The 96,544-nt window shown below is 44.7% G+C and carries 96 protein-coding genes, 1 pseudogene and 1 riboswitch; of the genes and pseudogenes, 81 read left to right on the top strand and 16 right to left on the bottom strand.

What is annotated here, in order from left to right:
* Positions 1-157: 157 nt before the first annotated feature.
* The 10 genes from ACPW7N_RS16360 to ACPW7N_RS16405 all read left to right on the top strand — a co-directional run bounded on the left by ACPW7N_RS16360 (position 158) and on the right by ACPW7N_RS16405 (position 9,812).
* Positions 158-1,156, top strand: coding sequence for an aminotransferase-like domain-containing protein (locus ACPW7N_RS16360; protein WP_425652175.1), 999 nt, complete (start codon positions 158-160; stop codon positions 1,154-1,156).
* Positions 1,157-1,227: 71 nt separating this feature from the next.
* Complete coding sequence (locus ACPW7N_RS16365) at positions 1,228-2,517, top strand: LCP family protein (RefSeq protein ID WP_425652176.1); 1,290 nt, start codon at positions 1,228-1,230, stop codon at positions 2,515-2,517.
* Positions 2,518-2,544: 27 nt separating this feature from the next.
* Positions 2,545-2,922, top strand: a complete 378-nt coding sequence (locus tag ACPW7N_RS16370; RefSeq protein WP_425652177.1) for a PH domain-containing protein — start codon at positions 2,545-2,547, stop codon at positions 2,920-2,922.
* Between the two features lie 206 nt (positions 2,923-3,128).
* Positions 3,129-4,241: an RNA-guided endonuclease InsQ/TnpB family protein gene (locus tag ACPW7N_RS16375; RefSeq protein ID WP_425652178.1), complete on the top strand. Its 1,113-nt coding sequence runs from the start codon at positions 3,129-3,131 to the stop codon at positions 4,239-4,241.
* Positions 4,242-4,480: 239 nt separating this feature from the next.
* On the top strand, positions 4,481-4,894 hold the full coding sequence (locus ACPW7N_RS16380; RefSeq protein ID WP_425652179.1) for a hypothetical protein: 414 nt from the start codon (positions 4,481-4,483) through the stop codon (positions 4,892-4,894).
* A 57-nt stretch (positions 4,895-4,951) separates the two neighbouring features.
* The gene (gene rnz, locus ACPW7N_RS16385) at positions 4,952-5,890 is read left to right on the top strand and encodes a ribonuclease Z (protein WP_425652180.1); all 939 of its coding nucleotides are present in this window, start codon (positions 4,952-4,954) and stop codon (positions 5,888-5,890) included.
* Positions 5,891-6,100: 210 nt separating this feature from the next.
* Positions 6,101-7,324, top strand: coding sequence for an MFS transporter (locus ACPW7N_RS16390; protein WP_425652181.1), 1,224 nt, complete (start codon positions 6,101-6,103; stop codon positions 7,322-7,324).
* Positions 7,325-7,367: 43 nt separating this feature from the next.
* On the top strand, positions 7,368-7,595 hold the full coding sequence (locus ACPW7N_RS16395; RefSeq protein ID WP_425652182.1) for a hypothetical protein: 228 nt from the start codon (positions 7,368-7,370) through the stop codon (positions 7,593-7,595).
* Positions 7,596-7,689: 94 nt separating this feature from the next.
* Positions 7,690-8,310, top strand: a complete 621-nt coding sequence (locus ACPW7N_RS16400; protein WP_425652266.1) for a YczE/YyaS/YitT family protein — start codon at positions 7,690-7,692, stop codon at positions 8,308-8,310.
* A gap of 380 nt (positions 8,311-8,690) precedes the next feature.
* A complete protein-coding gene (locus ACPW7N_RS16405) occupies positions 8,691-9,812 on the top strand; it encodes a YncE family protein (protein ID WP_425652183.1) in 1,122 nt (373 codons plus the stop codon).
* A gap of 60 nt (positions 9,813-9,872) precedes the next feature.
* Here the strand turns inward: ACPW7N_RS16405 and ACPW7N_RS16410 are convergent, their stop codons facing one another.
* Complete coding sequence (locus tag ACPW7N_RS16410) at positions 9,873-10,187, bottom strand: hypothetical protein (protein WP_425652184.1); 315 nt, start codon at positions 10,185-10,187, stop codon at positions 9,873-9,875.
* Between the two features lie 136 nt (positions 10,188-10,323).
* Between ACPW7N_RS16410 and ACPW7N_RS16415 the strand changes: the two genes are divergently transcribed.
* Entirely contained in the window at positions 10,324-10,791 is a 468-nt protein-coding gene (locus ACPW7N_RS16415; protein WP_425652185.1) for a DUF188 domain-containing protein, read from the top strand.
* Positions 10,769-11,452 carry a phosphatase PAP2 family protein gene (locus ACPW7N_RS16420; protein WP_425652186.1) on the top strand — a complete coding sequence of 228 codons (684 nt, stop codon included), beginning with the start codon at positions 10,769-10,771 and terminating at the stop codon, positions 11,450-11,452. Before ACPW7N_RS16415 ends, ACPW7N_RS16420 begins: the two co-directional genes overlap by 23 nt.
* Here ACPW7N_RS16420 and ACPW7N_RS16425 read toward each other — a convergent pair.
* A complete protein-coding gene (locus tag ACPW7N_RS16425; RefSeq protein WP_425652187.1) occupies positions 11,442-12,329 on the bottom strand; it encodes a LysR family transcriptional regulator in 888 nt (295 codons plus the stop codon). The genes ACPW7N_RS16420 and ACPW7N_RS16425 overlap by 11 nt on opposite strands.
* A 123-nt stretch (positions 12,330-12,452) precedes the next feature.
* On the opposite strand from ACPW7N_RS16425, the gene ACPW7N_RS16430 reads away from it, so the two are divergent.
* The 3 genes from ACPW7N_RS16430 (at position 12,453) to sda (ending at position 16,482) form a co-directional block, all read left to right on the top strand.
* The gene (locus ACPW7N_RS16430) at positions 12,453-13,703 is read left to right on the top strand and encodes an MDR family MFS transporter (protein WP_425652188.1); all 1,251 of its coding nucleotides are present in this window, start codon (positions 12,453-12,455) and stop codon (positions 13,701-13,703) included.
* Positions 13,704-13,736: 33 nt separating this feature from the next.
* Positions 13,737-15,683: an SH3 domain-containing protein gene (locus ACPW7N_RS16435; protein WP_425652189.1), complete on the top strand. Its 1,947-nt coding sequence runs from the start codon at positions 13,737-13,739 to the stop codon at positions 15,681-15,683.
* A 607-nt stretch (positions 15,684-16,290) separates the two neighbouring features.
* Positions 16,291-16,482 (top strand): sporulation histidine kinase inhibitor Sda, encoded by a 192-nt coding sequence (gene sda, locus ACPW7N_RS16440; RefSeq protein WP_425652267.1) that lies wholly within the window; start codon positions 16,291-16,293, stop codon positions 16,480-16,482.
* 39 nt (positions 16,483-16,521) lie between these two features.
* On the opposite strand, the gene ACPW7N_RS16445 is transcribed toward sda, so the two are convergent.
* Positions 16,522-17,019, bottom strand: a complete 498-nt coding sequence (locus ACPW7N_RS16445; RefSeq protein ID WP_425652190.1) for a hypothetical protein — start codon at positions 17,017-17,019, stop codon at positions 16,522-16,524.
* Between the two features lie 199 nt (positions 17,020-17,218).
* On the opposite strand from ACPW7N_RS16445, the gene ACPW7N_RS16450 reads away from it, so the two are divergent.
* Both ACPW7N_RS16450 and ACPW7N_RS16455 read left to right on the top strand, forming a co-directional pair.
* Positions 17,219-17,512, top strand: coding sequence for an Fpa/YlaN family protein (locus ACPW7N_RS16450; protein WP_425652191.1), 294 nt, complete (start codon positions 17,219-17,221; stop codon positions 17,510-17,512).
* 114 nt (positions 17,513-17,626) lie between these two features.
* Positions 17,627-18,277, top strand: coding sequence for a hypothetical protein (locus ACPW7N_RS16455; RefSeq protein WP_425652192.1), 651 nt, complete (start codon positions 17,627-17,629; stop codon positions 18,275-18,277).
* 78 nt (positions 18,278-18,355) lie between these two features.
* Here the strand turns inward: ACPW7N_RS16455 and cax are convergent, their stop codons facing one another.
* Positions 18,356-19,399 (bottom strand): calcium/proton exchanger, encoded by a 1,044-nt coding sequence (cax, locus tag ACPW7N_RS16460; protein WP_425652193.1) that lies wholly within the window; start codon positions 19,397-19,399, stop codon positions 18,356-18,358.
* A 163-nt stretch (positions 19,400-19,562) separates the two neighbouring features.
* Between cax and ACPW7N_RS16465 the strand changes: the two genes are divergently transcribed.
* Positions 19,563-19,811 (top strand): hypothetical protein, encoded by a 249-nt coding sequence (locus tag ACPW7N_RS16465; RefSeq protein ID WP_425652194.1) that lies wholly within the window; start codon positions 19,563-19,565, stop codon positions 19,809-19,811.
* A 54-nt stretch (positions 19,812-19,865) separates the two neighbouring features.
* On the opposite strand, the gene sleB is transcribed toward ACPW7N_RS16465, so the two are convergent.
* Positions 19,866-20,528: a spore cortex-lytic enzyme gene (gene sleB / locus ACPW7N_RS16470; protein WP_425652268.1), complete on the bottom strand. Its 663-nt coding sequence runs from the start codon at positions 20,526-20,528 to the stop codon at positions 19,866-19,868.
* Between the two features lie 215 nt (positions 20,529-20,743).
* Between sleB and ACPW7N_RS16475 the strand changes: the two genes are divergently transcribed.
* Both ACPW7N_RS16475 and ACPW7N_RS16480 read left to right on the top strand, forming a co-directional pair.
* Complete coding sequence (locus ACPW7N_RS16475; RefSeq protein ID WP_425652195.1) at positions 20,744-22,402, top strand: thiamine pyrophosphate-binding protein; 1,659 nt, start codon at positions 20,744-20,746, stop codon at positions 22,400-22,402.
* Between the two features lie 72 nt (positions 22,403-22,474).
* Positions 22,475-22,822, top strand: coding sequence for an Asp23/Gls24 family envelope stress response protein (locus ACPW7N_RS16480; protein ID WP_425652196.1), 348 nt, complete (start codon positions 22,475-22,477; stop codon positions 22,820-22,822).
* 27 nt (positions 22,823-22,849) lie between these two features.
* Here the strand turns inward: ACPW7N_RS16480 and ftsW are convergent, their stop codons facing one another.
* Both ftsW and ACPW7N_RS16490 read right to left on the bottom strand, forming a co-directional pair.
* Entirely contained in the window at positions 22,850-24,013 is a 1,164-nt protein-coding gene (ftsW, locus tag ACPW7N_RS16485) for a putative lipid II flippase FtsW (protein WP_425652197.1), read from the bottom strand.
* An 80-nt stretch (positions 24,014-24,093) separates the two neighbouring features.
* Positions 24,094-24,429 carry a YugN family protein gene (locus ACPW7N_RS16490; RefSeq protein ID WP_425652198.1) on the bottom strand — a complete coding sequence of 112 codons (336 nt, stop codon included), beginning with the start codon at positions 24,427-24,429 and terminating at the stop codon, positions 24,094-24,096.
* Positions 24,430-24,614: 185 nt separating this feature from the next.
* Here ACPW7N_RS16490 and ACPW7N_RS16495 point away from each other — a divergent pair, with 185 nt between their 5' ends.
* From ACPW7N_RS16495 to ACPW7N_RS16510, 4 genes are all read left to right on the top strand, one after another.
* A complete protein-coding gene (locus ACPW7N_RS16495) occupies positions 24,615-25,049 on the top strand; it encodes a CBS domain-containing protein (protein ID WP_425652199.1) in 435 nt (144 codons plus the stop codon).
* Between the two features lie 156 nt (positions 25,050-25,205).
* Positions 25,206-25,409 (top strand): hypothetical protein, encoded by a 204-nt coding sequence (locus ACPW7N_RS16500; RefSeq protein WP_425652200.1) that lies wholly within the window; start codon positions 25,206-25,208, stop codon positions 25,407-25,409.
* A gap of 85 nt (positions 25,410-25,494) precedes the next feature.
* A complete protein-coding gene (locus tag ACPW7N_RS16505) occupies positions 25,495-26,538 on the top strand; it encodes a MerR family transcriptional regulator (RefSeq protein WP_425652201.1) in 1,044 nt (347 codons plus the stop codon).
* A gap of 309 nt (positions 26,539-26,847) precedes the next feature.
* Positions 26,848-27,240 carry a hypothetical protein gene (locus ACPW7N_RS16510; RefSeq protein ID WP_425652202.1) on the top strand — a complete coding sequence of 131 codons (393 nt, stop codon included), beginning with the start codon at positions 26,848-26,850 and terminating at the stop codon, positions 27,238-27,240.
* A gap of 90 nt (positions 27,241-27,330) precedes the next feature.
* Here the strand turns inward: ACPW7N_RS16510 and ACPW7N_RS16515 are convergent, their stop codons facing one another.
* Entirely contained in the window at positions 27,331-27,768 is a 438-nt protein-coding gene (locus tag ACPW7N_RS16515; RefSeq protein WP_425652203.1) for a protease complex subunit PrcB family protein, read from the bottom strand.
* A gap of 89 nt (positions 27,769-27,857) precedes the next feature.
* Between ACPW7N_RS16515 and ACPW7N_RS16520 the strand changes: the two genes are divergently transcribed.
* The 4 genes from ACPW7N_RS16520 (at position 27,858) to ACPW7N_RS16535 (ending at position 31,781) form a co-directional block, all read left to right on the top strand.
* On the top strand, positions 27,858-29,759 hold the full coding sequence (locus tag ACPW7N_RS16520; protein WP_425652204.1) for a hypothetical protein: 1,902 nt from the start codon (positions 27,858-27,860) through the stop codon (positions 29,757-29,759).
* Between the two features lie 87 nt (positions 29,760-29,846).
* On the top strand, positions 29,847-30,299 hold the full coding sequence (locus ACPW7N_RS16525; RefSeq protein WP_425652205.1) for a YlbF/YmcA family competence regulator: 453 nt from the start codon (positions 29,847-29,849) through the stop codon (positions 30,297-30,299).
* 93 nt (positions 30,300-30,392) lie between these two features.
* Positions 30,393-30,737, top strand: coding sequence for a YlbG family protein (locus ACPW7N_RS16530; protein WP_425652206.1), 345 nt, complete (start codon positions 30,393-30,395; stop codon positions 30,735-30,737).
* Between the two features lie 282 nt (positions 30,738-31,019).
* The gene (locus ACPW7N_RS16535; protein ID WP_425652207.1) at positions 31,020-31,781 is read left to right on the top strand and encodes a LamB/YcsF family protein; all 762 of its coding nucleotides are present in this window, start codon (positions 31,020-31,022) and stop codon (positions 31,779-31,781) included.
* Positions 31,782-31,842: 61 nt separating this feature from the next.
* On the opposite strand, the gene phaC is transcribed toward ACPW7N_RS16535, so the two are convergent.
* The 3 genes from phaC to ACPW7N_RS16550 are packed head-to-tail and all read right to left on the bottom strand — an operon-like array spanning position 31,843 to position 34,090.
* Positions 31,843-32,937, bottom strand: coding sequence for a class III poly(R)-hydroxyalkanoic acid synthase subunit PhaC (gene phaC, locus ACPW7N_RS16540; RefSeq protein ID WP_425652208.1), 1,095 nt, complete (start codon positions 32,935-32,937; stop codon positions 31,843-31,845).
* 14 nt (positions 32,938-32,951) lie between these two features.
* Positions 32,952-33,698 carry a 3-oxoacyl-ACP reductase gene (locus ACPW7N_RS16545; RefSeq protein ID WP_425652209.1) on the bottom strand — a complete coding sequence of 249 codons (747 nt, stop codon included), beginning with the start codon at positions 33,696-33,698 and terminating at the stop codon, positions 32,952-32,954.
* A gap of 59 nt (positions 33,699-33,757) precedes the next feature.
* A complete protein-coding gene (locus ACPW7N_RS16550) occupies positions 33,758-34,090 on the bottom strand; it encodes a hypothetical protein (RefSeq protein WP_425652210.1) in 333 nt (110 codons plus the stop codon).
* 203 nt (positions 34,091-34,293) lie between these two features.
* On the opposite strand from ACPW7N_RS16550, the gene ACPW7N_RS16555 reads away from it, so the two are divergent.
* From ACPW7N_RS16555 to ACPW7N_RS16570, 4 genes are read left to right on the top strand one after another with little or no spacing between them, the layout of a single operon-like run.
* Positions 34,294-36,144, top strand: coding sequence for a stalk domain-containing protein (locus tag ACPW7N_RS16555; RefSeq protein WP_425652211.1), 1,851 nt, complete (start codon positions 34,294-34,296; stop codon positions 36,142-36,144).
* 2 nt (positions 36,145-36,146) lie between these two features.
* Positions 36,147-36,674 carry a shikimate kinase gene (locus tag ACPW7N_RS16560; protein WP_425652212.1) on the top strand — a complete coding sequence of 176 codons (528 nt, stop codon included), beginning with the start codon at positions 36,147-36,149 and terminating at the stop codon, positions 36,672-36,674.
* Between the two features lie 20 nt (positions 36,675-36,694).
* Complete coding sequence (locus tag ACPW7N_RS16565) at positions 36,695-36,856, top strand: YqzE family protein (RefSeq protein WP_425652213.1); 162 nt, start codon at positions 36,695-36,697, stop codon at positions 36,854-36,856.
* A gap of 21 nt (positions 36,857-36,877) precedes the next feature.
* Entirely contained in the window at positions 36,878-37,132 is a 255-nt protein-coding gene (locus tag ACPW7N_RS16570) for a YkuS family protein (protein WP_425652214.1), read from the top strand.
* A 94-nt stretch (positions 37,133-37,226) separates the two neighbouring features.
* Here the strand turns inward: ACPW7N_RS16570 and ACPW7N_RS16575 are convergent, their stop codons facing one another.
* From ACPW7N_RS16575 to ACPW7N_RS16585, 3 genes are all read right to left on the bottom strand, one after another.
* Positions 37,227-38,081: a hypothetical protein gene (locus tag ACPW7N_RS16575; RefSeq protein WP_425652215.1), complete on the bottom strand. Its 855-nt coding sequence runs from the start codon at positions 38,079-38,081 to the stop codon at positions 37,227-37,229.
* A gap of 157 nt (positions 38,082-38,238) precedes the next feature.
* Positions 38,239-39,315: a YqhG family protein gene (locus ACPW7N_RS16580; RefSeq protein WP_425652269.1), complete on the bottom strand. Its 1,077-nt coding sequence runs from the start codon at positions 39,313-39,315 to the stop codon at positions 38,239-38,241.
* Positions 39,316-39,356: 41 nt separating this feature from the next.
* Positions 39,357-41,054 (bottom strand): DEAD/DEAH box helicase, encoded by a 1,698-nt coding sequence (locus ACPW7N_RS16585; RefSeq protein WP_425652216.1) that lies wholly within the window; start codon positions 41,052-41,054, stop codon positions 39,357-39,359.
* Between the two features lie 218 nt (positions 41,055-41,272).
* Positions 41,273-41,369, top strand: a riboswitch (glycine riboswitch).
* Between the two features lie 285 nt (positions 41,370-41,654).
* On the opposite strand from ACPW7N_RS16585, the gene gcvT reads away from it, so the two are divergent.
* From gcvT to ACPW7N_RS16680, 19 genes are all read left to right on the top strand, one after another.
* Entirely contained in the window at positions 41,655-42,758 is a 1,104-nt protein-coding gene (gcvT, locus tag ACPW7N_RS16590; protein ID WP_425652217.1) for a glycine cleavage system aminomethyltransferase GcvT, read from the top strand.
* A gap of 14 nt (positions 42,759-42,772) precedes the next feature.
* Positions 42,773-44,125, top strand: coding sequence for an aminomethyl-transferring glycine dehydrogenase subunit GcvPA (gene gcvPA / locus ACPW7N_RS16595; protein ID WP_425652218.1), 1,353 nt, complete (start codon positions 42,773-42,775; stop codon positions 44,123-44,125).
* Positions 44,118-45,584 (top strand): aminomethyl-transferring glycine dehydrogenase subunit GcvPB, encoded by a 1,467-nt coding sequence (gcvPB, locus tag ACPW7N_RS16600; protein ID WP_425652219.1) that lies wholly within the window; start codon positions 44,118-44,120, stop codon positions 45,582-45,584. The genes gcvPA and gcvPB overlap by 8 nt, the downstream gene beginning before the upstream one ends.
* A gap of 165 nt (positions 45,585-45,749) precedes the next feature.
* Positions 45,750-46,430: a 4'-phosphopantetheinyl transferase family protein gene (locus ACPW7N_RS16605; RefSeq protein WP_425652220.1), complete on the top strand. Its 681-nt coding sequence runs from the start codon at positions 45,750-45,752 to the stop codon at positions 46,428-46,430.
* Positions 46,431-46,803: 373 nt separating this feature from the next.
* Positions 46,804-47,049 (top strand): acyl carrier protein, encoded by a 246-nt coding sequence (locus ACPW7N_RS16610; protein WP_425652221.1) that lies wholly within the window; start codon positions 46,804-46,806, stop codon positions 47,047-47,049.
* A 4-nt stretch (positions 47,050-47,053) separates the two neighbouring features.
* On the top strand, positions 47,054-48,553 hold the full coding sequence (locus ACPW7N_RS16615; RefSeq protein WP_425652222.1) for a class I adenylate-forming enzyme family protein: 1,500 nt from the start codon (positions 47,054-47,056) through the stop codon (positions 48,551-48,553).
* Positions 48,554-48,584: 31 nt separating this feature from the next.
* The gene (locus ACPW7N_RS16620) at positions 48,585-49,610 is read left to right on the top strand and encodes an adenine nucleotide alpha hydrolase family protein (protein WP_425652223.1); all 1,026 of its coding nucleotides are present in this window, start codon (positions 48,585-48,587) and stop codon (positions 49,608-49,610) included.
* A gap of 18 nt (positions 49,611-49,628) precedes the next feature.
* Positions 49,629-51,449 carry a KamA family radical SAM protein gene (locus ACPW7N_RS16625; protein WP_425652224.1) on the top strand — a complete coding sequence of 607 codons (1,821 nt, stop codon included), beginning with the start codon at positions 49,629-49,631 and terminating at the stop codon, positions 51,447-51,449.
* A gap of 32 nt (positions 51,450-51,481) precedes the next feature.
* Positions 51,482-53,257: an asparagine synthase (glutamine-hydrolyzing) gene (gene asnB / locus ACPW7N_RS16630; RefSeq protein WP_425652225.1), complete on the top strand. Its 1,776-nt coding sequence runs from the start codon at positions 51,482-51,484 to the stop codon at positions 53,255-53,257.
* A 3-nt stretch (positions 53,258-53,260) separates the two neighbouring features.
* Positions 53,261-54,412: an acyl-CoA dehydrogenase family protein gene (locus tag ACPW7N_RS16635; RefSeq protein WP_425652226.1), complete on the top strand. Its 1,152-nt coding sequence runs from the start codon at positions 53,261-53,263 to the stop codon at positions 54,410-54,412.
* 24 nt (positions 54,413-54,436) lie between these two features.
* A complete protein-coding gene (locus tag ACPW7N_RS16640; RefSeq protein WP_425652227.1) occupies positions 54,437-57,649 on the top strand; it encodes a non-ribosomal peptide synthetase in 3,213 nt (1,070 codons plus the stop codon).
* 40 nt (positions 57,650-57,689) lie between these two features.
* Positions 57,690-64,058 (top strand): amino acid adenylation domain-containing protein, encoded by a 6,369-nt coding sequence (locus ACPW7N_RS16645; RefSeq protein ID WP_425652228.1) that lies wholly within the window; start codon positions 57,690-57,692, stop codon positions 64,056-64,058.
* A gap of 34 nt (positions 64,059-64,092) precedes the next feature.
* On the top strand, positions 64,093-65,007 hold the full coding sequence (locus ACPW7N_RS16650; RefSeq protein WP_425652229.1) for a thioesterase domain-containing protein: 915 nt from the start codon (positions 64,093-64,095) through the stop codon (positions 65,005-65,007).
* On the top strand, positions 64,988-66,100 hold the full coding sequence (locus tag ACPW7N_RS16655; RefSeq protein ID WP_425652230.1) for a 2-hydroxyacyl-CoA dehydratase subunit D: 1,113 nt from the start codon (positions 64,988-64,990) through the stop codon (positions 66,098-66,100). The genes ACPW7N_RS16650 and ACPW7N_RS16655 overlap by 20 nt, the downstream gene beginning before the upstream one ends.
* A gap of 11 nt (positions 66,101-66,111) precedes the next feature.
* Complete coding sequence (locus ACPW7N_RS16660; protein WP_425652231.1) at positions 66,112-67,347, top strand: 2-hydroxyacyl-CoA dehydratase subunit D; 1,236 nt, start codon at positions 66,112-66,114, stop codon at positions 67,345-67,347.
* A 27-nt stretch (positions 67,348-67,374) separates the two neighbouring features.
* Positions 67,375-68,142 carry an acyl-CoA dehydratase activase gene (locus tag ACPW7N_RS16665; protein ID WP_425652232.1) on the top strand — a complete coding sequence of 256 codons (768 nt, stop codon included), beginning with the start codon at positions 67,375-67,377 and terminating at the stop codon, positions 68,140-68,142.
* A 40-nt stretch (positions 68,143-68,182) separates the two neighbouring features.
* A complete protein-coding gene (locus ACPW7N_RS16670; protein ID WP_425652233.1) occupies positions 68,183-69,571 on the top strand; it encodes an MATE family efflux transporter in 1,389 nt (462 codons plus the stop codon).
* A gap of 171 nt (positions 69,572-69,742) precedes the next feature.
* Positions 69,743-70,573 (top strand): lipoate--protein ligase family protein, encoded by an 831-nt coding sequence (locus ACPW7N_RS16675; RefSeq protein WP_425652234.1) that lies wholly within the window; start codon positions 69,743-69,745, stop codon positions 70,571-70,573.
* A gap of 92 nt (positions 70,574-70,665) precedes the next feature.
* A complete protein-coding gene (locus ACPW7N_RS16680; RefSeq protein ID WP_425652235.1) occupies positions 70,666-71,205 on the top strand; it encodes a hypothetical protein in 540 nt (179 codons plus the stop codon).
* A 56-nt stretch (positions 71,206-71,261) separates the two neighbouring features.
* Here ACPW7N_RS16680 and dat read toward each other — a convergent pair whose 3' ends face one another.
* Positions 71,262-72,101, bottom strand: a complete 840-nt coding sequence (dat, locus tag ACPW7N_RS16685; protein WP_425652236.1) for a D-amino-acid transaminase — start codon at positions 72,099-72,101, stop codon at positions 71,262-71,264.
* 197 nt (positions 72,102-72,298) lie between these two features.
* Here dat and ACPW7N_RS16690 point away from each other — a divergent pair, with 197 nt between their 5' ends.
* The 28 genes from ACPW7N_RS16690 to ACPW7N_RS16825 all read left to right on the top strand — a co-directional run bounded on the left by ACPW7N_RS16690 (position 72,299) and on the right by ACPW7N_RS16825 (position 94,101).
* Positions 72,299-74,842, top strand: coding sequence for an adenosylcobalamin-dependent ribonucleoside-diphosphate reductase (locus ACPW7N_RS16690; protein ID WP_425652237.1), 2,544 nt, complete (start codon positions 72,299-72,301; stop codon positions 74,840-74,842).
* Positions 74,843-75,248: 406 nt separating this feature from the next.
* Positions 75,249-75,554, top strand: coding sequence for a hypothetical protein (locus ACPW7N_RS16695; protein ID WP_425652238.1), 306 nt, complete (start codon positions 75,249-75,251; stop codon positions 75,552-75,554).
* A gap of 319 nt (positions 75,555-75,873) precedes the next feature.
* Positions 75,874-76,452, top strand: a complete 579-nt coding sequence (locus ACPW7N_RS16700; RefSeq protein ID WP_425652239.1) for a helix-turn-helix transcriptional regulator — start codon at positions 75,874-75,876, stop codon at positions 76,450-76,452.
* Positions 76,453-76,729: 277 nt separating this feature from the next.
* Complete coding sequence (locus ACPW7N_RS16705; RefSeq protein WP_425652240.1) at positions 76,730-77,146, top strand: ArpU family phage packaging/lysis transcriptional regulator; 417 nt, start codon at positions 76,730-76,732, stop codon at positions 77,144-77,146.
* 248 nt (positions 77,147-77,394) lie between these two features.
* Positions 77,395-77,748: a hypothetical protein gene (locus ACPW7N_RS16710; protein WP_425652241.1), complete on the top strand. Its 354-nt coding sequence runs from the start codon at positions 77,395-77,397 to the stop codon at positions 77,746-77,748.
* 24 nt (positions 77,749-77,772) lie between these two features.
* Positions 77,773-78,192, top strand: coding sequence for a hypothetical protein (locus ACPW7N_RS16715; RefSeq protein WP_425652242.1), 420 nt, complete (start codon positions 77,773-77,775; stop codon positions 78,190-78,192).
* Between the two features lie 437 nt (positions 78,193-78,629).
* Complete coding sequence (locus ACPW7N_RS16720) at positions 78,630-79,097, top strand: hypothetical protein (RefSeq protein ID WP_425652243.1); 468 nt, start codon at positions 78,630-78,632, stop codon at positions 79,095-79,097.
* Positions 79,094-79,285, top strand: coding sequence for a hypothetical protein (locus tag ACPW7N_RS16725; RefSeq protein ID WP_425652244.1), 192 nt, complete (start codon positions 79,094-79,096; stop codon positions 79,283-79,285). The genes ACPW7N_RS16720 and ACPW7N_RS16725 overlap by 4 nt, the downstream gene beginning before the upstream one ends.
* Positions 79,285-80,640 (top strand): phage tail sheath subtilisin-like domain-containing protein, encoded by a 1,356-nt coding sequence (locus ACPW7N_RS16730; protein WP_425652245.1) that lies wholly within the window; start codon positions 79,285-79,287, stop codon positions 80,638-80,640. Before ACPW7N_RS16725 ends, ACPW7N_RS16730 begins: the two co-directional genes overlap by 1 nt.
* A 2-nt stretch (positions 80,641-80,642) precedes the next feature.
* The gene (locus ACPW7N_RS16735; RefSeq protein ID WP_425652246.1) at positions 80,643-81,098 is read left to right on the top strand and encodes a hypothetical protein; all 456 of its coding nucleotides are present in this window, start codon (positions 80,643-80,645) and stop codon (positions 81,096-81,098) included.
* A gap of 13 nt (positions 81,099-81,111) precedes the next feature.
* A complete protein-coding gene (locus ACPW7N_RS16740) occupies positions 81,112-81,492 on the top strand; it encodes a phage tail assembly chaperone (RefSeq protein ID WP_425652247.1) in 381 nt (126 codons plus the stop codon).
* Between the two features lie 319 nt (positions 81,493-81,811).
* Positions 81,812-82,705: a hypothetical protein gene (locus tag ACPW7N_RS16745; protein ID WP_425652248.1), complete on the top strand. Its 894-nt coding sequence runs from the start codon at positions 81,812-81,814 to the stop codon at positions 82,703-82,705.
* Positions 82,706-82,813: 108 nt separating this feature from the next.
* Positions 82,814-85,072 carry a hypothetical protein gene (locus tag ACPW7N_RS16750; protein WP_425652249.1) on the top strand — a complete coding sequence of 753 codons (2,259 nt, stop codon included), beginning with the start codon at positions 82,814-82,816 and terminating at the stop codon, positions 85,070-85,072.
* On the top strand, positions 85,069-85,647 hold the full coding sequence (locus ACPW7N_RS16755) for a hypothetical protein (RefSeq protein WP_425652250.1): 579 nt from the start codon (positions 85,069-85,071) through the stop codon (positions 85,645-85,647). Before ACPW7N_RS16750 ends, ACPW7N_RS16755 begins: the two co-directional genes overlap by 4 nt.
* 15 nt (positions 85,648-85,662) lie before the next feature.
* Complete coding sequence (locus ACPW7N_RS16760) at positions 85,663-86,613, top strand: XkdQ/YqbQ family protein (RefSeq protein WP_425652251.1); 951 nt, start codon at positions 85,663-85,665, stop codon at positions 86,611-86,613.
* A 2-nt stretch (positions 86,614-86,615) separates the two neighbouring features.
* Positions 86,616-86,864 (top strand): hypothetical protein, encoded by a 249-nt coding sequence (locus tag ACPW7N_RS16765; protein ID WP_425652252.1) that lies wholly within the window; start codon positions 86,616-86,618, stop codon positions 86,862-86,864.
* Position 86,865: 1 nt separating this feature from the next.
* Positions 86,866-87,303 (top strand): DUF2634 domain-containing protein, encoded by a 438-nt coding sequence (locus ACPW7N_RS16770; protein WP_425652253.1) that lies wholly within the window; start codon positions 86,866-86,868, stop codon positions 87,301-87,303.
* On the top strand, positions 87,291-88,106 hold the full coding sequence (locus ACPW7N_RS16775) for a baseplate J/gp47 family protein (protein WP_425652254.1): 816 nt from the start codon (positions 87,291-87,293) through the stop codon (positions 88,104-88,106). Before ACPW7N_RS16770 ends, ACPW7N_RS16775 begins: the two co-directional genes overlap by 13 nt.
* The gene (locus ACPW7N_RS16780; RefSeq protein WP_425652255.1) at positions 88,103-88,744 is read left to right on the top strand and encodes a hypothetical protein; all 642 of its coding nucleotides are present in this window, start codon (positions 88,103-88,105) and stop codon (positions 88,742-88,744) included. Before ACPW7N_RS16775 ends, ACPW7N_RS16780 begins: the two co-directional genes overlap by 4 nt.
* 22 nt (positions 88,745-88,766) lie before the next feature.
* On the top strand, positions 88,767-89,066 hold the full coding sequence (locus ACPW7N_RS16785) for a hypothetical protein (RefSeq protein ID WP_425652270.1): 300 nt from the start codon (positions 88,767-88,769) through the stop codon (positions 89,064-89,066).
* The gene (locus ACPW7N_RS16790) at positions 89,066-90,076 is read left to right on the top strand and encodes a hypothetical protein (RefSeq protein WP_425652256.1); all 1,011 of its coding nucleotides are present in this window, start codon (positions 89,066-89,068) and stop codon (positions 90,074-90,076) included. The genes ACPW7N_RS16785 and ACPW7N_RS16790 overlap by 1 nt, the downstream gene beginning before the upstream one ends.
* Before the next feature lie 16 nt (positions 90,077-90,092).
* Positions 90,093-91,427 carry a radical SAM peptide maturase, CXXX-repeat target family gene (locus tag ACPW7N_RS16795; RefSeq protein WP_425652257.1) on the top strand — a complete coding sequence of 445 codons (1,335 nt, stop codon included), beginning with the start codon at positions 90,093-90,095 and terminating at the stop codon, positions 91,425-91,427.
* Positions 91,428-91,447: 20 nt separating this feature from the next.
* Positions 91,448-91,894 carry a hypothetical protein gene (locus ACPW7N_RS16800; protein ID WP_425652258.1) on the top strand — a complete coding sequence of 149 codons (447 nt, stop codon included), beginning with the start codon at positions 91,448-91,450 and terminating at the stop codon, positions 91,892-91,894.
* A 168-nt stretch (positions 91,895-92,062) separates the two neighbouring features.
* Positions 92,063-92,656, top strand: coding sequence for a hypothetical protein (locus ACPW7N_RS16805; protein ID WP_425652259.1), 594 nt, complete (start codon positions 92,063-92,065; stop codon positions 92,654-92,656).
* Positions 92,657-92,691: 35 nt separating this feature from the next.
* Positions 92,692-92,898 (top strand): hypothetical protein, encoded by a 207-nt coding sequence (locus ACPW7N_RS16810; protein WP_425652260.1) that lies wholly within the window; start codon positions 92,692-92,694, stop codon positions 92,896-92,898.
* A 107-nt stretch (positions 92,899-93,005) separates the two neighbouring features.
* Entirely contained in the window at positions 93,006-93,305 is a 300-nt protein-coding gene (locus ACPW7N_RS16815; protein WP_425652261.1) for a hypothetical protein, read from the top strand.
* The gene (locus tag ACPW7N_RS16820) at positions 93,302-93,721 is read left to right on the top strand and encodes a hypothetical protein (protein ID WP_425652262.1); all 420 of its coding nucleotides are present in this window, start codon (positions 93,302-93,304) and stop codon (positions 93,719-93,721) included. The genes ACPW7N_RS16815 and ACPW7N_RS16820 overlap by 4 nt, the downstream gene beginning before the upstream one ends.
* 8 nt (positions 93,722-93,729) lie before the next feature.
* Complete coding sequence (locus ACPW7N_RS16825) at positions 93,730-94,101, top strand: NifU family protein (RefSeq protein ID WP_425652263.1); 372 nt, start codon at positions 93,730-93,732, stop codon at positions 94,099-94,101.
* A gap of 252 nt (positions 94,102-94,353) precedes the next feature.
* On the opposite strand, the gene ACPW7N_RS16830 is transcribed toward ACPW7N_RS16825, so the two are convergent.
* On the bottom strand, positions 94,354-94,812 hold the full coding sequence (locus ACPW7N_RS16830; protein WP_425652264.1) for a GreA/GreB family elongation factor: 459 nt from the start codon (positions 94,810-94,812) through the stop codon (positions 94,354-94,356).
* Between the two features lie 241 nt (positions 94,813-95,053).
* On the opposite strand from ACPW7N_RS16830, the gene ACPW7N_RS16835 reads away from it, so the two are divergent.
* Together ACPW7N_RS16835 and ACPW7N_RS16840 are read left to right on the top strand one after the other, a co-directional pair.
* On the top strand, positions 95,054-96,412 hold the full coding sequence (locus tag ACPW7N_RS16835; protein WP_425652265.1) for a hypothetical protein: 1,359 nt from the start codon (positions 95,054-95,056) through the stop codon (positions 96,410-96,412).
* A gap of 45 nt (positions 96,413-96,457) precedes the next feature.
* Positions 96,458-96,544 (top strand): annotated as a pseudogene (locus tag ACPW7N_RS16840) (DNA-binding response regulator); the annotation flags it as partial.

Genomic DNA, 96,544 nt, shown 5'->3' on the forward strand with positions numbered 1-96,544 from the left:
CTTGCTGGTTTTATCGTAGAATCCTTGGTATAACTCACTTTTCATCACTTTTTTTCGGTTTTCATCATATCTCATTCTGTGTGTCTAAGTACATTCTGGTCTAAGTGATTTTCCGTTTACCTCATGGCATCGGATGTTACATGCGGCAACACGAGAAATGGAATATGTAAAACGGGAGCAGATGAGCATGTTAAACGGAAGCTTTGCTTTACGAGAAGCAATCAGCCAGCATATTCGGCGTACACGGGGCATTCAAACTACACCCGACGAGATTGTTATCGTGAATGGCTCCATGCAGGCGATTGCTATCCTGACTCATTTATTGATTAACCCTTCTGATTCGGTAGTCATGGAAAATCCATGTTACGCAGGAATCGAAAAAGCTGTCTCCGTAGTAGGGGGAGTTCCTGTATTTAGTGATGTAGACCAGCAGGGGATGCAGGTGAATGATTGGGACGCACGATTATTATTCGTCACGCCTAACCGCCAATTTCCAACAGGTGCTGTACTTTCTCTCGACAGAAGACAACAGCTTTTACAGTGGGCAATGAAGAATTCTGCCATGATTGTGGAGGATGATTATGACAGTGAATTCCGTCATAAAGGCAGACCGATTGAATCTCTGAAGGTACTTGATAACTCTGGTGTGGTGATTTACATCGGTTCCTTTTCCAAAACACTGTTACAGGATCTGCGAATCGGATATGCTATCCTGCCAAGCTATCTCGTAGAACCATTTGTCAAAGCAATGCGCCTGTTTGAGCCTTATCCCAGTTCCATGCTGGAGCAAAGCACACTTGCCAAGTTTATGAGTAGCGGGATGTACGAGCGCCATTTACGAAAATTAAACCGGGTATATCGGCAAAAATACGAGGTGCTGCAGACAGCATTCAAACAAAAACTGTCCTCGGTGTTTACAATTGTGGATGCTGATGTCGGAACACATTTGTATGCAATCTGGAACGGTTCTATGGAGTCATATCAGGCATTTCGAGCCGTTTGCAGGAAGCGAGGGTATAACTGGACTGACGCAACTGCAAATTTTCATAGAAATTCGATACCTTCTGCTTGCTTTGGGTTTACGCATTTGACGTTACAAGAGATTGAAGAAGGGGTGGAGGGAATATCTACTAATATCGATAGTATCATGATATAATTTGTTTTAGTATATTTTGGCAAATTCCAACAAAATATCCCACGTTATCACACTGAGGGAGAGGATTTCTGTTGCAAAAACCGGAGCGAAAGCCAAGTGACAGGAGAATCAAACGCAAACGAAAAAACAGGCGAATCCGTTTGTTTCTGGCAAGCATTTTACTAGTATTCTTGATTGCAATCGGCACATCTTTCGCTTTTTTCAATGAAGTCGATCAGGCACTGGATCAATGGACAAGTGATCCATTCAAGTTACCAGGAAATGAAAAAAAGGAAGTCACATATCAGGATAACAAGCCACTCTCATTCGTTATTTTCGGCACAGATAATCGCAAAAAGACAGGTTCTCAAAATACGGATGTCCTAATCGTGGCGGTGGTTAATCCTGCTACTCAAAAGATGACAATGGTTTCACTTCCACGGGATACACGAGTAAAAATTCCCGGCTATAAAGGCTATCACAAAATTAATGAAGTCTATGCAAGTGGTGAGGCAGAAAGAAGAAGTGCGGAAAGCAAAGGGCAACCGGTTACGGAAAATGGCGTCACTCTACTAAAGAAAACGCTGACAGAAATGTTGGGGATTCCTGTAGACCATTACGTAAAAATTGATTTTGAAGGGTTCAAAGGTGTTATCAATGAACTGGATGGAATTGAGGTAACTGTGGATCGTGACCTCAAATATAATGACCCTTCCGATGGGACACGTATCAATTTAAAGAAAGGTCGTCAACTTTTAGATGGAGAACAAGCACTTGGTTATGTCAGACATCGGCTTGATTCAAGAGGAGATGCCTATCAATCAAGTGACTTTGACCGGAATCGCCGTCAACAAGAAGTGATCAAAGCGGTAACAGATAAGATTATGTCGGTCAAAGGTGTTGCTTCTATCTTTGATATCATTGGAGTTGTTGGCAATCATCTTCACACAGACCTATCCAAAGATCAAATTAAGGGATTGGCCATGAACTATAGGAATTTTTCTTCTGAAAGTATCATTTCTTTAGAAAATGGGGCGGTTTGGAATTCCATAGTTCTATATACTTTGATTCCAAATGACAAGATGCAAGCGATTCGCTCTACCTTACAGCAAGAAATGGGCACGACAACAACCGCAAAACTGGATGATGCAGCGATTGCCGAGTTTGCTAGTACAGAAGTAGCTGTGCCGTCGAAAGGTAAGAAGACAACCCAAACTACCAAGTCAAGTAAAGCAACAAACCAGAAGACGGAAACGAAAACACCGCAGCAAAGTCCAGAGCAAAACACGACACAAAATCCAACGCAACCTTCGACACCACCACCAGATAGTCAAGAGTCAGTCGATCGTCCACCGGATATTCCACTAGTTCCTGCATCATAAAATAAAGATGACAAGGGGGAAGTTTTCATGGGATTATTTGACGGGATCATGGGAAATGCATCTGAAGTGAATCCAGACGAAGCACAAAGGGAGTTTGCTAAAATCTTTGCAAAAAGTGAGCGAGTGGAGAGGGCGTATAAACTCATTCGAGACATGTTTATCTTTACAAACAAAAGGCTCATTTTGGTTGATAAGCAAGGTCTTACTGGTAAAAAAGTAGAGTATCGTTCCATTCCTTACAAGAGCATCACCCAGTTTAGTATTGAGACAGCGGGAAATTTTGATCTGGATGCTGAATTGAAAATCTGGATCTCAGGTAACCCGACACCGATTCAAAAGCAATTTAACAAAAACCTCGATATTTATGAATTGCAAAGTGTATTGGCTGAATTTGTTACGAAATAATCAGTTAATGAGTGATTATCCTTTTTTTTCCGTTGCCTTGTTTTTTATGAAAAAATAGTGCAGGATACCCCTCACTTCAGTGACGGGGAGGAATGTGCTTCGGACAAGGATGGGCATCAGCCCGTTCAGTTGTCCGACCTTCCATCTGGATTAACACTTTCACTAATTAAATGGTATAATTATCCTTAGTGAAAGGTGGTGAAAAAATGGAAATGACGATTACAGCAAAAATCAAAATCAGTCCTACGATAGAGCAACAATCCTTGTTGCAAGATACCGTTCGTGCCTATCAAATGGGTTGTAACTTTGTATCTTCTCTTGTCTTCCAAAAGAAAGAACTTGCCCAACTTAAACTGCACAAGATGACCTATGAAGTGTTACGAAATGAATATTCTTTACGGTCACAAATGGCACAATCGGTCATGAAAACGGTAATTGCTCGCTATAAGTCAGCGAAATCAAATGGCCACGAATGGAAAAAGGTGCAATTCAAGAAACCTGAGTACGACTTGGTCTGGAATCGTGACTATTCCCTAACGAAAGATTTCTTTTCTATTAACACACTGGAAGGTCGAGTGAAAGTACCGTTTGAAACAAAAGGCATGGAACGATACCTTGATGGTTCTTGGTCATTCGGAACAGCCAAGTTAGTCATGAAGTATGGCAAATTCTTTTTGCATATCCCGATGACTAAAGAGATCGAATCGGTTTCGGAACAAAATATCAAGCAAGTCGTTGGAGTGGATTTTGGGATTAATTTTGTGGCAAGCACCTATGATTCCCAAGGAAAATCTTTATTTTTTAATGGTAGAGCCATCAATGACAAGCGGTCGCATTACAAGCACCTTCGAAAACAACTTCAACAAAAACAAACGTCCTCTGCTCGCAGACGCTTACAGGCGATTGGACAACGAGAAACCCGTTGGCAAGCTGACGTGAATCACACGGTCAGTAAGGCACTCGTTACCCGATATGGAGCAAATACATTGTTTGTCATTGAAGATTTGTCCGGTATACGTCAGGCAACCGAACGAGTGAGAGTACAGGATCGTTATCAAACGGTGTCTTGGGCCTTTTATCAGTTGCGTCAGATGCTTGAATATAAGGCTTTGTTACATGGATCAAAAGTGATTGCCGTTGATCCAAAATATACTTCTCAAACATGCCCAAAATGCGGTCATACGAACAGAGCAAATCGTAATAAAAAAAAGCATACGTTCTGCTGTAAAAACTGCTCTTATCAATCGAATGATGATCGAATTGGAGCCATAAATCTTCAACGAAAAGGAATCGAGTACATCGTTGAAGTGACTGCATAGGTATGACCTGTGTGGTTGGGTAGCTGTCAATCTGCCCTGATGTATCAACACGTTTTCGAACGTCAAATGGTAGGAGTTTCGTCATGAAACGCTCGTGACTACTGGTTAGATACAAGCTTGTCAATTTATTGACGAGTCATTGACTCTTGAACACTCCTGTACACAGATTTACTTTATGATACGAAGTAATGAATCTTCAGTTTCTGTCATTTGAATAATTCCTGTAAGGAGCTTTTTCGATGAAAACTCTGGCCAAAATTCTTGTGAAGATAATGACAGGGATAGGAGTATTTCTATATTCCTTCCTCGAAGCATTTATGTATTACGTCATGTTAAGCCCAAATGATAATGGTGAACCCACAACCATCGATGATTTTAACGATCTGTTTGTTTTTACACTTACTAAACTCATCTTTTTTGGGCTCTACTATTTCTGGTTGTGGAGCAAAATCAGTAAAAGCTTGCATTACGATAAGGTATTGCTTTCATTCATCATGATCAATGCAGGAATGTTTGGTTTATTCTTGCTTCCTGTTGCTGACCACCTCGTAGTATTACCGCCCTTCCTCGTTAACATTGGAATTGTACTTTTTGGTATTGTGGTATTATTTAAATCACGCAGAAATCCTAACCCCCTTCTAACTTTACGATAGTGGGGGTTTTTGTGGCATAATAGGGTAATTATGTTTTAAAGAAAGAGGGAATCATCTGTGATTCTGCATTTTTTAGGAACGAGCTCGGGAGCGCCCACTTCCAAACGGAATGTTAGCGGGTTAGGGCTCTGGTTTATTCAGAGAGGGAAGTGGTGGCTGTTTGATTGCGGGGAGGGTACTCAGCACCAAATCATGCGCTCACCTTTGAAGCTCAGTCAATTAGAGAAAATCTTTATTACCCATCTGCATGGAGATCATTTGTACGGGTTGATCGGTCTTCTCGCCAGTCGGTCGTTACGTGGCGGAGCGCCAGATGAAGTCCAGTTATTCGGTCCCCCAGGAATTGATAAATATGTTGATAGCATCATGAGAGTCAGTCCTGTTCATTTGCAGTATCCGCTAACCATTCGGGTAATTGCCGAAGGGCAGGTTTATGAGGACGATGAGATGATTGTCTCATGTGTACCGGTCGAACATCGCGTACCAGCGTTTGCTTATTCCGTTGTAGAAAAAGAGAAGCCAGGAGCATTTCAGGTCGAATTAGCCAAAGCAAAAGGAATTCCCTCAGGGCCACTCTATGGGCAATTGAAGCGGGGAGAAGCCATACAGCTTCCTGATGGACGTGTGTTTCAACCCGATGAATTCCTGGGGCCTGTACAAAAAGGCAGAAAGATTGTGATTAGTGGAGATACAGGTCCAAGCGGGGCTTTAAAGCAACTCGCTCGTGAAGCAGACGTGTTGGTGCATGAAGCGACATACGCTCATCCTCATCTGGATTTGGCGGAACGAAGTGGACACTCTACAGCATTGCAGGCTGCACAGCTTGCCTTGGAAGCCAACGTCAACCAGTTGCTCCTAACTCACATAAGCCCGCGCTATGAGGATGCAGAGGGAGGGATTGGCCTACCCGAACTGCTGGGCGAGGCGCAGGAGGTTTTTCCACAAACCATTCTCGCACATGATTTTTTGGAACATATTGTCAAGCGATATAGATAGCAACAAAACGGTTATAACCGTTTTGTTGCCCGCAAGCGGTCATATTCATATTAATGAAAAACGTCGAGACGTTTTTCACAGTGAAAACGCCATGATATAATTTACCAAATTGTGAACGAAAGAAGGAGTTCCCAGTGTAAATCAACCCCTATTTTTTGATTAATGAAGTGAGTTTTGCAATCACTACATCAAAAGAAGGGGTTTTTTGTCATGGAAAAAAAACATGTACGGTTTCTTTGGGCTGGTCAAACACTGGCAAACATCGGCGATATTCTTTATCTGGTTGCTTTAATCTCGATTTTGTACAATGTGAGCGATTCAGCTCTGTTTACCAGTCTGGTTCCGCTGGTTTTTGTTTTTGCGCAGCTAATTAGTGGTGTATGTGCACCCCTGTTGTTTGATCGGTTTTCCTTACCTGGCTTGCTGGTGCTATCTCAAAGTATGAAAACGATATTGCTGATCAGTATGGCAGTTTTATACGGATTATGGACTACGCCGTCTACTGTTTTTCTTGCGTTTGTCTTTATTTTTTTCATCGCTTTGTCAGACGGGATTGCGACACCAACCCGCAATGCCATACTGCCTCGATTGGTAGAAAAGACCCTTTTACTCCGAGTAAACAGCTTGTTTGGCACAACAGATCAGGTAGTTCAGTTTCTGGGTTGGGCATTCGGTGGCGTGAGTGTTGCGTTGTTTGGCGGTACCAATGTGTTGTGGCTGACGATCGGGCTTTACATTCTTGCGACCTTGATTCTCATCCCGCTTCAAGTGGAAAAGAGCGAACCGGTTCCAAAGGCATCCCGATTTCACTCAATAAAAGAAGGCTGGCTGGAGCTATGGAATAACCCAACTTTGAAAGCCATCACCGTACTGGATATTCTGGACGGATTAGCAGGTGGTGTGTGGATCTCAGCGATTCTTCTCGTCTATGCGAAGCAGGTGTTGCATCAAGGGGAAGAGATGTGGGGCTTTCTCAATGCAAGCTATTTTGTGGGGATGATCGTCGGTGGTTTACTGGTCTATCGATTGGCTGATTGCCTGAAAGAGCGAATCGGCTTGTTCATCGTCTGTTCGATCGGAATATCATGTTTCCTGACGTATCTCTTTGGCATGACAAGATATGCATGGGCAGCGATCCTGCTTTCTGTGATTTTTGGGCCTGTACACCAGGTGCTTATTATGGGAAAACAATCGTTGATTCAGCTTAACTCTCCGACAGTCACTCTTCCCAAAGTGCTTTCTGCCAGAAGTACCATCGAATACGTTTCTTTTGGACTATCGGTTCTCGCAGTGAGTGCGATTACAGACCATTTTGGAGCAGAAGATGCCTATCGATTTGCAGCCGCTCTGCTCGCATTGGCAACCATTTGTGCGATCAGGAGCAAGAGGTATTTACGATATAAGGAATTGACGCAGCATGAAAACTTGCTATAATAGTCAAATTACGTGTCATCAGCATGTGAAGAGGTGAATGTTCTTGAAACGATTGAAATTTGCATCGGTAGAAGATTGTATTCAGCATCTGATCGAGGAACAGGTGCAGCTCATTTTAGAATACAAAGATGAAGACAGAAAACAAAAACAAGTCACCCTGACTCAGGAACGCATCCGTGAAGTAGGAGAGTATCTTTCCAAACCAGGTGCGTTGGGGTATTACCGCAAAGACGGGATATTTTATGAGATCATTGCTGAACGGCTGAAATAGGCCAGAGATAAAGAGAAAAGAACAACAAGAGCAGGAGAAGGTGGAGAGAGTGAAACAAACTCGTAACGGCAAGGCTCTGACTGTCAGGTACAGCATGTTCATCCTTGGTCTTGCTGTCATGGCTTTCGGGTGCATGCTCTGTATTCAGGCACAGACAGGGGTATCCCCGTGGGACGTTTTTCATATCGGATTGTACCAGACATTCGGGTTGACGATTGGAACGTGGTCGCAAATTGTAGGTGCAGTCGTCATTTTCATCTCTTATTTGACGGCAAAGATCAAGCCGAATATTCCGATGGTGTTAAATATGATATTGTTCGGATGGTTTCTTGATTTCTTTATGTGGCTTAATCTGATTCCGCAAGCAGAGACGTTGTTCACACAGTATCTCATGTTTGCGATTGGACTGTTCGTTATGGCAGTGGGAATTGGAATGTACATCTCACCAAGACTAGGGGCTGGGCCACGTGACAGTCTCATGTTAGCGCTAAATGAGAAGCTGGGCTGGAGCATCCAACGGGTCCGGCTGGTAATCGAAGTCGTCGTGTTGATTGCAGGCTGGTTCATGGGTGGGCCCGTTTCGTTTGGTACAGTATTGATCGCTTTATTGACGGGGCCACTTATCCAAAGAACCATTCCGTTTTGGGAGAACGTAATGAAAAAGCCTTATGGAAGGGCTTCTGATGAAGGAGCGGAAATGAAGGTAGCTGTATAATGAGAGTGGGAAGCTTGCCCTAGTGGCAGGCTTTTTTTAGTATCATAAAGTTCATACACTTTAAAGTGTTAAAGTGTATGAACTTCTCCATTTGTGTGAGCCCGTTAAGAAAAGATTTCGTCCGTTTGCCGTCTCCTTGGAAGTGATACCGAGAGAAAGAACGGAGAAAGGAAAAAGAATCGACATCCAACCCCTTTAGGGGCGCGAAGCGTTTGGCGATTCCCTTTCGCAGTGAAAGAACGGACTTTATGATCTTCTTTGCAAGCTTCCACAGAGCATAAAAGGGACGAAGTCTTTTCTTATCTTCATAATTCCTTCACAACTTTTTTCTACAATAAGCTTGTTTGTAAAGATGGCTAGATTGTAGGAGGAAGAACTTCATGAACAAGACGTTATTTATTGCCATTTCTATAGCTGCCAGTTTGGCCGTGACTGCTTGCGGGAATGCGACAAAAACCCAAACAGCAAGCGTGAGCAATGCACAACCACAACAAGCGCAGGCATCACAAGCATCACAAGCACCAGCGTCAAATCCACAAGCCTTATCAAATATTGAGAAAACAGGTGGGTTTATTTACACGGCAAACCAGGGAGGTATCTCCAAAGTAGATGTTGCCAGTCAGAAGGTGATCGAGACAATCCAGGTAGACGGAGCTGTGCACAATATCCAGGTTTCCGATAATGGTCAGATCATTGGAGCGACCGTAGTACCCGCCAGTGGTGGACACTCATCTCACGGAGGCAGCCACGGCTCCACGAACGGATTTGCTCACTTCTATGATGCTGCCTCAGGCAAGCTGCTGCAAAAAGTAGAGGTAGGCAAGCATCCGGCACATCTCGTCTTTACGGCAGACGACAAATATGCCCTTGTTACAAATAACGAAGGCAATGATGTATCCCTTATCGAGATGAGCACCTATCAGGTTGCAGCGACAATTCCAGTGGGTAATGGACCGCACGGATTCCGAATTTCACAGGATAGCAAATATGCCTACATCGCCAATATGAATGAGGATAGTGTCAGTGTCATTGATTTGAACGAGAAAAAAGAGTGGAAGAAGATAAAAGTAGGACAAACACCTGTAACTACAGGGGTGACAAGTGACGGAAAACTTTTGACAGTAACGTTGAATCAGGAAAATGCTCTTGCACTTGTTGACCTGACTACTGATCAGGTGACAAAAGTACCTGTTGGAATAGGCCCTGCACAAGTTTATATTCAACCAGATAACAAATTTGCTTTCGTAGCAAACCAGGGAACCAAAGAAGCACCATCTCATTCTGTCTCGAAGGTTGACTTGCAATCCAAAAAGGTGACGGCAACGATTGAAACAGGTAAAGGTGCACATGGAGTGACTACTAGCGAAGATGGTCGTTTTGTCTATGTAACTAACATGTACGAAAACACCGTAAGTATTGTCGGTAATCAGGTTGATCAAGTGATTGCGACCGTACCCGTTGGTGAAGAACCCAATGGAATCACATTCCTTGGCACCAAGTAAAAGTAACAAAAAGAGAGCAGCAGTCCCTCCCCGTGGAGTGGACTTATGCTCTCTTTATATTTATTGATGGGCTTTGGTTCGTTGATCCTGTTGTACACGAAACCAAATATGCAGATCGTTAATGACGCTTGCAAGGTCTGCAATTTCACTGTTCAACTGACAGGAACGGGGGAAGCTTTCCTCAAGAGACAACTCTCTTTGTTTGCGATTAATAATAAATTCAAGCTCTTTGATCCGGTCAGGGATTCTGGAGCGAATTTCTTCCCACTCAAGCAAAATGCTAGCTCTCTCATCATTCGAGAATTCTTCCCACTCTTTTGTAAGGTTTGGTATACGAATACCGAGTCGTCCATCGAGAATAAATTGATCACCCAATTTGCTCCCACTCCTTTCACTTCTATTTTATCAGAATAAGGAATCAGAAGAGAGTTGTACAGATGACGAAACGTGTAAAATGTGCCCTGAGATGTTATGATAATGAAATGATTGCTGAAATGTGGAGTGTGTGACGATGACGAACAGGAGAATCCTTGTAGATGCAGATGCCTGTCCACGCAATGTGCTGGCTATTGCGGATCAACTTTCTAAAGAGCTAGGTTGGCAACTGATCACATATGCTAGTATTAATCATCAACTGGGTGGGCCAAACCATGTCGTTGTCGATGCGGAACCACAAGCAGTCGATATGCGGATTGCCAATGAGACACATGCCAACGATATTGTGATCACACAAGATATCGGATTAGCGGCTTTGATCCTCGGCAAACGGGCAAAAGCACTGAGCCCGCACGGACGCATATATCGCATGGAAACAATCTCTTTTCATTTGGAAGAGCGCAATGAAAAAGCCCGGTTTCGGCGGGGCGGAGGTCGGACGAGAGGCCCTGCTGCACGTACACATGATGATGATCTCCGGTTCGGAGAATCACTACGCTTATTAATGGAGGATAGAGAAATTGAACAGAACGAATTCTACTAATTCGATTGGAAGTCCATTTCTTCATTGGTCATTGCTTTTTGTCATCTTGTTTTTCATTGTGCTTGCCAGCTTTCTATCAGGTGCCATCCTTGCATTTGATCAGCAGATTGTGACTGATGTTACCGAATTACACACACCCTTTCTGACGAATATCCTGCATGTCATCACACTTGCAGGCAATGGATCATTTCTGGCGCCATTTGCTGTGTTGATCATTGGAGCAGCCTTCCTGATGAAAAAGCGACTGGAAGCATTGGTACTCCTTGCCACACTGCTTGGCTGTGAGGCATTGAGCGAAGGATTGAAAGAAGTATTCGAACGACCACGACCAGACGGTTACAATCTGATTGAGCTACCGACATCGTACTCCATGCCGAGCGGCCATGCGCTGGTAGGCGGTGCTTTTTATACCATGCTGACTCTCTTGTTATCCCGTGTCTATCGCCACGTCAGTTTCGGAAAAATGATCCCGTTGATCGGTTTTGGATTCGTTACCTTGCTGATCTTTAGCCGTGTGTACCTTGGCGTTCATTACCCCAGTGACGTACTTGCCGGGCTCTCGCTAGGGCTGTCCTGGATGTTTCTCGTATACCACTTCTATTTCCGAAAACTCATTCAAGTCCAAATTGCAAACAAGTCGCAGGATATTCCTACGACTTGAATTGAAAACCGAATTCTCGCATCAGGCCGAGCCATTTTTCAACGCTTGGCCTGTTTTTTTTGTCACGAGGCAATACGATGTAGGCTGAACGTTTGGGTGGAGTACTGCCCTCCACAACAATTTCTTGTAAGGTGCCGGAAGCAAGCTCATCTTTGACACTGGATCGGGTGACAAGGGTGACGCCTAAACCCTCTTTGACAAAATCGATTGCCAGGATGGCCTTATCTACCTGAAGTTTGGGAACATATCCGGGTGGCAGAGCTTCCAGGATCCACTCATGAAATGGCGGGCCCCAGTTAACAAACAGGAGTGGCAACAAGGCCAGTTCATTTGCATGGACCGAACCTCGCAAGGTAATGGGATGGCTGGGTGCACCAACGAGAACAATTTCATCCTCGTAGATCGGGATGACTTCAAAGTTAGGCAGAGTTGGCGGGATGTATACAATTCCGATGTGAATCACTTGATCAAGCAAATACGAGATGACATCGGCAGAATGGCCTGTCTTGGTTCGAACAGCAATCCCTGGATAACGCAAATGATATTCCTTTAGAATCGGCTCCAGAATGAACGACCAGATGGAGTCAAGGCTCCCGATCGACAATCGATCCTCGTACGGCTCCAATGCTGCCACTTCATGCAGCCCTTCTTGTGCTAATTTCAGAATACGCTCGGCATAGGGCAGTAGTGCCAACCCCGCCTGTGTGATCTCCACGCTTCGTTTATCACGGATGAATAAGGGCTTACCGACGGTCTCTTCCAATTGCTTGATACGCATGGTCACTGTTGATTGGACGAGATGCAGGATCTCTGCTGCTTTCGTGAAATTTTTGGTTTGAGAAAGAGTATAAAAAGCTTTCAATTGATCGAAATCCACGCTGAATCGTCCTTCTTATGTGAAATTTTGATTACTCTATGCAAAAATGATCGTTTCTCAAATTATACCGTTTTTTGTACCCTGTATACATACTTGAAACCATGGAGAAATGAAGGTGCCGTTATGCAGCGAGAGCTTTGGAGGGAAACACCTGCTTCTGTCAAACTGCTTTTGATAATTTCTTTTATGATGAATATCGGCTTCTACGCCTTGATTCCTTATTTGACACTGTATTTGACAGGAAGTTTTGCCTGGACGGTTGCGATGGCTGGGATGCTGCTGGGTGTTCGTCAATTCTCACAACAGGGATTGGCATTTCTTGGAGGCATGGTAGCCGATAAATTCGGGTATAAGGGTACCATGGTGCTCGGTACTGCTGTGCGAGCAACCGGATTTCTCTTGTTTGCCTTTTGTCATGAGACGTGGCATTTTATCGGGGCCGCAATCTTGTCCGGATTGGGTGGAGCACTGTTCGAGCCAGCGGGAGCTGCTGCATTTGCGATTTTAACACCTGAGAAAATACGCAAAGAAGTTTTTGCTTTCCGCAATGTACTGTCCAATATCGGGATTGTGGGCTCACAAATCATTGGAATCGTTCTCTCTACATTAGATTTTTTCTGGCTATCAGTCTTTGCGGGCGGGATTTATTACGTTTCAGCACTAGTTACCTTTTTCTTTTTGCCTGCTGTACAGAGCGGTAACCAGCAGGGAAGCATGGCTTCCAGTATTGGGCTAATCTTTCGAGATAAGCCATTTATTCGTTACACATTGATTCTGATTGGTTATTATTATATTTACATGCAGATGTTTCTGGGAATTCCGCAATTTACAGAGGATTTGTTAAATAGCAAGACGTATGTAGGAACTGTGCTTGCTACTGTTTCAGTCTCGATTATCCTGTTTCAGATGAAAGTGACTCATTGGCTGGAGAATTACAACCAGCGCTTCACGTTAATTGGTATTGGTGCATTGATCATGGGTATGGGGCTGTTCCTGTTTTCTTTTGCCAGTTCCTTGTGGATGCTCCTGTTTGATGTTTTTATTTTTGCGTTGGGAACGATGGTTTCCATGCCGTATCTCGTAGATATGGTTCCTCGTTTTGCACCCAAAGAACACATTGGCGCCTATTACGGATTTAATGGTTACTCGCTTGCAATCGGTGGCTCAGTGGGTACGACGCTGGGAGGATGGGTATATGACATGGGGAAAGCCACTCATATGCCATGGCTGCCATGGTCAATCTGTCTCTTGGTCGGTGGAATTGTCGCTTGGAATCTCTATCGAATGGAATTTCGAGTAGGAGGACAATTCTACGAGGAAACTTTACCACAGAATGCAGTAACCAATCAGGCTCCCGTGCGTCTAAATAAGTAACGACTATTTTTACCTGGAAAGGGAGAGTCTGCCTTGAAAAAAAATACTGTGCCGTTTGCGTTGATGGCGATCATTTTGTGTGGGACAAGCCTGTTTCCCTCGACACAAGCTTGGGGAACGACAAAAAACACGATAAATCATGATGAACAAACAGAATCTGAGAAATGGGATTTTGAAGATGATACTCCTGTTGAGATCACCGGTGATGAGTGGCTCGATCATTTGAAGTGGAGTAAGGACGACAACCAATATACGCTGAAACTGACTTCCAACGTAGGCGATGATTCTGAGAATACACTTACCGTGCCAGCGCCGCTCTTTTTTGAGCCACAATCGTATACAGTTGAAGATGTCACGGGTGATGCACAGCCAGATCTTGTCGTAACACTGCGTGATCAGGCAGCGGGAAGCGATCTGGTTTATTGGGTTATCGAAGGCGGGAATACTCCTGAGGTTTTATATCAATCGGATGCCTATCCTCAAGGGCGGGCGACCGTATCTTCGGAAGGAGTAGCTATCACCTATTCCGTGTATGAAGAAGGAGACAGCAATGCGTTCCCGTCCAAGCGTGTAACCGAACAATGGAGCGGAAAACGTTGGAAGCTTCAGGATACATCTACACAGCGGATGGTAAAATCCAGAACCAATATCGAGATCATGGCGGCACAAAACCCACCTTACCATGAAATTGAAAAAATGATCGAAGACGTGGCAAAGGAGTACGATATCCCTGCCGCCATCTTCAAGGCAGTCGCTTGGCAAGAAAGCAGTTGGCGCCAATTTGACAGCAATGGTAATCCGCTGATCAGCTATGACGGCGGAATCGGGATCATGCAGTTAACCAATCAAACCAAATACGATCAGCAAAAGCTCAAAACCGATATCAAGTACAACCTCAAAGCTGGTGCTGAGGTGTTGCTGGAAAAACGAAGCTACACCAAAAAAGGATTGCTTCCCGAAATTGGTTCAATGGACGAGGATGAAATGGAAAGCTGGTATTTCGCCTTGTGGGCCTATAACGGGTGGTCTGTTTACAACAATCCGCATAACATTCCAAATAAGTTCCGCAAGACGGCAGCGTACCAGGATTCTGTCCTTGCCATTGCAAGAGATTACTATGCCCAACCGATCACTCGAATCTCCAAATCGCTGATCCCAAAAGAAGGAGTGCCAAATGGTACGTTATCGTATGATACTCCGCTTCCGATCCATGAGTCAGGCGAAGATTTGAAAAGAAGGCAGATTAAAGTGGGGGATACGGTAGAAGTCGCAACCTATATCACCTCTCTCAATGTAAGGCAATCGGCTGGACTTGCCGGGAAAGTCGTGGATACACTGAAGCCTGCGGAAAGAGCGGAAGTTACCAAAAATTCTATTGAAAAAGATGGGTTCCTTTGGTATCAGGTGAAGAGTGTAGATGGTTCGGGCTGGGTTGCTGGCCATTACTTGAATGCTGTACGAGATACGACCGTTTCGTTGGCTGAGCTGTTAAATAACAACTTCACTGCCATCACACCTGACAGTATGGCCAAGGATGGGCGATCCGTATATCTGGAAGCAAAAGATGCAACCGTAAACTTGCAGTCTAGAGAAAATGGCAATATCGCAAAGGTACTCATGGCACACACCACGTTGGATAGCTGGGTAAAGTGGACTGAGTCCAAACCAAAAGAGAAACTGCCCAAATCAACAAAAGGCGGCTTCTTGAAAAGCGTATCGATCAAATGGGGCGCCACCAATATTCCACTCACTCGCTCCGTACAGGTTTCCATACAAACTGATGGATTGGAGAAAGTGACGAATGCGGCCTGGACAGTGAAGGACAAGTCTGGCAAAACAACCAAAGCTACAATCAAGGAAAGTCCAAAAAATTCCGGTACGTACTCCATTGCTCCGGCGCAAAAATGGGATAAAAATCAGACGTACACGGTATACTATCATGACTTGCCCATCACCCGATTTACAACAATCAAAAAATAGATACAATCAGTCATTCCAATTTTAAAAACTTCGAGGTTCTAGGACGGATGTTTCTCTGAATAAGAATTTCGATATCTAATTAATCAAACACACCTTTCACACCGAATTTCCATAACTTTTCCATAATATTGTTGGAACTTTTATCAAAGTTCAATCGTATAATTAGTAGAGAGAGAGTCGAGAGAGAAATTTCATAGAAAGAATAGGAGGAGATAGTCATGGAAGAACGCAATAAGCTTAAGAAAATGCTATTTATTACGAGCTCCCTTGGTTTCTTCGTTTTTACTATGGTTATCATCACCGAGATTGTAAGATTGACAGTGAATTGATTCCAAACACGAATAAGCTGAGAAATCATGCAAATACATAAAAAAGCTTTCCTCTTCTTATGGTTGAGGAAGGCTTTTTTATTTCTAGTTTTTGTAATTTTTTGACGAATCTCATATATGTTTTCGACAGAAATAGAGTTCTTGTGGATAAAGTAAATCTGTTAATCCACATCGATATGCCTGTGTTTTTGTTCTTTATTAACATTTTGTACACAGGATAATCACATGATACCCACAGTCGTTGTGGATAACAGAACGGTTGTTCGTTATTGCTAGAGATGCTACAATTGCTTCAAATCCAGTTGGAGGTGGCGAGAGTGAGACAATTAAATGATCACAACTTACTAGACGTTTATGAACGTGCCGTCATGCTCAACTTAGATCAGGCTTTCATTGATTTGCTAGCTTCAGAGATAAAGCGCCGTAACCTGGTTGTTTCTGATCCGAATGAGCAAAGTCAATCTGCATAATACACATTACAATACTACCACCGTAATGGTGGTTTTTTTCTATAGAACTTCAAATGAAACAATGGAATCAATAGGCTGCCCACCGTTTTTTAATTGCTCAAGCAAATAGAAGTGAATAGGACCGTTTTCACGAATGGGTTTTCCATCCTTGGAGAATTGCAAAATGGCTTTCCGTGCCTGATCGAGTGGAATGTCAACCGGTTCGTCATGCTCTCTGTGAATACGCATTGTTGTAGCCTCGGGTGATGCCTTAGCATTATCTAAAAAAAAGGAAAGTCGGATTCCATAATCGCCTTCTAGCGCTTTTCTCATATCAGGCATGCTTGGTTTGGTGGAAGGTGGAGTTGCACCTTCGAATATTTCCCGATCCCAATGAGCACCTGCCCCTTTTAGATAGGCTAATTCGTTTTCTTGCTCTTCATCTTCCAGCTCAGCAAAGGAATGAAGCTCCAGTTTTCTTTCATCAAATATCCAGACCCCAGGATCGAGTGTAATGGAATAGGTAACTGCCCCTTTAATCGTGATTATATCTGCCACTGCTTGTGCCTCCTTGTTGAATCAGATCATCCATCAGCTATTGTAGCGCAATTTTTCAGATCTGGGCAAATCAATTGGTCATTTCGTTTGACATCGCATACCTTAGGCACGTAGAATGATAGAGTATTGAAGTCTTTTCAAAACCTTATAAATAACGTACTATGATAGATAAGGTTGGAGGCAATTGGAGGGATTGACGTTGACTGAGGTTAGGATTCCTGACTTGGTAAATAAGGCGCTAACGTTACTAAGAGCAGATGCGGCCAAGATTTATAAATTGATTGATGTTCAGATGGAACACCTTACCATGCCGCAATGCCCTCTTTATGAAGAGGTTTTGGACACGCAAATGTTTGGACTGTCTCGTGAAATCGAATTCGCTGTTCGTCTCGGGCTGGTGGAAGAAGAGATTGGACGAGAAATTCTTGATAATTTGGAGCGCAAACTGGCACACTTACATGAGCTATACAACCAAGACGTGAGCGAGGGATAATCGGCCCCTCGTTTTTTGTTTGCCTTAACCTCCAAATCTGCATGAGAGATTAAGATTAACTGATGGTTACTTGGAAATAATATTTCCAAACGAACAGTTGATGGAGGAAAATGAATGGATGAAATGGGGAAGCAAATTGATGCAGTCTCGAACCAGCTAACCAGATTGCGAGTGGAATTCTGGGCAGACTACACTTTATTCACCTGGCAATGGTGGATGCTGGTTGGTGTGTGTATTGTTATGTCGATCCTGTTTATTACATTGCTTAAAAAAGATAAGCTTCTTCAATCCATTGCCTACTTTGGAGTGGTATTCATCATCAACAAATACTTGGATGATTTGGCAACAGCTTTAGATTGGTATGACTACCGGATGCAACTGAACCCAATCATTCCGACTATGTTAACAGCCAACCTGTTTGCCGTTCCTATGGCGATCACACTCGTTTATCAACGTTTTGTCAGGTGGAAGTGGTTCTTGCTTGCACTAGGGGCCTTTTCATTTTTTCTCGCCTACATTTCATTACCACTGATGAAATTGGTTGGCATGTATCAGGAGAAAGTATGGAACTCCCATTTGTCGTTTGCCAGTCTTGTCGTCATCGCTGTGATTGCCAAATTAATAATTGACCGTATAGAAATCGCACAAAACGTTCAGCGTGAAAGAAAGCATCATTTTACCATTCACAGGCATTACCGTGACGAGCAATTGCTGGTGCTGTTTCCTTTTATGCGTTGGTTTCTGCGAAAAGAAAAAACTGACTAGCCGCAACATGAAACCCAGTCAACACACTTACAAGTGAAATGACTGGGTTTTTGTTTGCTCAAGATAGAAAAATAACCTTTATACAAAGAAAAAGGCAGTTCCGAGAATAACGTAGACGGCCAAAAGCAGGACACCTTCAAACCAGTTTGTTGCTCCGTCCCGTGAGATGGAAATAGCGATAAACGTTGCCACACCAATTGCGGCTAGCTCAGATGTTGTAAACACGATATTCATCGGTGATCCGAAGAATAGGCTGAGTAAGACGAGTGTAGGAGCAACGAACAAGGCAATTTGCAAACTGGATCCGATGGCAATTTCTACGGCAGCACCGATTCGGCCTTTCATCGCCATCAAGATAGCTGCACTGTGTTCGGCAGCATTACCAATAATCGCGATGACGAACGCACCCACGAATAGCTCAGACCAGCCAAGCTGATGCGAGACACTTTCAATACTATGTACCAGCCACTCGGAGATGACGGCAACACAAATGGTGGCTAAAACAAGCATGATGATCGAGACACCTTTGGACCACGTTGCTTCTGAATCGTGTGGTTCAATGTCGGAGAGGAACTCCTTGTGTGTGATCATCGAGAAGATCAGCCAGAGAATATAGGCAAGAATCAGGATGACAGCGATGACGATACTCAGCGTATTGATGTGTGGAATTGGTAACTCTCGAATAAACACTGCGGGAATGAACAAGGCAACCACAGCGAGGGTCATCAATGACGCATTGTGACCAGCCAGTATTCCGTTGAACTTTTGCTCCTTGTACTTTAACCCCCCGAATAAAACACTAAGTCCCAATACCAAGAGCAAGTTGCCAATGATCGCCCCTGTGATTGATGCTTTAACCATGTCAAACAGTCCTTCCTTTACCAGGAAGAAGGCAATGATCAGCTCCGCAGCATTTCCGAAGGTGGCATTCAGGAAGCCGCCGATCCGATCCCCTGCATAGTAGGCAACACTTTCAGTTGCTTTTCCTAACCATGCAGCGACGAAGACAATGGCAATGGAGGAAGTAATAAATCGGATGAATTCATTTTCCAGAACATAATGACCTACTGCCGCAAGCACCAGGCTCCCGATAACGAGCGAAAAAAATAGACGAATATTCACTTACAACACCTCGATAGACAAAAGTTGGGAATTAAAAACAATATTTAGTTTATCCAATGCTTGAAAGAATGTCACCATTGAGTTTGAATTCATGCCAATTTTGAATAGGATCAGGTGAATTCGGGAGAATACAGCATATCAGGAATAAGAAGGAGGTTATGAGATGTCTCACCCGTTTATGTGTCCCACGTGTAAATCAAACCGTATGCGATTCACAGTGATTGAACAAATTCCACGGTATGTACGCCTTGATCCGCAAACCGGGCAGATCGTAGCTGAACTGGCGCCTGAACAGTTGGACACGTTTCATCAACCGTATAAAGGGGACTCTGTTAAAATTCAATGCGGTGTATGTGGCACGATCGAAAGTGAAGAACGCTTTGTAAAGATGGCAGAGCATTACAAACGATAATCAGGTGGAAACTAGAAAGAAAGGATGCGTAACAGGCATCCTTTCTTTTGTGTTTTATCTACAGAAGATGTGATTACCAATGCGTTTGATTTGTGGCCTGCTCCAAATCCATGCGGATGTGGCTGTATCTGGATTGAAGTAATAAATGGCACCGCCAGTTGGGTCCCAGCCCTTCATCGCATCCTGAACCGCCTTTTTCGCTTTTGCATTGGGGGTAAGCCAAATTTGTCCATCAGCTACGGCGGTAAAAGCTCGAGGCTCAAAGATGACCCCGGCAGGAGTTTTCGGGAAAGAAGGGTGGTGTGTTCGATTCAAGATTACTGCTGCAATCGCAACCTGACCAATGTAAGGCTCACCACGAGCTTCTCCGTACACGGCATTCGCCATAATTTTGAGATCATTACTTGCTATTTTGACAGTGTGCTTAACATTCTTTTTGGGGGCAGTCCTTGTTCCAGTTGCACCGGGGCGCCAATTTTTCGAGGCATTATACAATTTAAGCTTTGTTTTCGGCCCGAGCACACCATCAACTCTCATCCCGAATTTGTATTGGAAATTTCTAAGCGCCCAATAGCTGCGCCATCCAAACTGTCCATCGATCTTTCCTGTATAATAGCCCAAATATTTTAACCGACCCTGCATCTCACGCACATCCGAACCAGACGAGCCGACTTTTCGAATCACTTTGCTAAATGCTTCTGCTGATTGTTTCGGCATGATGCTTGTCAGGGAAAGCACAGCGAGAAGCACGGCAGAAAACAAGAGATACAATTTCTTGTTTTTCACAGAAAAAACCTCCTTTCTCACCAGTTGATCTACGGGTAGTTTGTCCTCGTTTGGCTTACTTTAGGAGTGTTGAAAAGAGTAAAATTTTGGGTTGCAGGTCACAATGTACGTATGTCAAACCACTTTTATGAAAGGGAGAATTTCACGTGGAGAGCAGAACGGTAAGTCAATATCTGACACAACAACTGATGAAATGGAAAATACAGCGTGTATACGGTGTCGCAGGAGATGCACTGTTTCCCTGGCTTGATGAGTTAGGCAAACAAAAGAAGATTCGTTTCATTCCCACAAGACATGAATCGGCTGCTGCCATGATGGCATCTGCGGAGGCCAAGCTCACCCATAAACCTGCTGTCTGCATCGCAACCAGTGGCCCTGGAACCGTTAACTTGCTCAATGGATTGGCAGACGCACAGATGGATCATGTTCCCGTAGTCGCCATTACGGGACAAGTCGATTCCAGACGGATCGGGAGTCACTATAAACAATACATGAACCAGCAGGAGGTACTCGCTGCCTTTTCCCACTTTTCTGCAGAAGTGGTCAATCCGGATCAACTTGCACACGTTCTTCACCGGGCTTTTGTGACTGCAACGCAGCGAAGAGGTGTGGCACATATCAGTATCTGCAAAGATGTTTTAGCGAAAACTACAACACTGCCCTTGCTCGATTCCTTGCCAAGAGCGACTTTATTTCTCCACGCTGACAGGACCGAGATGGAAGCAGGCTTGGAACAAATACGAAAATCACAGAGGCCACTCATTTTGCTGGGCAATGGCTCGAGACAGGCCGCATCGTGGGCGATCAGACTGGCAGAGCAATTGGGGGCGGGAATCATGCTTTCACTTGGTGCCAAGGGGGCCATTTTAGACGATCATCCTCTGGTATTGGGTGGAGTGGGTGAAGGAGGGAGTTTGACCTCCATGCGGGCGCTGCAGGAGGCTGATACTATGCTGATTCTGGGGGCAACCTGGTTTCCGCAATCCTTTATCCCGAATCATGTCTCTCTCATACAAGTAGACGAGAAGGCAGAATCAATCCATGCGGCTTCGAATCGTTTGGCTGTCATCGGCAATCTGGAGGAGGTTCTGCCGTTTTGGATTCGCAAGCTGGAGGGAATAGATCATCAACCAAGTGGTAACTGGAGCAATGTGATACGGCAATTACACCAGGAGTATCAAGAAGAGACGGACATACAGGTACAATTAAATGAGCAGGCGGAGAGGGTGCGACCAGAACAGTTGATCAAAGCCATCCAACTGGCTGTCGATGAGGATGCGATCATTGTTGTTGACACGGGGGAGCACACGATCTGGTTCAATCGGATGTTTAGAGCCAATCGCCAGCTTCCCTTGTTCTCAGGAAAATGGAGAACGATGGGATATGCCTTGCCCGCAGGAATTGCTGCCAAGCTCGTTAATCCCGACAAACAAGTTGTTGTCCTCACAGGAGACGGTGGTATCCAGATGAATTTGGCAGAGCTGATGACTTTAAAACAGTTAGGGTTGGCAGTAACAATTGTCATCAGTAATAATCGGTCACTTGGTCTTGAGGAAGTCAAAATGGCTGCTGAAGGGTATACTCCATTTGGCACTGAGCTAACGAACCCTGATTTTGCCGGATTAGCAAAATCATGTGGGCTGAATAGTTATAGAGTAGAGAGAGCAGATGAACTGGAAGGCGTCCTGAAGCAAGCATTTCAATCTGAGGTAGCATCGGTCATCGACGTTTTTTGCACAAAACCGACATTACAGGTGAGAAAAAGTCAATTATCTGCTTCAAACGAACAAGGAGTCTCGATATAATAGATAGTAATATAGTTGGTTCAAGAAGCTCGACCCAAGGATACGTTAGCAAATGGGAATGAGGTGCTAACCATGGAAAATCGTGGGGAAATACGCATTGCAGATCAAGTTGTAGCAGTAATTGCTGGTATTGCAGCCAACGGAGTGGACGGAGTTACAACAGCAGCAAGTGGATTTTATGAGGACATAGCCAAGAAAATTACCAAGAAAGCAGCAGCGAAGGGTGTAGAAGTAACGATTCTCGAAGATGAAACCATCATTGACATGAGACTTCGTGTTCGTTTTGGCACCCGAATTGATTACGTTTGCAGACAGGTACAAGAGAGGGTAAAAGAAGATGTGGAAACTTTTACAGAACTGTACGTTCGGGAGGTTAATGTAAAGGTCGACAGTATTGTGCTCGAACAAGAAGAACCCTGAACCCAGATATTTCTGGTTTCAGGGTCTTTATTTTGAATTCAACAATTCTTGTGCACGTTGTCGATTCACTTCACGAGAAACACTCAGGAGTACCCCGATTCCTATCAGACAGACGAGTAACGAAGACCCTCCATAGCTGATTAGAGGCAGGGGAACACCAGTAATTGGAATGGTTCCTGTTGCGCCACCCATGTTGATGAGGGCCTGCAAAGAGATCATCGTAACGATACCAATTCCCGCCAGACTGGCAAAGGTGTCTTTTACTTTCAGGCTGATATAGACGCCACGAAGCAAGAAGAGAAGGTAAACAATCAAAAAGCATACAATTCCGATAAAGCCAAGTTCTTCTCCGATAATCGAAAAAATGAAGTCAGTATGTGCTTCGGGCAAGTACAGGAATTTTTGAATACTTTTGCCGTATCCGGTACCAGACACACCACCACGAGCCATTGCAAAGTAAGACTGGGTAAGCTGATAGCCTTTGTTTAATGGATCAGACCATGGATCTGTAAAGGAAAGCAAGCGGTTCATCGCATGCGGTTTTACGGCAATATAGGTCGCAATGATAAAAGAGAATGGCGGAACCGTCAGGAAAAACAACTGTTTGAGATTGGCACCTCCACAGATAAGAATAATCCCTGCCGTCCCCAGTAGAATGGCGGCTGTACCCAAGTCCGGCTGGAGAGCGATCAGCACGAAAAAAAGAGCAGTAACCACAAGTGGGGGAAACAACCCCTTTTTTAAATCCTGAAACTTTTCACCCTTTTTCGAGATGATGGCAGCAAGATAGAGAATCAGGCCTAATTTGGCAAACTCTGACGTTTGCATGCTGCCTAGCGCTCCGATTTGAATCCATGATCTCGCACCCTTTACTTCTGTCCCGATACCAGGAATGAGGACGGCAACCAGCATGATAAAAGATACCATCCCAATCAACAAAAAGTTCTTTTTATAAAAAGAAAAGGGAATATTCATTGCAATCAGCATACTTATCAGGCCCAAGGCAGCCCAAATGCTTTGTTTCTTAAAGAAATACAGCTCGTCCCCATTACAGTAAGGGCATCCTTTTGAAGTGTAAATGCCTGTATGAGCAAAAATCGAGCTTGCACTTAGCACCATGGTGATCCCAAATCCAACGAGCAACAACGTCAGAAACAGCAACAGGAAATCAGGAACCCCGCGAGTCTTCATGATACCCCCCCACAAAAATCCCAGGAATTAAAACAGAGAGGGATAAATCGCCTCTCTGTGTCAGTGCGTGATTGCTACTTCTACAACTTATCTTTTAACTGACCAAGTTTGCGTTTTGCTGTCTCAACAACAGCAGGAGGTACTTGGGCGTCATAATCTAAGCCATGTGGAAATGTAGCTTTTCCCATGAACGGATCTTCTAATTTTAATAGTGTGTGTGGGTCTTCCAATTTACCTTTGACAGCATCAGCTTGTACACGGAGGTAAAAGACACTACCTTTGTCTTCAATTTTGAAATCATATGTAGCGTGGTTGTAGTCCCAAGCCCAACGAACAAAACCAAGTTCGTCCATAATGTGGTCGAGTTCACCCAGATGTGATTCTTTACCACCAATACCAGTATCTTTAATTACCATCGGTCTTCCTCCTACTAAGGATATTCACTCTCTTATGATAGTAGGTTTTGCATCGAAGTGCAATGAATAAACCCTCACTCGTCAGAATTTCATCTTGAAAGCATGTGAGCCTGCTGCCTCTGAATGAAAATGGTGTTTCGGTAAACAATAGAAACTGTTACTACGCACAAGGAGGAGATAGTCAGATGGCAAGTCGTACATTACGTGAAATCATGACAAAAGATGTGCAAACCGTTACTCTCCAGGACAATGTATATGAAGTAGCAGTCAAAATGCGTGATTATAACGTTGGGGTAATTCCTGTTATAGACGAAAAACAGGACGTCATTGGCGTCATCACTGATCGGGATATTGTCATTCGTGGTATTGCAGAAAAGCGAGAAGGTTCTGCGAAAGTGCAAGATGTGATGACACGAGACATCGTTCTTGGTCAACCGGGAATGAGTGCAGATGAAGCTGCTCGTATTATGGCAAGGCACCAAATTCGTCGCCTTCCAGTTGTAGAAAACGGCAAGCTCGTCGGTATTGTTGCCATCGGTGACCTCGCTGTTCGCAACATACTGCAAGATGAAGCCGGACAGGCTCTCTCAGAAATTTCTGAGCCCGCTTCACGTCATTAAGTATGAAATATGCAGACGGTCTGGTATCAGATCGTCTTTTTTTATTTTTCGTGGTATATCAATCGGCAGAAATACAAACAGATTTTAGTCTGAAATTCTCTTTATTTCAGTCGATACTATTAAATAAGACCAGATTATCAACTAGAAGGTGGAACAATGAAAAAGAGAACTAGCTGGGATCGCCTAGAGAATTTCCTTACATCACAAAGAAACCAAGAACAGCCAAATCATATTGCCACCAGTCTGCAAGAAATACAATTTTGTGCATTGGCATTGACAATGCATCGGGATTTATTGTCTGCTCATCGATTATCCATCCATTCGATTCGTCTATTGGGTGAGGATCGTTACTGTATGTAATCAAAGATGTCCTGCCTCTTTACATTGACGTTACGAGAAGGTTTACAATGTAGGTAAAGTTGCAGGAAAGTTGGGTGTACGAAACATGCTGATTCATGAGATGGCCAGACAACTTCAGATTACCCCGAGAGCGATTCGCTTTTACGAAGAAAAGGGACTGATTGCTCCCAGCAAAGGGGAAACTTCAGGTTATCGCAGATTTACCCAGGAGGATGCCTGGAGGCTGCAAACCGTTGTCGCGCTTCGAGAGGTTGGCATGCCCATCGAACAAATTCAACAATTGCTCTCACAAGTGACAAATACGTCACACTCCATTTTGCCTTATCTGGAGCTGCAACGTGCCTACATGTACGATCGCTGGGTAGAATTGAAAAATGCGATCCAAACAACAGAATCCATGATTCAACAAGTCAAACAGCAGCAATTTGTTGAACCAGAATCTTTATATCAACTGGCAGAAGGAAGCAAGCGTTTGCGGCAAACACGCAAGGAATGGGTCGATCGATGGGATTTTAATCAGTTTGCCGGTCGATATGACGATTGGGTTGCTGACCAAACCAACATCACTCACCATGGCTATGACGAGGTGCTTGCGTGTGTAGTGCACTACACGTCGCCAAAGCCATATGAAATTGGTCTTGATGCGGGGACAGGCACGGGAAATCTGGCAAAAAAATTTGCAGGTCAATGCCACAAACTGTTTGCTTTCGACCAATCACTTGAGATGCTCGCTCACTGTAAAGCCAAGAATCCCGAGATCGAAACAAAATTGGGAAATTTTTTAGCCATTCCTTTTCTGGATCATTCCTTTGATTTCTGTGTGACGAGCTATGCCATGCATCATCTTACGGATGAGCAGAAGGCGCTGGCGATTATGGAGTTCGACCGGGTGTTGAAACCAATGGGGCGGCTTGTTATTGCTGATTTCATGTTTGCTGATGATGATCACAGAAAAAGCCATCTCCAAGAATTATGGGGAACCGGTCAAGAAGATTTGCTACAGGAAATCGAGGACGAGTACTATGCCAACCGTGCATTTCTGGTTGGAAAGCTGGAGGAATTGGGCTTTTCTGCCACTGCCATACAGCTTAATACATACATTCATCTGATTTCTGCAAAAAAGGCTTGAACATATGCTGACACTCACCCAGATCGCTGCATAGCCTATAGCGATAGGGAAAGGAGGGTCCGCGTGGGCTTATTAGATTCGTTTGGTCGAGATAATGAAGAGCTGCTCTGGATCATTGTAATTGTGGTGGTATTGCTGTTTTTGTTTAATGACAGAGATTAATTGTGTGACACTACTGACGTCAAGTAAAAACGACCATCCATCAGGTTCGGTCGTTTTTGTTTTTTATTTATACTCTTTTGACAGCATTTCCTTGTTGAGAATGGGGCATCCTACTCTGTAGATAACAGGTGAAGGAGAGGCTCATATATGAACTGGCACAAACGTATCTTGACCCTACTGCTGATGTTGTCTCTGATGGCAGGAGTCGAAGCAACCATGGTTTCGAAGGAGACAGGAAGTTATACGAATATACAAAAACCTGCTCTCGCTGTTCACCATACTGTCAAAGGGAACAGCCTTCATTTGCATCTTACGGTAACCCGATTCCATTTCTCCATTGAAAATATGGGCAAGGATAACAAGCAGGGGGAAGGGCACGTTCATTTGTACATAGATGGTAAAAGGGTAGCCAAAATTTTTGAAACGCATTATGTCTATCCGGAACTAACCACTGGCAAGCATAAAGTGACACTGGAGCTGGCACACAACAACCACGAATCCTATGGGGTAAAACAAAGCTTTGAGATTGTCGTTCCCTAACAAAACGGTCATGACCCTTTAGACGATTTTTCACTGAAAAAAGCAGAGGACTCGTCCTCTGCTTTTGTATGAACGTATGGTACACTTACATTATTTCAAATCAACGGTAACTTTGGCATTGGTAGTAGGTATGGCGATCACGGCGGAAGGATATGTGATCACTTGCACAGTCATCGCTCCAGCCTGTGGCTTCACTTCATGTGCCTTCACAATCAGACTGCCATCTGCCTGCTTCTCAATTCCGTCTAATACAACTTTATAACCACCCGTGTTGCGTTTGCCGAGAGAAATGATGACGTAGGTCTTTTCGGCAACGACGACTTTTGTTCCTCCCGTAAAGCGGATATCCTGTAAAGAAGCTTGTACTTCCTTCGGATAAGGTGATTGAACCGTTTCATATGAAATGGCAGTTTGGGAAGCTGATGCAGATGCTTCATTCGTTTGTGGGTTTGCGTTATGATTAGTTGTCATAGTTTCTCCTGTGAAGAAGGTAATTGTTAAAGCAAGCAAAGTTGCGATTAATTTCATATATAGTTTCCTCCTTGTTGCGAATCCAGTGATGATTCGTTAGTGGATACAGGCAGGTGAATAATGTGCATTACGATGGATGTATGGAGATGCTTTCAGACAGAACCAAACAGTTGATTCAGATAGAACACTTGAAACGAGTACCTCAATGGTCAAGAGAGAGGGACATTCACTCGTTTGTAAATGATTCAGAGTATCTAGAGCACCTATGGACTAGTTTAACAGATGCCGAACGTCAAACTGTGCTGTTTTTTTATTTGTCGTCTTCAAAAGGTTTTTTCAGAAAAAGAGAGTGGGAAGATAAGGTACAAAATCAAAATCCGCACCTGGAAGATGGTTTAACAGGACTACGTCAATTGGGTCTTGTCTTTACCGTGCGAAAATTGTGGAGCGACATTGGCTATATTATGCCTGTAGAAGTTCGTCAGGCTTTTGCTAAGTATATCCTGTCGAATGAAGAAAAAGTGAGGGATGCGATCGCTGATTCCAGCGAAGCACTGTCTTATTATATACCAACCGGACGAGGAATTCATCTGGATTTGTTTGCCTGCTTACTATTTATCAGAGACATCCAACCAACCATTACCCAAAAACGAACAATCAACAAACGGTATTTACAAAAGCTTTCACCGCTTTTTTCTCTGCAAGACGAGCATATCGCAGGGTGGTATCACACAATGTTTCCTTATGAGGTTCAGAAGTCTTATTCACCAGTGGAAGCATTCCTGCTGGATTTGGGACTTCGCCTGCGACTATTGAGAGTGGAAAGCAAAAAGCTGATACTCTCGATGCCAGATGTTATGGGTTGGCTGTCTTTGGATTCCAAAACGAGACAGTCCAAACTGTTTGCCCTGATTACCACTAGTTTTGTCCCCGCAGAATCGTGGCTGGAGGCATTCCTGCACCAGATGCTGCACACCTCCGATCCTGATTGGATGTCTGTTGAAACGAAATTTCAACAATTGGAGCAACTCGGATTCTCCATTCCTGTCAATCGAGTGGAAGTCCTGAAACAGCAATTATTACACCCGCTGGCAGGTTGCGGATTCATTGAGTTAGGAGAGTCGGAGAAAGGGTTGTTCTGGCGAAACAATCCAACTTCATCCGTTGAAGTGAGTCAATGGTATGTAGAACCAACAGGAGCTGTCCTTGCGCCTCCGATTACTCCTTTAGACCAATTGTGGGGTTTGAGTCGAATCGCACAGGTAACGTTTAGTGGGGACTTTGTCCGGGGGGAATTGAAGCCAGCCAAATTGCAGTTGTTTCTCTCAGAGGGTGGATCTGAGGAAGAGATCATTTCTTTCCTGCAGAAAAGTTGCCCATATCCGTTGCCACAAGCTGTTGTCGATCAAATCAAAAATTGGTCCAGGCAAGGAACGCAAATACGAGTCGAGCAAGCAGCCATTGTAACCGTGGCAAATGCCGGGATATTGCAGGAACTGCAGCAAATCTCAACCGTTCAGCCGTTCATCAGAAAAATCATTTCTGACTGTGAGTTTTTGGTTGAGTGGGGAGCGCTTGAGCAACTGACTCAAACACTGCGTGAACTGGGGTTTGAACCGAGCGAAGGGAAAGTGGACAGTTACACGCCACTTGCTTCTCCAGTGTCGGACTCTCAATCTGTAAAAGAAGAAATGAGCCAGGAAGGGTTATTCTCTTTGGCAACTCCATGGGAGGGGTACAAAATCGAAAATGTACTGCCTGAACGAACCCTTCGCAGCAAGGAAGTTGCCGATTTGCCGAAAATATGGACCCAGCATCTGCAGTCATACCATCCTCAGACGCTGAGGGACATGCTGAGACGGGCGAGCGAGTTAAAGATATCGGTACTTATTCAAAAAGCCAATGAAGAAGAAATCCAGGGAATCCCGGTGAAGGTAGAGGTTGAAATGGGCTATTGGATGACTATACTGGAACAGGAACGGCGAAAGCACAAAATGAAAATAGACGATATCAAACGAATTCGACTGGTAATACCTGAATACAGCTAACCTCTTGTAATAATGAGTAGCATACGTGGTACAATAGGGTGATAGTTAACCTATAACCTTTACCCGAGAAGGGGGGAGCAAACCTTGTTGGATACAATTGATACCATCGATATGGCTGAACTGATTGAGCAATCCTATCAGTTGGCTGAAATGATAAATGAGTCACAGGAAGTTGCAAGCTACCATGCTGCCAAAGCACTGATGGAACAGGACGTTGAAGCGGTCCGGTTGCGTAAGTTGTTTGAGCAGAAGAAGGAAGTCTTTGAGGAAGTACAGCGATTTGGTAAATATCATCCGGATTTCGAACGGGTCTCCAAGGAAGTGCGTGAATTGAAGCGCTCCCTTGAAATGCTCGATAGCGTACAAGCATTCAAACGCTCAGAGAACCAGTTGGATGAAATGCTGTATAAGGTAAGCAGAATCATCGCTGACGCTGTTTCCGAGTCGATCAAGGTACCGAGTAACAATCCGTTCCTGGAAGCCATGAGCCAGGGATGTGGTACAGGCGGAAGTTGCGGCTGTAGTACCAAGAGGAAGTAAGCATTCGGTAATTCCTCCCAACAACTCATCTTGATAAAACCCTGTGGGCATGGTAGCATGAAAGTGATTGATGGAAGGGGTTAGGGGAAAAGCATGAGAGAAAAACGACTTGGATTAGCCGTTTGGATCAAAAATCCACGTGTTGCTAAGAATTTGCGGAAATTTGGGACCATTCATTACGTCTCCAAGCGTTTGAATTACGTAGCCATGTACGTGGATGCTGATGAAATTGATGAGACGATCAAAACGTTGGAACGACTTCACTTTGTAACCAGAGTCGAGCGATCACATCGCCATGAAATTCCAACTGAGTACAATAACTCCAAACCTGACAAGGCGAAGGAATTCGATTATCAATTAGAAAAAACACAATTGATCGCATTGACTGAGGCGCTGATTGATACGGGAGTCAAAGTTGAATCTTCGTCAGCAGTATAATGAAATGAAATGAGAGCAACGAGTGCATACTCGTTGCTTTTTTTATGTGAAAAACGGTCTCGACGTTTTAACCGAAGTAAATGCCAGACGTTACGCTGAGGCACCTTGTCATTAAAGTAGATGTGACCGCTTGCGGTCAACAATACGGTCATGACCGTTTTGTTTATTTAAGCAAATTGTTACTAAAGATTTAACATCATTTGTACCTTCTATATGATATTCTGAATATATCGCATCGGATGAATGCGCTTTCAAATGTGTCGATAATGGAGGAACTTATAGATGAAACTGGATATTAATTGTGATATGGGTGAGGGTTTTGGTCTCTCGAGACTAAATGAGGATCTGGGCATATTAAAATGGGTCACATCAACGAACATCGCTTGCGGATTCCACGCGGGTGATCCGCATATTATCGCCAGATTGGTTGAGGCTTCTTTAAAACAAGGAGTCAAAATTGGTGCGCATCCGGGTTATCACGATGTCCATGGTTTTGGACGACGTTCGATGCACATGTCAACCAAGGAAGTATATGAGTTGGTTCTTTATCAGGTATCTGCACTCGACGGAATCACCAAGGCATTGGGAGGAACTCTTCATCATGTGAAATTGCATGGCGCCTTGTACAATGAAGCATCGGAAAGACCAGAATTTGCCGAGGCCGTTGTTCGAGCAGTTTCCGATGTACGAGACGATCTGGCTGTCTATGCATTGTCAGGAAGTCCTTTAGTCGAGCTATGCCTTGAATTTGGCATTCCGGTAGCAGAAGAAGTATTTGCTGATCGTGCCTATCTACCTACGGGCAGATTGGCACCGAGAGAGCTGGAAGGCAGCATGCTCATCGGAAAAGAAGAGCAAATGAACCAGGCATGCAAACTTGTTCTTGAGCAGAAGGTGCAAACAGTGGATGGGGGAGAAATTGAATTAACGGCGGATACGTTATGCATTTCTTCTGACAACCTGAATATCGTACCTTTCCTAATGGACTTGCACCGTTGGGCAAATCAGAACGGGGTAAGCATTGAGCCGATTGATTTGACTTAAAATACAATGAATAAAATGAAAGAAGGTGGACCTCAAGGAGATCCACCTTTTTGGCATTCCATTAGTTTGATCTAGCACCAAGCCATTCTCCCATGGACGGGAAGGTTTGTTTCAGTGCAACTCCGCTATTTACAATCGATACGTGTCCCGTTGGCAAGCGGAGAATGGATTTATCCTCACTCGATACCACATCATTCAGCGCTACACTTTGGCAAGGAAGCGCAATATGGTCACGTTCAGCAACGATGGTGAGCAGGTTTGCTTTAATTTCACTCAGGTCTACTCGTTGTCCTCTAAGAACGAGTTCACCCTTAATCAGTTTGTTTTGTTGATAGAAATCACGAATCCATTGTCTGAAAGCCGCTCCAGGGAATGGAGTACCGTCAGCCACCCATTTATTCAGGAGCCGCCAGTTCTTGATGAACTTTTCATCTGCTGCTCGATCAACGAGGTTCACCCAAGGTCCGATGAAGTTAGTGATTGGTTTGAGCAGCTTGTTGCCGAAATCAAGAATTTCGGGAGGAATCACACCAAATGTCTCCACCATTTTATCGAGATTGTAGTAACGTTCATCAAGCCAGACACTGTAAGTTCCTGCATTGGAAAAGTCAATCGGGCTCGCCAATGTAATCAGGTTGCGGATCGGCAAATGACCGTGCAAGGCAGTAAACATGGAAGTGATCGTGCCTCCCATGCAATAACCAAGAATGGACAAGTCTTCTGCCTTGGAGGTGCGCAATACCTTGTCAACTGCTCTTGGAATATAATCAAAAATCAAATCGTCGAAGGTTACATCCTTGTCTTCTAACTGGAATACACCCCAGTCCAAGAGGTACACATCGAAGCCTTGATTCACAAGGTACTCGACCATACTCATACCCGGAGTTAAATCCATAATATAAGGTTTATTAATGAGTGCATAAACAAGAAGTAACGGTGTTTTGTGACGCTCAGCCTGAGGCTTCACAGGGATATAGCGATAGAGTTTCGCCTTGTTTTTGGTCCAGATGCACTCCTTGGGAGAAAGTCCCACTTCAGGCTCAGGCCCGGTCAAAATATCGCGGACGTTTTCCAAACGGGCAATGGATTTCTGGTATGGTTCAGGCAATTGTTTTACCATCTCATTCCAGCTTTGCAGATAGTTAGGAACGCTCATGAATGGAAACCTCCTTACATATATAATCCACCATTGATGTTGAGGCTCTGTCCGGTAATATATCCACCGTCTTTCGCAAGGAACAGGACGCCTTTGGCGATCTCCTCAGGTGTTCCGAAGCGGCGCTGTGGGATACGTGATTTGATTTGCTCCTGGATTTCTTCTTTGACGAAGGCAAGCATATCCGTTTCGATGAAGCCTGGGCAAATCGCATTGACGGTAACATTGGTTTTTGCGAGCTCTAATGCAAGAGATTTTGTAAAACCGATAATGCCTGCCTTGGCTGCGGAGTAGTTGGTTTGGCCAAAACCACCCGCTTGACCAATGATGGAGCTGATACTAATCACTCGACCATTTGGTGATTCCAACAGTTCGGGCAATGCTGCCTGAGTTATGTAAAAGAGGCTGTTTAAGTTTACCTGGATGACCTTGTTCCAATCTTCGTCCGTTAACTTGCGGAATGTGCGATCCCGTGTGATTCCTGCGTTATTTACAAGGATGTCTAGCCGTCCAAAATGTTCTTTGGTCTCATTTACAAGGCGCCTTGCATCGTCTGATTGGGAGACGTCTGCTTGAATAGCGTATGCTTTCACGCCATAGGTCGATTCAACTTCCTGTACGAGAGCGGTTGCAGCTTCTGCACTGGATTGATAGTTAATCACTACGTTTATTTCGTTTTTGGCAAGTTCTTTCACAATGGATGCGCCAATGCCGCGTGAACCACCTGTTACGATTGCTACGTTACCTTGTAAATTCGTCATTTTTATTACCCCTTTGAATGTAATTAAACAAAATATTATGAATATAAAATCAGTTCATTTTATTCAGGTTTTTTATCGAGTAAGTCTGCCAGTTGATCCTGAAGCTTGTCTAATTTGAGATCTAATTCATCCACTTTGTTTTCCAGGTTAACAATTAATGACGCCAGATTTGCAATATCATTTTTGCTGGGAAGGTGAGCCTGTTCAAGGTATTTGTCCGTGCTTTTGCGAACGGCATCCTGGTATTCAAGCATTTGCTTTTGCAAATATCCCAGCCAAGCTGAAAATGCCTCTGTTTGAACTGTCTCGCCCAACACTTTACCCCATTGTGATTCTGTTTGGTCATAAAGCTTTTTCCAGACGGTAAAAGGATCAGGTAATTGATTGTTCATACATAACCTCCTTGTTTAGGGAATCTTTGGAAATGCACACTCCCTTATTATATCGTGGCAGTTTTCATTTGTATCACCTTTTTATATATGTAAGCGCTATATCTTTTTGCTAATTTATGACAGCGATTTACAAAGGAACAAAGGATATTCATGGCCCCGTCATTTTGTTACAATGAAATCAAATTCAAGTTGGAGAGAGCCTGATGAATACTATTCAAAAGACAAGTGTGTTGATCTGTGTGGCAATTCTTGTCGTATTTTTAGGAATTGGCACGGTCATAAAATGGTCACAAATATCGGATTGGCTTGGCTTAGGAAAGGAAGGAAGGGCACCTGTTGAGCTCGGAGCAGATCCTTTTCATTATGATCCGTTAGTTCCTTCTTACATAAAAGATTTACATCCTGTCTATACAATTAAAGCGGATCTCCGGGTAAATGAAGCTGCAATTGCGGGACAAGCTGTGATCGAGTTTGATAATCCGAAGACCAAAGATTTGAATCTGTACATTTACGACTACTCATGGAGTCCGATGCGTGTAAAGTCCATCCGATACGATGAGAAGAGTGTTCCTTTTAGCAGAGAGGGTTCCGTCCTTCGTCTTGCCAACGTCTTTGGACAGAAAGCACGAGGATCATTAACTGTCGAGTTTGAGTCACCCGTCCCCAGAAGCGGTACAAGGTATGGGGTAAAGGATGATATCTGGACGCTGACCAACTGGTATCCGATGCTCGGTGCTCTTGATCAGCGTAATCAATGGTACGTGCCATCACAGCCAATTGCGTACGGTGATCCATTCATTTACCATTACGGAGACTACGATGTCACATTTGTTGCTCCGGAGGCGTATCAGTGGGTTACCACATGGGGGCTAGGACATGCTCAGCCATTGCAGGACGGGCGCAAATCGGTACGTTACAAAGCCAAAAAAGTGCTGAATTTTTCGATGGTGGGAAGCCCGCTTTACAGGGTGGAATCTGTTGAGGTAACTCCCAATATGACGGTTCATATCGCTTCACCATCGCAACAGAATATTCAGATGATCAAGACCATTGCGGAAGCAGCATTCAAGGCGTATATCGAGGAATATGGGGACTTACCTTATCCGGAGGTTGCGATAGCGGAAACGGGACCTTACACCAACTACGCAATGGAATATGCAAATATGGCCATCTTTTCCAAGGATATGTACCATAACAATTTGGTAGACCATTGGTTGCCTCACGAAATTGCCCATTTGTGGTGGTATAACAGTATTTCTACCATAGAGCCGATGAATGGCTGGCTGGATGAAGGACTGGTTGAAGCAAGTGTTTATTTTTATAATCTCAAACGTCACGGAAGCGGTTCTGCAGAAGCACTTTTGCAGGAATACATTGAAGATGAACGAAAATTACGTACACGATATCCATATGGAAAACTGGGAAAACGATTGTCTCAGTTCGATACTCGGGATGAATTCGACTGGACGTGGTATTCCAAGGGAGCGTTACTGTATCATAACTTGCGCAAAAATATTGGAGATGCCAAATTTAGTGAATTCATGAACAGAGTGCAACGAAATTATCATGGATATACTCTGGGCCCGGAACATTTGGATCAGGCATTAGGTCAGACCCTTCGGGGACAAGTGCAGTATTTCGTTCCCAATATTGAGCGGATTAATCGAGAGGGATTTACGCCGCTTAAAATTGAATCGTACGTAGACACTATTGTTAATGACATGGCTTTCTATCCGACTGTCTCTGCTCGTGTCAAAGGCAAAACGGTATACGTACCGGTGAGAGAAATCATGCAGAAGCTGGGGTATCGGGTCACCTGGAATGAACAAAAACAGGCAACTGAACTGAATGCAGCCGCAAAAAATGTTTTGATTAAAGAAAACTCAGCAACAGTAGAAATGAACGGCAAAAAGTTTGAGCTCGGCAAACCAGCATTGGAAATCAAGGATCGAATTATGGTTCCAAGTGAATTTTTCGATAAAGTCATGGGCTATCAAGTTCGCTATGACTCGGATGCTCGGGTGATTCATATCAAGGTTTCAGAAAGGCAATGAGAATGATGAAAAACAATATGGTGCTTGTTGGATTTATGGGTACAGGAAAATCGACGGTAGGTAAAGAACTGGCTCATCGTCTGGGAAAAGTCCATGTTGATTTGGATCAGGCGATCGTGGAGCACGAAAAGAGTGACATTCCCACAATTTTTCTAGAGAAGGGGGAAGCTTATTTTAGAGATGTCGAATCCAGACTTCTTGAAGAGCTGCTCCAGAAGGAAAATATCGTGTTGACTACAGGCGGTGGAGCAGTCCTTCGTCCAAACAATGTTACGATCATGATGCTACACTCGATTGTCATTACCTTAACCGCTGCACAAGAGGAGATTATCAAGAGAGTTTCCCAAGATACCAATCGTCCCCTTCTCGCAGGAGACGTTCGGGAACGGGTTGCCTCCTTAATGGAAGCAAGAAAAGGCCTTTATGATTTTGCACCAGTGCAGGTCGATACCACTGATCGCTCCGTAGAGAATATCGTTGAAGAAATCATCAAGAAAACGATTGAAGAGCGGGACTTTCGGAGAGACTAATCCTGTAAGGGGGAGTCGAGATGTCCTTTCAAGATTACCTTAAATATCTGACGAAGCGTTTTGTGGAATACATGGATACGCCAAAAGAGGAACGGCACAAACGCAAATCACCACGAGAGCCTTGGTCTTCCCGGTGGTTTGGTGCAATTCCTATGTCAATCAGGCTGTTTTTACGCAAATAATTTCTGATACGGAGGAATGACATGCCTAAGGTAGCCGTTGAACACTCATTAAAAGATGTCTCCAAAATGCTGCGTGATAACGGATATGATGTGGTCGAGCTGGGAAACTGGCAGCAAATGGTGGACGCCGTTGTCATCACCGGGCTAGATGAAAATATGATGGGTATCCAGACGAAGACCCAAACAGGTGCACCGGTTATTAGTGCCAGAGGGATGACCACGATGGAAATTTTCCATGAGGTGAACCAAAGGCTGACTTCGGAAGAGCATCGATAAGAATGTGAATTGAAAGTGAGAATAGAAAGTTAAAAGCCATCATGGACTCTTGTCATAATGGCTTTTTGCTTTTTTTATCCTGTTTTTTCTGTAATTAATGAATAATCTTTCCTACCTTCGTGATGTAGGCAGATGGCAAAAATCTCAGCCCCTCGTCCCAAACTCCGATATAGGCAACATTTTCGCCCCACACATGAAGGGAACCAACTGTGAAAGGAGCCATAACCTCATCTTGAAATAAGGAAGCTGTCACGACCACAGCTTCTTGATCGGTTGTCTTCCACAAGTCCTGCCACGTAATCTCAGTGTTTTGCGCACTGACGGGTGTGGCGAACATCCAGTCAATCTGGTCAAATGGGTCTGTCAATGTAGTACCTAACGATGTATGTCTGGTCAGCGCAAGTCCTGCCTGAGCAAGATCTGTTTTCGCAAGGGTAGACATCACCGGATTATCTGGCTTCACAATGGTTGGGTACTGTTCACCTGTCTTGGCGTCGACATACTGTGTCGTGCCATTTTGAGAAATTTTCCAGAATGAAGCGAATCCGTCATATACGGGTTGTCCTGGAAATTGTTTGGGCTGGGTAGATTCGTTGAATAGAATATATTCACCTAACCCGTATTCGAGCAAGATAAAGCTAGGCATGTCTGACTGTGGATCGGTTTTCCTATCTTCCTCTACGATCAGATAGCCGACCGGCTTATTACGAACTTGAAGAGTAACAAGCCATTGACGGGAATTGGGGCCAAGCGCCTGTATGTTTGTTTTTGCATCCTTCCATTCTTTGAATTGCTCGTCCTTCGAGGAAAGATTATCAATCCAGTCATGAACCTGTTTCGTAAATACGCGATTCCAGTTCGTATCCTCAGCAAAAACAGGTAACGGCAACAGGGAAAATACCAGCAACATTCCTATTTGAACAAAAATGAATACTCTCTGTAACGACAAAATTGCGCACCTTCCCTTCTGGTTAACGAACCTGGTATCTCGGTTTCATTACTCTATTGTAACCAGAAAGTGGGAAAAAGATTTGTTGCTTGCTGTCTGCTGATGCCTGTTTTTTCTCGTTTTTATTTTACAATTTTTGCTTGCGAGACTTCTTAGCCTAAAACGGAGGCTCATTAAACAGGTAAAACAGACCGCCGTTAATGAATTGCACCTCAATTCGAGGCTCGTACTGCCATTTCAATTCTGCCATTCTTCGTTCTTTTTCTTCCGTTGGGGAGCTGCTTTTCCAATCCACTTGGACGATTTTTTCCTTTGGTGTTTCGGGTATGCTGTGCATTCTTAGGAAATCGAGGATGCGCCCGCCTCCGGTTCTAAATTCATCGAGTGAAACAGGTGGGGAAGAAGTCTGTTGCTCCATATCGAGATCTACTGTATGCATTTGTGTGTTCTCAGTAGTTTTAACAGGTTTTTCTTCTCCCTTTACTTCTGCCTTCACTTCTTCCAGTACTTCATCCTTCTCATCCTTCTCATCTTCTTTTTCATCTTGTTCCAGTTGAGAGTAGTACACTTCGAGAATTTCCAATTCATCTTGCAGCCGTTGTCTTGCTTCTTCTGCCCAGCCTTGATCTTGTGATGAAATAAATTGCTGCACCTTGGCATTAGCCAATTGACAGGCTTGTTCCAAGGAAATTTTGCGATTCAGTGTGTAATAAAAATCAGGGATAGCAGGGGATAAGTGCAAACGACGAACAAATGCGTAGAAGTTATCGACCATCCTCGAATGATGTAAATTCAATCCGAGTGAAAGCAGGCAATCTCGTTTTTTGTCACAGATAAACGACACTTTGATGTTAAGGCAAAGCCATGGTGTCAGCGGTGTCGAACGGCGAGACCGAGTGAGTGCAGGTGTGTCTATCGGGTTTTGCTCATACAAACAGACGAATCGTCCGTGCTTTTGAGACGAAGAGAAGATTTGATGAAGGCGGCTAGAACCGAAGTGGACGAATTCTCCCCGGATGTCAGGTGGCTTGTTTTCTTCATCGAAAAAGAAGCTCAGTATCATCGGCTGCGGTGGAATATTCATTTTTTCAACCCAGGACCAGTAAAAAGGGCGATTTCCAATATCCTTGTCAATTTCAACCGGAAGTTTAACCGTAAGATAATGAGGATGCGACTCCTGAATATGTGCCGAAAAAGCAGATAAATACTTTTCAATATAATTGCGCACTTCCACCTGATTCAACGTATGACCTCCTCTCAGAACGCCTTGACTGATTAGTGAGCAAATGCAGGTTTCGTTTGTGTTTGAACGGTCTCACGAACCGATCGAATGGCTTGACCCATGTTGTCCAGCTTGAGTACCATTTCTTTGTCAGATCTGGAATCCATAATGATCTCGATAAGGTTGTGTTCCAATGATTTCGTCAATGCGAGGCGATCCACGATATCCTCCAATTCGCCGATCACCATTTCGAACATGTCAATTTTTTCGTACAAAAGGTTCAGGATGTGTTCTTCGATTGTCCCGGTTGTGGAAAGATTGTAGATGTTGACGTCTCGTTTTTGTCCCAGGCGATGCACACGTCCGATTCGTTGTTCGATCCGCATCGGATTCCAAGGGAGATCGTAATTAATGACTTGGTTACAGAATTGCAGGTTGATTCCTTCGCCAGCCGCTTCGGTTGCGATGAGCACCTGTGCACGGTTTTGGAACAGTTCTGTCATCCAGTCTTTTTTACTCCGCTTAAATCCGCCTCGAAAGGGAACAGATGTGATTCCGTGGTCACTGAGGTATTTTTGTAAGTAGTTTTGAGTTGCTCGGTATTCAGTGAAAATGATGACTTTATCGTTAATCTGCTGAAGCAGCTCCACGGTTTTCGCCGCTTTGGAGTGGGTTTCGATCTTCTTGATTTTTTCTACCAGTTCCATGATCACAGCTCGTTGGGGAGAGTCCTCTGCAGCTTTTTGATACATATTGTATAAGGTCATGAAGGCAGCCTCTCTGGAGGAACATACTTCACGCTGCAAGGTAATGAGTGCAAGTGCATTTAATGCGCCCATCTCCGAACGGTAATAGGTGCGGACGAAATCCGTGACACCGTCGTAGAGGTCTCTTTCCTCTGGTGACAGCGTAATTGGAACGGATTGCACTCGGCGATTGGTAAAATGAATGCCTCCATCGCTTCGGCGATTGCGAATCATGATTTTGCCGATTTCTTTTTTCAACTGGTCATTGTTTTTAGCCTGACGTTTGCCTTCTACGTAATTGGAAGTAAATGACGAGCTATGCCCCAAGTGCCCAGGACGAAGCAGGTTAATGAGGTTGTACAATTCGTCCATCTCGTTCTGGATCGGTGTTGCTGTCAGGAGCAGACAATATTTCTTTTTGATTTCTTTGACGAATTGATAATTGCGTGTTCGCTTGTTCTTCAGTTTGTGCGCTTCGTCGATGATCAGCATATCATAGTTAATATCCATTACATGGCTTCGGTGGGGGTCTCGTTTGGCTGTATCAATCGATGCAACGACAATATCGTGTTGGCGCCACATGTATTCCTTTTTTTGAGCAACGGCAGGGATGTTGAATTTTTGGTTCAGCTCTTTGGTCCATTGAATGACGAGTGAGGCGGGTACGAGAATCAGAATCTTTTTTGCCAGACCTCGTACCATATATTCTTTCATCACAAGTCCAGCCTCGATGGTTTTCCCAAGACCTACTTCATCAGCGAGGATGGCACGTCCACGCATTTCGTTCAGTACCTTTTTTGCCGTATTGATTTGATGATCGAAAGGCTCGATATGGGATAAATACTTCATCGCTTGCAACTCGTCGAAGTCTTTGACGGAAACCGCTTCTTCTGCCTCCATGGCAAGCTGAAAGAGATCCCATTTGTGCCAGGGGCCATCATTTTGGATCATGTCGGATAATTGGTTAACCCACGAATGATCGAAATGGATTGGAATATTCGTCATATACCCGACTCCTTCCGATAAATATCAAGTAATTTTAATTAATAGAGACAAAACACATACAATCAGCTACAATGGTTATGAGAAAGTTAAGTTTTATCTTGTTGTCGAAATGTTGTTTTCAAGAATTGGTTCGTCATGGTAGGATAGTAAGTGACAGTTTTTTTTCTTTAGTATGAAATTATTTTTGCAAGTTATGTATGAACCCGATTGAATAGCGAATGACGGTAGCAGGGAGAGATCGCTTCAATGCGACGCCGAAGGAGCAAGCTTACGAATGTAAGTGAATCTCTCAGGCAAAAGTACCTCTACCCGACGCATCTCTGGAGAGAGCTTACCTTGAACGGGTGAGCCACCCAAGGGGAAACTTGTTCAGTAGAGAAGAATCTACTAACGAGGCAACTCTCAGGTACCAAGGACAGAGAAGGAGAAAATAGTACCCTGGATTAAGGGTACTGTCTCTTCTTTCTGTCCTTTTCTATATGTTCTGATGAATACAGCCAGATCGGAAAGTGGTGAACTTTCAGACTAGTGAGCGCTCATTCATGAGAGGTGAGACAATCGGGGATGGTAATGATGGATGATTTAGGAGGTGCACGTTCGATGACAGAACTGAAAAGAACACCGCTTTTCCCGGTGTATGCCGAGTATGGTGGCAAAACCATTGATTTCGGTGGATGGGAGCTTCCCGTTCAATTTTCCAGCATCACACTAGAACACGAAGCAGTGCGTACCAAGTCTGGTTTGTTCGACGTATCACACATGGGTGAGGTAGTGGTAAAAGGAAAAGGCTCCCTTTATTATCTGCAACGTCTCACAACCAACGATGTATCCAAATTAGAAGTAAATCAGGCGCAATACAGTGCGATGTGCTACCCTGACGGTGGTACGGTTGACGATTTGCTCGTGTACAAATTTGCAGATGATCATTACTATCTCGTCATCAATGCCGGAAACATCGATAAAGATTTTGCCTGGATGCAAGAAAATCTGACTGACGATGTGGAGATTACGAACATTTCTCCAGAGACGGCACAGCTTGCTTTGCAAGGACCAGCAAGTCAGAGCATATTGCAAAAGTTGACTGATACAGACTTGTCTGAGATCGGGTTCTTCCGTTTCAAGCGTGATGTGCTTGTTGACGGTGTTCCTGCACTGGTGTCTCGTACCGGATATACCGGCGAAGATGGTTTCGAGATTTACATAGAAGCCGACAAAGGTGCTGATCTGTGGCGCAAGTTGCTTGAAGTAGGGAAAGAAGAAGGGCTCGTTCCTTGTGGATTAGGTTCACGCGATACGTTGCGTTTTGAATCGAAATTACCATTGTATGGGCAAGAACTGAGCAAGGATATTACTCCACTTGAAGCAGGCATCGGCTTTGCTGTGAAAACAGATAAAGAGATTCCGGCCATTGGTTTTGAGGTGCTCAAAGAACAACGAGCAAATGGTGTTCCTCGCAAACTGGTTGGAATCGAGATGATCGACAGAGGGATTCCACGTACCCACTATCCAGTCTTCGCAGGAGATCAACAAATTGGAGAAGTAACAACAGGAACACAATCTCCAACATTGAAGAAAAATGTAGGCTTGGCTCTGCTTAAAAGTGAGTTCACCGCTCTTGGGACAGAAGTAGAAGTGGAAATTCGTGGCAAACGCCTGAAAGCACAGGTAGTGACTACTCCATTTTATAAACGAGAAAAGAAATAAGGGAGGATTACGTTGTGAGATACCGTTATTTACCACAAACGGATCAGGATAAGCGCGAGATGTTGGAAGCGCTCGGAATCCAGTCCATTGACGAATTGTTCGCAGATATTCCAGAAGAAGTACGTTTTAAAGGCGAAATGAATATCTCCGAAGCGTTGTCAGAGCCAGATCTCGTGAAATACATGAAGGGCTTGGCAGCAAAAAACATCAGCTTTGAGACGCATGCCAACTTCCTAGGAGCGGGCGTTTACCAACACTATATTCCAAGCGTTGTGAATCATGTCATCTCTCGTTCTGAGTTCTACACAGCTTACACGCCTTATCAGCCAGAGATCAGCCAAGGGGAGCTTCAGGCGATTTTTGAGTTCCAAACGATGGTTTGTGAATTAACTGGCATGGAAGTATCCAATGCATCCATGTATGACGGTCCTACCTCGATGGCTGAAGCGGCAATGATGGCTGCAGGACATACAGGCAAAAATCGTGTCATCGTTTCCCGTGCGGTTCACCCGGAAGCACGTGAAATCCTTACAACTTATGCGTACGGTCAAGGAGTTGCGTTGCAAGAAGTAGGCTATACCGCTGATGGCGTAACCAACTTGAGCGAACTCGAAGCCCAGCTTGACGAAAATACAGGTGCGGTCATCGTTCAGTATCCGAACTTCTTCGGCAGCATTGAAGACTTGCGGGAAATCGAAAAATTGGTTCATTCCAAAGGCGCACTGTTAATCGTGAAATCAAATCCGGTAGCTCTTGGAGTATTGGAAGCACCGGGCAAACTGGGTGCAGATATCGTTGTAGGTGACATGCAGCCGTTCGGTGTTCATCCAGCATACGGTGGCCCACACTGCGGATATTTTGCTACAACCACGAAATTAATGCGCAAAATGCCAGGTCGTATTATCGGTCAAACGAAAGACGAGAATGGCAAGCGTGGTTTCGTATTAACGCTGCAAGCTCGTGAACAGCATATCCGTCGTGAAAAAGCGACTTCCAACATTTGTTCGAACCAGGCTTTGGTTGCATTAGCAGCTTCTGTAGCGTTGACTGCACTTGGTAAACAAGGTGTGCAGGAAATGGCGATGATGAACCTGCAAAAAGCTCATTATGCAAAGCAAGCTTTCACGAATGCGAATCTTGAAGTTGTGTTCGCTGCTCCGTTCTTTAACGAATTTGTTGTAAAAGTGAATAAACCAGTTGCTGAGGTTAACAAAGCGTTGCTTCCAGCAAATATCATTGGCGGTTTTGATTTGGGCCGTAAATATCCTGAACTGGAAGGTCATATGCTCATCGCCGTTACTGAACTTCGTACGAAAGAAGAGATTGAAAGCTTAGTTCAAGAATTGGAGGCGATCACTCGTGCATAACCACAAAGATAAAGAGCTCATTTTCGAAATGAGCAGACCAGGCCGAGTGGCTTACAACTTACCTGAATTGGATGTACCAGAAATTGATGTAGCAAGCATGATCCCATCGCATCTCATTCGTGAAACTCCTGCTGAACTGCCAGAAGTATCCGAGCTCCAATTGATGCGCCACTATACCGAGTTGTCTACTCGTAACCATGGGGTAGACTCTGGATTCTATCCACTTGGCTCTTGCACAATGAAATACAATCCGAAAATTAATGAAGATGTATCTCGTTATCCAGGTTTTGCGGCAATCCATCCTTATCAAGCATGTGACACGGTACAAGGTGCGTTGGAAGTGTTGTACAACATGCAGAATGACCTCGCTGAAATTACAGGCATGGACGCGGTAACACTGCAACCTGCAGCGGGTGCAGCAGGTGAGTGGACGGGTCTGATGATGATCCGTGCGTACCATGAGAGCCGTGGAGAAAATCGTACGAAAGTTATCGTGCCGAACTCCGCACACGGAACAAACCCGGCATCAGCGACAATCGCTGGTCTCGAAACCATCACGATTCCATCCGATGAGCGTGGTTTGGTTGACATTGAAGCGTTGCGTGCAGCCGTTGGACCTGACACAGCAGCACTCATGTTGACAAATCCGAACACACTTGGTTTGTTCGAAGAAAACATCGTTGAGATGGCTCAGATTGTACACGAAGCAGGCGGACTCCTGTACTATGATGGTGCCAACGCAAATGCAATCCTTGGCATTGCTCGTCCGGGTGACATGGGCTTCGACGTAGTACACTTGAATTTGCATAAAACTTTCACTGGTCCTCACGGAGGCGGTGGCCCAGGTTCTGGCCCTGTAGGCGTTAAGAAAATTCTTGAGCCGTACTTGCCAAAACCAATGGTTGCGAAAAAAGAGGATGGTACGTTCTTTATGGATTACAACATCCCTGCTTCCATCGGCCGTGTAAAAGCGTACTATGGTAACTTCGGTATCATTTTGCGTTCCTACACGTACATCCGTACCATGGGTGCAGACGGATTGCATAAGGTTTCTCAATATGCAGTATTAAATGCGAACTACATGATGCGTCGTCTGGCTACAGCGTTTGACCTTCCATATGATCGTATTTGCAAACACGAATTTGTCTTGTCCGGTGTTCGTCAGAAGAAGCTTGGCGTTCGTACATTAGATATGGCGAAACGTCTGTTGGATTTCGGTTACCATCCACCAACAATCTACTTCCCGTTGATCGTTGACGAATGCTTGATGATCGAGCCTACTGAGACAGAAAGCAAAGAAACATTGGATGAATTCATCGATGTCATGCTCCAGATCGCTCGTGAGTGTGAAGAAACTCCAGAATTGGTTCAGGAAGCACCACATACGACTGTTGTTAAACGTCTGGACGAAGCAACTGCGGCTCGCAAGCCAATCCTTCGCTACCAAAAAGCTGAGTAAAACAGCTCAAAGAACGAATTAAACTGAGTTCCTGAATTTATTCGATAAAAGCTCAAGCTGAAACTATGCTTGGGCTTTTTGTTTTATTTAAGTAAAGGATGAGGTGCCTATGACAGCGAATTGTTATATGGATATTAGTGGAATTTTTACAAAGTGGTGATATATTTGTCCCTGTTAGTCTATGTCTGTAAACTGGATTCTGAATGGGATGAGGTACAGTTTCAGAAATCTCTGTCACGTGTAGATGCGACGAAGAAGGCGAGGATTCTAAGGTTTGTTCATAAAAAAGACGCATGGCGCTCTTTATTAGCTGATATGCTGCTTAGGAAGATGCTTTGCGAGCGGTTTCAAATACGAGAAGACGAATTGGTATACTGCACGAATGAATACGGCAAGCCTTATTTGCTTGGAAGGAAGGATATTTTCTTTAATCTGACACACTCGGGGGATTGGGTGGGCTGTGCCGCAGGAAGAGTCCCGGTGGGGGTCGATATCGAGCGAGTAAAGCCTATTGAACTGGGAGTAGCTAAGAAATGTTTTAGCTCTGAAGAATATTCGGCGCTGATGGCGCAGTTGGAAAAGGATCGGCTCGATTTTTTCTACGAGTTGTGGACGCTGAAAGAAAGCTATATTAAAGCGATCGGAAAAGGCATGTCCCTTCCTCTTCAGTCGTTTACCGTTCGAACAAGGGAGGAAGCTTCTACGTTTCACGTACAAGGGCAGGGAGCAAATTATTTTTTCAAGACATATGTTCTTGAGGAAGGATACAAAATGGCGGTTTGTTCAATTGAGCCCCTTTTCCCGGATAAACTGCAGGTTATCGAAGCGAAGCTTCTCGTGAATTGAAATTCGTCACAGAGCGGGAGACCCGCAAAAATCATTTATTCAAAACAACAAAATAGTGAAATAAAAACGAGCCTCTAGAATCGATTCTAAGGCTCGTTTTGTGTTTAGGCAGACATATTTGAACCATAAATCTTTAGAATGATGCCTGGTTGTATCGTGATTTTTTCTAATTGTTTTAACGTTCACATAGTTGTGACAACTAGCACAGATTGTACATATTTTTTGTGATAATATCTAACTCGTAATTTACTATTTTTTCCTATTTTTCCTTAATATCGTAATGACCCCTAATATTTTGATGGGAAGTCTGCAGATTTACGGAAAAGAAATTGACACTGAGATCGGAATAACATTTCTGGAGGATGGTGTAACCATGAACAATGCAGTAATGGACGATGTTTCGACTTATATTCGGAAGATCACGAACGAGGATATTCATGACCGCTCCGCAAATCTGTTTGAACTTGGGCTCTTGACTTCGCTGGATGTGCTTGACATCATTTCCTACCTGGAAAACACCTTTGGGATTGAGCTGTCGGATGAGGATGTCGATATGAACAATTTCGGTACGATTGATGGTCTGGTCAGTCTTGTGGAAAGAAAAACCAGGGAGCAGTAAAGCGATGTTCATTCATGAGGCTTTAACCAAAGCGGCGGTAGAATATCCGGACAAACCGGGCTTTTATTCGGGAGAGCGGCATTATACCTATCGGGAAGCTGAGGAGGCGACGAACCGTGTTGCCCGGTTTCTGTTGTCCAAGGGGGTGGAAAAGGGCGATCGAATCGGTATCTTCTCGATTAAATGCCTGGAAGAAGTACTGATTATCTTTGGCGCAATGAAGATTGGAGCGGTCTTTGTTCATCTGAATCCGCATTTCAGAGAGGCGCAGCTGGAACATATTGTCCAGGACTGCGGGATCAAGGTACTCTTCCTGCACGAGTCCAAAAAGGACATATGGGATAAGTCGGGACTAAGGAGCGAAGATTTCACGGCAATCGTCCCCATCTTCGCAGACCCGTCAACGCATGGTGGCTTCCATGACATCATCGAAGGATTATCGGAGAGCCCTGAGCGAGCAGATATACTGAGCCGGGAGGACCCTGCAGCCATCATATACACCTCCGGATCTACTGGAAAGCCGAAAGGGATTATTGTCACCCACGGAATCTTCCAGGACTCCACCATCATTTCGGCACAGGTATTAGAGAATCATTCGGATGATCGGATTATCAGTGTGTCTCCCTTTTCCTTCGACGGAGCGTTAAGTCAGTTGTTCACTTCCGTCTTCGTGGGGGCAACGCTGGTGCTGCAGGAATCCCTGTTTCCCCAGGATGTTGTGAACACGATGCTGAACCAGCGGATCACGGGATTCCATGCTGTTCCGTCATTTTGGCGGATGCTGCTTCAGCGGCATTCTCCCTTCTCCAAAAACCAATACCCGCATTTGCGGTACGTATCGATTATCGGAGAAGCGTTCCCACATGATGATTTAATGCGGCTCAAACAAATTCTCGGCGACACCAGATTTTATATGATGTACGGAACTACGGAGGCGTTCCGTTCCACTTGCCTGCCTCCTGAGGACTTCGAACGCAAGTCTTCGTCCATCGGCAAGCCGCTTCCCGACGTAACCATTCGGATCGTAAATGAGAATGGAGATGACTGTGCTCCGGGAGAAGTAGGTGAAATTGTTCATGAAGGAGTTTTCATTTCTCCTGGCTATTGGAACAATCCGGAGCAGAACCAAATCAGATTTCGCGATCATGCGCTGTACACTGGTGATTTAGGCAAGCGTGATGAGGAAGGTTACCTGTATTTTGTTGGACGCAAGGATACGATGCTCAAATCAATGGGCTATCGCATCAGTCCCGAGGAGATTGAGGAAGTACTGCTTCGCATGGACGGAATCAAAGAGGTTGCGGTCACGAGGGGCTGGAGTGAGGAATCCGGTGAACGTATCAAAGCGCTTGTCATATGCAATGATCACAGCATATTAAGCAAGGAAGCGGTTATTCAGTATGGAAGGCGGCATCTTCCGCACTATATGGTGCCTCATTGGATTGAATTCGTAAGCGAGCTGCCAAGAACCGCCACATTCAAGATTAATCGTTCTCAATTATAAAATCGGCAAAACTGGTAAGGGAGGCGTTTTCATGAAACGCTGTGTGAAATGTATTTTACCCGAGACTTTTCCGGGGATTCGTTATGACTCCGAAGGTATGTGCCAGTACTGTCAGGAGAACGAGGGGCTAACCTTCGTTTCAGCGGGGGAGCATTTGAAAGAAAAGCTGGACAGTATCATCCAGGACAGCAAAGCAAGGCGGCAGGGAAGCTATGATGCTTTGGTTGCGTACAGCGGCGGCAAGGACAGCACGTATTTAATCAAGCTTTTGCAGGAACGGTATCAGTTGTCCATCCTGGCTGTTACATTCGACAACGGATTTATGTCAGAGGCATCTTTTCGGAATATGCGAACTGTACTGAACAGGCTGAATGTGGATCACTTGATCGTAAAGCCTGGACAAATCTCCTTAAATCAGATGTTTGCCGAAAGCTGCGTTCCCGGCATCTACCCCGATCATCTCACCAAGTTTGGAAGCGGCATCTGTATCTCTTGTATCCGTATGGTATCGACAATGGCCTTACGAGTCGCCATCGAAAAGCGTATTCCAATGATCATGCTGGGTAACAGCCCGGGACAACTGATCCAGTCTGAAAGCGAGCTGATCTATCAGGACAACAAGATACCTTTCGAGCTTCGGAAAAACCTGTTTAAGCCCCTTGTCGAGCAGATTGGGAATGACAGCCTGTACGATCTTCTCATGCTGACACGAGAAGAGTATAAGACGAAGCCTTTTCCTTATACGATCAACCTGTTTCCAATCATCGGTTATAACGAGAAGGTCATCTATGAGGAAATTGGAGCGCTGGGCTGGAGGAGGCCGACGGATGTGGACCCGAATTCGACCAACTGCAAACTGAATTCACTCGGAATCAAAAAGCATTGTGAGGGCTACCGCTTCCATCCTTATGATTTTGAGATGAGCATGCTGGTCAGACAGGGAATCATTAGCCGTGATGAGGCATTGCGGCGGGTGCAGGATCCTGACCGGAAGTCGGATGAGCTTGCCGCAGAGGTGGAGGAAGCGCTGACAGGGTCAATTGCAAAAAACCTGTAAAGGTGAGTGGAACTATTGATGGCTACGAAAGGAAAAATATCGGAATTACTGGATGCCAATCCAGAGATTTTACGCTTACTTGTACTTAGCCCTTCCGTTTCTGCAGCCAGAGAAAAGCTCTATGCCTATCTAAGTCAGTGTGAAATGGCCATTTTGGACGAGAACTGCCAGTTGCACCCACTCGAAAAGAAAAATACTCGCGACTGCATTCATGTATTCCGAAACATTATTTCGGTAAGCAGTGAAAAGAAAACCGGCCATAGTTGTCTAAACATCCTACATCAACTGGCTACCATGCATTGGCGAGAAAACGAATGGCCTGAGATTAGTGATGCCTTTCTGGAGGATATGAAACATTTGTTCAAGGGGATCATCGGATTATCCGGTATCTATTCCAAATCCGGGATATGTATCCGTGAGGTGCCCGAATTCATCCATCTGCAGGGCAGGGAGGCAGCTATTGTCCGTTCCCGGTATTTAAATGACAAGACGGATCATTATCAGATGTTCAAGGAGAAGAACGGCTACAGATGTGGCCTGGAGCCGGACATCATCAGTAGACGAAATGAGACAAGGGATGTCATTTTGCATCACTTGGATGGCTCTTTGGAAGACTGGCATGATTACAAATGGCATTTGCGAAACACGTACAAAAACTGCGAAGACATCCAGAAGGTAATCAAACTAACCGAAGAGGAAGAGCATGGCATACGTGAGGCCACAGAGCATGGTCTGGCATTTGGAATCACCCCGTTTTATTTGTCTCTGATGGACCCCGAGCCGACACCAGCCAATAGCGACCATTGCGTTAGGGCACAGGTGATTCCGAGCAGAAGCTATGTTCCCAAGATGCTTGATCAAAAAAAATGCGGAAGAGAAGCCCTCGATTTCATGCGGGAAGCCGATACGTCGCCGGAAGATCATGTAACACGGAGATATCCCGGGGTGGCAATTGTAAAGCCGTTTCTGTGGTGTCCGCAAATCTGCGTGTATTGCCAAAGGAACTGGGAGCTTTCAGACGACTATCCGGATATCGTCGATCCTCCGCCTGCTGATCTGAGAGACTCGGTGGAATGGTTCAAGCGCAACACAGGTATCAATGAGGTACTGATTACCGGGGGAGATCCGCTGACACTTGGGAACAAAAAGCTGGAGACGATATTGTCGAGGTTTCGAGAAATGGAGCATATCCGACGAATCCGTATCGGCACACGTACCCTGGTAACGATGCCAATGCGTTTTGACGATGAGTTGCTTGCCGTGCTGGAACGTTACCATAATCCGCCGCATCAGACAATTACGATCGTTACCCATGTAGAGCATGCGTATGAAATATCTAAAGAGATGGCGGAAGCAGTCGGGAAGCTGAAGCGGATCGGTATTGATGTCTTAAATCAGCAAGTCTTTACGCGCTATAACAGCAGGAGATTTGAGACCTGTTTCTTGCGAGAAAATCTGAAGAGCATCGGAATTACACCCTACTATCTGTTTAATTTGAAGGGAAAAGAGGAAACGGAAAATTTCAAAGTACCTATCGCCCGCCTGCTTCAGGAGCAGAAGGAAGAAGCACGGCTCATGCCCGGTACTGTGAGGACCGACAAGCCTGTGTTTAACGTGCCTTCACTTGGGAAAAATGAGCTGAATTCATGGCAGGATCACGATGTCATTATGATCCACAGCGATGGCAGCAGAATCTATGAGTTTTATCCGTGGGAGAAATACATGGCACCTGTCAATACTTACATATTCAAAGACAAGCCCATTGCCGAGTATTTGGCTGAGCTTGAGGTGATGGGCGAGGATTCCCGCGATTACGATACGATCTGGTATTACTACTAGGCTGCCTTCAATGGCTTCGGAAGGGGTTCACTATGTGCGGGATTTGCGGAATCTATCATTTTGACAGGGAGAGACCTGTTTCGCAAGATGTTCTAACTGAGATCAATGACGTCATGTTCCACCGCGGGCCAGACGGCTGCGGAACCCATCTTGATGGTCACGTGGGATTTGGTCACCGCAGACTGTCTATCATCGACCTGAGTCAAGGGCAACAGCCAATGTGCAATGAGGATGGCACGGTCTGGATTACCTATAACGGAGAAATCTTTAATTATAAGGCGCTGAAAGATGAACTGCAGCAAAGGGGGCACATGTTCCGCTCTGATTGTGATACAGAGGTCCTTATCCACGGCTACGAAGAATACGGGGCCGAATGGATTGAGAAGTGCAACGGCATGTTCGCCTTCGGCCTGTGGGACCCCGCCAAACAAGTCCTGCTCCTTGCCCGTGACCGCATGGGAGTAAAGCCGCTCTATTACTATATGGACGATCATTGCTTTGTCTTTGCCTCGGAAATCAAAGCGATTCTCAAACATCCTGATGTGCCAGTTCAACTAGAAACCAGTTCAATTCCCGAGTATCTGTTCAGCACGGCAATTCTCGATGGCAAGACCATGTTCCGAAACATTCACGCTGTTCCACCTGGGTACACCTTGACATTGAGTCACGGAAAGCTGCAACTTGCCCCCTACTGGGAGTTGAATCTCGATTCGGACCGAGATACTCCGGGTTCCCTGGAGCAGTGGAAAGAGGAGTTCGTGGCGTTGTTGACGGAATCGGTACAAATGAGGCTGATGAGCGATGTTCCATTTGGCTCATTATTGAGCGGTGGCCTGGATTCAAGCCTGCTGACGGCGATTGCTTCCGCTTGTACGTCTTCCCGACTTAATACGTTCTCCATTGAGTTTTCCAATAATGTAAAGATGAATTATAAGAACAGCGATACGTACTTTGCTCGTCTGCTGGCAGAACACCTTCCAACGACCCATCACGAATATTTGTTTGATCCATCTGACTATTCGGAAATCATGGAGAAGGTTACCTGGCATATGGAGAAGCCGGTCGAGCTGACAACGCCGTCCCTGTACCTGTTATACAAGAAGGTCAAGGAAGACGCCACGGTTGTTATTTCTGGGGAAGGTGCAGACGAACTGTTCGGAGGATATTATTTCTTTTTGCAAGAGAGCTCAATAAACAGGATGAACCAGTTCCCGTGGGCACCGTATTTTGAAGAGGTATCACATCTGCTGGACCCGGAAGTGGAGGCTTCCACAGGTTTTCGGAACCGCCAGAGTCTTGCCATCAGTCAGATGATGAACAAATTCAGTACAGACGACACCATTAACAAAGTGCTGTATATGTTCCTGAAGGTCTATTTGCTTGAAATGCTGGAACGTCAGGACAAGATGAGCATGGCCTCTAGTGTGGAGGTGAGGGTTCCGTTTCTGGATTACCGGATTGTAGAACTGATCGCACGTCTGCCTTCCCATCTGAAAATTCAGGACGGGACGGAGAAATGGTTCCTGAAAGAAGTGAGTAAGGCCTTTTTGCCGGAGGAGATCGTTAACCGGAAGAAGAAGCCATTTCCTTTTCCGATCGACCCGAAATCGATCTTTCATCAAAGAAATACGGCTCTTGAGCTCATCCATTCCGGGAATTCCAAAATTAGTGCGTATTTCGACCGAAAGAAGGTCAGCGATTTTTTGAATAAAACCGGAGAGTATTCCAAACTGGATAATCTGGCCATCTTTCGAACAGCTCATGCATTGATCGCATTGGAATTATGGCACAAGACATTTGGAGTGTGAGGTATGGACGTTTCCCAATTACGTCAGATTGTTCTTGAGTCTACAGATGCTTTTATTGCAAACTATGTGGCTCCGATTGCCCAGGAAATCGATGAAAACGAACGCTTTCCCGTAGGTAACCTGAAGGAGATGGGCAGAATCGGGCTCACGGGCATTCCTTTTCCGAAGAACTATGAAGGATTGGGACTTGACTACGCCACCTATCTCACGGTGATCCGCAGGCTTGCTCGTGCCTGCGCCTCCACGGCCATGACACTTGTTTCGCACAGCACATTAAGTTGTACTCCCATTCAGGCGTTTGGAACTGAGGAGCAGAAGATGAAATTCTTAAGGCCAATGATTCAGGGAGACAAGATAGGTGCTTTTGCCTTGACGGAGCCGAATAGCGGCTCGGATATGGCTTCCTTGCAAACGTCTGCAGTGGAAAAGGATGATTATTACGAAGTAACGGGCAGCAAAGTTTTCATCACCAATGCTAACGTCGCGGACTATTTCATAGTCGCTGCCAAAACCGCACCTGAAAAGAAAGCCCTTGGCATTAGCCTGTTTGTTTTGCAAAAGGAGATGCCAGGCATTTTCACAGGGGGGAAGAAGCTAAGGAAACTGGGGATGAGGGGCTCGGATACAGGCGTACTGATCTTTGATCATGTGAAGGTGCCGAAGACCCATTTGATCGGAAAAAGGAATTTCGGACTGCAAATCCTTCATCATACCTTGGTGTCCGCCCGGCTGGGCATGGCTGCCATCGCTCTCGGTATTTCCGAAGAGGCAAGGAAGCTTTGTTTGGAACATGTCAGGAAACGGAAGCAGTTTGACCAGTATCTGTTCCAGTTCCAGGCGATTCAGAACATGTTGGCCGATATGGAAATGGGAATCAACGCTTCCGAACTGCTGCTGGAAAAAGCGGTTCGCTTGAAGGAAGCTGGCAAGCCATATACAAAAGAAGCTTCGGAAGCCAAGTTATTCGCCTCTGATACGGCAACCCGGGTAACGAGGAATGCGGTGCAAATCTTCGGAGGATATGGATACTCGCGGGATTTGCCATTGGAGCGATTCTTTCGGGATGCCAAATTAACTGAGATCGGGGATGGAACGTCCGAAATTCAACGCAATATCATTGTCGAGGAACTCATGAGAAAAGAGAATCGATCCTAATTTCAGAAGAGGGGAATAATTGCGATGACTCAGAAAAAACGAAAGTACTTTTTGCCTGTTGTATCGGAAAAAGCCGTCTCTGCCCCGTTGTCCTTTCAGCAAGAACGGTTGTATTACTTGTCGCAGTTGATGCCGGACAGTCCCTTATGGAATCGGGTATACGTCCGCAAATTGGCCGGAGCAGTGGAAATTCCTTTGATGCGGAAAGCAGTGGAAGAACTCGCTGGCAGACACAGTGTTCTGCGAAGCATAGTAAAGCTGCAGCAAGGCGAGCTTTGTCAAACCTTTACGAGGGATGTTGCTGATCTGTTTGTCTATACGGATCTGAAACGTAGTGATGATATCGAGCGAAATAACGAGATACAGAACCTGCTTTCCGAAGCCTGGCAGTTACCCGTTCGTCTTAACGGAAGTGATCCGCTGTTTCAGGCCAATCTTGTACAGACTGCCGAGGAAGAATTCTACATCGTGTTAAAGCTGCATCACATCATTTCGGATGCGACAACCATTCAAATCCTGTGGCGTGATTTAAAGTCCATTTATAATGCATTGCTTGACCTTACGACACCGGATTTGCCTGAGTGCAAGCTGGATTATGGCGACTATGTAAAGTGGCAACGCAAAGCCTTCTCCGGCGAGACCATAAGGGAGCAGGAGCAGTATTGGCTGGAGGAATTTAAGGGAGAACTGCCAATCATGGATCTGCCCGCCGATTTCCCGGCGCCTGCACAGGTCAACTTTAAGGGTGCGCTAACAGGTACGGAGCTGCCGGAAGAATTGCTGAAGCAGTTGAATTCTCTTTGCCTGAAAAACAAGACCATCCTCTTCTCGGGACTGCTCGGTGTGTATTACGTGCTGCTTCACAAGCTTGCCAGGCAGGAGGACATTATTGTCGGAACGGTGTTTAATGGACGGCATTATAGCTCTCAATTAAGTCAGATGGTCGGGTTCTTTGTCAATACTGTGGCCATTCGCCTAAATGTGGATGACGATCTGTCATTCCTGGATTTGCTGAAGGTTGTTCAAGACAAGGTGAACGACGCCTATTATATGCAGGATTACCCGTTCGAACGGCTTGTTCAAGCCATTAACCCTGACCGTGGGAACAACCGCAATCCGTTATACCGTGCCATGTTTAATATGGTGACGAACCGGAAGGACGGTCTTGGCTTCTCAGGCGTGGAGGAATCGGCTGTAGAATCAGAAGGTGAATCCGCACAAACCGACCTGCTGTTCGATGTGCGGCAGGAAGGAGAGCGGACAACTCTTTGGGCGGAATACAATACCGATCTTTTCCGTGAGGAGACGGTCAAGCATTTTCTGAATATGTACAAACATCTGTTAAGCCAGATTGTTGAGAGTCCGGAGGCATTACTGAAGGAACTGACACTGATCAATGACGAGGAAAAGGAAACCATCCTCAAATCATTTAACGCCGCCTCCACAGGGGATGCGACGGACAAGGACAAGTGCATCCATGATTTGTTTGAGGAACGAGTGTGCGAAACGCCTGACCATACAGCACTCCTGTTCCGGAATCAGACACTTACCTACCGTGAAATGAATGCTCAGGTTAATCAATTAGCACAGCATTTACGCCGTTCGGGTGTCAGAGCTGGAAGCGTCGTAGCCATTATCGCCGAGCGAAGCCTGGAAATGGTAATCGGGATCTATGCCATTTTGAAAGCGGGTGGAGCCGTTCTTACCATTGATCCTAATACGCCAGTAGAGAGGGCCCGCTATATGCTGGAGGACAGCGAAACAAGCCATGTCCTGCTTCAAAAGTCGGAGTTCTCAGAGCTTGTGGGTGATGGCATAACAGTTCATCCCATTGATGATCTATCGGTATATGGTGATGAAGGCACTGAGATCGAGAGCATCAACAACCCGCAGGATCTTGCCTATATCATCTATACGTCCGGTTCAACCGGCAAACCAAAGGGTGTGATGCTGGAACATCGCTCACTCGCGAACACTCTGTTGCATTTGCAAAAGTCGTATCCGGTTGAAGAAGGGGACACTTTTCTCTTCAAGACTACGTATACGTTTGATGTGTCCATATCCGAGTTGTTCGGCTGGTTCTACGCAGGGGGTAGACTGGCAATCCTTGAACCGGGGCTTGAACGAGATCCGGGGGGAATTCTGGAAGCGATTGGAGCCTACAGGATTACTCATATGAATTTCTCTCCTTCCATGCTGGCTACGTTTCTGGAAGCAATCGAACGCAGAAGCGGTACGGAGTGGGAGCAGGTGAAGTACGTCTTTGCGGGCGGTGAAGCACTGAAGCCATATGTGGTGAAGCGCTTTTACGAGCAAGTGAAGGGTGTGAGCCTAAAGAATATGTACGGCCCAACAGAAACTAGCATCTACGCGGTTATTGATTCGGTAGTCGCAGAAGATGCCGATGCAAGCATTTTGATTGGCAAGCCTGTTTCAGGCATGAGGGCTTATATCGTTGACAAGAATATGCAGCTGCTGCCTCCAGGGGTTGCGGGAGAACTTTTTCTTGCGGGTAAAGGAGTTGGCCGCGGTTATCTCAAGCAAGCTGAACTGACATCGGACAAATTTGTGGAAGATCTTTTCTATCCAGGAGAACGCATGTACAAAACAGGAGATTTGGCTCGCTTCAGGGACGACGGGATTCTAGAGTGTTTAGGGCGAATGGATCAGCAAGTCAAGGTACGGGGTTTCCGGATTGAACCCGGTGAAGTCGAGCAGACCCTTTTGACGCATCCGGCTGTGAAAAGAGCGGTTGTGGTTGTTAAAGAGGATGAGGAAGATCAAAAACGTCTGGTTGCCTATCTTGTCATGCAGGAGGACGAACAGGAGGACAACTGGGCAAAATTCTTAAGTCAATGGCTGCCGTCTTATATGATTCCGACTGTTTTCGTACGTATGGACGAAATTCCGCTGAATGCAAACGGCAAGGTCGATGTAAGAGCATTGCCGGTACCCAGTCTGACGGCTGTGTCCGCTTCTGTAGAAGGAGATGCCCCGCTCACCTACGTGGAGTCCAAACTGATTGAAATTACCGAAGCAATTCTTCATGTCAAAGGCATCCAGATTACAGACAACTTTTTTGAACTGGGCGGCAACTCATTGCTGACGATCCGGTTTGTGTCTGAAATTGAGGAAGTCTTTGGAATCAGCGTCTCACTGATGGATTTTGCTGATCTTCCAGCTTTGTCCGATCTTGCCAAGATCATTGAGCCATTATACCAAGCATCAGCGGTATAGAAGGGACAAAAGCTTATAACCGTAGGATGGAGAGTGTGTGATGGGAAACCCGTTAAGGAAGTATCCGCCTTTACTATCTGCCGGCCGTGAAGATAACTATCCTCTATCTTATCAGCAGGAACGGCTGTATTACTTATCCCTGATTCTACCGGACAGCTCCGTATGGAATCTGGTTACGTCGAAAACGTTGACGGGAAATTTGCAGGTTGACGCCATGAGAAGGGCTGTAACCGAGCTGGCAGGACGGCATCCCATATTGCGAAGTGTAATCGGCTGGCAGGGTGACGCTCCTTGTCAATCCTTTACAAGAAATACAGAAGATTTATTTGAAACTATCGATATGTCCGATATGCCAGCAGATGAGAGCAGTCAGGCTCTCCAAGACCTGCTGAAGCATCTGTGGTATCATCCGATCCGGCTGAACGGAGAGGATCTGCTGTTTCAGGCAATTCTTATTCGGATGGAAGAAGAGAAATATGTAATGTTGTTCAAGCTGCATCACATTATTGCTGACGGTACATGCCTGCAAATTCTGTGGCGGGATGTAAAGCGTATCTACAATTCTCTCTTAGACGGCATTCCTGCCGATTTGCCGGCCCTGAAGCTGGATTACGGCAGTTATACAAGGTGGCAGCGGGATACCTTTGCAGAAGAGAATACGAAAGAACAGGAAAGTTATTGGCTAAAGGAGTTTCAGGGAGAACTACCAGTATTGGAACTGCCTGTCGATTTTCACCCGTCTGCGGAGCTCAGCTTTAATGGCGCATTGACCCATTTGGAACTGCCGGAGGAGCTGGTCAAAGAGCTCCGGCTACACTGCATGACTAATCGTGTCATTCTGTTCTCCGGTTTGATGGCTGTTTTTTATGTACTCCTCCACAAGCTTTCTGGTCAAGAGGACATCGTTGTAGGAACCGTATTCAACGGAAGACACTACGGCCCGGAGTTCAATCACGCGGCAGGCTTTTTTGTCAATACGGTGGCGGTGCGCGCCGATGTTGAGGACGAAATGACTTTTTCAGATCTGCTGAAGAGCGTTCATGACAAGGTAGATGATGCATATTACATGCAGGATTATCCGTTTGAAAGGCTGATCCGTGTCCTGAATCCAGACCGTGAAAATAACCGGATTCCGCTGTTCCGCACCATGTTCAACATGGTCATGGAAGGAACAGAAGAACTTGGTTTCCTGGGTTTAGAAGAGACGAAGCTGGAATCAGACGCAAATGCCACTCAAACCGACCTTCTGTTTGACGTTCGACAGATAGGGAATCGGATGTTCCTCTGGTCAGAATACAATACCGATCTGTTCCAGGAAGAAACTGTGAACCGACTTCTTGGGATGTATGTGAATCTATTGCACCAGATTGTCTCCGAACCCGGAATAAAGGTGAAGGATTTGGTATTGACGGACCCGCAGGAACAAGAAAAGATCCTAAAGGCTTTCAACGATACAACGGTACCTTTCCCGTCAGAGAAGTGTATCCATGAGCTGTTTGCAGAGCAGGTGAAACAGGAACCAGATCAGACGGCCATGTGTTTCGGGGACCGGAAGTGGTCCTACAGGGAGGTAAATCGGCAAGCTGACCTGCTGGCGGTCCGGCTCGTAAGTGAAGGGGTGGGTGTAGGCAGCATCGTCGGAATTCTGGCAGAACGTACACCGGAGCTGGTTATCGGGATGCTTGGCATTTTGAAGGCGGGAGCAGCCTACCTGCCCATCGATCCGGTTTACCCGGAGGAGCGAAAACGGTTCATGCTGAAAGACAGCGGCGCTTCTGTTCTACTGGTACAATCCGGTCTGAATACACACCCGGAATGGAACCAAAAGACACTGTTGCTGGACGAACATGGAGCTGATGAAGGCGCCACTAGCTCGCTGAAGGACGTTCCGATCGCTGGTATTGGAGATGGTGAACAAGGTTCAGAGCAACTGGCCTATGTCATGTATACATCCGGCTCCACGGGGACGCCAAAAGGAGTAATGATTACGCATCGGAACGTAGTCCGGCTTGTACACGACGGCGGTTTCCTCTCATTTGAGCAGGGAGACAGACTGCTGTTGGCAGGCTCTCCATCGTTTGACGCTGTCACGTTTGAAGTATGGATCTCGCTGCTAAACGGTATTCCATTGTACTTGACCGGGGATGAGACTCTGCTGCAGGCAGGACGTCTTGGCGCTTTTATCCGGGAGAATGGCATTACTCTTCTTTTACTGACTGCGGCGCTTTTCCAGCAGTTAGCAGAAGAGGATGCGAAGTTGTTCGCACCGCTCCGCTGTCTCTTCGTTGGCGGAGATCAACTCCCGATACGCCAGATCAATAAGGTTCGGGAGGCCTGCCCGGATCTGCGACTGGTAAATCTGTACGGACCTACGGAGAATACGACCTTATCCACCTTCTATCCTATCGAAAGCGAGCATGAAGCCGGAATTCCAATCGGGAAGCCCGTCCCCAATTCTACCGCATACATTCTGGATGCCTATGGCCATGTTCAGCCGATTGGTGTACCAGGTGAATTGTATGTGGGGGGAGATGGTCTGGCGAAAGGGTACCTGAACCGACCGGAGCTGACGGAGAAATGTTTTGTACCGAATCCCTTTTCTTTGGGAGAGCGGATTTACAAGACAGGGGATCGGGCGAAATGGCTGCCTGACGGAAACATTGCCTTTCTGGGGCGGGTAGACAATCAGGTAAAAATCCGGGGATACCGAGTCGAGCCAGGAGAAATTGAAACGATACTGCAAACTTGCATCCACATCTCGGAAGCTGCCGTGGTTACCAGAGAGGATCGGGATGGAAGCAAGTATCTGTGCGCCTATGTGGTGTGCATCGGAGATTCATCCATCTCCGAAATCCGGAAGTTCCTGAATGAAAGGCTGCCGGGTTACATGGTGCCATCCGTCATCGTTCCACTGCCCAAACTGCCATTAACAAGGAACGGCAAGGTGGACAGGAAGCAACTGCCCGAGCCTTTAATCGATGATTCGGGAGTTATGTTAAGGGAACCCGACAGCGTGGTGGAGAAGAAGCTGGCGGAGATATGGCGGGAGATGCTGGATCGCGCACAGGTTGGAGCAGACGACAACTTTTTCGATTGCGGAGGGCATTCGCTGAAGGCAATGGTGCTCATGTCGCGGATTAATCAGCGTTTTCAGGTGGAATTGCCGCTCCGAGAGATTTTCCAAGCTTCTACGGTAAGTCAGTTGGCAAGTCGGATTGAATCACTGTTGGAGCAAGGCCGGACAAAAGATACGTCAATTCTCCCCATTGCAATAAGAGTGGAAGGATACCCCGCTTCGGCTAGCCAGAAACGTATGTACGTGTTGCACCAAATGATGCCGGAGGGTATCGGATATAACGTGCCCCTGGTGTTGCAGGCAAAAGGGAAAGTTGATGCTTGCAAGTTGGAAGAGGCGTTGAACGCACTTTTGAAACGGCACGAGTCACTGAGAACCTCCTTTCACATGGTGGATGGGAAGCTGTTGCAGCGGGTAGTGGAGGATGTATCACTGCGGCTAGAATACCGGGAAGCGGCAGATGAAATCGAAGCCAGGCAGCAGATTCAGGCGTTTATCCGGCCATTCGAGCTAAGATTAGCTCCACTATTGCGTGCCATGCTCATTGAAATAATGGATGGAAGTGTCTTATTGGTGTTGGATTCCCACCACATTGTGTCGGACGGGGTATCCATCGGGATTATGCTGAGGGAATTAAGTCAGCTCTACGAGAGAACAGCAACGACTCAACTTGCTGATTGTCGGCTGCAGTACAAGGACTTCGCCGCATGGCAGCAAGATCGCCTCCGATCGGAAGCATTCCTGAAACAGGAGACGTATTGGCTGGATAAACTTCAGGGAGACATCCCCGTCCTGAATGTTGCGGCAGATTACCCGAGGCCGTCGGTTCAATCCTTTGAAGGGGACCGGATATCCTTCAAGGCCACCCGGGAGCTGTATGAAGGGCTCAAGAGAACCGCATCAGAAAACGGCGCAACGCTCTACATGATCCTGCTTGCAGGGTATCAGGTGCTACTTTCTAAATACAGCGGGCAGGAGGACATTCTGGTCGGAACCCCCATCGCGGGCAGGCAACATGCCGACGTGCAGAATATGGTAGGAATGTTCGTCAATACGCTGGTGTTGAGGGGTTATCCGCGCGGCAGTCTACCGTTCCGGGAGTTCCTGCAGGAAGTTAGGGCGGGAGCGCTGGGTGCTTACGAGCATCAGGAATTTCCGTTTGAGGATTTGGTGGAGAAGGTGCAGCCGGTCCGGGATATGAGTCGCAACCCGCTGTTTGACACCATGTTCGCCCTGCAGAATTCAGAGCGGAACCAGCTTGTACTGAATGGAGTGGAATTCAGTGAGACAGCGTTCGAGTACCCTGTATCCAAGTTTGATCTGACGCTTACGGCGGAGGCAGACGAGGAAGAGCTGTGTTTCGAATGGGAATATGCCGTGAAGCTGTTCAAGCAAGAAACGGTTGCACGAATGGCGGAGCATTACATCCATATTCTGGAGCAGGTAACCGAGAATCCGGATCAAACCTTGTCTGCCGTGGAATTGGCAACGGGACAAGAAAAAGAACAGATTCTGGAGACGTTCAATGATACATACGCTCCCTACCCGATGGAGAAGTGTATCCACGAACTGTTTGCGGAGCAGGTAAAGCGGACACCGGATCAGACGGCACTCCTGTTTGGAAATGAATCACTGACCTATCGTGAACTGGATGAACAAAGCAATCGGATGGCTTGGCATTTGCGCAATTGTGGCATTCAATCTGGGGACATTGTGGCAACAATCTCCAAGCGGAGCATGGACATGGTCATCGGAATCTATGCCATCTTGAAGGCGGGAGCGGCTTATCTGCCGATAGATCCCGACACTCCCCGTGAACGGATACGATACATGCTGGAGGACAGCGGTACTCGTCACGTCCTGATTCAACGGCAGGAGGATTTGGTTCTTGTACCTGAGGATATAACCACGCATTTGATAAGTGATTTGCCGAAGGAAAGCCCGGCGGCCGGTGATATGGAATTGTTTTGTAAAAATAAGGCGGAGGATCTTGCCTATATCATCTATACATCCGGTTCAACAGGCAAGCCAAAGGGCGTGATGATCGAGCACCGTTCGCTGCTCAATACGCTTTTGTATCTGCAAGAAGCCTATCCTCTGACGAAAGAAGACACGTATCTGTTTAAGACGGCCTTTACCTTCGACGTGTCAGCAACTGAACTGTTTGGCTGGTTCTTTCAAGGCGGGAGACTGGCCATTCTAGAGCCTGGCCTGGAGCGGGAGCCTCAAGGGATAGTGGAGGCGATTAAACAGCACAACGTTACGCATATGAACTTCTCGCCGTCCATGCTGGATGTCTTTCTGCAAGCGGTAGACCGTATAAGAGGCGTTGATTGGCAGGGAGTCAAATATGTCTTTGCGGCCGGAGAAGCATTGAAACCTCATGTGGTGCAAAGCTTTTACGAGCGGATCAGCGGTGTAAGGCTGGAGAACATCTACGGGCCAACCGAGATTACGATATACGCCACAGCCTATTCCACTGGTGTTTTGGAAAGCCAAGAAAATATCCCGATTGGAACCCCGATTTCGAATATGAAGGCTTATATCATCGATAAACATATGCAGCTTCAGCCACCTGGGGTAGCTGGAGAGTTGTGTTTGTCGGGAGTAGGGCTGGCAAGGGGTTATCTCAATCAGGAGGAGCTGACGAAGGAGAGGTTCGTAACCAATCCATTCAATCCGGATGAACGCATGTACAGAACAGGTGATTTGGCCCGGTGGAAGGATGACGGAAACATCGAGTATCTGGGGAGGCTGGATCAGCAGGTCAAGGTGAGAGGCTACCGGATTGAACTGGGAGAAATCGAACAGACCCTGCTTGGACATCCAAATATCACCTCTGCCGTGGTGACTGTAAAGGAGAGTTCGGCTGATCGCAAGCGCCTGCTCGCCTATCTGGTTCTCGTGGATGGAGAACAAGAGGACGATTGGGAAGGTTATTTACGACGCTGGCTGCCCTCCTATATGATCCCGGAAGCATTTGTACAACTTAACGAAATCCCGCTTAATGCAAGTGGTAAAGCGGATCTCAAACTGCTACCGGATAGCGGCGCTGAAAGAAGCAAGCCGCTAACTGAGCCACGTACGCCGAGGGATATCCGGCTTGTACAACTGATAGAGGAACTGCTGCAGGCTGAAGGAATCGCTATGAACGATAACCTGTTTGACTATGGAGCCAATTCCATTGTGCTCGTTCAGCTAGCCATGCTGCTGGAAGACGAATTTGATACTACAGTTTCCATCTTGGAACTGATGAGGACGCCAACAGTTGCGGACATTGCCGAAAAAATCAGCCTGTCTGCAAGAACAACAGATAGTAGCGTTCTGCTGTAGGAGCTGTTCAAGTTCAATGTAAGGGGGTGGTTCAGTGGGGCTTACGCTGCTGAGGAAATCACATCAAAAGTTTCATTACAAACGAAGGTTGGTGATGCTGCAAAAAGGGTCTGATCCGGTTAAAAAACTATTTCTCATTCATGACGGAACCGGCAGGATCGAGGGGTATCTCCCATTTTGCGCCTCCGTTGATCCACGGTTTGAGATTTATGGTGTTGTTTTGGATGATTCTGTGGATGGAATTCCTCGTAACATCCGGATAGAGGAGCTGGCCAGCAAATATGTAGATTGTCTGCTGGATTTGACCAGTGGCCCGTTTTATCTCGCTGGCTGGTCGATCGGGGGGAACATTGCCATTGAAATGGCCAATCAGTTGGAAGCGAGGAATGAGCAAGTGGAACTCATCTGTATGTTCGATACGCCTCAGCCCGGTTTCTACCCGAAAGGAAGTGTCCCATCATTTTCGGTATCGTCCGAATATGAGTTCTTCAAGCGGTTCATCAAAAGTGATGCTTTACTCAGGGAGTTGTACTCGGCGGTGAACATGGAGTCCTTTTACAGTCAGCTCCTTGATGCTCCAGAGGGAGCAGTTGATTGGGAAGCCTTTTTTGGGGTGATGGACAATGAATGGCCGTTTCCCTTGGTAAAGCTGGCCAATCTCACTGCAATTGATCGGCTGTATCTGCTCAATATCAATCGCAATCTGCACCATGCACGAACTGAGCATATTCCTCTCAGTAAAGGAACCTATCCGGTACACATGTTCCAGGCCATGATTGATCCCATTCCTGACCTCGATGAATGGTCGAAGTATTGCGATAACTTTACAATCCATGAAGTACACGCAACACACTACTCTATCTTTGATGAAGAGCATAAAGAGGAATTGGCGCCCAAATTCCATTCAATTCTTGTAAAGGAGTCCCGACATGACACATTTGTTAGATAGCGTGTTTGCATTGCATCAGAACAGGCTTGAGCGTCTGCCGCTCGTCAACAAACCGAAGCTGGGCTTTAGCTCGATTTATACACCGGAGGAAGTGCTTTACGCCGCAGGAGTTGTTCCTTTCCGGATAACAGGCGAAACAAGAAACGTCAGTTCCGATGCCACCTCATTGTTGTCCAATAATTTTTGCTCCTATATCCTAAGCTGCATGAGTGAAGGTCTGGATCAAGTCTATTCGTTTTCAGACGGTCATATCTTTCTGGATACATGCGACATGCGTAAACGGATGTATGAAGTATGGGAAAAAAACGTTGGCGATTCCTTTCACTATTTGCTGGAGTTGCCTAAGGATGTTAAGGAAACGTCGAAAAGTTATTACCGCTGGCAAATCGAACGGCTGATTCAGGAGCTGGAAAAGCGGTATTCATGTACGATCGGTGAGACCGAGCTCCGCAATGCGATACAGCTATGCAATCAATCAAGAAGGCTGTTGCAGAAGGCGTGCAGGATGCGCAATCAGGGCATTCTCCCGATGAAGTCCATCGAGATGCTGGAACTTGTGAAGGCAAGCAACTCGGGGCTCAAGGAGGAATTTAACGAGAAGCTGGAAGCCATTCTTCAGTCACTCGAGGGAGTAGAAGTACCCGATTCCACTAAACACTTCAATGTGCTGCTCACCGGAAGCTATTTTGACAATGCGAGTATTCTGGAGATCATCGAAAATACAGGTGCACGCATCGTCTACGAGGACATGAGCACGGGATACAAATATTTTGAAGGCGAAATTGATGAGGACAGAGATCCCTTGGAGGCTATTGCAGATTATTACCTGGAAAAAGCGACGAGTGCGCGGATGATTGATTCCGATCGCAGGCTTGCCCACATCCAGCAAATCATCCGTGAGTATAACGTGAATGCGGTTCTGTACCTTCCTCTTAAATTTTGCGATACGAATCTGATCGATTATCCTTACATCCGACATTCACTAGCCCAGCTTGGAATCCCGGTCTTGTTCATCGAGTCAGAACGGCATATGACCAATATCCAAAGCATTAAAACCCGGATTCAGACCTTTTTTGAAACAAGAATGATGTAGAGGAGGCCATAATGAAACTGACGAATGATTTTAAGTTGATCGATGGCAACAACCGGAGCTTACAGGCGAAAAATATGACGGAAAATCTGGCCAGCTACGATGTGCAAAACTACTCGCAGCCCAACTTTCCCAAGACAGCCCGTGTCCGTTCTTTGTTCAATGCCTATATCATTATGCATCCCTTTAAGGAACAAACCAGGGTTGCGTTTGTCGGAGAGGTTTTTCCCAACGAGCTGTTATTCGCATTCAAGTTCATTTCTTTAAACTTTGAGAGCATTTCCACCATGTACTCCCAATCGGATGCGGTAGACAAGGTTCTGAGGCTTACGGAAGAAAATCATTTGCCGAGAGATTTATGCTCTAGCGTCCGAGCCGCCTATGGCTCGGCAATGGCCAACTGTCTGCCAAGACCGGATATCATCATTATCAACAATCATCTGTGCGATGGGCTTGCCAAATTGGGTTTTCAATTCAGCAAAATTTACGATAGCAACTATATTACATTTAACGTACCCATGTTTGATACCAAAGAATCGGTTGCCTATCTGGCCGGACAATTTCAGAATGTTCTTAAAGAAATCGAGAGCGCCACAGGGTTCGCATATGACGAAAGCTATTTTCACGAAGTCATCAAGCTGTCCAACGAGGCCAAGGATTATTTCCTTAAGACAATTGAGATTGCCAAGCAGGTGCATATCCCGGGACTGCAAAGAGAGCTTTATGAAATTATGGCCGTCAATTGCTGGGGCATGAAGGAAATGGTGAAAATTTCCCAATCCCTGTACAACGAGACTCTTGAGAAATTGGAAGCGAAAGAAACAGCGCCAAGGAAAAAGCGGTTGATATGGGTTGGACTCGCACCGGACCAATCCCACGAGTTGGTTCAATATTTGGAGAACAAAATTGAACTCATTTACTGGACCACCTATTGGGAAGGTAATTTGATGCTGCTTGACCCAGAGCGGCCATTGGAAAGCATGGCAGAACGTTCCATCTCGTATTTGTGGAATGCCAACAGAATGACAGATCAAACCGCGGTTGTCTGCGAACAAAATCATATCGATGCCATCCTTTTGGTAAATACATGGGGTTGCAGAAATATGATGGGACTTAGTCAAGCGGTCCGTGAAATGGCTTCAAAAAATAAGATAAAATGTCTTTCGGTTGACGTGGACATTCGGGACAAAAACAATTATTCGTTCCCACAAGTGAAAAATCGTATCGATGCATTTTTGGAAATTATCTAATTTTAAGAATAAAAGGAGACGGGAAAAATGATTACAGTAGGAATTGATATTGGCTCACTCTCAACCAAATCGGCTATTTTGAAAGACAAAAAAGAAGTCCTTGCCTATGATGTCATTTTTACCGGCGGCAACAACAGGGAGTCTGCTGCGCAGACCTTCCGGAATGTAATTGAAAAAGCTGGACTGAACGAAAGTGATATTGACGTTGTCGTTACTACCGGTTATGGCAGAGAAAATGTGCCGTTCTCAAATAAAAATTTTTCCGAAATCACTTGCCATGCGAAGGGCATGCATTTCCTGAATCCTGAAATCCGCACGGTTCTTGATATTGGCGGGCAGGACAGCAAGGCGATACAGCTTGACGATGAAGGGAATGTGCTTAATTTTTTGATGAATGACAAGTGTGCAGCAGGTTGCGGAAGATTCCTGGATATTATCGCGCGGGCACTTGATGTCGATCTTGCAGAAATGGGGGAAATTTCTACCAGATCAACCAATGCGGCGCGGATCAGTAGCATGTGCTCTGTTTTTGCCGAAACCGAGGTTGTCTCTTTGGTAGCTGTAGGCACACCTACTCCTGATATCATTAAAGGCGTCCATGATTCTATCGCTACCAGATCCATTGCATTGCTGAAGTCGGTGGGTATCCGCGCCCCGCTTGGAATGAGCGGCGGAGTGGCCAAGAATATCGGGATCATTAACTCTCTTGAAGAAAAAATGAACATGAAAGTCCATGTGACTGCGTATCCCCAAGTGACTGGAGCGATCGGTGCAGCTTTTCTCGGACAACAATAAGAGTGAATAATCGGGATCCATAAAGGGGGATATTACTTGGATGGATCAAACAGCCGCACCGGAAAAAATCTCGTATAAAAAAATCATCAGCGTCACGTATCCCATAATTTTATCGATGTTTTCCATCAATATCATGATATTTGTTGACCGGGCATTCATTGCTCAGTACGATATCACGCAATTTGCGGCAGTTATGCCGGCCAGTAATGTGGCAACATCTCTGGCAAGTATCTTTCTGGGGGTTGTAGGGTTTTCCTCCACCTTAATTTCCCACTTTTACGGTGCTGGCGATAGGAATAACTGCAGTAAATCCTTGTGGCAGGGAGTCTACATAAGCTTGCTCGCATCTCTTATTCTGCTCCTTACTGCGCCCGTTTTTAGTTCGGTTTTTTCACTGATGGGACATAGCGGGGAACTACTGATCTATGAAAAGCAATTTTTTTACCTGATGATCTTTGCCAACTGTGTACAGATTCTGATTGCCGCGTTTTCAAGCCTGTTTCGGGGTGTGGGCGATACCAAAAAGATCCTGTATGTTGCGGTGATATCCAACATTTGCAACATTGTTCTGGATTGGCTGCTGATTTTCGGTAATTGGGGCTTTCCAGAGCTGGGTGGAATCATGGGAGCCGGTATTGCTACCTTAATTAGTTGTTTCATTAATTTGGCGATCACCATCCTAATGCTTTGTTCCAAGTCCTATAAAGCTGGCTTTCAGGTCTTCAAGAACCTTTCGTTGGATCGCGAGTTGTTCGTGAAAATATGGAAGTTCGGCTTGCCTTCGGGAATTCAGTCCTTTGTAGGCACCGCCTATTTCAGCATGCTGCTGCTCATCATCGGGAAATCGGGGGAAAGTGATATCACCGCGGCAAATATCGTTTTTACGATTGAAGGCTTATCCATCTTTCCGATATGGGGGCTTGGCAATGCGCTGAGTATTCTGGCTGCACAGGAGAGAGGCGGGGGAAGGATAGAGAATATTTCGGTCGTCCTGAAAAAGGGCTTATGGCTTGCGCTGGGATTTAATGTGCTGATCATCGTTTCGTTTAATGTGTTTCCAGATTTTCTGGTATCCATTTTTCACGCAAAAGGCAGCCAAGGGTATGACCTGATCCGGGATATTACCATTCCGCTCGTCAGACTGACATCACTGTGGATCATCATTGATTCCGTTCAGATCGTCATCGGAAGTATCCTGAAGGCGACGGGCGACACCCTGTTTATGATGAAGCTATATTTGATCGCACCCATTCTCTTCTATTTGCTGCTTCCTTATCTCACCTACATCGTGGCGGGCTACTCCTTATTCTGGGTATGGATCGAGCTGTTACTCTTTACCGTAGTCATGTTAGTTCTCGTGACCAAAAGATACACCGGTGGGAAGTGGCGCAATATCGAGGTATTAAACAAGCAGTCGTTGACCACCTGATAAAATTAAACTCCCTCCCGATAAAACTATCGGGAGGTTTTTTTATGCAAACAAATAACTCAAATAGTTACACTTTCATATGGAAGAGACCTTGTCCACCCCTAGGTGAGAGGATACAATGGGGATGGGTTAGGAAACAGGTTTGTTATGATTGAAAAGGAGGAACACCAAATGGAACAATGGCGCTACATAGTAACAGAGCCAATGTCACCTGCGATGAACATGGCAATCGACGAAGCAATTCTTATTCTACACAGTGAAGGAAAAGTACCGCCAACCGTTCGTTTTTATACATGGAACCCTGCAACACTATCGATTGGATACTTCCAAAAGTCGGAGAAAGAAATCGATCTGGATGCCGTTCGTGAACATAAGCTTGGTTTTGTAAGGCGGCCTACTGGTGGTCGAGCAGTCCTGCACGATCAAGAGCTTACCTACAGTGTGGTCGTTTCTGAGGATCATCCCAAAATGCCTGCGAGTGTGACAGAAGCGTATCAGGTCATCAGCACGGGGCTGTTGCACGGCTTCCATCAGCTTGGTTTGCAAGCAGAGATGGTTTCTCTTGCCAGTGAAGAAGAGAAGGAGAAATACAGTTCTCCAGGCTCGTCGGCTTGCTTTGATTCTCCTTCCTGGTATGAATTGGTGGTTGAGGGCAAAAAGGTGGCAGGAAGTGCTCAAACACGCCAGAAGGGTGTCATTTTGCAACATGGCTCCATTTTGCTGGATATGGATGTTGAGCTGTTGTTCTCGTTGTTGAAATTCCCGTCTGAACGTGTCAAACAACGGATGATCGACAGTTTTGTGCAAAAAGCTGTCACTATTAATGAAGTAAGTGGCCGAACAGTTTCATTGGAAGAGGCAATTGAAGCCTTCCGCAAAGGATTTGCTTCGGGGCTAGAGGTAGAATTGGTAGAGCAGCCATTAACAGAGGAAGAACTGAAGCTGGCCCAGGAATTGGCAGAAACCCGTTATGCTACAGATGAGTGGAACTTCCGCAGATAGGCAGACATACAATTTGAGAAGGGGTAGGTATGATCCTGTCCTTTTTCGTATGTAAATTGCATGATGTTGGATGAAGAAGAGAGGGTGGAGCCATGGATGAAACTCTATACCTTGTGATCTATCCAATTTTGCTGATAAGCGTGCCGATTTATTTTGTACTATCGAGAAAAGAAGCAAAACACAAGCGAAACATCAAGTGGTGTATAGTACTTTTGCTAATTACTATAATAGGAGTAGAGGCAATCGATACTTTTACCATTAAGCCCTCCCGAATTTCCGGCAACGGCAATCCGGGTATACTGGTGATTCTAGCCAATGTCCCCTACTTTATCGGGTTTCAATTGTCATTTGGTTTTTTGTTCGGCAAGTGGATCGAAAAGTTCTCCAAAATCAAACGAGTTTGGATTTTCGGGACGACAGTTTTGCTACTCGGTTTGTTCATCTGGATTTCAGCAGAACATGCACAGAGACTTTATGAAACGTTGGCAATGTATCATGAGCCGAATGTTTATAGGGGCCGACTAAATCAGTACACCAACACAGTATTTATCAATCTGTACACCTTGTTCACAACGATTTTTCTCAACATGATGCTGGTTCAGTTGATAATAGGCAAAGAGAAAAAAGAGTAAACATACCAACACATGGGGTATGTTTACTCCTTCTTTTTGCATCAATTAGCATAAAACTATCGGTAGATCTGTTGTTCGAATGCTTCCTGTAATTTACGCACAATGGGGCCGACCTCATCCGTTCCCACTGGTGAATGATCGATAGCGATAATGGGTGTTAGCTCACTCGTCGTTCCTGTCAAGAATGCCTCATCTGCCTGACGGAAGAAATCCAGAGTGAATGGCTCTTCTTTCACCGGAATTGCCAGAGATGCAGCTAATGCAAGCACTGTTGACCGAGTAATACCATGCAGGATCAGGTTGGTAGCAGGATGGGTATAAAGTGTTCCGTCCTTTACAGCAAACAGATTGGAGGCACTGCCTTCCGTCACGGTTCCTCCCCGATGGAGAACCGCATCATGTACGCCAGATGACTTCGCAGCTTGCTTGGCAAGGACAGCCCCGAGCAGGTTCAAACTTTTGATATCACAGCGAAGCCAACGAATGTCTTCTGCGGAGATCACCTTTATTCCTGATTTCAACTGAGCCATCGGACGATCTTTTTTGCGCAAATAAGCAGTCAATGTCGGTTTTGTGTCATTGGGAAATTCAAATTGTCGCTCTGCCGCACCTCTAGTGATCTGCAAATAGAGGACAGCGTCATCGGCAGATGTAATATTGTTTTTCAACAAGAGTTCACTACCTATTGCTTGCAGCTCTTCAAAAGTCCATGGCAATACGATATGTAGTTCTTTGGCGCTACGTTGCAAGCGGACCAAATGTTCTTCTAATTGGTAGTATTTTCCCTTGTATATTCTCACGACCTCATAGATGCCATCTCCGAACTGATAGCCCCGATCTTCTGGATGAATCGGTAGGAAATCGGCCTCAAACCAAGCCCCGTTAACATAGTACATTTGTCAACCCTCCAAAGTCCCAAATTTAAAAAATACACAATATGTTGTGGTATTTTTATGAAGAAACAGTTATTGAATCAACATATAGAATAAATAGGTTGAACCAAATAGCAACATATGGTATCGTTAAATCCGGCTCTACTAACGATAACAAATCAATAATAGAGTTTCAAACTGAAATCTTCGGGGGGAGAAGAATGTCAGCAGCAATAGAATCTCGACGTCTAGAAGGATTAAGTGAAAAAATCTTCCTGGATCGTTATGCCATGAAAGATCTTGATTTTAACAAAACCAAGGTTGGGGATACCGTACTTGTACTCACCAAAGACGATCCTCGCTTCCCGCAAAAGGAAGTAGGAGAAGTTCTCTCCATCGATGGAAAAGAAGCAACCATCCTCTTACGCAGTGGTGATACCATTCAGGCACCACTCGAAAGAACAACCAAGCCGCTTGAATTGAGCCCGGAAGATATGTGGGACAGGCTGGCACGCTCTCTCGCAGCGGTTGAAAAAACACCTGAGAAACAACTAGAATGGGAACATAAATTTCGTGAACTTCTCGATGACTGGAAATTAGTTCCTGGTGGACGGATCGCAGCAGGCGCAGGAGCAAACGATGAACTGACTCTCTTTAACTGCTATGTAATCCCGTCACCACACGATTCCCGTGGTGGAATCATGGACACATTAAGCCAAATGACAGAAATCATGTCACGTGGCGGTGGCGTAGGAATCAACTTATCCAGTCTGCGCCCACGCCGTGCACTCGTCAAAGGCGTGAACGGTTCCTCTAGTGGTTCCGTATCATGGGGCGGATTGTTCAGCTACACAACTGGACTAATTGAGCAAGGCGGTAGTCGCCGTGGAGCATTGATGCTCATGCTTAACGATTGGCATCCAGACCTGAATGAATTTATTACCGTGAAACAAACCATGGGACTGGTAACGAATGCAAACCTGTCCGTATGCGTATCCAACGGCTTCATGAAAGCTGTGAAAGAAGATCTGGATTGGGATCTTGTCTTCCCGGATACATCTGACCCTGACTATGAAACCGAATGGGACGGGAACCTTACCAAATGGCGTGAGGAACTCGGTAAACCTGTGAAAGTATACAAAACCGTACGTGCTCGTGATATCTGGCACACGATCATTGAATCTGCCTGGAAGTCGGCTGAACCGGGTATCGTATTCATGGAATACTACAACCAGATGTCGAATAGCTGGTACTTCAACCCAATCATCTGCACGAATCCATGCGGCGAACAGGGATTGCCAGGATGGGGCGTTTGTAACCTTTCTGCCATTAACCTGTCTAAGTTCACAGCAGATGGTGAAGTAGAGTGGGACAAGCTAGCAACAGCCGTTCGTTACGCTACTCGCTTCCTCGACAACGTAATTGATGCGACACCATATCATTTCGAAGAGAACAGACGCAACCAACAAAACGAGCGCCGTGTGGGCCTTGGCACAATGGGTCTCGCTGAAATGATGATTAAACTGGGCATTCGCTACGGCAGCCCGGAATCATTGGAATTCCTTGACAAGCTGTATAACTTTATTGCGCGTGAATCGTATCTCGCATCTGCTGAGATCGCTGAAGAAAAAGGAAGCTTCCCGATGTTCGATCGTGATAAATTCCTGCAAAGCGGCTTCATGAAGCAATTTGACGAAGAAGTTCGTTCTGCTATCTATGAAAAAGGCATTCGCAACGTAACATTGTTAACCCAAGCTCCAACGGGATCAACTGGAACAATGGTAGGTACTTCAACAGGTATTGAACCATTCTACGCATTCGAGTTCTATCGTCAAAGTCGTTTGGGAACAGACAAACAATATGTGCCGATTGCCAAAGAATGGTTAGAAGCGAACCCAGGTGAAGAGCTCCCTGACTACTTCGTTAGTGCCATGAGCTTGTCTGCTGAAGACCATGTCCGTGTTCAAGCTGCGATTCAGACATGGGTAGACTCTTCCATCAGTAAAACGGCGAACGCTCCGCACGATTTCACGGTAGAAGACACCAAAAACCTGTACGAGCTTGCTTTCGATCTCGGTTGCAAAGGTGTAACCATTTACCGTGATGGAAGCCGTGATACACAGGTATTAACTGTAAGCAAAGATGAAGAGAAGAAGGAAACAGCAGTAAATACAGAACAAGCTGAGGAAACGGCTCTCATTCAGAAAGCACCACATGTTGTGAAAGTGTACAACAAGCGTCCGAAGAAGTTGAGCGGCGCGACTTACAAGATGAGAACACCGCTCGGCAAAGCATACATTACAGTAAATGATATTGATGGTGCTCCATTCGAAGTGATTGTGAATGTGGGCAAAGCTGGTAGTGACGTATTTGCGATGTCTGAGGCACTCGGCAGAGTATCAACGCTCTTCCTGCGTTTCGGTGAACTTCCAGATGGCAACAAGGCACGTCTTTTGATCAAACACCTCAAAGGCATTGGTGGTTCGGGAGCCGTTGGTTTTGGTGCAAACCGTGTTGAGTCCATCCCGGATGCAGTTGCGAAAGCACTCGAGATGCACCTGGACGGAGAAGACGACAACCATGCCGTGGCTGCTACTGCACCTGTAGTATACAAATCTACACCGCAACCTTCATACCAGCCTGCTGAGATTGAGGATGAATTTGCGGATACACCTGATTTATGCCCTTCTTGCGGATCAGCAACACTGATGCCAGCAGAAGGATGCAAAACTTGCACCACGTGCGGGTATTCCAAGTGCAGCTAGAATAAAGATAGTTATATCGAATCAAAATTTGGTTTTAAAAGACACCGTGTTCAAATGAACATGGTGTCTTTTTTTTATAAAAATCCATTTAATAATCCTCAACTACTTCCTCCGATTATTGCTAGTAGGAAGGAAGTAGTTTAGCAAAGAGCCGAAAAATGCCTGGTAGGGAGAATGAACGATGAAATGGAATCGCTCAAGAAAAAGGAAATATCAAAGGGTGGATGAAGTAAATAAGAGTCAGGCAAAGGAGAAAGACGTAAAACTTTATTGTGTTACGCTATTTTCTTGAAAAATGGTACAAACTAATTATATTATTTTATTAATCGAACATGTATTCTTCTTGTATGACATTTCTTTCTTGAACGAAAGAAAGGATTTCCACTGGATGGTGATAAGGTTCAAGATGTTAGAACTCAAACGAATCTACCAAGAAATGGTGAACGATCAGGGGCTTATGAATACTACCAGAGAAGTACTTGAACAAGAGTGCAAAAAACAAGGGATTTTATCTGGTTTTTCCGAGATTGCTTGTGACTTTTTCTTTGAAATAAAGGGTTATGACTTGTCTACAGAAAAGCTGAGAAAAGTGTACATCTTGATGCAAGACAGTTTTCTTATAAATGGAGACTGGATGCCCACTGAACAAGCTAAAAAAAATGGAAAATGGAGCCAAGTTAAGCAGTCTGTTAGAAAAATTATTGGAATCTAGCAGTATTTTTAGAAATTAAATAAATACCAATAATCGATAAAAAACGGAGATATTCTCCGTTTTTTTCTTTTTTTATAAAAAATTTCCAAAACAGTTAAGATTCTTACACAAAAAGACTACATAGAAGGTGAGAATGAAAATATCAGAAAAAATACGAAATGAAAGGAGAAAAATCATAGAATAAGAACGTATGTTCCGTTAAAATAAGAACAAGCGTTCTTATTGTTGTCTCTCCATATGGATTATTCTACATAATATTACAGATTAAACCTAATATTTGCGTTGAACTACATAAAGGGAGATATCAGGGGGAAAATGGATGAAGTACGTTCTAGAAAACAAATCTTTGGATGAATTGGTTATGCAATATACGGAGGAACAAGTAACGTTTGAAGATATCGCAATTCTTATGCGAAAGCGTATAAAGTGTATTGCTTGGAAGGCAGCGAAAGCGTTTTACCGTTTTAGTGCTGTATTTGATGTAGAGGACTATGAAAATATTGCCCTTTTCGCATTAAAGAAAGCTATTGACACATGGAAACCAGAGAAGGCAAGTTTTTCAACTTATTATGAAAAAGTAGTTCATTCTGAGCTTCATGCGATTCGCAGAGGGATGAATGCTCTGCATAGGCAAAGCAACCTTGACACCATTAGCATCGATACAAACGTAAAAGGAGAGGAACAAGAGTGGCTTCGCAGCTTTGAAAGAGGGTATGCTCTTACTGATTTTTGGGAGAGTTACAGTCGTTTGGGATTATCCTATAGACAGGATGAGATCTGCCGGATGATTATGCTTGGTTATAGGAACAAAGAGATAGCAAGTATTTTGGGGATATCAGAAGGGGCTGTCAGCATGATGATAAATAGAATGCAGAAAAAATTTGAAAAAATCTATTAGCATAGCGTTAAGAAATGGGCAGACCTTCCCTATAAAGATAATGATGGGAATTATCTTTGGACCCAAAGAAGGGAAAACCATTGACAAGCCTAATGCAAAATAGTCCTAATGATTGGTATTTGGCAAAAATGATTGATAGTCACGTTTCAGCAGGGATACGTGCAATTTTACTTTATCTTGTGAATGACCTGAGTAAGAGCGAAAAGCAATCCTCAGTATCACGATAGAGAAATAGTAAAAGGAGGAACAAACAAAGAACCAAGCCGTATCTTTTCAGATGCCAAAGATCAATCATATTCAAACATCCAAAAAGGTAAAAGAAGTTCTCGATCTTGCAAGAAGCTTTATTCAAATGGGGTTTCATCCAAAGATTGAGGTAAGAGTGACAGCAGGCTATCAACTGGTGCCACGAAGTGAGACGAATCGGTTTATCAGCAGTACAGAAAGTGTGGCAATCAAAAATGTAGACATAGAAAGAATGAGAACTGAACATGTGCGGATTGTATTGGAAGCTGTCAATTCACTGGCAAAAAAAGAACGTGAGCTTATTTCGATCAGATGGTTTGGCGATGATGACCTGACGGATATCGAAGCGTACATCGAGCTCGATATGACCCATGCCACCTATTACCGGGTTCGATCCAGAGCATTTTACAAGCTTGCCCATGCATTACATCTTGCTGTTTATGAGTAATAGAGTAAGCGTGTTAGTAAAAAACGATTTAGATACAAGAGAGCCATCGAGTAGGAGCGGATGGCTTTTTTTGTTGTATCTAAAGAGTGAATTCGTCGTTCCCCTTTTCCCGAGCGGGCTGATGGCGTTGGGGAAAGGGTGGGGGTGTAGAAAATATTTCCAGTCGGTGTGGTATACTGGTTTTCGGGAGTTGCTTTGTAGAGCGTTTTCGCAGATTGTGAAATGATTAGTACGAGAGGGTGAAAACCATGAATAGAGGTAATTGGGCTTTCTATCAAGGCGAGGAGGTTAAAGTAATAGAACATTCCAAGAATAAATTCGAGTTATTTGTAAGACATCCTTTTTTAATGCATCTTGGATTTAAACTGAATTTATCACACGGGGTCTTCAGCAAGAAGGTAAAGAAATCAGAAATTGATTCCATTTATTATATTGATAACAAAGTTCTTTACAAAGAAAGAGTATTTCAACTCTCTGAAATGAGAGGAGATAGCCTTTTACTATTTGAGAACGATGAAAGTGCTAGAAAACTTGGATTTACCCAAGTCGAGCGGGGAGAATATGAGAAATGGGTTAAAAAAGAGGAAGTAGATTGCATCTAGGCGCTTTATAAAGGAATGGAGCTTATGGTGGAACAAAGTTCAGATCAGTTTGTCCTGAGTAGTTATGATCCTTCTGTTACAGCTTATGGATTTTTTCCCTATTACAATAAATATGCAAAGTATGCGGACAGGTTGGAAATCGATTCCATCTATTATTACGATACCTATGCCGAATATAAAGGAAACACTGTTTCGGTTATCGACAACATAGGAGATAATCTCCTCCTGTATGGTGAAGAAATGAATGCTGCAAAAAAACTGTTTAGATTTATTCTGCGCTTATTAGGGAAATTGTTTGCTACTGAGGAAGGTTCAGATAACGATTCGGACATAGATGATAGCTGTAAGTATGAAAAATGGGTAAAAAGAGAAGAAGTTGACCGTATCTGGACAATAAGAAAGCCAATATGGGGGTTTCCTGAACCAAACATAATAACTTCATAGGGTGTTTTACACACCACAGGTAAATCCACAAGCAAACAGCTATACTACGAAGTGAGCTCATGCAGCTCGCTTAGCTATGGTAATAGCTTTCATATCGATCCTATGCGATACCTGGAGAGACTTTGAAAAGAGTCGTGGACGTACTACAACTCACTTGGTCGTAAAGACTAATGCGATGACAAAAGATGACTGAATACATAGCGGGTGGCTTTTTCGTTGAATACAGAGAGGAGAGGAAAAGAGTAGATAGGAACATTTTGCATTCACAATAAAACAACTGATACAAGATTGAGAGAAACATGATACAAAAGTGTGATAGAGATGGAATACATTTTCGTTTTGCAGGTGCTATTCTTGTATTATCAAATCAATAGAGAGAAGCCATCCGGGTTGAACGGGTGGCTTTTTTCATTGCATAAAAAGGGGGTGATATCATCTTGAATCAAATTCTAGCCGCCTTGCAGCAACTGGTAAATGAAGCTTACCCCAATTTGCCTGTGTTGAGCAGCTATGGAAAGTGGTTGGCAGGCAGTTTTGATCCACCTTGTGTTTTTGTCTACGCAGACCATGCAGGAGAAAAAGCGAACACATTAACCAGTCATCGCAAGTTGTATTCGGGACTAATTGTGCTTCATTTTCCGAGAGATTCCACATCGGGGGAGTACCAACCCATTGCAACAGACTCGCTCACTGATATTTTGCGCAGGGAGCGTTTTATGTACCCTGCTCTGGTAAATGGGAAGAAGGTTGTTCTTACGATTGATTCGGAAAAGTTTCTCATGCGCTTGAATGGGCGAGGGGACAGAATCTATGTCACATTCCCTATCGAAACGGTGGCAAAAATCCCAGTGAGTGAGGCACCACCGATTCAAAACTTTCAATTGGAGTCAGGAGGAAGCCAATGAGAACAAAAACAAACGAAAAACAGCAGTCCCAGGAAATGGTGAGGACTGTTGATCAGTGGGTGGAGAGTCCCGCTTATCTCGGAGCTGAGCGTTTTGAGATTGCAGGCGCTCTTTTTGATGTACGGGACAAGATTGGCGAGACAGAAGTACGTCAGCGCTTGTCTACATTTCGCGGAGGTGAAAAATAATGAGTATTCAACGTCTTAGACCTGGTGTGTATATCGAATTAATGGCAAAAGCAAAAGAACGGATTCTTCCCAAGAGTGGAATCGTCTGCATTCCATATGTAGGAGAATACGGAAAACCGAATGAACCCGTTTTGGTAAGCGGCTATGAAGAACGTATGAAGGAAACGCTTGGCTTGATTGATTCCATCGAATTGGCGGCCGAGAGCGGCCCGACTCTTCTGTTGTATCGAATCTGCGATAGTGCTGCTCAAACAGCCAAGTTCACACAAGCAAACAGCTTTGAAATTTCGGCAAAATATCCTGGCCTGGAAGGAAACAAGCTATCCATTACCGTTCAGAACAGTACGGCAGAACCTGGGAAGAAAGAAGTCGTCATCAAGCACACGGAGCTTGGTTTTACGCACAAGCTGTCTGTTGCAGGAGTGGATGAACTGGTTGAAAAGACCGCCAATCTGGATTATGTCGCTCAAGCGAAAAAACTGGGGAATGACGCTATTGCTGATGTAGTTGCTACCACATTTGCAGGTGGAACCACTGGGAAGCCGGCGTCACTGACAAGTACTCACTTCACCAAACTCTTTTCCGATATTAATGGAGCTGATTTTGACGCATTGTATTTGCCAAGTGCAGATGCAGCGATTCAGGCAAGTGCCAAGCAATTTGTTTCTGACCGACGAACGCAGAGCCAGAAACTCTCTACATTGGTCATCGGGGGAAGCAGTAATACGGATGTGGATATGGAGAAGCACATCGAGCGCTCTGTCGCCATGAATGAACGCTACATTGTCAATTCTGCCATTTCCGGTTTGCACGTGAATGGAAAGACCTACAGTTCATTGGAATTTGCTGCCTGGGTAGCCGGGTTGATTGCTGCTACTCCGGCGCATATTTCGCTGACGGCATTGCCTATACCGCTCAAAAAAGCGACGAAAGACTTTGGACAATCGGAAATTATGAAAGGTTTGGCAAACGGTGTCCTGATGGCGACCCGTGATGGTTACAGCTACATCATTGAATCTGCTGTTAATACGCTTTCCGTCCTGCATACAGGCGAACGAGAGGACTTTGGCAAAATCCGTGTCTCCATGACGCTTGATCAGGTGATGAACGATCTGGTCAGTGTAGGCAAAAAGTACAAAGGCAAGCTGAGCAATAATGATATCGGACGAGCTACCTTTATCGCTGCAGCAAAGTCCTATCTTGATGAGCGTGTTCGCCAATCCGCATTGGCTGCTGGAGCAAATGTCACAGAGAGCCCAGATCTGGAAAGCTTCGGCGATACTGCCTACTTCAGAGTCAGCGCACAGCCGCTGGATGCAATTGAAGTCTTTACTATTGGTTGGGAGGTGCTCTAATTATGGCGGCACATAATCTTTATTTGAAAAACAGTCAGGTATATGACGTAAAGGGTGACCCGATTCCGGGGCTGTTAGAGGCAAAAGCGGTAATGAAAATCAAGACGGAGCCGGTACATCGTCTGCGTCAGGGTGAAATGGAAGACATCGTTTCCTATCATACGGAATTGACGTTGACATTGCCTACGCAAAACGCAAGCTTGAAATACTTCATTATTGACCAAATTACCTCTGGAAAAACACCAATTATTCCGATGCTTCTTGGCGAACATCTGGATAAGGAAAGTGATGACAATAATAAGGAGATTGTCAAGTTTACAAACATTCGGTTGGTTCCGGAAGAATTGACAATTTTTCAGGCAAAAGCAGAAGGAAACGATAAGGGAACATATGAAATTCGCGGCAAAACCAACGACAACCCTGAATTCTTAACTAAGTTTCCTGACTATGTAGAGTAAGGAGAATCTATCGATGAGTAAATTGGAAAAATACCTGGCGAAAGCCAAGGATGAAGCAGCTCGTAAAACAATGACGGTCGAAATTGACGGTGAAGTCTGGTCCGTTCGCTCGCTTACTTTAACAGAACTGCGTACATGCGAACGTATGGCAGATAAAGGAGAAGAGTTTGACTGGTACCGCTACAACGATGCACGTATTGTCAAAGCAACTGAGCATGAATTCCAGTGGAACAATCAAGATCTGCAGAAAGCTTATAAAGCGGTGGATAAGTATGACCTTCCCGCCAAGTTGTTTGACCATGATATGGAAGGATACGCCAAGCTGCTTAATGCCATCCGTGAGATTTCTCAGGAGCAGAGTGAAGAAGAGCTTGTGGAAGAAGCAAAAAACTGATCCGATCCGACGGCGAAGCCTCTCACATCTGCCGAGCTTTTTTAAACGGCCGAGGCCGTCCTGAGGATCTGGTTGAATACGCAGTTGATCGATATAAGCAGAAACTGTTTATCATCGCCTGCCAACTGATTGAAATTGAAGAGATGGAGAAGGCGTTCGACTAGTCTTCTCTCTTTTCCCGAGCGGGCAGATGGCGTTGGGGAAAGGGGTGGGGATGCAGAAAATATTTCCAGTTGGTGTGGTATACTAAATTTGGGAAATTGCGTTCGGAGAGCGTTTTCGCAGATTGTGAAATGATTAGTACGAGAGGGTGAAAACCATGAATAGAGGTAATTGGGCTTTCTATCAAGGCGAGGAGGTTAGAGTAATCAGACATTCTCAAAAAAAGTTTGAGTTATATGTAAGAAACCCCTCTTTGATGCATCTTGGGTTTAAGCTGAATTTAGATAGAGTCTATAGCAAGAAGGTAAAGAAATTTGAGCTTGATTCCATTTATTATATTGATAACAAAGCTCTATACAAAGAAAGAGTATTTCATCTCTCTGATATGAAAGAAGATTGTCTCTTATTATATGGTATAGGCGAAGATTGTGAAAAATTTGGATTTAACCAAATTGATCGGGGAGAATATGAGAAATGGGTCAAAAGAGAGGAAGTAGATTGCATCTGGGCAGCAAGAACTCCAACAGAGGATCTTCCTTTGCCAGAGAATCAACTGAAAACTGGAATCTGGGCACTTTATAAAGGCATGGAGTTTATAGTGGAACGGGAATCAGATCGGTTTGAGCTATATAGCTATGATCCTTCTTTAACCGCTATTGGATTTGTTCCCTATTATAATAAATACCTAAAGTTTGTGGACAAGTCTGATATTGACGCCATCTATTATTATGATAACTATGCCGAATATAAAGGTAATACCGTTTCGGTTATAGACAGTGTAGGTAATAATATCCTTCTGTATGGCATGGATTTTTGTAAAGAAATCGAAGCTGAGCGGTCCGAAGTCAAAAAACAGGACGGATTTGTACTGCGAATGTTAGAAAAATGGTTTACCGTTGATAGCAAGGATAAAAAATCGAACAAAATTGAAATACCAAACATAGATGATAGCTGCAAGTATGAAAGATGGGTAAAAAGAGATCAAGTTGACCGTATCTGGACGATAAGAAGGCCGATTTGGGGATTTCCCGAGCCGAACATAAATGAATAAACAATATTTTTTTCTAAAAAGCCATTTGCTCCAAGAGAGTCAGGGCTTTTTTTTATTCCTCTAAATGGTCAATATCGGTGTTTCAGAATTGAAAATGGAGGTGAAAGGATGGCAAAGAGTTTCTTCAAAAAACTATTTAATATTGGTAGTGCTAATAAACTTGACATTAAGCAAATTCTTGCACAGAAGGGGATAACACCTGAGTATATTCTTAATTTAGTAAACAAGAAAGAGGAAATGACAGAAGAAGAAATGAAGATCCATTTGGATGTTTTAGCCTCTCTTCCAAAAGTAAAAAAAGGAACGAAGATTCAAAAGGTTGTTGATGCTCATGCAGTAGATTGGCTTTTTAAGGTTTCTGAAAGGCAAAGCTTTCGAGCTAGGATTAATAATCTTCTTAAGAGGCGAGTAAAGGAGAAGGCAGAAAAGCAACTAGAATTACGTGGGTTTGTGGCACAAGCCCAAGATGTAAGCGATTTGGATTCCTTCCCAAAAGCATATAAAGGACTTGCTCTTAATTATTCTGGCAGTACACATTTTGGGAAGACAATGGCATTTGCTATTAGTTATGAAACAGAAAAACCAGAAAATTATAAAAGGCCATTGAATAGTCGAATGTATAAATTCGCCGAAACAATGTTCCCTGGAGCTATAAAAATATTCAAGGAATTAAACTTACCTTCTCCATATGGAGGAAATGCTTATACGGTAAGTAAAGATGGATTATTTCCTGAGTTAATTGCTGATCCAGAAAAGATGAATAAAACTGCTGTCGTACACTTACTAACTAAACATGGTAAAAAAAGAGTGGCAAAATATAGTGAATCGGATGGAAAGTTCGTTATTGATGCTAAGACTTATCAAGAAATTATGGAATGGTACAGAAAGCAACCTCCAGATTTTAAATCAACACAGGTAAAAAGGGAAAAAGTGAAAAAACATCGCCAAACTCGAGGTGGCAAAAAGTATGATATACCCAAAAAATTCCAATATTCAAGTACCGGCAGAAAATACGTCAGTCCACCTAACCAAAAGAAATCTTTCATGCAGAAGTTCAAAAACGGGATTGGCAGCAAATTAAAACCTTTCGCCAACATCGGCGGAAAGGCTCGCAACATATTGCCATCCGTGAAAAACCTAAAAAACGACCTGTTCAACTACGCCAAGCTAACAATTGAAAACCTTATTCCTGCTGAGAAAGATCAGAATGACAGCGATATCGGTGGATTTACAGATATAGACCCCATGTTGCCTACTGGAGGTTGTGATTGTCAATGCAATTGCTGTTGCTGTGATGGACAAGCGGATGGCACAAGTGAAAAGTCAGAACATGACAAGAAACAAAAGCAGAAACGAAAAAGAAAAGGTAGAAAAGGGAAAGGGAAAAATAAAAAGCAACCTCCAACCGGACGTGGAGGAAAGCCGAATCAGCCGAATAATAGCAAGAAAATTCAGAAATCAATAACTCAACAGCCTAAATCTACTGGGAGAGATACTTCACCAAAACCAAAAGAGTCTGTAATGAATAAGGTAAAAACTCGTCTGGGTGGAGTAGGCAAAACGATTGGAAATCTGTTTGGAAAGGCAAAAAACTGGCTGCCATCTGGTAAAACAGTTGGAAATTTGTTTGGAAAGGCAAAAGACTGGCTACCATCAGGAGAAACAGTTGGAAACCTGCTAGGAAAGACAAAAGGTTGGCTACCATCTGGTGAAACGGTTGGAAACCTCATTGGAAAGGCAAAATCCTGGCTACCATCTGGAGCAACAATTAAGAATTTTGGAAAAGGCGCATTAAAGAAACTCCCCTTAATCGGTACTGTTATCGGTGCTGGCTCGGTACTAACATCAGATAACAAACTGGATGCCCTCTTGCGTTTGGGAGCAGAAACTGTAGGGGGAGTGTTGGGCGGTGCAGCAGGAGCGGCGCTTGGTTCTATAGTACCAGGTCCAGGTACGGCAATAGGCGGTGTGGCCGGAACCGCTCTTGGTTCAGCAGGTGGCGGTTACCTTTATGATAAGGCAAAGCAGTGGTTGACGGGTAAATCTAATCAGAACCATCCATCATTTCGGGGACCTGTTAATCCAGCTCGTGTTATCCCAAAAGTGAATGCAGAGCAGGTAAGTCAACCAATTAAGCCTGTTGCCCCGACAAAACCGACAAAAGGTCAAAACAAACTAACTTCTTTGACCGTACAATCCATGCCAATCACATTGAAAGCAGATGGCGTGTTGCAGGATGTTTCCGGAATGATGCGCTTATTGCGTGATCCCTCGATCAGCAATGAAATCAAGCGTATTATTGAAAAAGCGTTTGTTGACGCCTATGAAACGAAAGGCGGCGCCACGCAGGGAGGTGTGATCGTATGATCCGATTGCAAGGCCAATATCGTCTGACCTTCCCCGTGACACCTGGTGAGGTTTCATTCAAAGGGTATGGAAATGACATCGAATCGCAAACCTCGATTACCCTGGTAACTAAAAATCAAATCTCAGCCATGCGTCCCAAGGCGATCTCATTCGATTTTTTTCTCCCAGGGAATATCGAGTCCTCACTGATTGAAGTTGAGGGCTATCAAGGTCCGAGAGCATGGCTGGAAGGATTGGAAAGGCTCTCAGGAAAACCAGTACTACTCACGATTGATGAACTAAATCTTGCCTGGAACGTGCTTGTTGGCCCCTGTGACGGCAAATTCTCGGGAATGAACGCTGATTTTCACGGTTCCATCGAGTTTCCTCTTTTTATCAAAGAGGAATTTATCACCTGGTCCAACTCCAAGCAGTTGTTGGCTCCGGCTGCCGTCATTTCCAAGCAGGTAAAGCAGCGACCCAATACCACAGGAAAAACAAGTCCAAAAAAGACTGTGCAGATTAGTAAAAGTTTGCAAGATGAGCAGTTGAAAAGAATCGAACAAAAATTGCGATTGAAAAATCTGGACGAATAGAAAGGAGGGCCACAGATGAAAGTCATCTATGGAAAAGATGCCACTCGCATCGACCTGACACCAGCGGTAAAAGACATCTCCTGGTCCTCTTCCCGAGGACAGATAGCACAAACGTGCGAAGTGTATATTCATGACCCGCCAGCGCTTGAAGCGGCGGGTTTTCTTATGGTCTTTACCGGGCAGTTACAGGAAGCAGAACAGATTTTTCATGGGCCCATCGTCCGTTTTCAACGAGATGAAATAGCGGGTGGTGTCCAGGCCACAGCCTATGAGCTCTCCTGGTACCTACAGAAAAATGAGACCTCACGGATTCTTGTAAAAGGAGATGCAGGTAAGGAACTGGAACGAATCATCCGGGCTACAGGCATTTCATTTTCGGTTCCTTCGTTTGGGTTTCAAGTCAACGAGCGAATGTCAGCACAATCTTATGCCAATCTGTATTCGACCCTTACCGAAAAAGCTTGGGAGCAAAAGGGCATACGTTATTTCCTCGACCATCGGCGGGACAAGCTTGCCGTCATTCCTGAGGGGGGCAATTCACAAATTCCGTTGTTTCGAGCGGGGATGTTGTCTGCAAGCAGCAACGGGGAGAGCATTGAAGAGCTGTATACTGTCGTTACCGTGGAGAGGTATGCAGATGACAAGGTGGAAAGCAGTGTAACCAAAGAGCATGGAGATTTGATCAAAAAATATGGTCGCATGCAAAAAGTAATCGATGCCGGAGAAGAAAAAAATCTGGGTACTCTTGCCAGCAGTCAGTTAAGTAAATTGTCAAAGCTGACCAAGACACGCTCGATTACCGTTATGCACGAAAATCCTCAAGCTGCCTTTCTTCGTTCGGGCTGGGCGATCAAGATTGCGGAGAAAGACGGAAAAACCATTACGGATTGGATCGTCACCTCCTGCCGTACTCGTTGGAGACAGGATCAGTATACGATGGATTTGGAATTGGAAAGGAGGGAGTAGCGTTGTATCAAGCTTTGTCACGAATCATGGAAGGGGCAAAACACGGAATTACCAATACAGAAATCGAATTTGGCAGTTTGCAATCTCACAGCCCTGTCAGTATCAAGCTGGATGAAGATCCGATTCCTTTGCAGCAGGAGGAACTCGTTTTATTTAAAGGTACCGTTTTTAAGCCTGAGCAGGTAGGGACACGTCTTGCTCTTTTGCGTTGTACAAACGGACAGTATCTCGTTTTGGGTGAGGTGGAGTAGGATGTTTCCTGACTTTGAGAAGGAAGAAGTAGGGGTTCTTTTGCTAGGAGTGGCAGGTGCGATTCCCTGGACCTATCGATTCAACTGGGAGAACAAACAGCTCGTCACAGGATTAGATGGACGTTTTCTGAAGACATTGACCTATGCAGAATATCTGGAAGAAGTCGCAAAAAAAATCCTTAACACCAAACGCTTTCAATACAGTATCTATTCTGAACGTATGGGTGTTGATTTTCTTGATGACATCGGTAAACTTCGTAATCAACTGTCTCTGCCTGCCATCAAAGTCCAGGTGGAAGAAGCACTGGAAGCGCATAGTGAGATCGAGCAGGCAGAAGTCACAGATATTCATTTTGAGCATGAGCAAGTGGTCTTTACAGTTGCCATCGAAGGTGTTCGAGGAAAAACGAGAGTAGAGGTGAATGTATGGCAACGTTAGAAAAGCCGGAAATGCCGATATTACGTGAGACACCCGAGCAGATTTACCAGCGCATGGTCAATCGTTTGACGGCTATGGCAGAAAAAAGAGGCGAAACAGCCCCAGCAACGGCAGAAGGGGAAATATTTTATGACTTGTTGTTTCCCATAGCAGCAGAGATTAGCGAGCAGCAACAGCTTTTGGAATATGCTTTTTTGCAAGGGTTCGTGCCTTGGGCTGATGGGGAATATCTGGATGCTCATGGGTTTCTGATCGGTCTTGCACGTAACACGAACGAAACAGATGAGGCATACAGAATGCGTCTCATCGAAAGGGCAAGGTTGGAAGAAGGAAACGGTCGAAGAATCGATTATGAACAATGGGCCCGACAAATTTCCGGAGTGGGTGGTGCGGTCGCGATTGAGAAAAAACGCCATGATTTATCCATCGATGTCTATATTACGGATAGTAACGGACAGCCTTCCACACCCGAATTTGCTCAACAGGTACGAGAGATAATGGAAAACAAGCGCATCGCTCTACATGACCTGCAAGTGCATCCCGCTGTTGTTTTCGCAGTAAATATTTCGGTGAAAATAAAACTTCTTCCGGGCTCGGATCAGGCAGCCGTCCTTCCATTGATAACGAAGAGAATAAACAATTACCTGAAAGGGCGAGCATTAGTTGTGTATCAACAACTTGGTGCTCTCTTTTTGGTTGATGGAGTTCAAGACTATTCTCAATTTACCTTAAATGGAGGAACATCAAATCTAACAGTACCAGATAATGCTGTATCCGTACTGATGCTGGGGGTGACTTCATGATCGAAGAAAAATACCGTGAAAGATTGCCACCTTACTGGTACGAGAACAAAGTAGCAGAATACTATTTTGAAGGCTCTGGACAAGAGGTCTTTCAGCAATCAGAGGTCATTCAAGATCTAAGCAAGCAAATGGTACTGCCTTTTGCCACCTACTCCTTGGATACCTGGGATTGGATTTTCTTCGGGGATACACAGATGGGCAATCAGCAAGAAAGACGAAAGGGGATTCAAAATAAAAATCTCGCCAAATCCAGTTTTTCCATGGAGACTCTACGGCAAATGGGAGTGATTGCTGGAAAGCTCGACAAGGTGACTGAAAATTTTGTTACCAGAGAAATCATGTTTGAGTTTTCGGACATCATGCCAGTATATCTGATTGATCTTGAAAGAGATTTTGAACGAATACGGCCCGTTCACGTCCAAGGTAGTCAAGCATTGATAAAGTCATCCGGGGGTGCGGTGATCGTCAATGCATACGTCCGTTCCTTTGAGGTGGATTATCCAATTTGCGGTACATTTTACCCGGAGGATGGCTTAGAAGGTCGAATTTATCGTGAATCAATTGCGCTTAAGAGCGCAGCACGTACACACAATGTTAACTATCCATTAACGAATGAATTTTATTCCATGGTGGAATAAGGAGGTGCCACTATTGGCAATTGTGCAAAATCGATTATTGGAGCTCTTGCAAAACGATGTAAGCAATCACATCAATAAAGCTCTGGTGAATGTCGACGGCCAGTTGAAGTCCTATCCAATCTTCAAGACGACTTCATCTGGATTCAAGGTCACGAAATATGTGTACCTGGATGATATTCAGGCGCAAGGTCAAATACAAACCGTTTCACTCTTAGATAGTAGCGGAAACACACTTGCCACTAAATCGCTGAACATTAAAAAAGGCGACAGTGGCCTATTAATTGCATTTGAACTTGAAGTGAAAGTTGAGGTGAGCTCATAGTGTCGTATGTAAAGACAAATTGGATTGATCACATCATCGATCCGACAACAGGTAATATCGTACAGCAAGGCACCAAGTTTACATCCACACGGGCAAACAAATTTGAACAAGGGATTGAAGATGCTCATAAGCTTGTGGAGAGTTTGGCAGAGAATGTGGTCGGAAGTTCGGTTATTTCGGGTCTTTCGTTTTCCGCAAGTGGTCTCACTGCTAACTATACGGCCGGTATCGCTTACGTAAATGGAGTTCGTTTTGAAGTGGCTGCCAGTTCACTGCCATTAGCCGCTACTCAAGGACAATTTATATACTTGGACAGTGACGGACTGGTGAAGACTACCACTACGCAGTCTACAGCAGAAGCAAAATGCTTGCTCTGGTATTTTGCGACGGATGCTAGCGCTGTGATCACGTCAAATGACAGAAAAAAGAAATTAGGAGTAGTCTGGCACTCAGGAAACTTTAATCCAACTACCAAGGCAGATTTAACACAAGTAGTACGAGCGGATGCGACTACAACGATGAACAAAACTACAGAGTTAAAGAAAATTGCCAATAACGATGGTGCGACATACACGATCATTGACGCAGATGCAAAACTTTATCGTGCAGTCTATAACGACTTGGCAGAGTTATTTGAACATAAGGAACCCAGTGAACCTGGCGATATCCTTGTTTCCGTCTACGGCAATGTGGAAAAGAGCTCCATACCTTATGATAAACGTGTAGTTGGCGTCCATTCAGATACATTTGGCATTTGTTTGGGTGGAGAAAACAAAACATCGCCGCAAGAAAATTACGATAAATATACTCCTATTGGAATATCCGGTCGTGTTTTTACGAAAGTAATTGGAGACATCGAGGAAGGTGACTTAATCACGGCCTCGGATATACCTGGTGTAGGGATGAAAGCAGAAAACTATTTACCAGGAACTGTAGTAGGAAAAGCGCTGGAAACATGTAAAAATACGCAGGGAATTTACCGGGTTCAAATGCTCATCATGAACTTGTAGGAGGATCGGAATATAAATGCCAAAAAATGGACTGTATATCACGGAATCCGATTTCCAGCAGTGGGGAGATCATTTTTCAACATTAGCCAATTCAGCCTGTTCAAGTGACAATCGGGAAGGAAGAGGGATTGTTGCAAGAAACATTACGTTTATCGTTACAGAACAATGCAATCTGGCCTGCACCTATTGTTATGAAACTCATAAAACCACGAAGCGAATGAGCAAAGAGGTAGCCAAACAAGCGGTCGATTTCATTTTTGACAAGGAAAAAATAAACGGGTATTGGGGCGATGAATCGCAGGGGGTCATTTTGGATTTCATCGGCGGAGAGCCTTTACTTGAAATTGATCTCATGGATTACATTGTAGAATACTTCAAGTTCAAAGCATTTCAATTGAAACACCCGTGGTTCACCAATTATATGATCAGTGTTAGCACGAACGGAACACTATTCCTTAGCAATAAGGTACAAAGGTTCATGGAAAGAAATCCCGGAAAAGTCAGTATGTCGATCAGCATTGACGGCAACAAGGATTTGCATGATGCATGTCGTGTTTTTCATGACGGACGAGGCAGTTATGATGTCGTAGAGAAAGCTGTTAAGAAAAACGTTAGTTTAGGGAATGTTTACACAAAAATGACAGTATCTCCGTTTAATATCCAACATTTAGTGGAAGCCATCCAAAACTTATGGGATCTCGGACTGAAAGGTGGAATGATGAATGTCGTTTTTGAAAAAGGATGGAACATTCATCATGCCAGATTACTCTATCAAAAGTTAAAAGAAGTCGCCGACATCATGATTGAAAAGGAGATATACAAAACACATTTTGTTTCATTTTTCGATGAAAGTATTGGAACCCCAAGAGTCAATAATAACAACTATTGTGGGGGAAATGGAGAAATGCTGGCAATCAGTGTAGATGGAAAATGCTCACCCTGCCTCAGATTTTTGAAATATTCTCTCTTCCGCAGAGAAGAACAGATCGTGGGCGATATTTTTACCGAGTTGGAGTCCAAAGAAAAAAATCGTTGGTTAAACCGCTTGAAAAATATTACCATGACTTCTCAGAGTCCGCCCAAATGCCAGGATTGCCAGGTGGCATCTGGATGTGGTGGTTGTACAGCTTTTAACTACGATTTCACCGGGAATCCGGATCAGAAAGCTACATTTTCCTGCAAAATGCACCGTGCCAGGGTTTTGGCAAACGTTTATTTTTGGAATCGATTATACAGACGTTTGGGTCTCGCTAAAAGGTTTCCGATGAATATGCCATTAGCCTGGGGATTGGAACTGGTTGATGAAGACGAGTATTGGATGCTTTCTGAGTTAGCAAAACACAGTAATTAAAAAATAGGAGGAATGAAAAGATGTTGCAAGAAAATAGGGAATTTTTGGTGAGTTTGTTAAACCTGAATTTGAAGCTGGATGCTCTGGATGAAACGATCGTCAATGAGCTTGAAAGTATTTTTGCCAATGAAGCCATTAACAACTATGAAAAACAGCTGGTAGTTGAACAGTTGAGAAAACGAATTGAACTGATCAGTGATCAAAACAAAGATTTTTTACAGAAGGTTGTCAGTCATTTCCCAGACAATATCTACGTACATGATTACTTACGGTTGCAGTTAATCGAGCTGGGAGATGTTAAGGAAAATATCAGTTCCATACTGGAGAACATTTTGAATAAAACCTATGATTTTGCGGAGGATCAAAAGCTGGAATACATGTTTTACGATAAAATTGTTAAATTTACCATTCTCCAAGGCGAATCTGAACTAATTAAAAAGGCTATTGATAAAATTCAATCGATTTAGCTGATTGAATTTTTAAATTAGATTAAGAATTTACAAGTTTGGGGCCCCGCCCGACGCCAGTGATAGCTTGTGTCGGGTGGGTTTTCTTATGGGGGGATAACAATATGGTGGCTAGTTGTAGTACATGTAGTGGTACATGCGATAGTATGTGTGGTTCGGCATCACAAAATGGTTGTATTGGTTGTACAGGTACATGTAGCAGTACATGTGGGGGTGGTTGTTCAGGGATATGCACAGGCTGTACGGGCACCTGCTCAACAACTTGCACAAGTAGTTGTGGAACGGGTTGTTCTGGAACGTGTTCGGGTACATGCTCAGGCACCTGCACAGGAGGCTGCGGCGGTTGTTCGGGCAACTGTTCGGGTACATGCTCAGGCACCTGCACAGGAGGCTGCGGCGGTTGTTCGGGCAACTGTTCGGGTACATGCTCAGGCACCTGCACAGGAGGCTGCGGCGGTTGTTCGGGCAACTGTTCGGGTACATGCTCAGGCACCTGCACAGGAGGCTGCAGCGGTTGTTCGGGCAGCTGTTCGGGTACATGCTCAGGGACTTGTACAGGAGGATGCAGTGGATGTTCTGGAACTTGCTCGGGTACATGCACAAGCTGTACTGGTAGTTGCACCGGGTCATGCACGGGAACTTGCTCAGGGGATTGTAATAACGGATGTACCTCTACATCTGCCTCTTCCTTCATTTCAACGCTGGGCAACAATATCAAAAACAAGGGATATATTACCCAAACAGACTTTAATGATTTATTGAAATCGATAAAAGGTGAATTAAGCAGACGTGGCAAGGTGATTCCTCAACCAAATTATGTTACTACTCCGGCACAAGGCATCGCAGTTTTGCTTGAGCATGCTCAAAAATTCTTTGATAACGTGAAAGCGATGAATGCGGCAAGAACAGATAGTGTGGGTGCAGATAAAATTGTAAAGACCAATGATATCAACTCGGCAATCGATTACGTAAGAACTTTGATGGCACAAAATATTAAGGCATAGGTTTTGGTTTCCATTGCTGAAACAAAAAGATTATTGATGGCTTCTTTTGGGGGATTGGCCACCCCCTCCTTCTTGATAATATGGATAAAAGGTAAGGGGAAAATGGTATGCTGATCAATTATGTTTTGGAAGTGGATGAAACATATCGACATAACGGAAAGCGAAAAAGGTATCTATTTGAAGTACAAGACGAAGATAAAGCAATTGAAGCGTATGAGAATGCGTGGAGAGGTATGGTTACATTATCTATTGTAGAAATGGACGACGAATATAACATTGTCAAACAATATTTGCACACTGACACCTCTGGCAATAAGTACATCAAGGGAAGCCCCTATTATCATTTTCCAACGGTTCCGAGAATTGCAAAGGCAGAACTACTGCAAAGGGGGAAAAAATTAAAATGATTTTATATGCACAGGATCAATTAATGCAGTTGGTTTTAGATTTGAAAGAGGAAGAAAGAATCTTTATTGAAGCAAATGCTGAAGTATGCCGGAGGATTAATTATTTGATTTTTCAAAAAACCGCGTATCAAAATCTCTTTTTATCGTATATCAACAAAACGAGTGAAGAGGCGGATCGCTTTCATCTCGAAGATTTTCTCCAACAGCTAACTCAAGTATACCTTGATGAATATGAAGAAACCAAAAATGAAGCAATACGATTGTTGGGACCAGAATTGTATTTGCTAATTATGGAGCCTCGTAATAATAGACATTACTACATCGATACAGAGAGAAGACAACTAATCATTTCATTGAGAGGAAAGCAGAGGGTCAATCTCCATTCGTGTGATTGTGCCACTCATTCAAAGGTATAGGGGTTATTATGGAAAAGGATTTTACTTATTCTCCACTAGATAATAACGATGTAAACATATATGAAGATAAAAATGCCAAATTTGTCCCACCCATAGGAGGATGCAGTGTTAGTGAAGTCAACAAAGAGCATTCAGAAAGAAAAAAAGCAGAAAGTAATGTAAATATTGAAGAAAAAGTGATTGATTGTCTTGAAAAAATAAGACCCTACCTTCAAAAGGACGGTGGGGATGTTGAATATGTAGGTATTGAAAAGAATTGGGTACAGATTAAAATGCTAGGGAATTGCAATGGCTGTAACAGTGTCGGGTTCAGCCTGGTTGAGATTGAGGAATATTTGGTAGAAGAAATAACAGGAATCAAAGGAGTGAGCTGGGTGTAATTTTACCCGAACATGGCTTGCTTTTATTTTTACATCAATGTAGACGAGGTAATGGTTTGAAACATGATGGAATATTAACCACCGTCAAAGGAGGCACAATCGCTACGCTTACCTACTTGCTTGGCGGGCTGGATCATCTGATCTTCACTTTTTCCATATTTCTAACTCTTGATTACATCACCGGTGGACAAAAAAGAGTGAAAAAGGCAGAGGATTTATCCCCTGCCTCTTCACATCTTCAAAAATTACATACTAATTCCTCAAAAAGCCTCCGATATATGAAAAATTAATTTCTCCAATAAGAACATTTTGCTCCCCAACAGGGGTTTTTAATACTATGCTATCATTTGGAGAAACCAACAGTAATTGTCGACCGATGGGTGATAACAAAGAGATCCGGTTCCTGTCAGGATCAATCTCAGTAGGGTATACAACCGTAAATTGCTCTTCTAATCCATCATCTTGAAAGATAACCTTTACGCTGCTGCCCAATAAGGCAACGGATAATAAGGACTGGGCCAAATAACTATCGTCCATTGCCAGAAGTTTCTCCAATGTTTGTGAGTATTGTTGTATGAATCTTTCCATGGATTGCTTTTCTTTTCCCTGGTCAGGGAAATAATCTTGTAAAAAGTTGGACTGTTCCTCATCAAAAAACAAAAGCTGATTAACCAAATGCTTACGAGTTCCACTGACGATACTATGGTTCATAATAGATTTCACCTCCCTGTTGGTTATCCAAGCAGCGTTTGATAAATTTTTCATTTTTCATAAAAAAAGTACCTCCTTTGTAAAAATAGGCCCTGAATTGGGCCTTCCAATCATTGTAACAGGTTTTTACCAGCAGTTCACTATCTAGTTAGATGTAACCATTTTGTAACCCTTTACGTCTCAAGTCAGGGTATCTTTGATAGCAAGCAATGAACATGAAGTATGGATGGAGTGAAGGCTAGTGAATCGAACGTTTTTTTGGAAGAGTGGATTAGTGGGGCTCCTACTTTGTCTTGTGAGTGGGTGTCAAGCAGTCTCTCCCGGTCAAATGATGAAACCACCGGCAATTGAAGATACACAGGCAGAGCTGATGCGTGTGATGAAAGAGTCTATTCCACAAGGTGCACAACTAACGATGCCAGCCCTAACGGAGCAAAAAGACGTTTTGTTTTCCGTCAACCTTGATCAGGATCGTCAAAATGAGATTGTCGCATTTTACGAGCGTAAAGCAACATCTTCTTATGAAGGTGCATCCAATGGCATGATTGTGATGAAAAAAACAGGTGATGCATGGAAAAAAGTGAGCGAGCATGAGGGAAAGGGAGACGAGCTGGAGAGAGTGATCTTTCAGGATATGACAGGTGATGGTCTTCCGGAGATCGCTGTAGGCTGGTCAAATGGGGAAGGGATGAATAAGGAACTTACCGTTTTTACTCCCCAGGTCTCCCAAATAACACTACTTTGGCAGCATTCGTATACGGCAATGGGAATTGGAGAGATAACAGGAGATTCTCAAGCAGACGTAGCCATCGTTCTACATGATCGCGATAATATGACGGCAGAAGGAAAGATTTTTGCCTACCAGCAAAACCAGATGAAAGAAACCGATACCTTGTCTCTCGATGGTAGTGTCAATGGGTTTTCACAGGTTCTCATTGGTAAGGCAGCACAAGACCAGCAAGGTTTGTTCATTGATTCCCAGACAGGGGCTCACTCAGCACTCACCGATTTGTTTGTCAGGAAGAATGGCAAGCTTGTCAATGTCTTGCTGGATGCAAGCGGGCAAACAACTGCATTTAAGGCATACGCGTTAGACTGCAAAGATGTGAATGGTGACGGGATCATCGAGATTGGTTTTCTAACGGAGCCACTTGATTCAGAAGACCTTGCCATGAGTGCTATACCTTGGATTAGTACATGGAACCAGTGGAAGCCAAACAATGAATGGCAAGTGGTGCAAGAAAACTATACAAACTACCTTCTTGGGATCGATTTTACTATTCCACAGAAGTGGCTGAACCACTATACAGTGGAAGTAAAGAGTGAAACCAACCTGGAACAAATCCAGTTTTCTTATACAGGAGCAGCAAAGAATAAACGAGCAGTGCTATTTACTCTGGAAGCGGCAAAGAAAAAGGGAGAACAGAAGCAGAGTAACAATCCGAAAGAATGGATCCTGGGAGAAAATAACGACCGTGTTCTCATCGTGAAAATGCCCGAGGAACCGACAGGCTTATCTGCTGAAGAGATGACCCAATATCGCAGTCTGTTGTTAGATCCAGAAATGATTCGCCAATCCATCAAGATATTTTCGATGTAGAATCGACTGTACAACCAAGGGTAGGAAGACAAGGTGGAAAAAAGCATGAAGATACTCGTGTTAGAGGACGAACAATCGATCCGTGATTTTATCCGGATTAATCTAAAAAGACATGGTTTTGAAGTGAAGGAA

This window comes from Brevibacillus nigriterrae (assembly GCF_049846925.1).
Lineage (GTDB): Bacteria > Bacillota > Bacilli > Brevibacillales > Brevibacillaceae > Brevibacillus_H.

Bases quoted from the DNA above. Each gene is read 5' to 3' on its own strand.
- ACPW7N_RS16360 (WP_425652175.1), top strand. From the start codon at position 158: ATGGAATATGTAAAACGGGAGCAGATGAGCATGTTAAACGGAAGCTTT.
- ACPW7N_RS16370 (WP_425652177.1), top strand. From the start codon at position 2,545: ATGGGATTATTTGACGGGATCATGGGAAATGCATCTGAAGTGAATCCA.
- ACPW7N_RS16375 (WP_425652178.1), top strand. From the start codon at position 3,129: ATGGAAATGACGATTACAGCAAAAATCAAAATCAGTCCTACGATAGAG.
- ACPW7N_RS16380 (WP_425652179.1), top strand. From the start codon at position 4,481: ATGAAAACTCTGGCCAAAATTCTTGTGAAGATAATGACAGGGATAGGA.
- ACPW7N_RS16390 (WP_425652181.1), top strand. From the start codon at position 6,101: ATGGAAAAAAAACATGTACGGTTTCTTTGGGCTGGTCAAACACTGGCA.
- ACPW7N_RS16400 (WP_425652266.1), top strand. From the start codon at position 7,690: ATGTTCATCCTTGGTCTTGCTGTCATGGCTTTCGGGTGCATGCTCTGT.
- ACPW7N_RS16405 (WP_425652183.1), top strand. From the start codon at position 8,691: ATGAACAAGACGTTATTTATTGCCATTTCTATAGCTGCCAGTTTGGCC.
- ACPW7N_RS16415 (WP_425652185.1), top strand. From the start codon at position 10,324: ATGACGAACAGGAGAATCCTTGTAGATGCAGATGCCTGTCCACGCAAT.
- ACPW7N_RS16430 (WP_425652188.1), top strand. From the start codon at position 12,453: ATGCAGCGAGAGCTTTGGAGGGAAACACCTGCTTCTGTCAAACTGCTT.
- sda (WP_425652267.1), top strand. From the start codon at position 16,291: ATGCTACAATTGCTTCAAATCCAGTTGGAGGTGGCGAGAGTGAGACAA.
- ACPW7N_RS16455 (WP_425652192.1), top strand. From the start codon at position 17,627: ATGGATGAAATGGGGAAGCAAATTGATGCAGTCTCGAACCAGCTAACC.
- ACPW7N_RS16465 (WP_425652194.1), top strand. From the start codon at position 19,563: ATGTCTCACCCGTTTATGTGTCCCACGTGTAAATCAAACCGTATGCGA.
- sleB (WP_425652268.1), bottom strand. From the start codon at position 20,528: ATGCCGAAACAATCAGCAGAAGCATTTAGCAAAGTGATTCGAAAAGTC.
- ACPW7N_RS16480 (WP_425652196.1), top strand. From the start codon at position 22,475: ATGGAAAATCGTGGGGAAATACGCATTGCAGATCAAGTTGTAGCAGTA.
- ftsW (WP_425652197.1), bottom strand. From the start codon at position 24,013: ATGAAGACTCGCGGGGTTCCTGATTTCCTGTTGCTGTTTCTGACGTTG.
- ACPW7N_RS16490 (WP_425652198.1), bottom strand. From the start codon at position 24,429: ATGGTAATTAAAGATACTGGTATTGGTGGTAAAGAATCACATCTGGGT.
- ACPW7N_RS16495 (WP_425652199.1), top strand. From the start codon at position 24,615: ATGGCAAGTCGTACATTACGTGAAATCATGACAAAAGATGTGCAAACC.
- ACPW7N_RS16500 (WP_425652200.1), top strand. From the start codon at position 25,206: ATGAAAAAGAGAACTAGCTGGGATCGCCTAGAGAATTTCCTTACATCA.
- ACPW7N_RS16505 (WP_425652201.1), top strand. From the start codon at position 25,495: ATGCTGATTCATGAGATGGCCAGACAACTTCAGATTACCCCGAGAGCG.
- ACPW7N_RS16510 (WP_425652202.1), top strand. From the start codon at position 26,848: ATGAACTGGCACAAACGTATCTTGACCCTACTGCTGATGTTGTCTCTG.
- ACPW7N_RS16515 (WP_425652203.1), bottom strand. From the start codon at position 27,768: ATGAAATTAATCGCAACTTTGCTTGCTTTAACAATTACCTTCTTCACA.
- ACPW7N_RS16520 (WP_425652204.1), top strand. From the start codon at position 27,858: ATGCTTTCAGACAGAACCAAACAGTTGATTCAGATAGAACACTTGAAA.
- ACPW7N_RS16530 (WP_425652206.1), top strand. From the start codon at position 30,393: ATGAGAGAAAAACGACTTGGATTAGCCGTTTGGATCAAAAATCCACGT.
- ACPW7N_RS16535 (WP_425652207.1), top strand. From the start codon at position 31,020: ATGAAACTGGATATTAATTGTGATATGGGTGAGGGTTTTGGTCTCTCG.
- phaC (WP_425652208.1), bottom strand. From the start codon at position 32,937: ATGAGCGTTCCTAACTATCTGCAAAGCTGGAATGAGATGGTAAAACAA.
- ACPW7N_RS16545 (WP_425652209.1), bottom strand. From the start codon at position 33,698: ATGACGAATTTACAAGGTAACGTAGCAATCGTAACAGGTGGTTCACGC.
- ACPW7N_RS16550 (WP_425652210.1), bottom strand. From the start codon at position 34,090: ATGAACAATCAATTACCTGATCCTTTTACCGTCTGGAAAAAGCTTTAT.
- ACPW7N_RS16555 (WP_425652211.1), top strand. From the start codon at position 34,294: ATGAATACTATTCAAAAGACAAGTGTGTTGATCTGTGTGGCAATTCTT.
- ACPW7N_RS16560 (WP_425652212.1), top strand. From the start codon at position 36,147: ATGATGAAAAACAATATGGTGCTTGTTGGATTTATGGGTACAGGAAAA.
- ACPW7N_RS16565 (WP_425652213.1), top strand. From the start codon at position 36,695: ATGTCCTTTCAAGATTACCTTAAATATCTGACGAAGCGTTTTGTGGAA.
- ACPW7N_RS16570 (WP_425652214.1), top strand. From the start codon at position 36,878: ATGCCTAAGGTAGCCGTTGAACACTCATTAAAAGATGTCTCCAAAATG.
- ACPW7N_RS16585 (WP_425652216.1), bottom strand. From the start codon at position 41,054: ATGACGAATATTCCAATCCATTTCGATCATTCGTGGGTTAACCAATTA.
- gcvT (WP_425652217.1), top strand. From the start codon at position 41,655: ATGACAGAACTGAAAAGAACACCGCTTTTCCCGGTGTATGCCGAGTAT.
- ACPW7N_RS16610 (WP_425652221.1), top strand. From the start codon at position 46,804: ATGAACAATGCAGTAATGGACGATGTTTCGACTTATATTCGGAAGATC.
- ACPW7N_RS16615 (WP_425652222.1), top strand. From the start codon at position 47,054: ATGTTCATTCATGAGGCTTTAACCAAAGCGGCGGTAGAATATCCGGAC.
- ACPW7N_RS16620 (WP_425652223.1), top strand. From the start codon at position 48,585: ATGAAACGCTGTGTGAAATGTATTTTACCCGAGACTTTTCCGGGGATT.
- ACPW7N_RS16625 (WP_425652224.1), top strand. From the start codon at position 49,629: ATGGCTACGAAAGGAAAAATATCGGAATTACTGGATGCCAATCCAGAG.
- asnB (WP_425652225.1), top strand. From the start codon at position 51,482: ATGTGCGGGATTTGCGGAATCTATCATTTTGACAGGGAGAGACCTGTT.
- ACPW7N_RS16635 (WP_425652226.1), top strand. From the start codon at position 53,261: ATGGACGTTTCCCAATTACGTCAGATTGTTCTTGAGTCTACAGATGCT.
- ACPW7N_RS16640 (WP_425652227.1), top strand. From the start codon at position 54,437: ATGACTCAGAAAAAACGAAAGTACTTTTTGCCTGTTGTATCGGAAAAA.
- ACPW7N_RS16645 (WP_425652228.1), top strand. From the start codon at position 57,690: ATGGGAAACCCGTTAAGGAAGTATCCGCCTTTACTATCTGCCGGCCGT.
- ACPW7N_RS16655 (WP_425652230.1), top strand. From the start codon at position 64,988: ATGACACATTTGTTAGATAGCGTGTTTGCATTGCATCAGAACAGGCTT.
- ACPW7N_RS16660 (WP_425652231.1), top strand. From the start codon at position 66,112: ATGAAACTGACGAATGATTTTAAGTTGATCGATGGCAACAACCGGAGC.
- ACPW7N_RS16665 (WP_425652232.1), top strand. From the start codon at position 67,375: ATGATTACAGTAGGAATTGATATTGGCTCACTCTCAACCAAATCGGCT.
- ACPW7N_RS16670 (WP_425652233.1), top strand. From the start codon at position 68,183: ATGGATCAAACAGCCGCACCGGAAAAAATCTCGTATAAAAAAATCATC.
- ACPW7N_RS16675 (WP_425652234.1), top strand. From the start codon at position 69,743: ATGGAACAATGGCGCTACATAGTAACAGAGCCAATGTCACCTGCGATG.
- ACPW7N_RS16680 (WP_425652235.1), top strand. From the start codon at position 70,666: ATGGATGAAACTCTATACCTTGTGATCTATCCAATTTTGCTGATAAGC.
- dat (WP_425652236.1), bottom strand. From the start codon at position 72,101: ATGTACTATGTTAACGGGGCTTGGTTTGAGGCCGATTTCCTACCGATT.
- ACPW7N_RS16690 (WP_425652237.1), top strand. From the start codon at position 72,299: ATGTCAGCAGCAATAGAATCTCGACGTCTAGAAGGATTAAGTGAAAAA.
- ACPW7N_RS16695 (WP_425652238.1), top strand. From the start codon at position 75,249: ATGTTAGAACTCAAACGAATCTACCAAGAAATGGTGAACGATCAGGGG.
- ACPW7N_RS16700 (WP_425652239.1), top strand. From the start codon at position 75,874: ATGAAGTACGTTCTAGAAAACAAATCTTTGGATGAATTGGTTATGCAA.
- ACPW7N_RS16705 (WP_425652240.1), top strand. From the start codon at position 76,730: ATGCCAAAGATCAATCATATTCAAACATCCAAAAAGGTAAAAGAAGTT.
- ACPW7N_RS16710 (WP_425652241.1), top strand. From the start codon at position 77,395: ATGAATAGAGGTAATTGGGCTTTCTATCAAGGCGAGGAGGTTAAAGTA.
- ACPW7N_RS16715 (WP_425652242.1), top strand. From the start codon at position 77,773: ATGGTGGAACAAAGTTCAGATCAGTTTGTCCTGAGTAGTTATGATCCT.
- ACPW7N_RS16725 (WP_425652244.1), top strand. From the start codon at position 79,094: ATGAGAACAAAAACAAACGAAAAACAGCAGTCCCAGGAAATGGTGAGG.
- ACPW7N_RS16730 (WP_425652245.1), top strand. From the start codon at position 79,285: ATGAGTATTCAACGTCTTAGACCTGGTGTGTATATCGAATTAATGGCA.
- ACPW7N_RS16735 (WP_425652246.1), top strand. From the start codon at position 80,643: ATGGCGGCACATAATCTTTATTTGAAAAACAGTCAGGTATATGACGTA.
- ACPW7N_RS16740 (WP_425652247.1), top strand. From the start codon at position 81,112: ATGAGTAAATTGGAAAAATACCTGGCGAAAGCCAAGGATGAAGCAGCT.
- ACPW7N_RS16745 (WP_425652248.1), top strand. From the start codon at position 81,812: ATGAATAGAGGTAATTGGGCTTTCTATCAAGGCGAGGAGGTTAGAGTA.
- ACPW7N_RS16750 (WP_425652249.1), top strand. From the start codon at position 82,814: ATGGCAAAGAGTTTCTTCAAAAAACTATTTAATATTGGTAGTGCTAAT.
- ACPW7N_RS16755 (WP_425652250.1), top strand. From the start codon at position 85,069: ATGATCCGATTGCAAGGCCAATATCGTCTGACCTTCCCCGTGACACCT.
- ACPW7N_RS16760 (WP_425652251.1), top strand. From the start codon at position 85,663: ATGAAAGTCATCTATGGAAAAGATGCCACTCGCATCGACCTGACACCA.
- ACPW7N_RS16770 (WP_425652253.1), top strand. From the start codon at position 86,866: ATGTTTCCTGACTTTGAGAAGGAAGAAGTAGGGGTTCTTTTGCTAGGA.
- ACPW7N_RS16775 (WP_425652254.1), top strand. From the start codon at position 87,291: ATGGCAACGTTAGAAAAGCCGGAAATGCCGATATTACGTGAGACACCC.
- ACPW7N_RS16780 (WP_425652255.1), top strand. From the start codon at position 88,103: ATGATCGAAGAAAAATACCGTGAAAGATTGCCACCTTACTGGTACGAG.
- ACPW7N_RS16795 (WP_425652257.1), top strand. From the start codon at position 90,093: ATGCCAAAAAATGGACTGTATATCACGGAATCCGATTTCCAGCAGTGG.
- ACPW7N_RS16800 (WP_425652258.1), top strand. From the start codon at position 91,448: ATGTTGCAAGAAAATAGGGAATTTTTGGTGAGTTTGTTAAACCTGAAT.
- ACPW7N_RS16805 (WP_425652259.1), top strand. From the start codon at position 92,063: ATGGTTGTATTGGTTGTACAGGTACATGTAGCAGTACATGTGGGGGTG.
- ACPW7N_RS16815 (WP_425652261.1), top strand. From the start codon at position 93,006: ATGCTGATCAATTATGTTTTGGAAGTGGATGAAACATATCGACATAAC.
- ACPW7N_RS16820 (WP_425652262.1), top strand. From the start codon at position 93,302: ATGATTTTATATGCACAGGATCAATTAATGCAGTTGGTTTTAGATTTG.
- ACPW7N_RS16825 (WP_425652263.1), top strand. From the start codon at position 93,730: ATGGAAAAGGATTTTACTTATTCTCCACTAGATAATAACGATGTAAAC.
- ACPW7N_RS16830 (WP_425652264.1), bottom strand. From the start codon at position 94,812: ATGAACCATAGTATCGTCAGTGGAACTCGTAAGCATTTGGTTAATCAG.